This window comes from Pseudomonas sp. G(2018), assembly GCF_005502415.1.
Classification (GTDB): domain Bacteria; phylum Pseudomonadota; class Gammaproteobacteria; order Pseudomonadales; family Pseudomonadaceae; genus Aquipseudomonas.
Map to the genome: position 1 here is coordinate 1 of NZ_SCOO01000012.1, position 114465 is coordinate 114465.

Below are 114465 nucleotides of genomic sequence, written 5' to 3' on the forward strand. Positions count from 1 at the left end.
TTTGGCAAAGGCTTCCGGACTCGGATTTCACGTGGCGGCGTGCAAAACAGGCGTTTTCACCAGTCAATGATGAGGTAGTTCGGGCAGACCGACTTTTTCAACAGAATCGGCCAACAGGGGACGGTGAACATGGAGATGGCAAATGGGTAGCGTCACTAATGCTGCTTTCGTCTCAAGAGGACCGCTGGGCTTGCCGTCATCCATGTTGTGCTTCTCCCTGAGCAATGTCGCATTTGCCTCGACTACGTCTAAGCTAGACGAAGACTTATAGGGCGACTAGTAATGTTATACGACCCGCCATCGCGACAAGAAATGCGACATGGCATGTCGCCTAATAGTAGTTGAGCGCACATGAAGCTCCCGGCCATGTCGAAGGTTGCACCTCGATCCGCCCATTGCTTTTCACATTGGCTGCATGCTGATCTAGCCACGTCGTTGCTATATTGCGGGGAACACACTCATGAGGATTTATCGCGGGCCTAGCAGCAAGCCGTTCTGGCACAGCACCCACGAGTTGGTCTCCACCATCGACTCTGAGGAGCTAGAAGCTTCCATAGCCAATGGCACCGGTATTGGGTTTGATATCAACAAGGATGGCACGGAGCGCAAAGCCGTTTGTACGGTGTGCTTTGATAAAGCGGACATCATCCCAATAATTCGTGGGTTACTTGTTAATCTTGAGGAACAGCAGAAGGCACTACATGAGGTAAAAGGCTTGGTAAAAGACGCAGGCACCAGCAACGAAGAAAAGCTAAGGAAGATAGGTGCTTTGGTTGGACTACCCCCAATACCGTAGACACCCTCGAAGGGTCGCTTCTGGCCGCTTTCTGCCGGTCACGACGGGCTGCCGCCCATGCACCAGGACCCGTTTCGTTTGACCGCATCCTGGTGGCGCAGGCGATGGTTGAGGGGATAACGCTGCTGACGGCTGATGCAATGGTCGCGCAGTACCCGGGGCCTGTGCGGAAGGTGTAACGGTTTTCTGCTGCGAAGGACGCCTGAGACAGCGCTCAACTATCCCTTTACACACACCACCTGGCGCAGGGTGTGCACGACTTCCACCATCTCGCGCTGGGCTTCCATGACGCGGTCGATGTCCTTGTAGGCCATCGGGATTTCGTCGATCACGTCAGCGTCCTTGCGACACTCGACATGCGCGGTGGCACGGATCTGGTCGGCGACGGTGAACAGCTTTTTCGCCTGGGTCCGGCTCATGACGCGGCCCGCGCCGTGGCTGCAGGAGCAGAACGACTCCTCGTTGCCCAGCCCGCGGACGATGAAGCTCTTGGCGCCCATGGAGCCCGGGATGATCCCCAGTTCACCCATTTGCGCCGACACCGCGCCCTTGCGGGTGACCAATACCTCCCTGCCGAAGTGCCACTCCTTTTGCACGTAATTGTGGTGGCAGTTCACTGCCTCCAGTTCTGCATCAAAGGGCTTGGCAATGACCTGGCGCGCCGCGCCGATGACCGCGTGCATCATCAAGGCGCGGTTCTGCCGGGCGAAATCCTGGGCCCAACCTACGGCTTCCACATAATCGGTGAAGTGCCGGCTGCCTTCCTCTAAATAGGCCAGGTCGCGATGGGGCAGGTTGGCGATGTGCTGGCGCATGTCGGCCTGGGCCAGTTCGATGAACAGGCAGCCGATGGCGTTGCCGACCCCGCGTGAACCGCTGTGTAACATGAACCAGACACGGTTGGCTTCATCCAGGCAGACTTCGATGAAATGGTTGCCGGTACCCAGGGTGCCCAGATGCTGGCGATTGTTGGTCTTTTCCAGGCGCGGGTACTTGTCGGTGATCGCCTTGAAGCGCCCGGCCAGCGCTCTCCAGGCATGCTCCGCCGAGCCGGGTACGTTGTCCCAGGCTCCCGTGTCGCGCTTGTTTCGGCCGAAGCTGCGTCCGTGGGGTACGGCTTTCTCGATGGCGCTGCGCAGGCGGCCCAGGTTATCCGGCAGGTCGGCGGCGGTCAGTGAGGTGCACGCGGCGATCATGCCGCAACCGATGTCCACTCCCACAGCGGCCGGGATGATGGCGCCGACGGTCGGGACCACGCTGCCGATGGTCGAGCCCTTGCCAAGGTGCACGTCGGGCATCACGGCCAGGTGCTTGAAGATGAAGGGCATCTTCGCGGTGGCGATCAGTTGGGCCCTGGCCTCGGGTTCGACAGGCACGCCGTGGGTCCAGAGCTTGATCGGCTTGCCGCCAGGGACTTCCAGGAGTTCGTAGGTGGGGGTTGGCATGGGAGATTCCTCCGCGGGGGCAGGAATATTTTACAGTGTTCTGGCGGGCCCTATCGCTGGCAAGCCAGCTCGCCCTGCTTGCTGGTGATAGGACACTGGTAAATGCGGAGCCACAATTTTCAAGCTCCCCATCTTGTCTGCCGGCAGCACTATCATCAGCTGTCGAACAGGCATCCGTGTAAGGCGCATGAGCATAGCTCAGAACCGCCATATCTTCTGGCAAGTCATCGGCAATACGCAGGGAAAAATGCTGGAGCGTTGGCTTCGCTAACACAAACAACCACGCCTGGTCGTCAGCCTCACCCTTGCGCCGAAGAACTCGTCCCAACACCTGTTGGTAGTGCAGTTCTGTTCGAATACGACTGATCGACCAACATAGCGATGATGTTGAGCGCTTCTGTATTGGACAGCCCATCCAGGTTCAGCTTGTCGCTTCGACCACTCACCACGAATCCCTCTCATCTAACTGTATTTGAATCGGCGCATGATCCATGGTGCTCTACCCAGAGCGTGAGCTCCATGATGGCGGCTTCAAGGGCAAGCTGGTTTTGGTTGATTTTGAAAAGCAGCGAAGGGAGCAGATCTTCATTGGACATCGTTATTCCTCCGTGGAAATGAAGATAGTAGTCCTTCAACGTCAAGGTGTTATTCCCGTTCAAGCTGCCGGGCATCCGAAGTCACTGCCTCCATTATCGAGACAAGCTCTTCAAGCAATTCTGCGTAGTGGTGTGTCATATAAAGGGCAATTGCCTGATTGCGAAGAAGGCGCATGAGATATCCTTTTGCTACAACCAAAACCAACATCGTTTCTCCCAGGGTGTCCTCGACTTGCTTGTAGTCATGTTGTAGGTTTTCCATCTCCCGCTCCATACGGGCGATATCCACTGCACTGACCTCATGGGTAGGCTTTTTCTTTCGTTCAATCAGCATTTCGGGCCGAGAAGCAGCTAACACCATACGTGCGTAATTCCGGGTGAAGCAGTTGGCCGAGATCATCATTTCTACTGTTTCGATCTGCCGAATCGGCTTCATCTGACGAAGCGAGCGAAATACATCTTGCGAAACCATGCGAACCTTCAGCATCTCCGCCGCCTCTGGTGCGATGCCTCGAAGTAAATTCTCTCTGTCGTGGACTCGATCCACATTGATCCCTAATACCGTAGCAATGCGAGACGCTTCGATACCTTTTTTCAACGCAGAGACAATCATTTTATGTTCTTCAATCGGCGTTAACCGGTTGATTTGCCGGTTGTAGGTAAAGCCCTCGTCGTCGGTAGAAATCAGACATAGCGCCTCAGTCGCACCGAGTGACTTGAGTGCTTCTAGCCGAAGATGACCATCCAAAAGCATGAACGAAGATATTCCGTCGGCGATGACCTGCTTGGGATGAACCACCAATGGTTCGATCACACCTAACTCCTTTATTGAACTCAAAATGCAGGCGTATTTTTTACTACCAGCTATCAGGTGCTCGACCTTTCGCGATGGAAGGATCTGCTCTAGAGGAATCGCAATGACACGTTGCTCGAATGCCTGCTTGATTTCTGCCATCACTGTTTCTCCCCAAATATTCGGTCTGCTAGGGGCTTTGGCAAATCAGGAATTTCTTCGGTGCGAAGCAGGGTGCTGAAATAATCATCGGCCATTAATTTGCGCATGGCCGTAACGATGATCAGCAACCGTTGTTCATTTATGTCCGACTTTTTGATCATCACTTTCTGACGTCGAACTTCCTTTTGATAGGTGTTAAGAAGCTTCTGGGGTGTCGTTCTCTCTTTGCTTGCCGGCATTTGCCCATACTGCTTGCCGAAGGTTTTCCGTCTATCAATCAGTCGGCGTACCTTCATCAGCTGCTCGCCTTTAAGCAATCCGCTTTCGTAGGCATCAATCATGGCCTGTTGGACGTCGCTGTCTTTAGAGCGGGCAATGTCAATCGCCAGCTTGATAGACAACCATCCTTTCTCGACCGCAGCAATAAGCCGCTCCTCACCTTGGCGTAGCAACACAAGAATGCCTTGTATGTAGCCACTATCGAGACAGGTTTTACTGGCTATCTGCTGACAGGTGTAGCCTCGTTCCGAGAGAATCTGGATCGCAGTCAAAAGCTCGCGATTGGAGTGCTTCCTTCGCGCTAAATTCTCCACCAGACCGATTAAGTATCGATCCGCCTCACTGGCGCTCACAACGATGCAGGGGATTTTCTTCTCACCTAATGCTTGAAATGCTTCAAAGCGCCCCTGACCACAAACAATCTCAAACGCCTCAGTACCGTTGGTTGTGGGAGCGACTGTAATCGGGCGCTTCAGGCCTAACGCTGAGATGTTCTCAACCAGTTTGGCGAAGACCTGTTTGTTGCGTGCCCGAGGATTTAACACTCGGATATCTTCAAGTGAAATGAGACGAATCGTCGACTCTTCTGCGACATGCATCCAAGCTCTGCGAGGGGTTTGAATAACTGTCATGCCACCCTCCTGTAATCAGCGCGGCGCGTCAGTTCCGAAAGGATATCCAATGTGTCGAACCGGTAAATCTCGAGGCTTGCCTGGTTGCTCTCCGCTAGGCGTAGGTGGGGTGATTCCATGTCAATGGTGGGCAGAATGTAGTAGTCATGGGCTGCTTCTTCGAGCTCTTTCATTCGTACTGCGACGGTCAGGTCAGGATTCAGGCCTAAGTCGAAACGAATGTTCCATCGCTTATAGCCAGCCATGGAAACTTGGCAGCGACAGAGCACAAGGGAAATGGACAACTCTTGATTAACCAACATGAGGTCGGTGCTGGGGTCAACCGCTACATGACCACCCACCTCTGCGATTTTCATAGTCGTTTGCTGAAGTAACAGTGGGTGCATCTTGCGAAGTCGTTTGTTGGCTTCGATATACTGGTAATCGCGCGCTGGGGTGTATCCGATCAGGGCGTAACAGCGGAGCAAGCTTCCAAAGCGATGCTGGTAGGCACTACTTGAGGGACACCCCTCAGTCTCATCAATGACAAGCGCTGACAAAAAACCTCGACGTTCATAGACGGCTTTCAATACGTGCAGCATTTCGTCATCCGGCATTCGGTATGAGCGCGTTTGGATGATCGATTGGGCTGCTTGAAACAAGATTGAACTGACAATCGGGCTGAAGGCACCATTAGCTCGAACCCATTCTTCAGGTGGGTTTCGTGTTCGCGTCTGTTTCAGTTTGAACGAGCTGTGGTTCCAGACGTTATTGCCGACATACTTTTCGTTGATCAATACTTGATGAACGGTGCCCCTAGACCACAATCGAGAGCGGTCATTGAGCACGCCGCGAGCATTCAACCAATCAGCAATCTCACGTTCGCTCCTGCCTTCCTCCACGAACAATCGGTAGATGTGCAGCACCATTTCGACTTCGCCCGGTGGGCCTGGTACTAAAATCACGCGGTCTGTTTGAATGCTTTTATGATCGCCTATGCTCAATTCGTTTTTGGGCGAACCGCTGCTGTCGATTAATTGCCGCCTGAGCCCAAATCCTGCTGGCCCGCCTTGACGATATCCAAGCTCTATCAGTCGGGATTGCCCGGCAAAAACTTTCACTGATAGTTCCCGGCTGTACTCACCCGCCATCATCCGCTTCACGCTTTTGACGATGTTTGAGACTGGCGATCCGTCGTTGGTGAATTGCTCTGCGCAGTATTGAACGGAGACACCAGCTTGGCGGCAGCGCACTTCATAACTGGCGCTGACGTCTGGGTCTTGGAAGCGGCCCCAACGGCTGACGTCATAGACAAGAACTGTTGAGTAGTTGGCACGACCGGTTTCCACGTCAAAGAACAGTTGCTTCAGTGCATCTCGGCCCTCCAGGCGAAGGCCACTTTTACCCATATCCGTGTAGACCTTAACGATCTCAAGCCTGTGAGTGGCGGCATAAATGCGGATAACGTCGAGCTGATTTTCGGTCGAGTACTGCTGGTGCTCAGTGGACATGCGGACATACGCGGCCGCCAAGCTCGTGCTTAATTCATTGTGAGCATCACCCGCGCCAATGAGCGTGTGCATCGACAACATCCTCAATCTAACCCACAGCTACCAGGGCGACATCAACGCCGTGATCAGTCACCGCGTTTTCGAAATAGCTCTATTGAAGGTAGAAGACCGGGGAGAGAAAAATGTTCACGAAAACGGGCAATTCTTTTCTGGCTCAAGAACAGTATGCAGCGGAGATCGCAAAAGCTCTTCATACGGAACTTGGTGAAACGCATCAGGCGACGAAAACACTGATGCGTTGGACGAACGCGAACGAACGGACAGTTAAGAATTGGCTGGCCGGGAGTAATGGCCCGCGAGGCGAGCATTTGGTGGCACTGGTCAAGCACTCTGACCTTGCCCTGGCTGCGTTTCTTGGTATGGCAGGAAGACGGCATGCGCTTACTGCATCGGAGCTCCCAACACTCAGGCAGAAGCTTCAGGTGGCAGTAGAGGGAATTGATTTGTGCCTAACGATTAGCGAATGAGCTTTGTAACCGGGCCGAAAATACAGAAGCTTTCATGTCGAATGTGTGTCCGCTATTGGCCGATTCTGTTGAAAAAGTCGGCCTTGGTTTGCGCATCAGAAAAGTACGCGTCCGAGATTGAAATCTTTATATTTGGCAAAGGCTTCCGGACTCGGATTTCACGTGGCGGCGTGCAAAACAGGCGTTTTCACCAGTCAATGATGAGGTAGTTCGGGCAGACCGACTTTTTCAACAGAATCGGCCGATAACGGCCCCTCACAAGGGGCAGCTATATGGCGCTTGCTTCTATCAGAAAGAAATCATTCCGGTGTCATGAGCACCGCAAGCGTGAACTCCTCATTTTTGCTGATCGTTTCCAGCGCTCCACGCACGTTGCCTCCAACCTCGCCCGATTCACGCTGCTCAATCCAAAGCGTAATGACAGCACCCATCCTCCTAAGGGGAAGGTTGGCAGTTCGAACCTGCCCTTGGACACCATATAATTCAGGCCTATCAGGCCAATCGCGCACTACTCTGCATTTCTCGTGACAGCAGGGTGGCAGCAAACGGTTCCGACAAAAGCCTCGCTATGATTTACCTAGCGGGGCTTTTTTGTGCGAAAAGGGAGTGTTACTTAAAGGGGGTGGTATGGCGAGAAAACACGCATCATTTACTGAGCGCAGCTTTGAGACGGCGGAAGATCTATGGCTGGCTCTTTCTCCAACCGCCAAACTGACTGATGGGCCAGAGAATTTCATTTACCGTGGCCAGGGCGATGCGAGCTGGTCGCTGATTCCCTCAATACTCCGACCTCGTAACCAGCCCCCGATTACGTCATACGAAGATATGGTCGATGCCAGTGAAATGGTGTTTTTTGAGCTTCTCATCTTGAGTGGCTTTGTGGCTCATTGCGACGCAATCGGTATCTCCATTCCCAATGATTCCCAAGGCTTCCGCGAATTTGCTATCAATACGCAGACAGCCGATAGGTACTATAAAGATCCATCCCTTTGGCCGAATCCTCACGTACTGGATTTGATGGCGATGGCCCAACATCATGGAGTGCCAACGCGCTTACTTGATTGGACGACCAAACCATTCACCGCCCTTTATTTCGCAGCGAGTTCGGCGATAGCTGACTATGCAAACTGGTCAGGTACGAAGCGTCTAGCCATCTGGGCAATGAACCGTGATCAATTGGGGCTACATCCCCAAATAACTCTTCACAGTTCGCCAGGCGCTATCAGTAGACACCTTGCCGCGCAGGGAGGTTTGTTTACTGTTCATCCACACTCGGGGTTTCGGGCTGGGCAGTTCTCAGTCCAGGGATTGGAAGAATACTTTGCCGATATCCCGGGGCCGATGATCAAGCTAACCCTGCCAGTTTATGAGTCCGTCAAACTACTTCAGTTGTGTCGTAAGGCTGGATTCAGTGGAGCGAATGTTTACCCCACTGCTGACGGTGCCGGGAGAGCCGTTATAGACGACCTTAATAGCGAAGGGGCTCGAAAATTCTGGAATCGCACCGAAATTCTAGTTAGGCAACAATGATGCATCATCCCTAATCCGCAGCACGGTGGTGGTTGAGCAGCTAGCGTGCCGCGCTGTAGCGCGTATGCCCAAACCAGCTTTCAGCAATTCTTTCACTCGCTTATGCAGATCCTCATCGACCGGCCGACCCTGATACTTGCCTGCTGCTTTAGCCTTCTCGATACCTTGGGCCTGGCGCTCTCGGCGCTGCTCGTAATCCTTGCGCGCAATGGCTGCCATCATTTCCACCAGCATCGAGTTGATCGCTCCCAGCATCCGCCCGGTGAACTCGTCGCCTTTGGTGTCCTGCATTCCCTGGTGACTGGTTGGCAGATCGAGCGCAACGATCCGCAGCCCCTTGGAGTCGATCGCAGCCTTAAGCTTTTGCCAGTCTTCTACTGGAAGGCGTGAGAGGCGGTCTATCGACTCAACCAGCAGGACGTCACCCTTGCGCGCATCTTTCAGCAGGCGCAGCAACTCGGGCCGGTCTGCTGTAGCGCCGCTTGCGTTCTCCAGATAAACACTCGCAATAACTTTGCTGTGATCCGTGGCGAATTGCTCATCACACGAAGGGTAAGCCTGGGAGGAGCCTTTTGAATCGATGAAACACGCCATCTGCTCTGGATGTCGTCTTGCGATATTCCCCAATGTGAGCATCTTCCAAAGGACAATCCAAAGGCTGATGTTGACGCTGCGGCCACGACTACCCGCTAAATCAGTCACCTTAGCGTCATCCAGCAATGAACACTGGGCTGCCCTCGCGTGGGGACGGCAAGCTAGTACCCGGTCGCAAGTTAATGGCCATCATGCAGTAGAAAATTCAAGCGGGGTTGTTCCGATACGGGCCGGGATTCAGGAGGACGCGCAGCGGGTGGTGCTCGAGGGCGGCGCGGTGCTTGAGCGCTGATTCTGCGGGGCGACTGAGTGGCGGGGGCAGACGCAGCAGGGTGCGGCATAACCTGCTGTCGGTAATGTTGAGCCGGGATCGGAAATTTCCGATCAAATCAGCTTTACTCTGTATCTACCAGTTGAAAGAGAGCCCCGTAGACGTCACATAAGCAGTTGAGCTACGGCTTCGAAGCCAAAGTCGGCGGAGGATCACCAATGAGCGCACGACTGGCCGGCGAGCAACCCAGCCCATTGAGTTGCGTGGTCAGGCGCTGCCTCGCCAAAGCGGTCGACCTCACGCTGTTTGTCTCCATTTCCTTTATGGTCGCATTCTTCGTCCTGCCCGGGTCGTTACGCTTCGATGCGCTGGTCCCGGCATTCCTGTCGGTGCTTTGGGTGCTTGGCTTCATCGTCAGCGCCGATATTGCGTTTGTGCTGGTTTTTGGCAGAACCCCGGGCGAGATGCTGGCAGGCATACGTGTACTGACGCTGGAAGAGGAGCGCTTGGGATTATCCCAGCGTCAGGATCGAACCACGGATGCATTCGTTGACGGGACGATTGGCTGCATTTCTTTGCTATCGCTGTTTTGGCGGCGAGAGCCCGCCCCCTACGACAAAGGATGCACTGTCTGGTTCGCTCGCCTGACACGACAACGCCTGCTGGTGACGGCTCTGATATCCGCTGCGCTCGTAACGACGCTGGTAGTGGCCAGTGTCGCTATTGGTTTTATGGGTGTGCAGGACAGCGCGCCTGCGATAGTCATTCGCCTTATGAAAAAGGTGGGGTTCGATGTTCAGGAGCGGTGGGTCAACCCCTTGACTGGCAAAGTGCTGATCCTGCCTGTTGGCTGGCGCGTGCTGGATTCGTCGTACCAGCCACCGTTTGGCGAACTGATGGTGAATTTTGCTTGCACGCAGGATGATGGTTTATGCCTGGTGAGATTGGCAATTTCACCTGACTCGATCCTTTATAGTCAGCCGGATGAGATCAGCAACTTCGAGCAACTGGACGGAATCCTGCGTTCGCTCCTGAACACTGATTACGACGAGGGCAGCCTGGACCTGCGACCGGATGTTCTGGGGGACCCTCGGTTCGATCTCCTCTATTCGGCCCGAACAGTTTTTAATGAAAACGCCGCTGACCTGAGTGGTACGGCCATTGTGTGGTTTACCGAGCGCAAGCATACCTGGGCGCTTGGCATCGCTCATTCCATAGCGGCAAGGCCAGCTCTGAGGGATGAAGCCTATCGACTGGCGTTCGGTCTGATCCAGTCCACCCGGATGTCGCAATGAGTGCCGGCACATCGCCCACGACACCGGACACGGCCGGCGTTTTGACCTGGCGCAGAGTTGTCGCCCGCCTGTTGGATAGTGTATGGCAAGTTCCGGCTGGCATCGTGGTGTGGTACGTCACGGTTCAGTTGACCGATTTGCATTGGCGTTGGGGGTTTGTCACCGCTGCAGTGGCTGTGAGTTGCGTCCAGATCGTTGGCGAGACCTTTCTTGTCTGGGGGCTGGGGACGACGCCAGGCAAGGTAGTGGTAGGTCTGCGCGTATGTGAGGTACAGACCGGTGAAGCACCAGGATTCAGAGCAGCCCTGCTGCGGGCAATGAAGGTAGTGACGTGGGGCATGGGGTTCTGGCTTGGACCATTAGCGTTGGGTTGTGCAGTAGGCACGTTCTGGCGCTTGTCGACCGCTCGGGCGGTGTCCTGGGAGAGGGGCGGAGAGAGTACCGCCATCCGTACAATGCCATCGGCCGTTAGCCGACAGCTGACCGTGTGGGTGGCGGGGATCAGCATTATGTTGCTTGCAAACATGGGGCCTTTATTGATGTTGTCGGGGACTGCCTCTACTTCGGCGACATTGTCCCAGGATTTGCGCCGAAACATCAGTGGGCAGTGGATATGGCTGAATCAGCTTTCCGGTAGCCAGTTGACGCTCGACTCTCGGTGGCGTTTGGTTCACGAGCGCATGAACTTGGATCTGGGTTACTACGACGCCAAATTTGCTTTCGGTGAAGGCGACGCCAATATGGTCAGGTTATCAGTGCAGTGGAAACGCCTACCACCGACATCACTTTGTATTAATGGTGAAGTCGATCTGCAGGAGATGGGCTTCGTTGTCATCCAGACCGGTAACTTCTACGACAAAAAAAACCAAACCCAATGCACTGTCCATGGTGGTATCAGTGCCGATTCCGTGATCTTCGGGAAGGTTGATATCTCTCTAAAAGGTAAAGCCGGTTCAGTTGTGTACAAGGTGTTTTCATCCAGTGCGCAAACATCCAGTTATGCAACCGAAGCCGTCGAAGGTCTAGCTGCACGGTTAGTTAATGAGACGGGGCCCTTCGAGGACGGAAACGGTAAGCTCAATATGCATTTCTGGCGCAATGGGCTGACCGGTGAGATCGCCCAATTGCCTGGCGATTGGATGCTTCATGAGATGAACGTATCTGAAGGGGACTTTGTGACCTACACCTTCTACCGCTTGACGGGAGACCTCTTCACAGGCTTGGATAAAAAGGATATAGCCTATGTGGCAGGGCTTGCGAAAAATAGCTCGGTCGAGCTCGAGTATGTAGTCCAACAGGTATTCGCCAGACTGACCACTAACAAGCGTCGATTGAGCAAAGAGCTGCTACCGGGTGGTGATATTCACTACAAATTGCTGGCGGACGGCCAGGAGGGAAGCATAATCGTGCGGAGCGGGAAGCGATATTCCTGGTTGCTCGTTTGGGCAAATTCCGAATCCCGTACTGCACTGGGTAGCCTGGAACAACACGCGTTCCTCTCGCGGATTGTACCGACGCTCCGGTGACAGCCGGTCGCTTCCATTGTCATGTTTGGCAAATACAAAAAAACCGGCGCTGAACCGGTTTTATTGACGGGGCGGAAAAATTTGACCGGTTTAGAATCTTTACGCGCCGGCCACATGCTACGCCCCCATCACGCCGCACCAGCCTATGCACCAGTGCTGCCGTCAAGTGCAGCAGCACGGTGGCGAACAACAGGTAGATTTCTGCTTGAGAGTGCCGCTCGGGTAATGGAAGGCAATACTTGGCCCGAAGAAGCGCCAAAGACTTCAATCAACGCCAGAAAGCTTAAGCAAGTCTACGACATCAACGCCGAGCGTCTGCGTCAAGCTCTCCAACTTGTATTCGACTTGACCAGTCATTTGCATCGGATTTGACCAGCACGCTTCGTAGCCCTGGCTGCGAGCCGCATTATCGCATTGCCACCGTCAACTGAAGAGCAGGCTACCATTGTTGAGAGCGCATCTATTGCCACCGCGTGCCTGGAAGGTTCTTCTCAGCAAAACCGAGCACAGCATCGAACGTTCTAAAAGAACGTCGCTCCGCCCTGATCACCGCCGCCGTCGCCGGCAAGATCGATCTGCGTACGGATTAAACCTCTAATAACTTCGAGGAGAGTCATGGAAACTCGAGCCTTGCTTGAAAGCCTTCCTTTTCAGGAGGACTACTGGACGCTTACAGACAGACAGCCTGGGTATTTTTACGATTTTGGCAACTTTCGCCTTGAGGCTGTTCAGTTGACAAATCAATACTTCAGGCAGGTTTTTGTGTTCAGTGGTGTAATTGCAAATACACGCTCTCTGAGGATGATAAATTTTCAGCTACCCGTGGAAGTGGAGTCGTTCGAGCAAGGCGTTGCATTGATAGCTCATGGTCTCGGAGCTGATTTCGTACCGGATGTGCCAACTTCATGGCTGACTGATGGGCGGTCTTGGGCATCCCATCTTCCTGGTGTGCGCGAGCGAATAGCTTATAGCGCGCGTCCCCACTGCGTGGTTGAGAAGGATTGGTTTCGTGTTGCGCTGAGAAAGCTGCTTGATATAGGAGGTTCGACTGAAGCGGACGCACTCGTCTCGATTGGGTTTGATGGCGAAGTCCTTCGCTTTTCGTGCAATGGCAAAGTGGTGATCTGCCCAGCCACAGGGAGTTCTTGGGATGAAACATACTCCATAAGAGCTACACAGCTCGAGCATCTGCCTAAGCGATTGAGAGACTGGGTGGATGTCAGTATCTGGAAAGACCGGCTCACTATTGGTAATAGGGTATGGTACCTGGAGCCCCAGCCTGATACGGAGTCGCTCCCTCGTGTTTAACCGTGCCTTGTCATGGTTCTGGCCGTTCACTGCCGGTCATGTTTGCTAAGGGGGCGGGTCAAATCCGGTGCAAATGGGTGCTCAAGTCAGTGCAATTACCCAGGTGTCAGCGGATCTGGAGAAGTGGCTCCAGCCAGCGGCGAGTTCAGCTAGTCTTCCCACATCAGTTACTCAAGGACGATACCCATGCCAGATAACTCTGAAAGTATCCGTCCGGCCAAGTCATCTACCCAGCCCCGCAAAGCCAGGACATGGTGTGCACTTAAATTTAAGTGGGCACCAGTTCTAGCCTTTTAAGCGGGTATTTCATGCAGCCAACACGCCGTTCCTACTCCAAGTCCTTCAAAGCCCAGGTCATTCAAGAGTGTGCCCAGCCCGGCGCTTCGATTGCCAGCGTCGCACTCAGCCACAGCCTTAACGCGAACCTCGTCCATAAATGGATTCGGGTGCACCTCATGTGCAACACATAACCGGACAAAACGGAACGGACGAGTCTTAACTTCAGGGCTTAGGAAAGGTATTTTTCGTTGCACTTTGTCGGGACAACTCAAAGTGATACGTGTCAACAAATTCGGGGCGTGTAAGCACTTGGCTGTCGCCATCCGTGGCGTTTCGCTCAGTCTAGGATCTCGCGACGGATCTTGTCCTGCTCTCGCAGCTCTTCGGCCAACTCTCGCAACAGCGTCCTCATCCCACCTGTCCAGGCATTGCGCGATGAAGCGGCCTTACCCTCAGCGCTTCGCGGCCCGGTGCTTTGCTCCCAAGGTCGCCATTGCCGGATCAGCTCCGCCTGCCGTGCCCGTCGCTCGGGTGTCCAGCCGTTCGCCATGCTCAACCTCCAATAGTTCGTTCTGCGCTTTTTTGGTTTTCCGCGTGCGCGCGGGCTTTTCTTGGATGCCGTTATTGACCTGGACCTGATTGCCGATGTTCGCCTGCTTCACGAAAGCGACCTGCTTGGGGGTTTTAAGTTCGCCCAAGGTCTGCAAGGTGGTCCGGGACTGGTTCTGAGCCTTAAGTGCGAGACGCATGTAGGACTCCAGCCCGCTCATTTGTTTAGCCGACAGCGCACGAATCGTGAGCTGCGTGAAAAGAACGTTCAGAGTGTGCGCCTGCGCCACTAGCATGTTTTCTGCTTGAGTCATGTCACCGTTGTTGATTGCAGCCGTCTGCCGGCTCAATTCGAGGATGACCTCGGTAAACGGTGTCTCGCCGATCAGGTTACTGCTGACAAGCAATGCGGCGCCCAGGCACTCCGGAGTCAGATAATTAATGGCGAGGGCCTGCTCCTCCGTCTCCGCCATGGCGAACTTCTTTGCCGGGATATTACTCATTCGCTCGCCTCCATCGGGGTGTTGTTATAACGCTGGCGCAGATCAACACCAGCCGCGCAGTAACGGCCCGTTGGTGCATGGCAGGAGAGGCAGCGCATCAGGTGGTTGGTGTGTGCAGCATCTACCTCTCGCCATGCCTGTGACGCCGTAGCAGCGGTGTGGGTGGAATGTTGCGGCTTGACTTCCTCCACGGTGTGGATCTCGGCCGATTGATCGACCCGGTGAGGCCGGCCGATCCACGCCGGGCTAGCGCGGATGATGTCCGCCACCAGCACGACGTCCGTATCGGCGAGCTCGACAAGGTCGTGCGGCTCCAAATGCCCTTCTTCCAGTAGTACGGCAGGACGAGTTCCGAGCAGGTGCGCAGCCGCCCCGTGCTGACGAAAAAGCATGGGGAACACGCAATGCTGTTTGATCTGCTGCTTGAACACGACATCGACCGGCTTGCCGGAGTAAGGCGTTTCGGCCAGGACCTGGCAACCTTCGCGAGAGATGATGTAGGCATGGAGCGCAACCACTTCACCCCGTGCAACGAATGGGAACCACGTCAGCCACGTTCGGCCCATGCTGTATCCCAGATGCAGTGACTGGAATTTTTTGCCCCGTACAAACCGATTCACCCATCGGACCTGCATCGCGCGAAGTTTGTAGGGTTTCGCGTCGTCCTCGAAGATCAGGATCCTTTGCCAATTTTCAGCCAGGGCCATTCTGGCGAGCGCCTGATGCGATTCATAACATCCCTGGACCGGGTCGCGGCAGCGTTCGGTAACGAAGAAATCAATTGGATTGGAAATCTGGGTTGCGACCGTCTGCTCGAATAATGCGCGCCGGTCTTCGCGCTCACTCAATGAAATGCAGAATGCGCGATCAACGTCGAAAGAGACCTTTTTCAGTGTGCCCCTCATCAACGGCGGTCCATTTCCGGCAGACCGTTGTGAACCTGATCGCGATGCAGCTTCAAGTACTCCACTTGAAATCCTTCAGTGACCTTCCCGTGACCCCGTGCCACGGAAAAGAACCAATGATCATCAAGAAGTCGCCACTGCGTATGTCAGACGCTTCCGAAAATGCTGCTCATCACTTCACTCGCCCCCAAAAAAAACAAAGCCCTCGTAGCAATACGAGGGCTTTGTTGTTTCTGCCGTTGAAAAACCAGGTCTTAGTGACCCGCGCTCTGACCGCCATCAACGTGCAGGATTTCGCCGGTGACAAACTTGGCGCCGTCCAGATACACGACTGCGTTGGCGATGTCATCGATATCGCCCATGTGACCGACCGGGTGCAGGGCGCCCAGCGCGGCGTGGGTTTCTTCGCCGTGCATCGGAGTTTTGATGATGCCAGGCGAAACTGCGTTTACCCGAATGCCGCGCTTGGCGTATTCGATGGCCAGGGATTTGGTCGCCGCGTTCAGGCCACCTTTGGTCAGCGAGGCCAGTACCGATGGCACACCGTCGATGGCGTGATCAACCAGGCTGGTGGTGATGTTGACGACGTGGCCGCTGCCATTTTTTTCCATCTCGGCAATGGCCAGTTGGGTGATGTAGAAGAAGCCGTTGACGTTGACCGACAACACATTGGCGTAGTCTTCAGCGGTGTATTGGGTGAACGGCTTGGCGATGAAGATACCGGCGTTGTTGACCAGAGTATCGATACGTCCGAAACGAGCGATGGCTTCGCGAATGACGCGCTGGGCGGTTTCTGGTTCGCCGATGTCGCCGGCCACGGTGAGGATGTCCGGATCGGTGGACGGCTTGATCGAACGCGAAGTGGCGACGATCTGGTAGCCGAGTTCACGGAAGGCCTTGACCATGCCGTCGCCGAGACCTTGGGATGCGCCAGTGATGACGATGACTTTTTTCGAATGGCTCATGATGTATACCTCTAACAATAGTGGGATTTGAAATTCGATGAATCAGGCTTCAGCAGGGGCCGTCGCCATTTGTCTCAACATTTGTTCGTAGTACTCGACCGATTGCGAACCGGACACCAGGTGACGGCCGTTCAGCACCATGGCCGGGACCGAATTGATGCCGCGCTGCTGATAAAACGTTTCAAGTTCACGCACTTCCTCGGCAAAGGCACCTGACACCAACACCTCGCGCGCCCGGTCCTCGTCCAATCCCGCTTCACCCGCCAACCGCACCAGCGTCTGCTGATCACTCGGGTTCTGGCCTTCGCTGAAGTAAGCGCGAAGCAGGATCTTCTTCAGCGCCACCTGACGCCCTTCTTCCAGTGCCCACAGCAACAAACGGTGAGCATCGAAGGTGTTGTAGAAATGCGTGCGCTTCTCCAGGTCGAACTTGAAGCCAATGGTCGCCCCGCGCTCGATCTGCATCTTCTTGCCGGAAGCGACGTCTTCAGCAGTGCGCCCGTACTTGCGCATCAAGTGCTCGACGGCTTTTTCGCCTTCGGCCGGCATGTTCGGGTTCAGTTCGAAGGGCTTGTAGGTCAGCTCAACCGACACCTCACCCGCCACGTTCTCGATCGCCTGCTCCAGCGCCGTAGCGCCCAGGGCGCACCATGGGCACACCACATCGGAGATGAAATCGATGGTCACCGACGCCGTCATGACTGCCCCTCTTGCGCCAGTTGCTTGCGGTACTGAGTGGTGGTGATCCCGGCGTAGCCCCAGTTATCGGTGTCGACTTCCTCGATCACGATGTGGGTCAGGTCAGGGCGCTTGTTGAGGACGCGCTCCAGTGTTTCAGTGATTTCGGCGATCACCTGAGCTTTCTGCTCAGTGGTAACGCCGTCGCGGGTAATGCGTACGCTTACGAAAGGCATTGAGGAATCTCCAGTGACCTGCCCGTCGGGGTGATGGGTAGGTGTTGGAGCTCAATGTAGGGAGTTCGCTGGAGAGGATAAAGGTGGGGGCGGGAACATCATTAGTTACGTGGTGTAATTAGTCATAGTTGACGTTAAATAGTTTACTCCGCCCAACACGAATATGCGCTTGGACGGAGCAGCTAGTAAAAACAATCTGTTTCCAACAGCTATATATTTCCACTAATCGTCTATCTTGCTGCTATCTGATTGACGTTGCATTTCTCAAGTTGTCTGCAAATCACAAGCCTTGGCTCAGTGCCGTTCGATAGCGCAACGCTTCTTTGGTCGCCGGATCTGCGTGGTTTTCCGTGTCCTGGGCATGCTGGAACAGCAGATCCGTGGTGGTGACGATGCTTTCTATTTCAGAGCTCGCCTTGGCTTCCAGCAACGGAATGGTATTGATCAGAACGGTCTGGTTAGGAATCAACTCTGCTGCCTGTTTCAGCTCAGCCAATGCGGCCCGTGCCTCAATGCATTTTTTGAGGACGGCACGTGTTTCCAGCTCAATTTCTGGTGGTAACAGTGGGAGTTGGTTGTATGGCCTTTCAGCCTGCCATGGCAGCAGCGGTTCGGTCATGGATGCGATCCTGATCATTTTGTATGTTTTTTGAGCAGAGATAGCCCTCACTCATGTCGCCAGTGTAGGCATGAGTGCTTAACGCGTCGCAATTTTCGACTTTTTGCGACACGTTTTGGGAACGTGTCGTCGCGGACGACATGTTGGCGACACGTGTTACCGAAAATTGATTTTGGCGACATGAGTGCTGTGGCGAGGGTATCTGCACATGGGATATCAGATTTTTGGGGCCGCTACGCAGCCCAGCGCGAGCAATCTCGCTCGTCACAAATGGGCAGTGGTCAATCGACCGATACGGTTTCCACAGTGATTTGCGCAATCGCGTGAAACGGCGCAAGCGCAGCCTCATCGGCGGTAGCGCCGGTGATCAACCGCCACTCCCGCTCGATCGGCGTCCAGTGTTGCTGGCGAGCGCGGCCCAGTTTGTCGGTGTCGGCGAGAACGACGATTTGGGCGGCACGCTTGATGATGCATTCCTTGAGATACGCCTGCTGCGCACTCGCTTCGCACAAGCCGAATTCCGCGACGACGCCGTCCGCGCCGAGGAAGGCTTTGTCGACGCTCAACCGGCTCAACGTCAGCTCTGCCAACGGTCCTAACGTACTCATGCTCGAACCGCGCAAGTCACCGCCGATCAGGGTCAAGCGCACGCCCGGTGCGTTGGCCAGGGTCATCACCGCGAGCAGGTTGTTGGTGACCACGTGCACGTCCTGGCGCGAGCAAAGGTGATGGGCCAATGCGGCGCAGGTGGTGCCGCCGTCGAGCAGGACGGTGTCGCCGTCCTGAACGTGGGCCGCTGCTGCAAGGGCGATGGCGTCTTTCTGTTCCCACTGGCTGGTCTTGCGTTCTTCCAGCGAGGCTTCCGGCTCATGGATGCCCACCACCGCGGTGGCGCCGCCGTAGGTGCGGACCAGGTGTCGCTGTTTGGCGAGCATGGTCAGGTCGCGTCGCACGGTCGCTTCCGAAACCCCGAGCGCCGCGCTCAATTGCTCGACGTTGGCATCCCCGATGCGCACAAGTTCGAGGATGGCGCGGTGGCGTTCGGACACTTTCATGGCGGGTCTCGTTGTTTGGACGGTGGTCGATCTTACACGACAGCGCCGCCGCCGCTCATCCCCGTCGCGTGGCCAGCTCCGCGCCCTGACGCAGTGCTTCGAGCAGGCTGCGTTCGTCGGCGATGCCCTTGCCGGCGATATCGAAGGCGGTGCCGTGGTCGACCGAGGTACGGATCACTTCCAGGCCGACAGTGACGTTGACCCCGGCTTCCAGCCCCAGCACTTTGACCGGGCCATGGCCCTGGTCGTGATACATCGCCACCACCAGGTCGAAGTCACCGCGTCCGGCGCGGAAGAACAGCGTGTCGGCCGGCAACGGGCCGGTCACGTCGAGACCACGTTCCTGTAGCAGCTTCACCGCCGGGATGATTTTTTCTTCCTCTTCGCCATAACCGAACAGGCCGTTTTCACCGGCATGCGGGTTGATCCCGCACACGCCAATTCGCGGGCGGGCGATGCCGGCCTTGATCAATGTGGCGTTGCCGCGTTCGATGGTGCGCTGGACCAGGCCCGGCTCGATTTTGCGGATCGCGTCGATGATGCCGATGTGGGTCGTGACGTGGATCACCCGCAACTGCGGCGCCACCAGCATCATCGACACTTCGTCGACGTGGGTCAGGTGCGCGAGCATTTCGGTGTGACCAGGGTACTTGTGACCGCCGGCGTGCAGCGCTTCCTTGTTCAGTGGAGCGGTGCAGATCGCGTCGATCTGCTTGGCCTCGGCCAGCTCCACGGCACGGGCGATGTACTGATAGGCGGCGTCACCGGCAATGGGCGACAGCTCGCCAAAGGGCAAGTCACCGGGGATCAGGTCGAGGTCGATGCAGTCGATGGTGCCGGCCTCGTAGCGCGCCTGGGAAGCGTCCTCGATACGGCGCACTTTGGCGCTGCCGCCGACGATCACATTGGCCTGCTCCAGGCGTCGCGCGTCGCCGATCACCAGCGGCCGGCACTGTTGGTAGACGATGTCGTGGGTCAGGCTCTTGACGATGATTTCCGGACCGACACCCGAAGCGTCGCCCATGGTGATGCCAATGATGGGGAGGTAGTTGCTCATAGTGTTCATTCGAGTCCCTGGATTCGTGGGCGTTGGAGCTGGGAGCGATCGTTGATGTCGCTCAGGTGTTGCCATGCCGCATACAAGGCGCGGTCGGTACCGAACGCGCCTGCCTTGGTAATGATTGCTGGGCGATAGCCATGGCGGGAGGCGCAGGGCCGACCGAAAGCCACGCCCGCTTCGACTTCCGCCAGCAGTTGCAGGCTGTCGATGCCGACGGTGGTCAGAATGGCTCGCGCCGTCTCGCCACCCGTTGCGATCAGGCCGCCGACCTTGGTGAAGTGTGGCTCGACCATCTCAGCCAGCATGGTAGAAAGGTGCGCACCCTCCTGCGGGTTGAACGCTTCATCGCGGCCGATGCGTAGCAACAGGTCGCTCCATCCCTCGAGCTGTTCGCCGATGCGGGCCTGCCAGGTCGCCCAGTCTGGATGCTTGCTGCCTTGGCGCAGAACTGCGGGCGGAACGATCAATTCGCTCAGTCCAGCCTGCGCTTTCAATACCGTGCATTGCCGTTCGCAGACGCCGGAGAGGCTGCCAACCATCACTAGAGTCGACGCCGGATTTTTCTCGCTATCGGTGCTTTCGATACGCTGGTTCGACGCGAGGAAAAAGTCGGGCAGTTGAGCAATTTCCCGCGCCAGACCACCCGAGCCAATCCAGAACAGTGCTTGGTCCAGTGTCGCGGTAAAACGCGCCAGGGTCAGCAAATCGTCTTCGGTTTGTGCATCGACGATCACTGCCTGCGTATCACTGCGGGCGAGTTCGGCGAAATAATGCGCGAGTGCATCCGGGTTGCCGCGCAGAGTGTCGAGGTCCAGCTTGGCTGTACTCAGGCCGGCGGCGACGAGCATGCTTTCGACATCCGCCGGGCGGTCGGCGTTTTCCAGTTTCCAGGTATCGGTGGTTTCCAGCTGCTGGCCGTTGACGAACACCCGACCACCGCGCAGCGTGCGCCCGGTGGCGGGGAACGCCGGGGCGACGATGGCCAGCCCCGCCAACGGTTGCAGGGCGGCGACTTCCGCCGCCCAGTTACCGCGCAAGGTCGAATCGATTTTCTTGTACAACCTCTGCCCGGGTTTACGCAGCGCCTTGAACGCCGCGACAGTGCGCTCGGCTGCCTGCTCGGGCGACAGGCGTCGCGTGTCGGTATCGGCGGCGATTACCTGCGCATCCGGCTGATCGTTCAAGGCGTCGAGCGTCACCACGGTCTGCAGTCCGGCACTGGCAAAGCCGATGGCACAGTCCGCCGCACCCGAAAGATCGTCAGCGATGATCAGAATATTCATCGCAAGGCTTCCCGCTTTTGCGGTTTGAGGTCCGGCTCGGGGACCACGGCGGCGTTGCGTTGCTGCACGCGTTTGGCGACTGCAGCGGTGAGTATCGGCGCAAGGATCGCGGTCACCACAACGCAGGCGGCTACCAGTATGGTCGCGCTCTTGGCGGCCTCGGCGTATACCGGGTTTGCCGCTGCAATCAGCGCAGGTACGGCGGCGGCATTCCCGGCAGTGGTGGCTGCCGCAACACCCGCGACGCCAGTGCCACCGGTCAAACGATCAGCAAAAAACAGCGGGATACCGGTCAGCACGACAACCGCGACACCCATGCCAAGGCCCAACAACCCGGCTTGCCAGACGTTATGCAGATCCAGGCTCGCACCGAGGGCCAGGGCGAAGAACGGGATCATCACCGGCACGGCCTTGGCCAGGAAGTCACGCATGTCACGGTCGAGGTTGCCCAGCAACATGCCGAGGGCCAGCGGCAGGATGCTGCCCACCAGCGTCGGCCAGGGAAAGGCTGACAGACCGGCAATGCCCAGCGTGACCATGGTCAGAAAGGGTCCCGACTCCAGCGACATCACCGAATAGGCACCGACATCTTCGGAGCGGCCGTACTGCCCCATCAACGCCATGTACAAGCCGCCGTTGGTGTCGTTCATCGCAGCAACCACCGCCAGCGTGGAAATGCCGGCGAACAGTCCCGACGAAATCGGCTGCTCGCCCAGGAACTGCCCGAGTACGATGCCCAGCAGCATGGCGATGCCGACTTTGGTGATGAGTAGCGTACCGCCCTTCTTGAGCAGATAAGGCGTGGCCTTGATATTGATGCTCGCGCCCATGCACACGTAGAACACCGCCAGAATGGGCAATGCACCGGTGAACAACGCGTTGGTGAAAGAACCGAAAAACTTGGGGGTGTCAGGCGTGAAGGTTGCGACCAGCGAGCCGATCAGCAGGGGCACGATCATCATGCCGCCGGGGATGCGTTCAATGGTGCGCTTGATAGGAATCTGGGCCACGAGGGTCTCCTTTTATAATTGTTTGGTAAGACGTGCATCACCTCGAAACTGACTGAACCGATCACCAAGTGATTGTTTCAGTCAAAATAATCTTAGGGCATTGCCTGATTTTGCGCAAATCAATCATTTTTAATGTTCATTTCGATCATTCGAAGTGACAAACCTGGCTCTGACAGACAAATGAATTCCTCTTATACGCAGGCTAGAGCCTTACAGCGCCCATAAAAAAACCCCGAACCAATCGGGGTTTCTTTTTTCAGCCTTGAATCAGGCCTCGATACCGCAACCGATCATCAGAAAATGTTGATCGGATAATCCACGAACACACGCACTTCGTTACCGCTGACGTTGTATTCGCTCGATTTCTGCGACACGCGCAGGATGGAGCTACGCAGTTTTACGCTCAGGTCTTTGGCCGGGCCGCTTTGCACGACGTACTTGAACTGATTGAAGATTTCACGCTCGGTACCGCCTTCGCTGGTGGACGTGGTGATGTTGTCACCGCGCACGTAGGCGAAGTTGTAGCTCAGGCCCGGAACACCGAAGGTGCTGAAGTCCAGGCCGTAGCCCAGTTGCCAGCTGCGTTCGTCTTCGGCGTTGAAGTCGGACCAGTAGGAGTTGGCCAGGTAGATGGTGTTGCCACCGTCGCCGACACGGTTCTGGTCTTTCTGGTAGCCGCCGTACGGGTAGCCCAGGTTGCTGTCACCGGTGCTGCGCTGGTAACCGAGGGTGAACGAGTGCGGGCCGGTGGCGTAGATCGCAGCCAGGCTCCAGATTTTGTTGTCGTCGCCGGTAGCACCGACGTCTTCAACATAGGAACTGTCCAGCTTGGTGCGGTAGCCGTTGAAGTCCAGGGTCAGGGACTGATCCTTGGCCAGCGGGAACACATAGTTGGCGTTCACGTATTGCTTCTTCAGCACGTCTTCGACGTCGGAGGCGTACAGGGAAGCCTTGAACTGTTCGGTGAACTGGTAGCTACCGCCCAACACGTTGATCGACTTCAGGCCACCGCTGTCGTGGCCTTCAGCGCTTTTACGCGATTCGGCGGTGAAGCGACCGGCGTTCAGTTCCAGGCCCTTGATCTCCTTGGAGGTGATCAGGGTGCCGGTGTAGCTTTCCGGCAGCAGACGCCCGTTGTCGTAGCTCAACACCGGCAAGGCCGGCATCTGGTCGCCGTAGGTCAGCGTGGTGCTGGAGAGGCGGAACTTGACGGCGGCGCCAGCCTTGGCGAGGTCGTCAGCTGCGCTGCCGCTGTCACCTTGTTTAAAAAAGTCGATGCCTTGTGCGCCGCTCTTGCCCTTGCCACCGTCCAGACGCAGTGCGTACAGACCGAAGGCATCCACGCCCACGCCCACGGTACCTTGGGTGAAGCCGGACGAGAACGTGCCGATAGCCGCTTGGCCCCACTCGGCTTTATCGTCCCGGCCATCTTTGAAATCACGGTTCATGTAGGCGTTGCGCAGCAGCACTTTGAGGCTGCTGTCTTCGACAAATCCCTTGGATTCGGCCTGGTCGTTAGCCATGGCCTGTGAAGCGCTCAAAATCCCCAGAGCGATCAGGCTGATTCGCTTGTTCAACATTTTATTTTCCTTATTACGGGTTGAAACGCGCTGTGTCGAACGGCTGAAACGGCACTATCGCGCTCTTTTTTCATTCCGCAAACAAAAAAGCCCGCCCACGATCTCTCGCGGCGGGCCTTTTTTATTATTTTAGGGTCATGGCGGTCTGCCACAGGCGTTGGCCGAATCGTAGCCGTGCCCAGAACGTTGTGTCAATTTCATGAATCGTCTGGAATTAGGCGAAAATCGTCTAAGAAATGATTTTGCGCGGCAGAAAAATTCAATCTTTCTATTCATTCGACCCAGCAATCAACACGCATAGAGTCCCGCACTCAACAACATCACCGGCAAGACGTATTACTCACAAATTCTGCCGGGAACGCCGCGAAACTTGGCAGTGACCGTGACCTACAGCTTCCACTCACCGACGACCACAATGGAGACCACAGTGACTGCAAATCTTTCGTCCATAAAAAAAGCGCTGCCATCCCGGCAGCGCTTTTGTTTTATCAATCCGTTGTTTTTCTTCTTATCCTTCCATCACATCCCACAACGCATCCAGTTCCGCTTCGCTGAACAAACCAGCGGGGTAGCGCTCGATCATCGTCCGGCGCGGATCAGCCTCGCTGATCGGACGCGTTCCATTGGACTTTAACCAGTGCGCCAGGATCTGGAGCGATTCGCCATTGACTGCCAGGGGATGCAACGCCCGCTCGCTCACCACATTTACTTCGGCGTTCATTTCAGCGCTCTCTCCTGGTTTGTGAGCGGCTAACTTATCCAAGGTTTATGACAGAACATCGCAGTTCTCCCCCTCCCCGAGTTGCCTCATGAGAGATACAAGAGCTATGCCAATGTGTCTGGACTGTCGATACGCGGATACAAAAAAGCCCGCAATCCTGAAAGGCCGCGGGCTCTGTGCGAGGTAACGAGCGAAAACGTTTGCGTGAATGATTTGGCAATCAACTCAAGCTGTTACGAGGTCACTCACTCCTTGTGCGGCGCTGGCTGTTGTTGGGTAAGGCAGTGAATGTTACCGCCACCCAGTAACAGTTCGCGGCCAGGCACCATCACCACTTCGTGCTGCGGGAACAGCGCTTGCAGAATCTCCTTGGCGGGACCATCCAGCGGGTCTTCGAAACTTGGCGCAATGATGCCGCCGTTGACGATCAGGAAATTCACGTAGGAACCGGCCAGACGCACCGATGGATTACGTTCCTGGGTGCCATCCACCGGGTCGACACCGGCGCATTCTTCTTCGGTCGCGTACAGCGGCCCCGGAATCGGCATCTTGTGCACCGTGAATGGGCGTCCCTTGGCGTCCGTGCTGCTTTGCAACACTTTCATGGCCGCCTGGCAGCGCGGGTAGTTCGGGTCCTGCGGGTCGTCGGTCCACGCCAGCAGCACTTCACCCGGACGCACGTAGCAGCAGAAGTTATCCACATGACCGTCGGTTTCATCGTTGAACAAACCGTCCGGCAGCCAGATGATCTTATCAACAGCCAGATTGTCTTTGAGTACCGCTTCGATTTCCGCGCGGTTCAGATGCGGATTGCGATTGCGGTTGAGCAAGCATTCTTCGGTGGTGATCAGCGTGCCTTCGCCATCGACGTGGATCGAGCCGCCTTCAAGCACGAAGCCTTCGGTGCGGTAGCGCGGGCTGCGCTCGATCTCGAGGATCTTGCCGCCCACCTGCGAGTCACGGTTCCACGGTGAATACAGGCCACCGTCGAAACCGCCCCAGGAATTGAAGTCCCAGTTCACGCCACGGACTTCGCCGCTGTTATTGATGACGAACGTCGGGCCGGTATCCCGGACCCAGGCGTCGTCGCTGGACATCTCGACCACGCGGATATTCGGCACGTCCAGGCGGGCACGGGCGTTTTCGTATTGACCGGCGGAGACCGCCACGGTGACCGGCTCAAAGCGTGCAATGGCCTTAGCCACCGCCACGTGCGCGGCTTGCGCCGGTTTGCCGCCCAGGCGCCAGTTGTCCGGCCGCTCGGGCCAGATCATCCAGGTCTGGGTCTGGGGTGCCCACTCGGCCGGCATGTAGAAGCCGTCTGCGCGAGGGGTGCTTTTTAAAGTGGTCATGTCGATCAGGACTCCAGGGTTCCGTCGAGGGTTTTCAGCGCGCCGTACAAGTTCGGACGACGGTCACGGAACGAGCCCCACGCGCTACGGATGTGTTCCAGTTGGTCGAGGTCGAAGGTGTGAACCAGAATGCCTTCTTCGGTTTCATTGAGTTCCTGCACCTTCTCGCCGAACTGGTTGGCGATGAACGACGAACCATAAAAGGTAATGTCGTAGCCATCTTGTTCTTCATTGCCGATGCGATTACTGGCGATCAGCGGCATCAGGTTAGCGCCGGCGTGGCCCTGTTGCACGCGTTGCCAGTGATCGCGGGACGAAATGGTCTTGTCGTGGGGCTCGCTGCCGATGGCGGTCGGGTAGAACAGGATTTCTGCACCTTGCAGCGCCATGCTGCGCGCCGCTTCCGGAAACCACTGGTCCCAGCAGATGCCCACGCCGATTTTCGCGTAGCGGGTGTTCCACACCTTGAAGCCGGTATCGCCTGGGTTGAAGTAATACTTTTCGTGGTAGCCAGGGCCGTCCGGGATGTGGCTTTTCCGATAAATCCCGAGGTTGCTGCCGTCGGCGTCGATGATCGCGATGCTGTTGAAACGCGCGCGCCCCGCCAGTTCGTAGAAGCTGATCGGCAGCACCACTTGCAGTTCCTTGGCGACTTTCTGGAAGTGCTTGATGGCGACGTTGTCTTCCACCGTCGTAGCCAGTTGCAGGTAATCCGGATTCGGCTTCTGGCAGAAGTACGGCGCCTCGAACAACTCCTGAATCAGGATGATCTGCGCGCCTTTGGCAGCGGCTTCACGGACCAGTCTTTCAGCGACCTCGATGTTGCCTTCAAGGTCCCAGGAACAGGCCATCTGAGTGGCGGCAACGGTAACGATACGGCTCATGAATCATCTCCGGGCAAGTGCTTGACGGTCGGGCATGGCTTATCCGCGCCCTGGCAGTGGCGACTTTATAACCGATAAAAATCGACTTTTGAAGCTGTTAATATGCTTTTCGTCATAAATCACGCACTTAAACCCGATAACAATCGAATTAGCACCACAAAATAAAAGTGGGAGCGGGCTTGCTCGCGAAAGCGTCGGATCAATCAACATTAACGTTGAATGACACACCGCCTTCGCGAGCAAGCCCGCTCCCACTTTTTTACCGTTTACACCCGTGGGGTATATGTTTACAGGTCTTCGGCGAGTACCTTCGAAAGCATGTCCACAAAGAAATCCACGCTCCGACGCGATGTCACCATCGGCGGTTTGATCTTGAGTACGTTCAGGTAATCACCCGTCGGCTGCATGAAGATGCCCAGGTCGCGCAAGCGATTGCACAGTTCTGTAGTTTCCTCGGTCGCCGGCTCCAATGTTTCGCGATTGCGGATCAACTCCACGCCCAGATAAAACCCGGAACCATGCACCGCGCCCACCAGCGGATGAATATCGATCAGCGCTTCGAGACGCTCCTTGAAATAGCTGCCCACGACCTGAGCGTTTTCCCACAGTTTTTCTTCTTCCATCACATCCAGTACTGCCATGCCGATCTGGCAACTGACCGGACTGCCGCCCGCCGACGAGAAGAAATAGCCCTCGGCCTCCAGCGCTTCGGCGATTTCCCGACGGGTGATCACCGCGCCCAGTGGCTGGCCGTTGCCCATGCCCTTGGCCATGGTAATGATGTCCGGCACCACGCCCTGCTCTTCGAAGCCCCAGAAGAAATGGCCCATGCGTCCGTAGCCCACCTGCACTTCGTCGGCGATGCACACGCCACCCTGGGCGCGCACCTTGGCATAAACCTCTTTCAGGTAACCCGCTGGCAGCGAGATACCGCCGGCATTGCCGTACACCGGTTCGCAGATGAAACCCGCCAGTTGGCGTTTCTGCTCGGCGATTTTCGCCAGGTTGTGTTCGACGCTGCGCACGTAGTCCGGCGCGCTGTCCGGGCCACGGAATTCACCGCGATAGGTGTTCGGCGCAGTGACCGGATGCACCCAGTCCGGGCGGCTTTCCAACGCCTTGGGGTTATCGGCAATCGAGGTCGACACCGCATCCGCGCCCACGGTCCAGCCGTGATAGGCCTCCAGCACGCTGACAATGTCGCGGCCGCCGCTGTAGGCCCAGGCCAGACGGATCGCCAGGTCATTGGCCTCACTGCCGCTGTTGACCAGGAACACGCGATCCATGGAGCCCGGCGCCAGCTTCAGCAAGCGCTCGGAAAATTCAGCCACGGCGGCGTAATTGAACCGTGAGTTGGTGTTGAGCAGCGACCACTGGCGGCTGGCGACCGCGGCCATGCGCGGATGACCGTGGCCGAGTACCGCGACGTTGTTGAGCATGTCGAGGTACGAGCGGCCCTGCATGTCGATCAGGTGGTTGCGCCAGCCACGCTCGATTCGCGGCGGATCGACATAATAGTGTTTTTGCGTACGGGCGAAACTCGCGTCACGACGGGCCAGCAAGGTCTGAGCATCGAGTTCTTCTTCGGCATCGCAAGCCAGTCCCAGCAGCGCCGCCGGTGACGGGCACAACGCTTTCCAGGCCGGTGCGCGGGTCGGCGTGCAGAACAAAGGCGCGGTAAACGACGCCCCCCGGCACAGTTGCACCTTCAACGGCCCGCTGACCGAGCCCAGCACCTGGCCTTTGACCAGCGCAGCGCCTGTATGCAGCGATGACGTAACGCCCCACAGGCGCACACTCAGTTGCGGGCCATCCAGTTGCAGAACGCCTGGCAAGGGCTGGTGAACCACCCCGGCAAACGGCGCCTCGACCGCCGTGCCATGGGGCACACGCAACTCGACGTGCAACGGGCAGGTGTCCGGTTCGATGGCGCTGTCCGGGCGAGTGCGGGACAGGCGGTATTGCCCGTAGCGGCTGGCCGCCAGACCGTGCGTCGCGGCAGCTTCATCGAGCAGGCGTTGATCGATGCCTTCCTGTTCCCAGTTACCGGCCTCGAAATGCGGGCTGAGTACGCCCAGATCGATCAGGGCAAATTCACGCCCCACCAGGCTCGGCAGCAGCGGTGCAAAACCATCAACGGCAATAGCCGGCAGATTCTGCCCGACAGCGGTCAGGATCGCGGCTTCCATCAGCGCCAACGGCACCGAGGTCGCCACGCGGAAAATTTCCCACTCGTGAGTCAGGTTGTCGCGACTGTAGGCGTTACCCGGATCGATGCTGACCTGCTGCTCACCGCTGAGTACCAACACTGCGGCACGGGCGACAATCAGCGGCCACAACGCCAGCAGCTCTTCATGCTGCAAGGGATTGACCGCGTGATAGGCCTGTACCGCCGGCAAAATGCAGAACGGGTCGCCATCGGCGTGGTGCAACAATGCTGCGCAGGTGACCGACAGATCGGTGATGCGCCAGGTGCGGATCAGATCGCCGAAATCGATCACGCCCTGCAACTGCCATTGGCGCGCTGAGTCGCGCTGCCACACTACGTTGTCGTCAGTGATGTCCATATGGATGGCCTGGATCGGCAACTTGTCCACCAAGGGCTGCAAGTGACGTTCGGCTTGCTCCGCCGCTTCGGCGACCGTTTTGCGCTGCGCGTCATCCTGGATGACCGGCAACAAATGCGCGATCAATGCCTGGGCATGACGCGCATCCCACTGCAGGGTGCGCTCCAGCCCCGGGTGGTCGAATTCCGCCAGCGCCAGGTCCATCTCGCCGCACAAGCGGCCGAAACCGGCCACCACCGTGTGGTTGAAATGATCGAGGTGCGTCAGGGACTGGCCCTCGATGTAATCCAGCAAGCGCACATGCACCGCTTGGCCGGCGACATCTAGAGACAGCAGGTCCGCACCGTTTTTCGCCGGGATCACGCGCGGCACATGCACGTCGGGGTGCTGCGCCAGGTGCTTGAGCCCGGCATGTTGGGCTTGCAACTCCAGCGCCGAATAATCGCCCCGACAGATTTTCAGGACAAAACGGCCCTGTTCGCTGTCGACGCGGTAGTTCAGATCCTGCTGGCTGCCCAGGGCCTGCAACCTGCCACCCAGCCCGTAATGCTCCTGCAACAGCTCAAGCGCTTGCTCCGCAGAGACTTGCGGACTGGGCAAACTGGCGCGATGAATCAACGTGGCGAGCGGCATGAAACAAACCTCTTCAATGAAGGTGTTAAATTTATTAGGCGCCTATATCGCCACTGCGCGAGCCGATAAGCAACCCCCCTTTCACCAGCCTGATGAACAACCGTCGGCCATCAACGGTTCGCAGACTGCGCCCGCAAGCCTAGGCATAATGTGCCCATACCCACAGGCGCTCGATGCTCATGACTCCGACCCTCCCCCGCAGACCCCGCTGGCGCAGCCTGGCCTTGCTCGCGCTGTGCCTGGCGCCGTTGTTGTGGCCGCTGGAGCATCTGGCCGAGCGCTACTACCGCAGCGAATTGGCCGGGCAGAACCGCCAGACCCTCGACCTCTACGTCGCCAACCTGCTGGGCACCCTGCACCGTTATGAAGTGCTGCCGCAGATCCTCGGCGATCTGCCGGCCCTGCGCGCCGTTCTTGGCGCGCCGGACGATGGCGTCACCCAGGGCAATGCCAACCGCCTGCTGAAAAACATCAGCACCCAGACCGGCGCCGAAGTCATGTACCTGATGGACACCACGGGCAAGACCCTGGCGGCCTCCAACTGGGATAAGCACGACAGTTTCGTCGGGCGCAATTTTTCGTTCCGGCCGTACTTCAGCGAAGCCATGGCCGGGCGGCTGGGGCGATTCTTCGGGCTCGGCACCACGTCCGCCAAACGCGGCTACTTCTTCGCCGCTGCCGTGCGCCAGGGCGAGAAAATCATCGGCGTACTGGTGGTCAAGGTGGACCTCGACCACACCGAAAGCCTCTGGGGGAAAACCCCGGAACAGCTGTTGCTGACCGATAACAACGGCGTGGTCATTCTCACCTCACGACCTGAATGGCGCTTCCGCTCGACCCGCCCGTTGAGTGAAGACGAGCGCAAAGCCATCATCGCGATCCAACCCTATCCAACCCGCGATCCGAAGCCGTTGAATCTCAATCCCGATGCCTGGCTGACCCAAACCCAGGCCATTGCGGAAACCGGCTGGAATGTCAGCATTCTCGCCCCCCGTACCCTGATCGACCGCCCGGTGCGCACGGTGGTCGCCATTGGGGGTGCGACGCTGTTGGTGGTGATGCTGTTGCTCGGCCTCATGATGCAGCGCCGCCGCCATTACCTTGATCGAATAGCGTTCGAGGCCAAGGCCCGACGTGAGCTGGAAGGCCGGGTAGCCGAGCGTACCAGTGATCTGGAAGGTCTCAACCGTCGTCTCAAACAGGAAGTGCTGGAGCGCGAGCAAGCCCAGCAAGAACTGGTACGCGCCCAGGATGATCTGGTGCAGGCCGGCAAACTGTCGGCATTGGGAACGATGTCGGCGAGCATCAGCCACGAACTCAACCAACCCCTGGCCGCCATCCGCAGCTACGCGGAAAACGCCGAAGTGTTGCTCGACCATCAACGCACCGACGATGCCCGCGGCAATCTCAAGCTGATCAGCGAGCTGACCGGGCGCATGGCCTCGATCATCGCCCATCTGCGCGCGTTTGCCCGACGCGATCGCCACGCCCCGGAAAGCGTCGCCCTGCAACCGGCGCTGGACGACGCCCTGGCCTTGCTGGCCAAGCGTCGGCGCAGCATGGAAGTCGAACTGATCCGGGATTTGCCCGCCGCGACCTTGTGGGTCGAGGCCGGGGAAACCCGCCTGCGCCAAGTACTCGGCAATCTGCTGGCCAACGCCCTGGACGCCCTGACCGAAAAAGGCCCGCCGCGTAAACTCTGGCTGAGTGCCCAATCCAGTGCTGATGGCGTCAACTTGTACATTCGCGACAACGGCCCCGGTTTCTGCATGGAGGCCCTTGGTCGCGCCAGCGAACCTTTCTACACCACCAAGACCCGCACCCAGGGGCTTGGATTGGGACTGGCGATCTGCGAGACCCTGATGCGCGCCTTCGGTGGTGAACTGTTGTTCGCCAACCACAAGGAGGGCGGCGCCCTGATTACCCTGAAACTGCGCGCAGGCGCGCCGGGTGTGAGCCTGCAACCGTCCGAGGACCGAAGTGCATGACCATCGACAATCGAATTCAGGTCGTGTTGATCGACGATGATCCCCACCTGCGCCAGGCCCTGAGCCAGACCCTCGATCTGGCCGGCTTGAAAATTCTGCCGCTGGCCGAGGCCAAGGGTCTGGCCGGGCAACTGGAACGCGACTGGCCGGGGGTGGTGGTCAGCGACATTCGCATGCCCGGCATGGACGGAATCGAACTGCTGACCGAACTCCACGCTCAGGACCCGGAGCTGCCGGTGTTGCTGATCACTGGTCACGGCGACGTGCCGCTGGCCGTGCAAGCCATGCGCGCCGGGGCTTATGACTTTCTGGAAAAACCCTTCGCCAGCGATGCCCTGCTCGACAGCGTGCGCCGCGCCCTGGCCTTGCGCCGCTTGGTGCTGGATAACCGCAGCCTGCGCCTGGCCCTGAGCGATCGTAATGAATTGAGTACCCGTCTGGTCGGACAATCGCCCTCGATGCTGCGCCTGCGCGAGCAAATCGGCGCCTTGGCGGCGACCAAGGCCGATGTGCTGATCCTGGGTGAAACCGGTGCCGGTAAAGAAGTGGTGGCGCGAGCGCTGCATGATTTGTCGAGTCGCCGAAACGGTCCTTTCGTGGCGATCAACGCCGGGGCGCTGGCCGAATCGGTGGTCGAGAGCGAGTTGTTCGGTCATGAGCCGGGCGCCTTCACCGGTGCGCAGAAGCGGCGCATCGGCAAATTCGAATTCGCCAACGGCGGCACTTTGTTCCTCGATGAAATCGAAAGCATGAGCCTGGACGTGCAGGTGAAGTTGCTGCGCTTGCTGCAGGAACGGGTGGTCGAACGCCTGGGCGGCAATCAGCTGATTCCGCTGGACATCCGCATCATTGCCGCCACCAAGGAAGACCTGAGGCAGGCCGCCGATCAGGGGCGTTTTCGCGCCGACTTGTATTACCGCCTGAACGTCGCGCCGCTGCGCATTCCACCGCTGCGTGAGCGAGGTGAAGATGCGCTGGTGCTGTTTCAGCATTTTGCCGATGAGGCCAGCAACCGCCACGGCTTGCCGCCCCATGAACTGCAACCGGGCCAACGCGCCCTGCTACTGCGCCACACCTGGCCCGGTAACGTGCGCGAACTGCAAAACGCCGCCGAACGCTTCGCCCTGGGCCTGGAGCTGGCGCTGGACAACAGCGAGTCGCAAGGCGGCGCCGGTACCCTGGTGGAACCGGTCAGCGGCGGCTTGAGCGAGCAAGTGGAAAACTTCGAAAAAACCCTGATCGCCGCCGAACTGGCGCGCTCCCACAGCTCCGTGCGCAGCGTTGCCGAAGCCCTCGGTATTCCGCGCAAGACCTTGCATGACAAACTGCGCAAACACGGCCTGAACTTCGCCGACAGCGGAGCCTCCAGCCAGACCGACGAACTCGATTGAGCCACCGTCCAATCATCTACCACATACAAGAGGCCGCTGAATGAGCCGCGACAGTCGTCAACTGGAATCCGTCCTCCACCACGACATTCCCCTCACGCAGGACATGGGCCTCAAAGTACTCGACTGGCACGATCAGCAACTGCGCCTGCATTTGCCGCTGGACGCCAACGTCAACCACAAGAGCACCATGTTCGGCGGCAGCCTGTATTGCGGCGCGGTACTGGCCGGCTGGGGCTGGTTGCATTTGCGACTGAAAGAAGAAGGGATTACGGACGGGCACATTGTGATTCAGGAAGGGCAGATCAACTACCCGCTGCCGGTGACGGGCGATGCGCACGCCATTTGCCAGGCGCCTGGCGCACAGGTGTGGAAGAAGTTTCTCGCCACCTACAACCGTTACGGACGGGCGCGACTGACACTGCATACGCGGGTGGTGAATGCGGGCAGTGATGAGGATGCGGTGAAGTTTGTCGGGCAGTATGTGTTGCACCGCTAAACATCAGAACCTACACAAAACCTGTGACGAGGGGATTTATCCCCTCAGCACAAGGCAAAGCGGACTCAGGAGCGTGCGAGGTTCAGCAGCTTTTCGCGCCACGCCGCCTTCGCCGGCAACGCCAGGAAAAACTCATTCAACAACGATTCCCGCGCCGGATAACAGAACGGCGCGCCGCTCAAATCCAGCACTTCACCGCCCGCCCCTTCCAGCACGCCTTGCGCCGCCGCCGTGTCCCACTGCGAAGTCGGTGCCAGGCGCGGATAACAATCGGCCGCGCCTTCGGCCAACAGGCAAAACTTCAGCGAGCTGCCGATATTGGCCAGTTCCAGCTCACCCAGGCTGGCGCTCAACCCGGCCAACAGACGCTCCTGTTCCGGGCTGGAATGGCGGCGACTGGCGACCACGGTGAACGCCACATCCGTCGGCGGTATTTCGCGAACCTGAATCGGCAGTGGCTCGGCGCCCTTGTCGCCACGCCATGCACCCAACCCGGCGCCACCCACGTAAAAGCGCCCATTGGTCGGCATCGATACGACGCCGAATACCACGTGCCCCTGCTCGATCAGTGCGATGTTGACGGTGAACTCTTCGCTGCCCGAGATAAATTCCTTGGTGCCGTCCAGCGGATCCACCAGCCACCAGCGCTGCCACCCGGCACGTACGCTTTGAGGAATGTTGGCATCTTCTTCGGACAACACCGGGATGCTCGGGTCCAGCGCGGTCAAGCCGGCAACAATCAGGTGATGGGCGGCCAAGTCGGCGGCAGTGACGGGTGAGTCGTCAGCCTTGGCGGTCACCGCCGTGCCGATGCGCCAGAACGGCAAAATCGCTTCGCCAGCCTTCAAGGCCAGCTCTACCACCGACGCCATCAACGGATGGGGGAAATTCATGGCAGGAACACTCCACGCTGGGTCAGCAGATCACGGGCCAGGTACAGCGCCGCCAGGGCGCGGCCCTCGGTAAATTGAGGGTTTTGCGCCAGTGCCGACAACTCCCGCAGGTTGACCTTGCCCAGCCCCATCGGCTCCGGTTCGTCACCTTCAAGACGCTCTTCGTACAAATCGGTGGCCAGCACCACCTGGATTTTCTGGCTCATGTAACCGGGCGACAACGACAGCTCCGTCAAATGCTCAAGCTGCCGCGCGCCAAAGCCGGCCTCCTCCTTGAGTTCGCGCTCCGCCGCTGCAAGCACATCTTCACCGGGTTCGACCAGGCCTTTGGGCAGCGACAGTTCGTATTCATCGGTTCCGCCGCAATACTCCTCGACCAGCACCGCATGGTCCGCATCGAGCATCGCCACGATCATCACCGCGCCATATCCGGTGCCTTTGCCGACCAATCGCTCGTAAGTGCGCTCCTCACCATTGGAAAAGCGCAGTTTCAGCTCCTCGACGCAGAATAAACGGCTGGTGGCGACGATCTCGCGGGCGAGGATGGTGGGTTTCTGGCGCATGAGCGGCTCCTGAGCGATAGCGGGTTACTATACCCGGCCTATCCTGATTGTTGTCCCCGGATACCTTTTTTATCGCTGGAGAAGTTTTTATGTCCCCGTTGCCCTGGCACGACATCGACACCGTTCTGCTGGACATGGACGGCACGTTGTTGGACCTGCACTTCGACAACCATTTCTGGCTGGAGCATCTGCCCCTGCGTTACGCCGAACTGCACGGGGTGAGCCGGGCCATGGCCGAGCTTGAGTTGCAACCGTTGTTCGAGCGCCACGCCGGTCAGTTGCAGTGGTACTGCCTGGATTTCTGGAGCGCCGAGCTCAAGTTGTCCGTGCGTGAACTGAAACTGGAAACCGCGCATCTGATTGCCCTGCGCCCGGACGCGGATACCTTTCTGGCGGCGCTCAAAAAGGCCAACAAACGCGTGGTGCTGATCACCAACGCTCACCGTGATTCACTGTCATTGAAGCTGGAAAAAATCGAATTGGCACCGTATTTCGAGCGGTTGATCAGTTCCCACGATTATGGCTTCCCCAAGGAAAACCCGCAGTTCTGGGACGCGTTGAAGGCGGACATTGATTTCGATCCGGTGCGTAGCCTGTTTATCGACGACACCTTGTCGATCCTGCGCAGTGCGCGGGATTTTGGTGTGTCGCATTTGCTGGCTGTGAGCGAGCCGGACAGTCGCCAGGGGCCGAGGGACACGGCGGAATTTGCGGCGGTGGAGGATTATCGGGATTTGATTGCCGGGCTTTAGAACGAGGCGCCTATTTCGCGAGCAGGCTCGCTCCCACAATGGATCTGCGTCGTGCACACACTCTGTACTCGCTACAGATCCATTGTGGGAGCGAGCCTGCTCGCGAAAGCGGTCTTGAAGATTACTCAGGAATCCGCAACACCTGCCCCGGATAGATCTTGTCCGGGTGTTTGAGTTGCGGTTTGTTGGCCTCGAAGATTTTTTGGTACTTGTTCGGATCGCCATACACGCGCTTGGAAATCGCGCTGAGCGTGTCGCCCTTCTCGACCGTGACAAACTTCGCAGCCGGAGCCACGGCGCCGGTCACCGTGATCTGATCGTCAACACCACTGACGCCGGCCACGTTGCCCAACGCCAACAAGATTTTCTCCTTCTCCTCCTGGCTGCCCGCTTCACCCGTAGCGATGACTTTATCGCCCTCGACTTTCACCTGGATCCTGGAAGTATCGATCCCCGTCAGCGCACTCTGCACATGCTTGGTCAACGCTTCACTGTTGGCTTCGGCCTTGTCCGGCGTCAGCGCATCAAGGATTTTTTCTCCGGCTTCTTTAAGAAAACTGAACAGGCTCATCGTGCGTTCTCCCTGGGAGTTAGTGTCCAGACGCCAAAGCCTAGACCACGGTTGCCAAACACGACTTCAAACCGACCAATGACGCCGCTTCGTGTCAAGGGATAGAATCCGCCCCTGCTCACCCCCTGGATCCGCCCTGGAGCGAAGATGGACATCAAACAGCTGAAATTCCTCATCGCTCTCGACGAAACCCGACACTTCGGCCAGGCCGCCGCGCGTTGCCACATCACCCAGCCGACCTTGTCCATGCGCCTGCGCAGCCTCGAAGAAGAACTCGATCTACCACTGGTCAATCGCGGACAGCGCTTCGAGGGTTTCACCGCGCCGGGCGAGCGGGTACTGGCCTGGGCGCGCACCGTACTGGCCGCTTATGACGGTTTGTACGCCGAGGCGGCGGCCTGCCGCGGCAATCTGGTCGGCACCTTACGCCTGGGCGTGGTGCCGCTGTCGAGCTTCGATCCGCTGCCCCTGTTACAGCGCCTGCACGCTGAACATCCGAACCTGCGCTTCGAACTCTCGGCGCTCAGTTCGGAACAAATCCTCGAACAGCTGGCGAACAATCGCCTGGATCTCGGCGTGTCATACCTGGAACGTCTGGATGCCGACCACTTCGACTCGCTTAGTTTCAGCGAAACCCACATGGGTCTGCTTTACGATCAGCGCTTCTTCACCTTTGGAGAGGCGCCGCTCAGCTGGGAATCGCTCATCGAACTGCCGCTGGGCATGCTCACCAGCGGTATGCACTTCCGTCAGTCCATCGATCACAACTTCCACAGCCGGGGCCTGACCCCGCAGCCTTTATTGCAGACCGATGCGGTGCATCAACTGTTACAAGCTGTGCACGGCGGCTTGTGCTGCGCCGTGATGCCTTTGGACGGTGGCCTCGAAGACCTGACTGATCATTTACGCCTGCAGCCGATCGAAAACGCCCAGACCCTTGGCCGCCTGGGGCTGATCATGCGTCGCACCGCGCCACGTTCGGCGCTGGCAGAAGCATGTTTCGCGATTTATAAGCAATCGCTGATGGGTACTTGATCGACGGCATCTATCGGCAGATCAGTAATAGCGATTAGACGCGACAGTTTGCCGCGCCTAGTCTTTAAGCTGATCAACCCCTCGGTGATGCCATGAACGCCAAGCGCCCTTCCTGCCCGGCGCCCGCCCTCGAAACGCCCGCGCCTGCTGCCAGCCAGACATACAGTTACAGCAACATTGAAAACTGCGAATCTGCCAGTACTGCGTTGGCCGAGGAAGTGGCGTTGGCGATTGCCTACAACGGCATCAGCCAGGCCGTCATGCTGGTGACGCCGACCGATCTTGAAGACTTTATCGTCGGTTTCAGTTTGGGTAGCGGCATCATCGAAGACGTCAATGAAATCTATGACCTGCAACTCAGCGGCTCGGGGTCGGCGCAGTATGCGCAGGTGACCATCGCCAACCGTGCCTTTTGGAACCTCAAGCTGCAGCGTCGACAAATGGCGGGCACCAGCGGTTGCGGGCTCTGCGGCGTGGAAGCGGTCGAGCAAGCCTTACCAGATCTAAAGGTATTACCTGGCGCGCCACTGCCGCCCGCCGAATGGCTCGACGGCCTGCGCCAGCGCATCGGCGCGTTCCAGCCGCTGGGCCAGTACAGCGGCGCGGTGCACGCGGCGGTGTTCATGAACGACAAGGGTGAGTTGCTGCTCGGCCGTGAAGACATCGGCCGCCACAATGCCCTCGACAAGCTGATCGGCGGGCTGATCCGTCGCAACATCCCGCTCACGGGCGGCCTGGCGATTGTCACCAGCCGTTGCAGCCTCGAATTGATCCAGAAAGTTTTGCGCGCCGGCATCCAGACCCTGGTCAGCCTGTCGTCGCCCACGGGCCTTGCCGTGCAATGGGCTCGTCGCCACAACCTCAACCTCATCCATCTGCCACAAAAGAATGCGCCGCGGGTCTACAGCCCAGCTTTGGAGAATCAAGCGTGAGTCAACACCGTCAAGCCGACCAGACCCCCGTCCCTCGCTACAAGCCCTACAAAGGCCCGGCCGGTGGCTGGGGCGCACTGATCAGCGTCGCCCAAGCCTGGTTGACCAGCGACAACGCACTGAAAAACCTGCGCATGATGCTCAAGACCAACAAGAACGGCGGCTTCGATTGCCCCGGTTGCGCCTGGGGCGATTCGCTGGAAGGCGGTATCGTGGCGTTCTGCGAGAACGGCGCCAAAGCGGTGAACTGGGAAGCGACCAAGCGCCGCGTCGATGGCAAATTCTTCGCCAAACACAGCGTCACCTCGCTGCTGGAACAGAGCGACTACTGGCTCGAATACCAGGGCCGCCTGACCGAGCCGCTGAGCTACAACGCCGAAACCGATCGCTACCAGCCCATCAGTTGGGACGATGCGTTTGCCCTGATCGCCAAGCACCTGCGCGGTTTATCGAGCCCGGATCAAGCCGAGTTCTACACCTCGGGTCGTGCCAGCAACGAAGCGGCTTTCCTCTATCAGTTGTTCGTGCGCGCCTACGGCACCAACAACTTCCCCGACTGCTCGAACATGTGCCACGAAGCCAGCGGTGTCGCGTTGTCGCAGAGTGTTGGCGTCGGCAAAGGCACCGTGACCTTCGACGACTTCGAACACGCCGATGCGATTTTCGTCTGGGGCCAGAACCCGGGCACCAACCACCCCCGAATGCTCGAACCGCTGCGTGAAGCGGTCAAACGCGGCGCACAGGTGGTGTGTATCAACCCGCTCAAGGAACGGGGTCTGGAACGCTTCCAACACCCGCAACATCCGATCGAAATGCTCACCAATGGCGACAAACCGACCAACACCGCGTACTTCCGTCCGGCACTGGGCGGTGACATGGCGGTGCTGCGCGGCATGGCCAAATTCCTGCTGCAATGGGAACGCGATGCGCAGAAGGCTGGCACCGAGGCGGTGTTTGATCACGATTTCCTTAACGCACACAGCGTCAACGTCCTGGACTACCTGGCCGTCATCGACGACACCTCGTGGGAGCAGATCATCGAGCAGTCCGGCCTGACCCTAGTTGAGATCGAGCAAGCGGCGCGCATGTACGCCAAGGGCAAGAACGTCATCATGTGCTGGGCCATGGGCATTACTCAGCATCGCCACTCGGTGGCGACCATCCAGGAAATCGCCAACCTGCAACTGCTGCGCGGCAACATCGGTCGGCCAGGCGCTGGCCTGTGCCCGGTGCGTGGCCACAGTAACGTGCAGGGTGACCGGACCATGGGCATCAACGAACGCCCACCAGTGGCGTTCCTCGATGCGCTGGAGCGTCGCTTCCAGTTCAAGGTCCCCCGTGAAAACGGCCACAACGTGGTCGAGGCGATTCACGCCATGGCCGAAGGCCGGGCAAAAGTGTTTATCGCCCTGGGCGGCAACTTCGCCCAGGCCACCCCTGACAGCCCACGGACCTTCAAGGCCCTGAGCAATTGCGACCTGACCGTGCAGATCAGCACCAAGCTCAACCGCAGCCACCTGGCCCATGGTAAAGACGCGCTGATCCTGCCATGCCTCGGCCGGACCGATATCGACCGACAAGCTGAAGGTCCACAAGCGGTGACCGTCGAAGACTCATTCAGCATGGTCCATGCCTCCAACGGTCAGCTGGAGCCGCTGTCGAACCAGATGCGCTCGGAGCCGGCCATTCTTGCCGGCATCGCCGCTGCCACGCTGGGCAGCCACCCGGTGGACTGGAACTGGCTGGTGGCGGATTACAGACGCATCCGCGAGCTGATTGCCGACACCATTCCCAACTTCAAGGACTTCAACGAGAAGATCAAGAATCCTGGCGGTTTCTATCTGGGCAACAGTGCCGGTGCTCGCAAGTGGAACACCGCGTCGGGTCGGGCCAATTTCCGTCCGAACGTATTGCCCAAGGATCTGGTGCACGAGCGCACCCGCGCCACTGGCGTATTGCCAGACCTGATCCTGCAATCGATGCGCTCGCACGATCAGTACAACACCACGATTTATGGCCTCAACGATCGTTATCGCGGCGTGAAAGGTCAGCGTGATGTGTTGTTCGTGAACGAAGCCGACATCATTCGCCTGGGCTTCAAGCCAGGGCAGAAGGCTGACATCGTGTCGCTGTGGGATGATGGTGTCGAACGTCGGGTGAAAGGCTTCACACTGCTGGCGTTTGATATCCCGGCCGGACAATCGGCGGCGTACTATCCGGAGGTGAATCCGCTGGTGCCGCTGGAAAGCACCGGGGACGGCAGCCATACGCCAACGTCGAAGTTCGTGGCGATCCGCTTGGAAGCGGCGAGTGAGACCGGGTTGATCATGGCCAAATCGGCTTAACGCGGCGTTTTATATGGCCTCTTCGCGAGCGGGCTCGCTCCCACATTGAATCTTCTGTAGGCACAGGCATTTGTGCTCGCTCCGGCCCCACTGTGGGAGCGAGCCTGCTCGCGAAAGCGGTAAGATGTTCAACACGTTTTCCGAATCGAATACTTTCCTAACGCCCACAAAAAAGGCCGTTTTCTCACAAAAACGGCCTATCCGAAGTAGCTAAAGACCGGCGAAAAACACTTAAGTTCCGTCTAAAAAACAGCAACTTATAGAAATGTGCTCAAGTCGTGTTACTCGTCGGATTTCGATTGTCACGCCCATGACACGGCCTCAGGATCGCGACGTCATCCCCTTGAGGTTCCTCCTCCATGAAGTTCTCCTCGATTCTCTTGTTGTCCCTTGGCCTGGTCAGTGGCATTGCTTCTGCTGGCGGCACCACCGAAGCAGGTGTGGGTGGCGCATTGGGCGGGGTTCTAGGCTCGGTCGTCGGCCAGTCAATTGGCGGTAATACAGGTTCCACCATCGGCGCGGCCCTGGGCGGCGCGGGTGGTAGCGCAGTTGGCGCGGACAAACACAGCCGTGGCGAGGCCGCCATCGGTGGTGCGCTGGGCGCGGCAGGCGGTAACGTGGTCGGCCGTAGCATGGGCGGCACCACTGGCAGCCTGATCGGCTCCGCAGCAGGCGGCGGCGCCGGTGGCGCGCTGGGCAACTACATGGGCAACAAATACGATGATGACGACGATGATGATCGTCGCTCCTATCGTGACCGTGACCGTCGCTACTACCGTGACGGCCACCCGGGTCGCGGTCATGCCTATGGCCATCGCAAGCATCACAAGCACTACCGCCATCGTCACTGAGACCGGAACGGTTTCGCTGGCAGGCAAAAACAATCGCAGCCCAAGGGCTGCGATTGTTTTTGCCTGAACTAAATCGCCAGACGTTCCAGGGCGTTGCGCAATCCGGCCGGAATTGCCACTGGCTGGTTCAACGCCCGATCCACAAACACATGCACAAAGCGCCCCGCCGCGCAGGCCTCGTCCTCCCCCTGCTTGAACACCGCCAACTCATACTGCACCGAGCTGTTGCCCAGTTTGCCTACCCGTAGACCGATCTCGATACGATCAGGAAATGCGATGGAAGCAAAGTAATCGCACGCCGAACTCACTACGAAACCCACCACCTCACCATCGTGGATATCCAGGCCGCCGACTTCGATCAGGTAGGTGTTCACCGCTGTGTCGAAAAAGCTGTAGTAGGTAACGTTGTTCACGTGACCGTAGGCGTCGTTGTCATGCCAGCGGGTGGTGATGGGTTGGAAGTGCGGGTAGTCGGTGCGTTGGGGCATCGGGTTGGACATCAGTGTCGGTTCCTGAGGTTGAATGGCCAGTTTAAAGCGAACACCGCGTAATCGTTCTTCGCGAGCAGGCTCGCTCCCACATTTATCGCATTTCAATCAGACAGATAATGTTCAGCCCACGCCCGCACCTCGGCATAGGGATAATCTTCAAGCGCTGCATACCCGGAAATCGTTCGAACCTTGAGCTTGGTGAACAGCGGCATGCTGATCCCGCACAGAAACCGCGTCACGCGCTCGGCCGACGGCACGTCGCCGGTGTGCTGCCCATGCCTGTGGATAAAATCGCCGCACAAGGCCTCGAAATTTTTATCCGCAAGCGCCGGCAATGCCGGTGGCTCAGGCAGACGCGCCACCTGCCCATGACATACCGAACAATGCCCACACTGCCGAGGCGCATTTTCATCACCGAAATACTCGGCCAGGCGATAGCCCAGGCAATGGTCGGTGGCGAAGAGATCGAGCATGGCGTGGATTCGTGCGATTTCGGTTTGCTCATGCCGAGTGAAGTAAGCGTGCAGCTCTTCGCTCAATGCGGCGCTGTCAAAGTCCGATTGCAGCAAGCTGTAGACCTCGGTCATCTGCTTGCTTTCAAGCTCGACCCAACCCTTCTCCTGAAAGTAATCCAGCGCCTTGACCACCCTGTCCCGCTCAGCCTGATGCTGCTGGTACAACGCCTCGAAACTCACCGTGGCCCAGGTACGTGCACGGCTGGACGTCTGGATGATCGCCGCGACGAAATCCCTGCGCTCGCCTTCGAAACGGGCCAGCAGTTCCTCCGGTTCCAGCAAATATTTGAAGCGGTACTCGGCGTAGTACGCGTAACGCGGGGCGATGATTCCACGCAGCTCCAGCTGAACCAGCAGAGTCTTGAGCGGCAGCTGGCGAATGTTACTGTTGTCCGCCAGCGGCCCCAACAGTAACTCCCACTGCCCTTCAGGCACACATGCTTGTAACTCGTCGAGTACACGGCGTATGCCATCACCCTCAGGCGTATCGCCGTAGACGAAGTTCTCCAGCACGTTGAGGCTGTCACGATTGGCCAGTACCAGGCAGTCGGACGGTTGCCCGTCTCGCCCGGCACGACCAATTTCCTGGCTGTAGTTTTCGATGGATTTGGGCAGGTCGAAATGCACCACGTTGCGGATGTCGCTCTTGTCGATGCCCATGCCGAACGCGATGGTGGCAACGATGCAATTGGACTGCCCACCCATGAAGCGCTTCTGGATACCGTCGCGCTGATCGTTTGGCAAACCTGCGTGATAAGCCTCGGCCTGAATGCCGTTCCGACTGAGATGCTCGGCAATGTGCTCGGCGGTTTTTTGCAGGGTGACGTAAACGATGCTCGGCTGACCGGGACGCTCGCTCATCCACTCAACCAGGCGGCGGCGCTTGTCCTGCCCGCGCACGGGTTCTACCCATAGATTGAGGTTGGGCCGATAGAAGCCGGTGGTCACCACATCCTCGGGAGCGATGGCGAATTTGGCCTGCATGTCGGCGATCACCCTGGGCGTCGCAGTGGCCGTCAGCAGCAGGACTTGAGGGATGTTGAACTGACGTTGGTAGTCCGGGAGCTTGAGATAATCCGGACGGAAGTTGTGACCCCACTCCGAAATGCAATGCGCCTCGTCCACCACCAGCAGCGAGATTGGGACCTGCTGCAAAAAATGGCGGAAGCGCTCGTTCTTCAGGCGCTCCACGGAAATCATCAGGATCTTCAACTCACCAGACCTGGCGCGAGCCATGACATCGCTGGCGTCATCGCGGCTCTGCGCCGAATCGATACTGCCTGCAGCAATGCCACGGCGCTGCAGGAACGCCAACTGATCCTGCATCAACGCCAACAGGGGCGAGACCACCAGCGTCAGGTGCGGCAGCATGACCGCCGATAACTGATAGCACAGGGATTTACCGGAGCCGGTGGGAAAAATCGCCGCCGCCGAACGCCCGGCCAGTACCGCGCTGATCGTTGCTTCCTGACCGGGTCGAAACTGTGGATAACCGAAAACCTGTTCCAGGGTGTTGTGCATAAGCTGTCACTCCGTTGACCGCTGCGATGGACAAAGCCTAGCCGGCGATCGCAGCGAGTCGAGAAAAGGTCAGGGCAAAAAACGATACCGGATGATACAGCTTCAACCCACCCTGCTTGAGCCACAGATTGAAATACACGGAGCACTTTGCCACCTGACGACCACTGCCCATCCACAGGTAAGGTTCGCGACCAACAACGCAATTCTGCGCGAGACTTCATCGGCAAGCAGCCTGGAGAACGCAGACCTATTCGAAGGACCGAGCATGTTCCAACCCTGTATTTTTCCATTTGCCCTCGTACTGACCATGCCTCTGCTTCTCGGCGGATGCCTGACGATCCGCGAACAGCCCCCAATCGAGCCAGACCCATTCAATACGCCCGAGTATCAGGCTCAAAAAGGGCTGGCAGTCATCAAGGCATCACGACTCTATGCCCGCGGCGGTACTGGTCAGGGCGTGACTGTCGCGTTGATCGATTCCGGTCTGAACACCGACCTGCCGGAATTTGAAGGCAGGGTCTTTGACCCCGGATTCGACCATGTCGAGAACCGCCCCGGCACCCATGATCGAGTCGGTCACGGCACCCAAATGGCCGGTATCCTCGCCGCCAACAAAGATGAACAGGGCATGCATGGCATCGCGTTCAATGCTCAACTGATCCCTTACCGTTTCGGCGACGATAACGAACCGTTCTTTTTCGATGATGAAATCGCCCTGTCCTGGCAGGACGGATTCGACAAGGGCGCCCGCATCCTGAGTAACTCCTGGGCCAACGCCATTCCTGCCACCGAGATCACTGAAGCGCGCTACAACCAGGTCATGCCGAAATCACTGGTGACCGCCCGAAAACTGGTCAAGGACGGCGCTGTGATGGTCTTTCCAACCGGTAATGAACTCAAGCGCGAACCGCTGGCGGAGCCGGGCTTGCCTGTCGCCCTGCCTGAGCTGGAGAAAGGCTGGATCGCTGTCGTCGCACTGAAAAACGACGGCAGCGCCATCAACGCCAAATCCAATTATTGCGGCGTGGCGGCGGCGTGGTGCATTGCCGTTCCGGGCGGGGATTCGGGTGCTGGCCAAGGCCTTTTGACCACAGGAAAGGATGGCAAGCATGTGCAAACCGCAGGCACATCACCTGCTACGGCATTGGTCAGCGGAGCACTGGCTGCCCTGCAAAGCCGCTACCCTCACCTCAATGCACAACAGATTCGTGAGCATTTGTTGGCGACGACCAATCGCACTGGCATCTACGCCAATAGCGAGGCTTATGGCCGGGGGCTGATGGACCTGGATGCAGCATCGCGCACGCCACCCAAAGTCCAGGTTTACTAAACATGATCGCGGAGCCCGTCACGCACCCGTCGTACGGGCTCAAGCTTCAGCCTTACGAAAAACCTCACAGACTCTTAAGCGTCTCCTGCCGAGATTGGCCATGCAATGCCTGATAACGCCGTAGGCATTTTTACCAATAGCGGCTTCCTAACCAAAAACCATCTTCAGTGCGTAGGCTCCTTCCTCGATTGGCGATAAAAGCCCTACGAAAGCCGTCCCCTACCGCCGTCTTGTCCCTCGCTGATCGATCCTTCTATAGTTTCCAGCGCGGCAGAAAGCAGTGTCTCGGCCTGCCGGAACACTTGCCGATTTCGCACAGGACCACCTCGATGAACAACTCTGATCCAATGACCGACCGCTATCGCCCGCTCAAATCCAGCTACAGCGAAACCGCAGTGCTGGTCATCGACACAAATACCGACCCCTTGGAAATCCTCGACGCCGCCCGCCAACGCATCCGCGCCGCCAGCGACTTGCTCGAAACTTTGTACTGCCTGTGCTTCAACCAGGCCGACGCCAGCGACATCCCCAACATCGTCAGTGCGCTGTACCTGCTGACCCAGGACGGCAACGACCTGCTCGACATCGCCCGGCAGCGCTTGCCCAAAACCACTCGCTGACCACATTCCCCTTGTGGGAGCGAGCCTGCTCGCGAAAAACGATAACGCGGTCTATCTGAAGCCCATCGCGAAGAAGCAAAGTCTGTAGGGATCGCCCTATCAAAGCTTCGGCACGGTCCTACAAAACAAGACAACTTGTCGCCTATCGCAGCCTGGAGACCCACACCTATAGTCCGGACTGTCGCTGCAAAATCAGCGATTCAGGTTTGGTCACCTGAATATGAGAGAAAACTTGCGCATGCCCTTGTATGCTGCCGGCAGCTTTAGTGTCGGCACGCTTTATGGCGGCTGTGTTTGGGACGCTTCGGCGTACCCGGGTTATCTCTCCCTGGTTGACCAACCTGAACACAGTCCGCCACCCATCGTTTGGTCACGGTAGCGGTGGTTCTTCAGGTGCATAAAAGAGAAAATACAATGAACAAATGGAACCCGTTCACCAACGAACGTTACCTGCCACTCCAAACCAACCTCACCGACACTTCGCCCCTGATCATCGACACAGCAGCCAACCCCCAAGACATCCTCGAAGCCGCCCTCCAGCGCATCCGAGCCTCCAGCGACCTCCTCCAAACCTTGCACTGCCAAAGCTTCAAGGACGGTGACGTCGAAGACATTCCTCACATCACCCACGCGCTTTACCTCCTGACCCAGGACGGCTGCGACCTACTCAAGGTTGCACAGCAACGCATGCTCAACTGGAAAGCCCCTGCCTGACATTGATGGATGATCGTTCCCATTCTCGCTTGGGAACGATCAGGTAACGAGACCGGCCTCTGATAAACGCAACGTATCGAAAGCCTTTACCGAACACTGGAGATGATCATGAGCAAGTTTTTTGATGAGCTAATGGAAAGCGTGCAAGAGGTGGATGAGATTTTACGAGGCGAACGCCGGCCTTCCACTCATGACCGACGACCAACAAGCTCCACGCAAATCTCCTCTGGATACCCCACCATGAACCTCGCCCCAAACTTCCCCGATGACGCCACCATGCACCTGCTCATCCAGCTACTCCACGAAGAAATCGGCCTCCCCGAACGCAAAACCATCCACCTCACCACCTCGATCAATTTCGACCTCGGCTGCAACGGCGCCGACGCTCAACACTTGATCGAAACCCTGGAAGACCAATTCCACATCGATTTCGTGGATTACGACAGCTATCGCTACTTCCAACCCGAAGGCTACGATGTTCATCTAAAGCGTAAAGCCAAGGGTCGCGGCGACAAGGAACCATTTACCATCGGCATGCTCTACCAGGCTATCAAGGCCCAACGCTGGGACACTCGGGAGCTTGAAGATCTGTAACGTTTCCGACGCTTAACGATAAGGACATTGCGTGGACGTACTGATGGGGTTGTTGGCTGCCTTGCTTTGGGGCGGCACGGATTTTCTGGTGGGTTTGAACGCCCGCGCAGTCGGTGTCAAACGCGCGGTTTACTTCGGTCAGGCACTGGGCTTTACCATCATGAGCCTGCTGCTGATCGCCTTTCCCGTATTCATTCTGCGGTCCATGGCCGCGCCTCTCGAAACCTGGCTGTTCGGGGTTGTGGCCGCGGTGCTGACGGTGTCTGGCGCCCTTGCCTTGTCCAAGGCCTTTGCGCTCGGTAAAGCGTCCATTGTGGCGCCGCTGGTGACGTCCTACGGCGTTGTAACCACGTTGTTGTCCTGGGCCGGCGGAGAACAGATCAGCCTGCTCCAGTTGTTGTGTATCGGGCTGTGCGTGATCGGCGTGGTCCTCTCCAGCATTCACTCCGACCCGAAAGTGCCACACACCAGTCAAGCGAGCAGTTCCATTGCCTACGCGCTGTTGGCTGCAGTGTTTTACGGCACCAGTTTCTGGCTACAAGGCCGCTTCGTCCTGCCGATACTTGGGCCGGTGACGATGCTGTGGCTGGCCTACCTGGTGGGCCTGATTGTGCTGGTGGTGATCGTCCTCAGGATCGACGATGGCCTGAAAATCCCGCCGCTGAAAAACTGCCTGACCTTGACCGGCGCGAGCCTGATGAATCTCGGTGGCTTCTCGTCTTTTGCTTGGGGAGCTGTGGCCGGCTCGGTTTCGGTGGTGACGGTGATCAGCACGCTATCCGGCGGGATCGCGGCGATTCTGGGGTATGTGTTTTTCAAGGAGCGGTTGGGGAAGGTGCATGTGCTGGGGGTTGTGTTGGTATTGGTCGGGGCGTTTGTGTTGCACCTCAAAACCTGAAACGTCGCGCACAAAAAAACCGCCCCGAAGGGCGGCTTTTTCATTGCTTCATACCAACACTTACAACTTCGGACCAGCAGCCTTGATCGCGTCGCTCACTTCGAACTTCTTGAAGTTCTCGATGAACAGGCCGGCCAGTGCTTTGGCGGCTTCGTCGTAGGCGGCTTTGTCGGCCCAGGTGTTGCGTGGGTTCAACAGGCCAGTCTCAACGCCCGGTACGGCCAGTGGCACGTCGAGGTTGATGGTGTCCAGGTGCTCGGTCTCGGTACCGATCAGCGCGCCGCTCTGGATCGCTGCGATCACGGCACGCGTAGTCGGGATGTTGAAGCGTTTGCCGACACCGTAGCCACCGCCGGTCCAGCCGGTGTTGACCAGGTAAACCTTGGAGCCGAAGCCACGGATGCGCTTGATCAGCAGCTCTGCGTATTCGCCAGCCGGACGCGGGAAGAACGGTGCGCCGAAGCAGGTGGAGAAGGTCGACTTGATGCCGCTTCCCGAACCCATTTCAGTCGAGCCCACCAGAGCGGTGTAGCCGGACAGGAAGTGGTAGGCCGCTTGTTCTTCGTTGAGGATCGACACTGGCGGCAGCACGCCGGTCAGGTCGCAAGTCAGGAAGATCACGGCGTTCGGCTCGCCACCGAGGTTTTTCTCGGAGCGCTTGGCAACGTGCTCCAGCGGGTAGGCGGCACGGCTGTTCTGGGTCAGGCTGACATCAGCGTAGTCGGCGTGCTTGGCGTCATCGATAACGACGTTTTCCAGGACTGCGCCGTGCTTGATGGCTTTCCAGATGACCGGCTCGTTCTTCTCGGACAAGTCGATGCACTTGGCGTAGCAGCCGCCTTCGATGTTGAAGACAACGCCTTCGCCCCAGCCGTGTTCGTCGTCACCGATCAGGTAACGGCTTTCGTCGGCGGACAGGGTGGTCTTGCCGGTGCCGGACAGACCGAAGAACAGGGTCACGTCGCCTTCTTCGCCGATGTTGGCAGCGCAATGCATTGGCAGCACGTCGGCAGCCGGCAGCAGGAAGTTCTGCACCGAGAACATGGCTTTTTTCATTTCACCGGCGTAACGCATGCCGGCGATCAGCACTTTCTTCTGAGCGAAGTTGATGATCACGCAACCATCGGAGTTGGTACCGTCACGCTCAGGTACGCACTCGAAGTTGGCAACGTTGAGGACCTGCCACTCTTCACGGCCAGCCGGATTGTACTGGGCCGGGTTGATGAACAGGCAACGGCCGAACAGGTTCTGCCAGGCGGTCTGGGTGGTCATCTTCACAGCCAGGTAGTGCTCGGAAGCCGAACCTACGTGGACATGGGAAACGAAATGCTCTTGCGCGTTGTTGAAGGCCTCGACGCGAGCCCACAGGGCATCGAACTTGTCGGCCGGGAACTTGCGGTTGATCGGGCCCCAGGCGATGGCAGCCTGGGTGGTCGGCTCATCAACGATGAAACGATCGACTGGCGAACGGCCGGTACGGTGACCGGTGCGAACAACCAGTGCGCCGGTATCGGCAAGCTCGCCTTCACCGCGGTTCAGGGCTTCTTTAACCAGATCATCAACACTCAGATCGGTGTACACGGCGTTATTGGCTTGCGTCATGAGGTTCCCCGTCGGCCAGTGGCCGAGTGCTCCAAACGTTTTGTAGTAGAAAGTCGTGCACTACTACCGCGAAAAAAGTGGGCCGGATTATGCCAGAAAAGCCCAAAAAAAGTAGGGTCCTCCCGTCGTAACGGCGTTATTCCGGCACAAACCAGTGAATTTACCTGCGCTGAATCGTTTTAGTGACGGGTATCTGACGGTGAGTCGACACCCGCGCCGGCGAACAATTGAGTGACATCGGCGGCATCAAACAGGTATTGCTGGTTGCAGAACTGGCAGTCAATTTCGATATTGCCACCGTGTTCAACCACCAGTTTTTGCGCGTCTTCCATACCCAGACTGACCAGCGCATTGGCTGAACGTTCGCGCGAGCAGCTGCAGCGGAAACGCAGTTTTTGTACATCGAACAGTCGCACTTGTTCTTCGTGGTAGAGACGATGAAGCACGGTTTCGTTGTCCAGGCCCAACAGCTCATCGGCGGTCAAGGTGGTAGCCAGAGCGGTGAGGTGCTGCCAGCTGGCGGCGCGCTCTTCTTCGTCTTTCAAGCGATCGGCGGGAAGCTGCTGCAGCAACAGGCCACGGGCGCGACGGCCATCGGCGCAGAGCTTGATGCGCGTACCGATCTGCTGCGACATGACGAAATAGTTGGTGAAACAATCGGACAACGTTTCACCGTCAAGATCGACCACGCCCTGATAACGCTGGCCCTGCTTAGGGTCGATGGTCAGTGTCAGCGAGCCATCCGGCATCAAGTCGGCCAAGGTGGCGTCGGGGGCAATCCGGTCCGCCTCGTAACGGGCCAGGCCACGGATGTCGCGCTCGCTGGAACACTCGATCATCAGCAACGGGATCGGGCCTTCGGAACGGGCCTGAAGGATGAGCAACCCGTCGAACTTCAAGGTGCCGACCAGCAGCGCCGCCGCCGCCATCAGCTCGCCGAGCAGTTGTGCGACCGGCTCCGGATAGGCGTGTTTGGCGAGGACTTCAGCGTAGCTGAGCTCCAGCGAAACCATCTCGCCGCGGGTGTCGCTGTCATCGAAGATGAAGCGTTGGGTGAAGTCGTTATCCGGTAGGTCGGTCATAAGTCTGGGTATCTGAAGTGGAGACAAAAGTGGTTACAGAATTCGAATTTACGCCTTGGCCATAGCGCCCTGCTGTCTGGTTATGGCTTACAGGTCGGCAGCTGCGTGCGCTTTACGACGAATGGCGCTGCCAATGGCTCATGTAGGGTAGGCGAATTACCCCATATGGCTACGCGCAAGCACAATTACAAGTCTTTGCCTGTTTGACTGATCGACGGACCCGATCATTCATTCGTTGCTGCTGCCATGAAACTTGAACAGATCCCGCCGTTGTTTTTTGCTCGGCTTGCCATCGGTACTCACACCCAGGGCACCTGCCTTGCGCTGGGCCGTGGCATTTTCGCGCTTGGCGATGCTGGCTTCGGTTTCGGCGTACAGCGTCTGCGCTTCCGGGGCGCCACGGCGCACGATCGACAGCGCCTGAACCACCACCGTGCGCTCATCGAAGCCGGTGCGAATCACGAACTCATCGCCGATGCGTGGCTCCTTGCCCGGCTTGCAGCGCTCTCCACGGCAGTGCACCTTACCGCTTTCGATCGCTGCTTTGGCCAAAGCGCGGGTCTTGTAAAAACGCGCGGCCCACAACCATTTATCGAGACGGACTTTGTCGTCCTCTTCGTTTTTTTGTGCCATGGGATTTCCTCGTTCTGAAATATTGGTGAACTGTACTACCGTTCTCTCGTACCAAGAATTACGTCGCCCCGGATTACAATGCTGACATTCCATAACCTCATTGCGAAGCTGGAAATCCCGGTCGTCGATATCTGTCGCCTTTTAACCATTATTCTGCGTGAATACCGCGAATTCGGCCGCCTGCGGCCACCGTGGTTTCTACCGGTTGAGCAATTTTGAAGACATTTGATCATTTGACCGTCGTCGGTCTGCGCGAGTGGGTGGCGCTTCCTGATCTGGGAGTTGCCGGCCTTCGGGCAAAAATCGACACCGGCGCGAGTACCTCCAGCCTGCATGCTACCGACATCGAGACATTCGACCGCGACGGCGAGCAATGGGTGCGCTTCACGGCGCACCTGGGCACGGTGGTGCAGTTGCGTCACCGGCGCTGTGAAGCACCGCTGGTGACGATGAAAACCATTAAAAGCTCCAACGGTCACGCGCAGGTGCGATACGTGATCAGCACCACCCTGGCCCTCGGTGATCGGGTCTGGCGGGTCCAGTTCACGCTGGCCTGCCGCAAGTCCATGCGTTATCGCCTGCTACTCGGTTCCAAAGCCCTGATCGACGGCCAGTTGGTGGTCAATCCGGGCATCAAGTATGTACAAGACAAGCCGGTGTTCCCGGTATCTACCCTCTCCACAGGTGTTGCATGAAGATCGCTGTGCTGTCGCGGAACCCGCGTCTGTATTCCACCCGTCGCCTGGTCGAAGCCGGTACCGAACGCGGCCATGAAATGGTGGTGGTCGATACCCTGCGCGCCTACATGAACATCGCCAGCCACAAGCCGCAGATCCATTACCGCGGCAAACCGCTGGAAGGTTTTGACGCAGTGATCCCGCGAATCGGTGCGTCGGTCACGTTTTATGGCTGTGCAGTATTACGGCAGTTCGAAATGATGGGGGTTTTTCCACTCAACGAATCCGTAGCCATCGCCCGCTCCCGGGACAAACTACGTTCGCTGCAATTGCTGTCACGTCGCGGAATCGGTTTGCCGGTCACCGGGTTTGCCCACTCGCCGGACGACATTCCCGACCTGATCGAAATGGTCAACGGCGCGCCGTTGGTGATCAAAGTGCTGGAAGGCACTCAGGGTATCGGCGTGGTGCTGTGCGAAACCGCCACGGCGGCTGAGTCGGTGATTGAGGCGTTCATGGGCCTCAAGCAAAACATCATGGTTCAGGAGTACATCAAAGAAGCCGGCGGTGCCGACATTCGCTGCTTCGTGGTGGGCGACAAGGTGATTGCGGCGATGAAGCGCCAGGCCAAACCCGGTGAGTTTCGCTCCAACCTGCATCGCGGCGGCAGCGCCAGCCTGATCAAGATCACGCCGGAGGAACGCATGACTGCATTGCGCGCAGCGAAGGTCATGGGACTGGCGGTCGCGGGTGTGGATATCCTGCGTTCCAACCACGGGCCGCTGGTGATGGAGGTGAACTCATCGCCGGGACTGGAAGGGATCGAGACCACCACTGGGAAGAACGTGGCGGGGATCATCATTGAACATCTGGAAAAGAATGGCGGGCCGAATATGACGCGGACCAAGGGTAAGGGCTAAAAGCAGCCACAAGCTGCAAGCTTTAAGTGGCAAGTGAAAAGCCGCTTTTTCTTGCAGCTTGAAGCTTGGCGCTCGAAGCTGCTTTTAGACCGCATCCCGCGGCAACAACAACCCCAACGGCAAGCGCACCCGCGCTTCCAGCCCACCGCCGGTACGGTTGCGCAGTTCAACATTCCCGCCATGCATCGAAGCAATCCGCTTCACGATCGCCAACCCCAACCCGGTGCCCTTCCCGCCCCGGGCCCGATCACCCCGTGTGAACGGGTTGAAGATCGCTTCCAGTTCCGATGGATCGATCCCGGCACCACGGTCCATGACGCTCAGCACCACGTACGGCGCACTGGTATCCCCCGACACGTACGCCGCCACTTCAACCCCGCTGCCCGCGTGATGCAGGGCGTTACCGATCAGGTTGTTCAATAGACGTTTCATTGACACCCGACGCAATGGAAACGGCTGGATCGGCTCCAGGCGCAAGCGCACTTTCTCTTCGTTCTGGTTGTACGGTGCGGCGACTTCGCGGACCAGATCGCTCAGGTCCACCTCCTCCACCGATTCGTCGCGACCGTCGCGGATGAACGCGAGAAACTGGTCGAGAATCGCATCCATGTCTTCGATGTCGCGGACCATGTCATCCGTGAGGTCGCTTCGGTCGCCCATCAGCTCCAGGGACAACCGCAAGCGGGTCAGCGGTGTGCGCAAGTCATGGGACACCCCGGCCAGCATCAGCTCACGCTCGCGACCGGCCTGCTCGACGTCTTCGGCCATCTGGTTGAAGGCGCGATAAACCTCGGTCATTTCACTCGGCGTATCGCTGATTGGAAGTCGCACGCTGCGACCCTGGCCGAGTTGGCGCGCAGCGTAGACCAGACGTTTCAGGGGTTGGTTGAGCTGACTGACGAAAATCCACGCCGATGCAGTGGACAGCAAGCCAATGGCCAGGAACCATCCGAGCACATTCCAGATTTTCTGACCGCGCAACGGATGCGGATACAGCGGCACTTTCAGCCAGCCGTCGCCCAGGCTTGGCGCTCGAACCCATAATGCCGGTGGCGAGTGCATGCGCAATCGCACCTCGGTATCGGCACCCAGTTCAGCCTGCATCTGCCGCTGATAGATTTCGCTGTAAGGCCAGTGTTGTTCACCTTCCGGCACGCCGGCACCCACCACCCGGATCAGGGTCGCGGCTTCGGCTATCTTGTCGCGGTTGTTTTCATCGGCCGCCCAATAGGCACGCAGCGTCAGGGCGACACCGTGGCTGTATTGGCGGTCCACCAGCACGTCCTCGTTCATCAACAGGTAAACCAGGGTCAGTGCCTTGGAAAACAGAACGACGATCAGCACCAGCCAAAGGGTGCGGGAGAAGAAACTCTGGGGGAACCAAACCGGGGTTTTCATGGTAAGCGCTACACACTTGCAGGAACGAGCGATGCTCGCATATTGCGGGTCGCAAGTCTGCGGGTAAGGTCAGCTGACCGTCACCCGCACGACCCGCTCCTACAAATCGCCGATCACTTGGTGGCGGCGCCATCCGGAACGAACACGTAACCCACGCCCCAGACAGTCTGGATGTAGCGCGGCTTGGACGGATCGGGCTCGATCATCCGGCGCAGACGGGAAATCTGCACGTCGATGGAACGCTCCAGCGCATCCCATTCGCGGCCACGGGCCAGGTTCATCAGCTTGTCGCGGGTCAGTGGCTGACGGGCGTTCATCACCAGCGCCTTGAGTACCGCGAACTCACCGGTGGTAAGCATGTGCACTTCTTCACCGCGCTTGAGTTCGCGGGTGGCCAGGGACAATTCGTAGTCACCGAAGGTTACGCTTTCGTCCTCGCTGCCCGGCGCGCCCGGCACCGGTGCGGATTGACGACGCAGGACGGCCTTGACGCGCGCCATCAGTTCGTCCGGGTTGAACGGCTTGGCCAGGTAATCGTCGGCGCCCAGTTCAAGGCCCTTGATACGGCTCAGCTCGTCGCCCTTGGCGGTCAGCATGATGATTGGAATCTGATTGTTCGCGCCGCGCAGGCGGCGGCAGGCGGTCAGGCCGTCTTCACCGGGCAGCATCAGGTCGAGGACGACCAGGTTGAACACTTCGCGTGCCAGCAGGCGGTCCATTTGCTCGGTGTTCGGTACGGCGCGGGCGCGATAGCCCTTGCTGACGAAAAAACGCTCCAGCAGGCTGCTGAGCCCCGGATCGTCGTCAACAATAAGAATTTTTTCGCCTTCAGCAATGTTTGCAGTGCTGCTCATTGGATGCTCCTTTGATCTCGGCGCGCATTATGGCGTAGCTGCCGTTATACGCACCGTGTGCATTGTTAGCAGATTTTTCCTTCACCGCCAGGAATCCAGGCATTTTGCCTACAGACTGCGATACCCCCCGAAGGGCAGAACGCTGGTTATAATGCGCGGCCTTTTGTGTCAGGCAACGTCTGATCGTTACGCCGGGTGGCCGCTTTTTATTTTCATGGCGCCGGCAGTAATTGTTCGATTTCACGGGTCAACGGGATACCTTTTGATCCAGGCAGCGGCGCAGGCCAGGCCGCTCAACCAGACTCGCCGGGCCGTTATCCCTGCGCCTGCGAGCCTGCTTTCACAATTTGTCAGGTGGTTTTATGGACAGCATCAACAGCCGCATCGCCGAGGAACTCGGCGTACGCCCACAACAGGTCGAAGCGGCCGTCGCGCTACTCGATGAAGGCTCTACCGTTCCCTTCATCGCCCGTTACCGGAAAGAAGTGACCGGCAGCCTCGATGACACCCAGCTGCGTCATCTGGAAGAACGTCTGCGCTACCTGCGAGAACTCGACGAACGGCGCATCAGCATCCTGGCCAGCATCCAGGAGCAAGGCAAGCTGACCCCGCAACTCGAACGCGACATCAAGCTCGCCGACACCAAGACCCGCCTCGAGGACTTGTACCTGCCGTACAAGCAGAAGCGCCGCACCAAGGGCCAGATCGCCCTGGAAGCCGGCCTCGGCGACTTGGCCGACGGTCTGTTCAACGACCCGAGCCTGACGCCGGAAGTCGAAGCCGCACGCTTCGTCGACACCGAAAAAGGCGTGGCCGATGTGAAGGCAGCCCTCGAAGGGGCCAAGTACATCCTGATGGAGCGCTTCGCCGAAGACGCGGGCCTGCTGGACAAGCTGCGCAACTATCTCAAGCAGGAAGCCACTCTCAGTGCACGCGTGATTGCCGGCAAGGAAGAGGAAGGCGCCAAGTTCCGCGATTACTTCGAACACGACGAACCGCTCAAAAGCATGCCATCGCACCGCGCCCTGGCGATTTTCCGTGGCCGCAACGAAGGCATTCTCAGTTCCGCACTGAAAGTCGGTGATGAACTTCCAGGCACCATGCACCCGTGCGAAGGCATGATCGGCCAGCAATTCGGTATCCAGAACCAGAACCGCCCGGCCGATAAATGGTTGGGCGAAGTGGTGCGCTGGACCTGGAAGGTCAAGCTCTACACCCACTTGGAAACCGACCTGCTGGGCGAGCTGCGCGATGGCGCGGAGACCGAAGCGATCAACGTTTTTGCCCACAACCTGCACGACTTGCTGCTGTCGGCCCCGGCCGGCCCGCGCGCCACCCTGGGCCTCGACCCGGGCCTGCGCACCGGCTGCAAGGTCGCCGTGGTCGATTCCACCGGCAAACTGCTGGATCACGCCACGGTTTACCCGCACGTACCGCACAACAAGTGGGACCAGACCATCGCGATTCTCGCGGCCCTGTGCGCCAAGCATTCGGTGGACCTGATCGCCATCGGCAACGGCACCGCCAGCCGCGAAACCGACAAGCTGGCCGCCGAACTGATCAAAAAATACCCAGCCATGAAGATGACCAAAGTCATGGTTTCCGAAGCCGGTGCATCGGTTTATTCGGCGTCGGAACTGGCCTCGAAGGAATTCCCGGACCTCGACGTGTCGATCCGCGGCGCCGTGTCCATTGCCCGTCGCCTGCAGGATCCACTGGCCGAGCTGGTGAAAATCGATCCGAAATCCATCGGTGTCGGCCAGTACCAACACGACGTGTCGCAGCTGAAACTGGCGCGCGGCCTGGATGCAGTGGTCGAAGACTGTGTGAACGCCGTCGGCGTGGACGTGAACACCGCCTCGGTGGCGCTGCTGGCACGGATTTCCGGCCTCAACGCGACCCTTGCGCAGAACATCGTCAGCCACCGCGACGAGCATGGCGCGTTCAAAACCCGCGCAGCGTTGAAGAAAGTGGCGCGTCTGGGCGAGAAAACCTTCGAACAGGCGGCTGGCTTCCTGCGCGTCATGAACGGCGAAAACCCGCTGGATTCGTCCGCCGTGCACCCGGAAGCCTACCCGCTGGTGCAGCGCATCGCCGCTGAAACCGACCGCGACATCCGCTCGCTGATCGGCGATGCCGCGTTCCTCAAGCGCCTGGACCCGAAAAAATACACCGACGAGACCTTCGGCCTGCCGACCGTCACCGACATCCTGCAAGAACTGGAAAAGCCAGGTCGCGATCCGCGTCCGGAGTTCAAGACCGCCGAGTTCCAGGAAGGCGTCGAAGATCTCAAGGACCTGGAACTGGGCATGATTCTCGAAGGCGTGGTGACCAACGTGACCAACTTCGGCGCATTCGTCGACATCGGCGTGCATCAGGACGGTTTGGTGCACATCTCTGCACTTTCGGAGAAGTTCATCAAGGATCCGCGTGAAGCGGTCAAGGCCGGCGACGTGGTGAAAGTGAAGGTCATGGAAGTCGACATCCCGCGTAAGCGCGTGGGCCTGTCGATGCGCATGAGCGACACCCCGGGCGAGAAAATCGACGGTGCCCGTGGCGCGCGTCCTGGCTCGGCGCCACGCCAATCCCAGAACAGCGCACCACGCAAGGAAACCCCGGCGGCGGCCCCGGCCAACAACGCCATGGCTTCGCTGTTCGCCAACGCCAAGCAGTTGAAGAAACGCTGATGGACATCCCGGCCGGGCTGACCGAAAGCGCGTTTTTCAGGCTGCTGGGCTGTCGTCTGCACAGCCTGGAAACCGGGGTGGCGCAAGTCGCCCTGGGGCTTGAACCGCAGTTGCGCAATCGTGGCGGCAAGCTGCACGGTGGGGCCCTGTTCAGTCTGGTAGACATTGCCATGGGGCTGGCCTGCTCCAGCACCCACGGCTTTGACCAGCAGAGCGCGACCATCGAGTGCAAGATCAACTACATCCGCGCCGTCGCCGACGGCGAGGTGATGTGCACGGCGCGGGTGATCCACCCGGGCCGCCGCACGCTGGTGGTCGAAGCCGACGTGATGCAAGGCGACAAACTGGTCGCAAAAGCACAAGGCACGTTCGCTGTCCTGTAGCTAGCCGTCATCGATTTGAGGTAATTTCGGCGCTGTGACCGCAGCGCCGAAGTTTTCTGTGGGAATTGCGGCGACCAGTCCAAAAACCAGGCGAAAACGCCAGTTTCAACTTCACCCTTGTAGACCGTCTTGCCCACCCCCATATTGGGGCGACTGACGCGTGAAGGAATCCAACTTGAGCGAACTTCTCAACCGCCGCCTGGCCCTGCTCGGCGAGCGCGCTAACCTCTCTCTGCTCGAACAGTGCCTTCACGGCATCGAACGTGAATGCCTGCGCGTGACCGGCGAAGGTCGCCTGGCGCAAACGCCGCACCCGGAAGCCTTGGGTTCCGCGCTGACCAATGAACAGATCACCACCGACTATTCCGAGTCGCTGCTGGAGTTCATCACCCCGGCCCTGCCCGATCCTGCCGATACGCTGGCGAGCCTGGACAGCATTCACCGTTTTGCCTACAGCAAGCTCGGCAACGAGTACCTGTGGAGTCCATCGATGCCGTGCCCGTTGCCGGCCGAGGAAGATATCCCGATCGCCTATTACGGCACGTCCAACATCGGTCAGCTCAAGTACGTGTACCGCAAGGGCCTGGCCCTGCGCTACGGCAAGACCATGCAGTGCATCGCGGGGATCCATTACAACTTTTCCCTGCCGGAAGAACTCTGGCCGCTGCTCAAGGCGGCTGAGGGTGTTGTCGGCACCGACCGCGATTTCCAGTCGTCGTCCTACATCGCCCTGATCCGCAACTTCCGCCGCTACAGCTGGCTGCTGATGTACCTGTTCGGTGCATCGCCGGCCCTGGACGCCGGTTTCCTGCGTGGTCGTTCGCACCAGTTGGAACAGCTGGATCCAGACACCCTGTATCTGCCGTACGCCACCAGCCTGCGCATGAGTGACCTGGGTTACCAGAGCAACGCCCAGGCCGGCCTGACCCCGTGCTACAACGACCTGGTCAGCTACACCGACAGCTTGCGCAAAGCGGTGGCCACGCCCTATGCACCGTATGTCGAAGTCGGCACGCACAAGGACGGAGAGTGGGTTCAGCTCAACACCAACATCCTGCAGATCGAAAACGAGTACTACTCCAACATCCGTCCGAAACGCGTGACCTATTCCGGCGAGCGGCCGATCCAGGCGCTGATGGCCCGCGGCATCCAGTACGTCGAAGTACGTTGCCTGGACATCAACCCGTTCCTGCCGATGGGCATCGACATCACCGAATCACGTTTCCTCGACGCCTTCCTGTTGTACTGCGCCCTGAACGACAGCCCGCTGCTGACCAGCACCAGCTGTGGCAACGCGACGTCGAACTTCCTCAGTGTGGTCAAGGAAGGCCGGCGTCCGGGCCTGCAACTGCAACGCGACGGCCACCCGGTGGACATGAAAGAGTGGGCCGGCCAATTGCTGGAAAACATCGCGCCGCTGGCCGCCCTGCTCGATCAGAGCCATGGTGGCGATGCCCACAGCAAGGCGCTGGATGCCCAGTTGGCCAAGGTCCAGGACCCGTCCCTGACGCCATCGGCCCAGGTGCTGGCGGCGATGACCGAACACAAGGAAAGCTTTGCCCAGTTCTCGTTGCGCCAAAGCCAGGCCCATGCGGAGTTTTTCCGTAGCGAACCACTGTCCAGCGAAGACCAGGCGAAGTTTGAAGAGCGCGCACGTTCGTCGCTGGCTGAGCAGGTTGAGCTGGAGCAGAACGAGGTTGGCGATTTCGATGTGTTTGTCGGGTCGTATCAGGCGAGCATTCTGGCGATCAGTAACTGACTGCGCTCGTTTGTGGCGAGGGAGTTCCCTCGCCACAAAAGCGATCCCCGACTAATCTCCCTTAGAATTTTCCGCTCATAAGCTCATTCGAAAAAGTTATTTATTTTCGAATTCTTATATCATTTAGTCTCCTTTTCACACCGACTCGCGGTCGCCTGACAAGGAGCTTTCCCATGAAACTGACTTTCCCTCTTCGCTTGCTGGCGGCCGCTTCTCTGGCGGCAGCGAGCGTGTTTGCCCAGGCGGCTGACGTCACCGTCGCCTACCAGACCACCGTTGACCCGGCGAAAGTCGCCCAGGCCGACGGTGCCTACGAAAAAGCCACCGAGGCCGACATCAGCTGGCGCAAATTCGATAACGGTGCCGACATCATCGCCGCCATCGCCTCCGGCGACGTGCAGATCGGCTACCTCGGTTCCAGCCCGCTGACCGCAGCCATCACCCGCAAAGTCCCGGTGGAAACCTTCCTCATCGCCACCCAGATCGGCGCCGCCGAAGCCCTGGTGGCCCGCGACGGTTCCGGGATCAAGACCCCACAAGACCTGATCGGCAAGAAAATCGCCGTGCCATTCGTTTCCACCGGCCATTACAGCCTGCTGGCCGCACTGAAGCACTGGAACATCGACCCGTCGAAAGTCACCGTCCTCAACCTTGCCCCGCCGGCCATCATCGCGGCATGGAAACGCGGCGATATCGACGCCACCTACGTATGGGACCCAGCCCTCGGTGTAGCAAAAGAAAACGGTAAAGTGCTGATCACCTCCGGCGAGCTGGCCAAGTTCGGCGCACCCACCTTCGATGCCTGGATCGTGCGCAAGGACTTCGCCGAGAAGCACCCGGAAATCGTCACTGCCTTTGCCAAGGTGACCCTGGATGCCTACGCCGATTACCGCAAGGACCCGCAAGCCTGGCTCGCCAACCAAAGCAACGTCGACAAGCTGGTGAAACTCTCCGGCGCCAAGGCCAGCGACATACCACTGCTGTTGCAAGGCAACGTCTACCCGCTGGCGGCTGATCAGGTGACCAGCCTCGGCGCACCGACCACCAAAGCCATTACCGACACGGCCGTGTTCCTCAAGGAGCAGGGCAAGGTCGAGGCGGTACTGCCGGACTACGCGCCATACGTCAGCGCCAAGTTCATCACCAACTGATCGGGAGTTAACAGCGATGGCCTTGCTACAGCTGGAGCGCATCAGCGCACAGTACCCAGGCAGCCCTACACCTGTGCTGGCGGATATTTCCCTGACCCTGGGGCCCCAGCAGTTGCTGGTCGCCCTCGGCCCGTCCGGCAGTGGCAAGACATCGCTGTTGAACCTGATTGCCGGTTTCGTTGAACCCAGCGCCGGGCGTATCACCCTCGATGGCGTGCCGGTCAAAGGCCCGAGCGCCGAACGCGGCGTGGTGTTTCAGGACGACGCCCTGCTGCCCTGGCAGGACGTGCTGGCCAACGTGGGTTTCGGCCTGGAACTGGCCGGCATTGCGCGGACAACACGTGAACAGCGCGCCCGGGAAATGCTCGCCCTGGTGGACCTTTCCGGTTTTGAAAATCGCCGCATCTGGCAGCTCTCGGGCGGCCAGAAACAGCGCGTCGGCCTGGCTCGCGCCCTTGCCGCCGACCCGCGCGTGTTGCTGATGGACGAGCCCTTCGGCGCCCTCGACGCCTTTACCCGCGAACAGATGCAGGAACTGCTGTTGCAAGTCTGGCGCCGCACTGCAAAACCCGTATTCCTGATTACCCACGACATTGAAGAAGCAGTGTTCCTCGCCACCGACCTGATTTTACTGGCACCCAATCCCGGGCAAATCGTCGAGCGCCTGAGCCTGGATTTCGGTCAGCGTTACGCCGCCGGTGAATCGGCCCGCTCGATCAAATCCGACCCGCGCTTTATCGAAACCCGCGAACACGTACTCGCCAAAGTGTTCTCCCAACGCAGTGCCACCCAGCGTCAGGAGCACGCATGAGCAGCTACGAAATTCCCGCCGCTGCGGTAAAAACCGGGGCCACCGTGATTGCGCTCCGTCGCAGTTTGAGCACTCGCTGGATCAGCCTGCTGACGCTGGTGGTGCTCATTGTCATCTGGTGGGCCGTAACGGCGAGCGGTTTGATCGAACCGTTGTTCCTGCCGCCACCGTCCGCCGTGCTGCAAAAAGGCTGGCTGCTGGCAACCAGCGGATACATGGATTCAACCCTGTGGCAGCATTTGGGCGCGAGCCTTGGCCGCATTGGGCTGGGCCTCGGTTTTGCGGTACTGACTGCCGTGCCGGTCGGAATTGCCATCGGTGCCAACCGTATCGCCCGTGGCGTACTGGATCCGCTGATCGAGTTCTACCGCCCTATTCCGCCGTTGGCGTATCTGCCGCTGATCGTGATCTGGTGCGGCATCGGCGAACTGTCGAAAGTCCTGCTGATCTACCTGGCGATTTTCGCGCCGATCGCCATCGCGACCGCCACCGGCGTACGCACCGTCGACCCGGCCAAGTTGCGCGCCGCGCAGTCGTTGGGCGCAACACGGTCGCAGCTGATTCGCCATGTGGTTTTGCCGAGTGCGCTACCGGACATTTTGACCGGGGTGCGAATCGGCTTGGGCGTGGGCTGGTCGACGCTGGTCGCCGCCGAACTGATCGCTGCCACCAGCGGCTTGGGCTTTATGGTGCAGTCGGCCGCGCAGTTCCTGGTCACCGATGTGGTGGTGCTGGGGATTCTGGTGATCGCGCTGATCGCCTTCGCCATGGAAATGGGTTTGCGCGCCCTGCAACGCAAACTCGTGCCGTGGCATGGCCAGGCCCACTGATTTTCTTTCCTGCTCCCACAAAAGCTCGATACCTGATTTGAAGAGAAAGACCATGAGTAATCTGACCATCGTCCCCTTAAGCTACGCCCTCGGCGCGCAAATCAGCGGCGTCGATATCAGCCAGCCGTTGAACCTGGAACAGCGCGACACCATCGAGCAAGCGCTGCTCAAGCATCAGGTGCTGTTCTTCCGCGACCAGCCCATCACGCCGCAGCAACAAGCACGTTTCGCCGCCAATTTCGGCGACCTGCACATTCACCCGATCTACCCGAACGTACCGGAGCAACCGGAGGTGCTGATCCTCGACACCGCCGTGACCGACGTGCGCGACAACGCGATCTGGCACACCGACGTGACCTTCCTGCCGACCCCGGCCATGGGCGCGGTACTCAGTGCCAAGCTGCTGCCGGCGTTTGGCGGCGATACCCTGTGGGCCAGCGGCATCGCTGCCTACGAAGCCTTGTCGGCGCCGATGAAAACCCTGCTCGCAGGGCTGACCGCCACCCACGATTTCACCCGTTCGTTTCCGCTGGAGCGCTACGGCAACACCCCTGAGGCGCTGGCCCAATGGGAAGAAGCACGGCGCAAGAATCCGCCGCTGTCGCACCCGGTGATCCGCACACATCCGGTGAGCGGGCGCCGCTCGCTGTTCATCAATGAAGGCTTCACCTCGAAGATCAACGAATTGTCGGAAACCGAGAGCGAAGCAATTCTGAAACTCCTGTTCGCTCACGCCACCCGACCGGAATTCACCATTCGCTGGCGCTGGCAGAAAGACGACATCGCGTTCTGGGACAACCGCGTGACCCAGCATTACGCGGTGGATGATTACCGGCCGGCACGGCGGGTGATGCAGCGGGCGACGGTGTTGGGGGATGTTCCTTTCTTTCGCTGATCAGCCAGTTTTTAACTGATTCTGATGGCCCCATCGCGGGCAAGCCCGCGATGGGGCCAGACCAGTCACCGCAAGATCGGCCCCCTGAAACTTACTCCGCCGTCGATGGCTTCTCCCAAAGATTGATCCCACCCTCCTGGGCAAACCGATCAATCTCTGCCAACTCCTCTGCGCTAAAGCTCAAGTTCTTCAACGCCCCGACGTTCTCGATGATCTGCTCCGGCCGGCTCGCGCCGATCAGCGCCGAGGTCACCCGCGGATCGCGCAAGGTCCAGGCCAGCGCCAGTTGCGCAAGGCTCTGACCACGACGCTTGGCGATCTCGTTCAACGCCCGCACATGAGCGATGTTGGCCTCGGACAGGTGAGCCGCCTGCAACGAACCACCCCCCGGACGATTCACCCGCGCATCCGCCGGCACGCCGTTGAGGTACTTGTCCGTCAGCAACCCCTGAGCCAGCGGCGTGAAGGCAATCACGCCGGTGCCGAGTTCATCAGTGATGTCCAACAGGTCTTTTTCCACCCAGCGATTGAGCAGGTTGTACGCCGGTTGATGGATCAGCAACGGCACTTTCCACTCTTTGAGCAACGCGGCCATTTCCCGGGTTTTCACCCCGGAATACGACGAGATACCGATATACAGCGCCTTGCCCTGTTGCACCGCAGTGGCCAAGGCACTGGCGGTTTCTTCCAGCGGTGTGTCTGGATCGAAGCGGTGGGAGTAGAAGATGTCGACATAGTCCAGGCCCAGGCGTTGCAGACTCTGGTCGAGGCTGGCCAGCACATATTTGCGCGAACCTCCGCCCTGACCGTAAGGACCGGGCCACATGTCCCACCCGGCCTTGCTGGAAATGATCAGCTCATCGCGATACTGCTTGAAGTCTTCACGCAGCAGCCGGCCAAAGTTGATTTCGGCGCTGCCGTACGGCGGGCCGTAGTTGTTGGCCAGGTCGAAATGGTTGATGCCCAGGTCGAACGCCGTACGCAACAGCGCACGCTGGGTGTCGATCGGCGTACTGTCGCCAAAGTTGTGCCACAGGCCCAGCGACAATGCCGGCAGCACCAGCCCGCTGCGGCCCACGCGGCGGTAAGGGATGGAGTCATAACGGTTTTCGGCAGCGGTGTAAGTCATCGAATCCTCTCTTGTCGGTCTTGAATCTGGTCTCGACTGCTTCGCCAGTCGCCCAGCATACGCCCAGATAAACGCTAAAAAACCGTGGACTCGACTAATTGCTGAAACGTTTCACAGATTTCATCTTCGACGTCATGACAAATGCAAAAGATCTTTATCTCGCTCCCGCAAACACCTCCCCCAACCAATCCACAAACACCCGGACCCGCGGCGACATATGTCGGTTGTGCGGATAGAGCACCGAGACCGGCATCGGTGGCGGTGGTGTGTCGATGAGGATTTCCTTGATCAGCCCTTGGGCGATTTGCGCTTCCATGCGGTAGTGCGGGCATTGGATCAGGCCGAGGCCGGCGATGGCCGAGGCGGCGTAGATTTCTGCGCCAGACACCGACACCGCCCCCTCGATAGTCACCTCCCTGAGTTGGCCATCGACCATGAATTCGAAGGGGAACTGCCTGGCAGTGGTACGGGAAACGTAGTTTACGGCGCGGTGCTTTTTCAGGTCGTCGAGGCTTTTCGGTTCGCCGTACTTACGCAGGTAAGCGGGGCTGGCGCAGGTGATCTGGCGCAGGCTGGCGACACGTTTGCCGATCAGGGCGGAATCGCTCAGAGCGCCGGCTCGCAGCACGCAGTCGACGCCTTCGCCAATCAGGTCAACCAGGCGGTCGGCTTCGCTGATGGACAGTTCGATATCCGGGTAACGCGCCATGAATTGCGGCAAGGCCGGGATCACAAAATGCCTGGCCAAGGTGCCGTGCAAATCGACCCGCAGCCGCCCTTTCGGTGCCACGCTGCGAAATGCCAGCTCGGCCTCTTCCAGCTCAGCCAGCAATTGCACACAACGCCGGTAGTACGCCTCACCATCCAGTGTAGGACGCACCTTGCGGGTGCTGCGCTCCAGTAAACGTGTGCCGAGCCAGGCTTCGAACTGGTTCAGGGTATTGGTCAGCGTCGCGCGCGGCAGATTCAGGTCATTCGCAGCCAGGGTAAAGCTGCTGCGCTCATAGATCCGGACGAACACTTTCATCGCTTTGACCTGATCCATAGCGGGCCCCTCGATTGTTGGCGATTTTTGAATAGTCAAGGCAACTCTGGTGCATTTATCGTCCTGAGTAAACATGTGAAATTGGCTCCACACCCCATCAACAGGAACACCGCCATGACCTCTCAAACTTCGAAAGTGGCCATCGTGACCGGCGCCTCCCGCGGCATTGGCGCAGTCATCGCCAAGCAACTGGCCAGCGAAGGTTTCTCTGTCGCCATCAACTACGCCAGTAGCGCCAGCGAAGCCTCCAAATTGGTGGTGGAATTGCGGCAGGCCGGCCATCGAGCCATAGCGATCAAGGCTGACGTGGCCAAGGCTGACGACGTGCGCCGGATGTTCGAGGAGACCGAAACACAGTTGGGCAAGGTCGATGTGTTGGTGAACAACGCCGGCATTCTCAAGGTCATGCCGTTGGCGCAACACAGCGACGAGTTGTTTGAGCAGACCTTCGACATTCACGCCCGCGGTACTTTCAACACGCTGCGTGAGGCCGCAACGCGTCTGAACAGCGGCGGCCGGATCATCAACTTCTCCAGCAGCACCGTCGGTCTGAACCTGCCGGGCTATGCCGTGTACATCGCCAGCAAAGCGGCGGTGGAGTCCCTGACCCAGGTGTTTGCCAAGGAAATGCGCGGGCGCAACATCACCGTCAACGCGGTAGCGCCCGGGCCGGTTGCGACCGAGCTGTTTTTGCATGGCAAGAGTGAGGAGCAGATCCAGAATTTCGCCAACATGGCACCGCTGGAGCGGTTGGGGCAGCCGGAAGATATCGCCCGCGTAGTGTCCTTTTTGGCCGGGCCGGATTCGGCGTGGGTCAACGGGCAGATTCTGCGGGTCAATGGTGGGTTGGTTTAACTATGCTCAAGCTGATACCGAGGTGAACCGCGAACCCTGTGGGAGCGAGCCTGCTCGCGAAGGCAGCCTCAAGGGCAATCACATCTGCAGGACAAAACCCACCATGCACACCACCATCATCATCACCTTCGGCCTGATCCTCCTGGCCCTGATGCTCTACATCGGCGAAAAAATCGGCTTTACCCGCCCAATCCTGGCCTACAGCTTTATCGTGCTGTGGCTGGCGCTGACGTTGATCAATGGCGCGGTCGGCATGGTCCACGCCGGCCAGCCATTGAGTACGGAGCTGGTGGTCGGCAGCGCCGTGTTCGGTGTCCCGGTGGCGGCGCTGGTGTTGTTCATGGTGCTGACCACCGAGACGTGAAAACCCGATCAACGCACCAGGTGCAAGAACTGCATGTGCCGCTCGTACTGATCAAGGATGTCGTTGATCACCTGCTCGCGGGTGTAACCCACCAGATCGTAGTCTTGACTGCCCTCGCTCAAATGCACCTCGGCCCGGTAATAACGACGGTTGTTGAGTTCCTTCGAACCCATGCCGCCACGGGCGAACGATGGCGTGAAATAGCCGCGCATCTGCACCTGGTAGATAAACGGATGCTGATCGCCGTGGCCGATCTCCAGACTGACACTGTCATTGACCGGTTCGGGATGGGTGACGACGCTAAGCCCTTTTTCGATGAACACCGCCGACACCTCTTCGATGGCCGGCCGTACCGTCGAATCGAGGAAGCGATACACCTCGTCCCGCGATGGAAAATGCACCGCCTGGCTCAGGCGCTGGCGCCAACCACCGCGCCGCGAACCGGACACCGGCGCCAGGGAATGCATCTGCGCGATCTGCTTCTGCGATTCCAGATAAAACGCCTTGTGCAGGCCCCACATCATCAACAGCAAGATCAGCGAGAACGGCAGCGAAGTCAGCACCACGGCCGACTTGAGCGCATCAATGCTGCCGGAGAACAGCAGTGCGCTGGTCACCAACGCGGTCATCGCGCCCCAGAACACCCGCAGCCATTTCGGCCCGTCTTCATCCGGGCCACCGCCCTTGGCGGATAGCGTCGACAGCACCACTGTGCCGGAGTCGGCGGAAGTGACAAAGAACACGAAACTGATGAACACCGTGACTGCAATCACGGTTTTGCTCCACGGGTAGGTTTCCAGCAACAGGTAAAGGGTCATCGACGGGTTGTCGAGGGCCGACATGCCCAGCGCCGACATACCGTGATTGAGCACCTGATCGATCGCGCTGTTGCCGAAAATCGACATCCACGCCAAGGTAAAACCCAGTGGAATCAACAGCACGCCGAAGACGAATTCGCGGATGGTCCGGCCACGGGAAATCCGCGCGATGAACAGGCCCACGAACGGCGACCAGGCAATCCACCAGGCCCAATAGAACACTGTCCAGCCACCCAACCAGTCGCTGGGTTTGTCGTAGGCATACAGGTCGAAACTCTTCATCGGCAAGGCGCCGAGGTAATCGCCGAGGTTCTGGATCAAGGTGTTGAGCAGGTGCTGCGTGGGGCCGGCGAACAACACGAACAGCAGCAGCGCACAGGCCAACAGCATGTTGATATCGGACATCACCCGCACGCCTTTATCGACACCGGACACCGCCACGATGATCGCCGCGCCCATCATCAGCGTGATCAGTCCGACTTGAATCCACTGGGTGTGGGCGATGCCGAACAGGTAGTCCAGGCCCGAGTTGAGGTGCAACACACCAAAGCCCATGTCGGCGCCGAGGCCGAACACCGTGGCGATGATGCCGAAGCCGTCCACCGCGTAACCGATGGGGCCGTTGATGCGCTTGCCGATCAGCGGATACAGCGCCGAGCGCAGGGCCAGCGGCAGGTTGTGACGGTAAGCGAAGTAGGCCAGCGCCATGCCGACAAAAGCGAACACACCCCAGCCATGCAGCCCCCAGTGCAGAAACAGAATCTGCATCGCCTGGCGCGCCGCATCCGCCGTGCCCGTCTCGCCTTGCGGCGGCTGCAGCATGTGGGTCAAGGGTTCGGACACGCAGAAGAAAAACAAGGTGATGCTGATCCCAGCGGCGAACAGCATGCCGGCCCAGGACAGGTAACTGAATTCGGGTTCGTCGTGGTCGGCACCGAGTTTGATCTTGCCGTAGCCCGATAACGCGGTGACCACCACGAAGACCAGATACAGAGTCATCGCCAGCAGGTAGTACCAGCCAACCGTGTTGGCCGCCCAGTTTTGCGCCGCCAGAAGCCAGGCACCGGCCTGCTCGGGCATGGCCATGACCACAGCGCCGAACAACAGAATGAAGCTCGCTGCGAACCAGAACACCGGCGGGTTCATGCGGACCTGGCCGCTTGAAGGAATTGATGATGCACTCATGAACGGTGCACCTCGAAGGGGTAAATCGTGGCTGTAGAAATCGGACTCAGCAAAGGCAAGCCTCCTGTTGTGAGCGGGCAGCGAACCACCGGTTTAACTTGAATGAACGTTCAAGTTAAACATGGATAGGGTGCTAAGGACTAATCGCAGGGCTGGGCGGTCGTGTTCGTATGCGAGCTCAAGGGAGGGTTTGGCGCGGGTTTAATCTGGATCACTGGCTCGATTCGGCTTGAAATCCAATCGCGGGCAAGCCCGCTCCCACAGGTGATGTGTCGGACGCGAAAATGTGAACGACAATAAACACCGTGGGAGCGGGCTTGCCCGCGATGAGGCCAGTTCAGTCAACGAAGATTCGGGATCCTACTTCTGCGTCCCATCATCATGCTGCAGATTCGCCTGGGTCAGGTTACTGCCCGCCGGCACGCTGCGGGTCAGCCAGACGTTGCCGCCAATGGTCGACCCCTTGCCAATGGTGATCCGCCCCAGAATCGTCGCGCCGGCGTAGATCACCACATCATCCTCGACAATCGGGTGCCGCGGCTGGCCTTTCTGCAATTGACCGTCTTCATCCGCCGGGAAGCGCTTGGCGCCCAAGGTCACGGCCTGATAAATCCGCACCCGCTCGCCAATGATCGCCGTCTCGCCGATCACTACGCCGGTCCCGTGGTCGATGAAGAAACTGCGGCCGATCTGCGCGCCGGGATGGATGTCGATGCCCGTGGCCGAGTGGGCGATTTCCGCGCTGATCCGTGCCAGCAACGGCAACCCGGCGCGATACAAATGGTGGGCCAGGCGATGGTGAATCACCGCCAGAATGCCCGGATAGCACAGCAGCACCTCATCCACGCTACGCGCCGCCGGATCACCGTGATACGCCGCCAGCACGTCGGTATCGAGCAGGCTGCGCAGCCCCGGCAGAGCAAGGGCGAAATCCTGAATGATCTGGATGGTCTTGGCTTCGACCTCGTTCTCGGCCTGGGCACTGTGGCGCGCGGCATAGCGCAATTCGAGTCGCGCCTGGGCCAGCAGTGCATTCAACGCCACATCAAGGGTGTGGCCGACGTAGAAGTCTTCGCTTTCCTCGCGCAGGTCCACAGGCCCCAGACGCATCGGGAACAGCGCGCCACATAATGCTTCGAGAATCTCCGCCATGGCCGCCCGGGACGGCAGCTCGCGACCACCCTGCTCGGTGCTGGCGCGGCCGTTTTGCGCACGCCACTGGTCACGCGCCGTGCGCAGCTGGCTGACGATGGTCTGCAATTGCCAATGGCTGGAACGCTCACTCACGGTAAAAACTCCTCACGGGCGGCCGGACTGTCTGGCCGCACTGACGGCGATTACTTTACGGCAAGGTCAGCGAGCCAAATTAAGAACCAATTGTGCTGTGGTAAGCACCATTGGCTATAAGCGATTGAAGGTTGCCCAGTCTTTTGGGCGTGCCTATAGTCCTTTGATCATTCACCGCCAGTACGGACTCATGATCAAACAACAGCTTGCCCGCTTTAACCGTCTCGACCTGCTCGGTCAGCCCACCGCCCTGGAAAAACTCGAACGTCTGTCGACCTGGCTGGGCCGCGATGTGTATGTCAAACGCGATGACCTGACACCACTGGCCATGGGCGGCAACAAGCTGCGCAAACTCGAATACCTCGCCGCCGACGCCTTGGCCCAGGGTGCCGACACCTTGATCACCGCTGGCGCGCTGCAATCGAATCACGTACGTCAGACTGCAGCGATTGCCGCCAAGCTAGGCCTAGGCTGCGTCGCCCTGCTGGAAAACCCCCTCGGCACCGACGACGCCAACTATGTCGGCAACGGCAATCGGCTGTTGCTGGACCTGTTCGATGCCAAGGTCGAGCTGGTGGAAAACCTCGACAATGCCGACGAACAATTGCACGCCCTGGCTGCTCGTCTGCGCAGCAATGGCAAGAAACCGTATCTGGTGCCAATCGGTGGCTCCAACGCACTGGGCGCCCTGGGTTACGTGCGTGCCGGTCTGGAACTGGCCGAGCAGATCAAGGACACAGGGCTGAATTTTGCCGCCGTCGTCCTGGCCTCGGGCAGTGCCGGAACTCACAGCGGCCTGGCGCTGGCACTGAGCGAAGCGCTGCCGGATTTGCCGGTGGTCGGTGTCACGGTTTCGCGCAGCGAAGAAGATCAGTTCCCGAAAGTACAAGGCCTGGCAGAACGCACCGCCGAGTTGCTGGGTGTGAACCTGCCGGAGAGTTTCAAGGTCGAGTTGTGGGACGAGTATTTCGCACCACGCTATGGTGAGCCGAATGCCGGGACATTGGCGGCGGTGAAGCTGGTTGCAAGTCAGGAAGGCCTATTGCTTGACCCGGTCTACACCGGCAAGGCCATGGCCGGATTGCTCGATGGCATCGGGCGTCAGCGTTTCGATGAGGGGCCGATCATCTTCCTGCATACCGGTGGGGCGCCGGCATTGTTTGCCTACAAGAATTTTCTGTGACCCTGTAGGAGCAGCCGGTCGACGCTCGAATGCTCGCGATGGACGACAGGGCACCGCGGGGTGTCAGGTTGCCAGCGTTATCGTTGACGACCATCGCGAGCAGGCTCGCTCCCACAGGTAAAAACCTAAATATTCCAAATTGGAATAAACAACAAAAAAATCATTATTTTCTATTCTAAAAACGCCATCATATAGTCATGCTTCAGGCGAATTTCCCGAGAGACGCATTCGCTGCTTTAAGGCAGGATAGCGCTGTCGTTCAATTCCCGATTTCGCCAAACTTTTGCAAAAGCGTCTTCCATAAGAAAACACAGGGGCTTGTCATGAATTTTTCCGCACTACGTCGAAATCTGCTGGTGGGTTCGCTGGGCCTGGCACTGAGCGCTGGCCTGATTGGCCAGGCGGTTGCCGGTGAACAGCTGCAACAGATCAAGGACAAAGGCGTTATCAACGTCGGCCTGGAAGGCACTTACCCGCCATTCAGTTTCGTCGACGCCGACGGCAAACTGGCCGGCTTCGAAGTCGAATTTTCCGAAGCCCTGGCCAAAGAGCTGGGCGTGAAGGTCAAACTGCAACCGACCAAATGGGACGGCATCCTCGCGGCGCTGGAATCCAAGCGTCTGGACGCCGTGATCAATCAGGTGACCATCTCCGAAGAGCGCAAGAAGAAGTATGACTTCTCCGAGCCGTACACCGTTTCCGGGATTCAGGCGCTGACCCTGACCAAGAACAAAGACACCATCAAAACTGCCGCCGACCTGAGCGGCAAGAAAGTCGGCGTAGGCCTGGGCACCAACTACGAACAGTGGGTCAAAGCCAACGTGCCGGGCGCTGACGTGCGCACCTACGAAGATGATCCGACCAAGTTCCAGGACCTGCGTGTCGGCCGCATCGACGCCATCCTGATCGACCGTCTGGCCGCGCTGGAATACGCCAGGAAGGCCAAGGACACCGCTGCTGCAGGTGAAGCGTTCTCCCGTCAGGAAGCCGGCATTGCCCTGCGCAAAGGCGAGCCTGAGCTGCTGGCAGCCGTGAACAAAGCCATCGACAAGCTGCGCGCCGACGGTACGCTGAAAAAGCTTTCGGAAAAATACTTCAGCGCTGACGTCACTCAATAATGGAAGAGGCTTTTCAACTCGCACTGGACTCCGCGCCCTTCTTGCTGAAGGGCGCGTACTACACAGTGATCTTGAGCCTGGGCGGGATGTTTTTCGGCCTGGTGATGGGGTTCGGCCTGGCGCTTATGCGCCTGTCGCGCTTCAAACTGGTGAGCTGGATCGCCCGCATCTACGTGTCGTTCTTTCGCGGCACGCCGTTGCTGGTGCAACTGTTCGTGATCTATTACGGCCTGCCGCAATTGGGTCTGGAACTCGATCCGCTGCCGGCGGCCTTGATCGGCTTTTCGCTGAACATGGCTGCCTACGCCTGTGAAATCCTGCGTGCCGCGATCAGCTCCATCGAGCGCGGCCAGTGGGAAGCCGCTGCCAGTATCGGCATGACCCGCGCGCAAACCCTACGCCGGGCCATCCTGCCGCAGGCGATGCGCACTGCATTGCCGCCGCTGGGCAACAGCTTCATTTCGCTGGTCAAGGACACCGCGCTGGCAGCCACCATCCAGGTGCCGGAGCTGTTCCGTCAGGCGCAACTGATCACTGCCCGTACCTTCGAAATTTTCACCATGTACCTTGCCGCCGCGCTGATCTACTGGGTCCTGGCCACGGTGCTGTCGCACCTGCAGAACCAGTTGGAAGCCCGGGTCAATCGGCACGATCTGGAGTCCTGACCCAATGATTGTCGTGGAAAAACTGACAAAGCAGTTCAAGGGTCAAGTCGTGCTCAACGGCATCGATCTGCAAGTGAAGGAAGGTGAGGTCGTGGCGATCATCGGGCCAAGCGGCTCGGGCAAGACCACGTTCCTGCGTTGCCTGAACTTCCTGGAAGAACCCACCAGCGGCCGGATCAAGGTCGGCGACATCGAGATCGATGGCAGCCGCCCGTTGAACCAGCAGCAGGGTCTGGTGCGCCGTTTGCGCCAGCACGTGGGCTTCGTGTTCCAGAACTTCAACCTGTTCCCCCATCGCACTGCCCTGGAAAACGTCATCGAAGGCCCGATTGTTGTAAAGAAGGTCCCGCGTGACGATGCCATTGCCCTGGCTAAAAAGCTGTTGGCCAAGGTAGGACTGGCGGGCAAGGAAGACGCGTATCCGCGCCGCCTCTCGGGGGGCCAGCAACAACGCGTGGCGATTGCCCGCGCGCTGGCGATGGAACCGGAAGTGATACTGTTCGACGAACCGACCTCAGCCCTCGACCCGGAACTGGTCGGCGAAGTGCTGGCGACTATCCGCGGCCTGGCCGAGGAGAATCGCACCATGGTCATCGTGACCCACGAAATGGCGTTCGCCCGTGACGTGGCTAATCGTGTGGTGTTTTTCGACAAGGGCGTGATCGTTGAACAAGGCGAAGCCAAGTCGCTATTTGCCAATCCGAAAGAAGAACGCACGAAACAGTTTCTCAGCAAGTTTTTGAATAACTCCCACAGCTGAAAAACCTCCTGAAAAAAGTTGTTAACTTCCACGGACGGAAGTTACTACCTCTGGCGACACCCCATAACCACAGCCTACAAACAACAAACTGTTTTTGTCAGCTTGCGCGATACATAAATACATTTCCCATACTGCGCAGCCCGCAATGGTTAATCGCCAAAAGCCCATGACACGGGCATTTCACTCTCGAAAAAGCCCAAGCATCTATAGTCAACTTCGACGCACCAATAGCGTTTATTAACTTACACACGTAGGAACTTTCTGAATAACACGAGTTTTTGTATCCGGCCAACTCACTCCATTGACACCCATTCAAGCTCGCTCTTATCTAGTCTCCAACCGGCGCCTTTCATTGCGCCCACTCATTATTTCAACTCAAAGTAATGAACGGTTCTGCAACTGGAACTTCATATTTCTGTTTTCAGAAATGGACTTCGCTGCAAAACCTCAAGGAGACCTCCATGACAAGCACTTCGCACCAAACCGGGCTTGCAGCCCCGACCCTGGCACAATCCCGCAAGACCGGTATCAACATCACCTGCGCCGCGCATCTGCTGATCGACGTACCGCCCTACCCCGCGATGGACAAGGGTGACCTGATCGAACTGTTCTGGGACAACTGCTACGTCGCCTCTCGGGTGCTGACGGCCACTGATGTCGGCCAGTCCGTTCAACTGCGGGTACCCGAAAGTTTCATCACCAACGGTTCCTCGCGCGTCCACTACCGGATCATGCAGGTGGGCCGAGGTCAGGCGTTGTCAACCGTCCGACGCGTGCAGGTCAAACTGGACTGTCCAGGTGGCCAGCCATCAGCCTTGTGTGGCGACGAAAACCAGCGACTTGCGCCGGTGGGCATTCCCGCAACGATTCGCCGTCAGGGCGTGAATCCGAACCAAATCAAGCGCGGCGTGCCGCTGACCATCGAGCCTTACCTGAACATGGCAGTCGACGACGAAATCACCCTGCGTTGGGGCGATGTGCGCATGGATCTGCCAAGGCTCAAGGCGAGCGATGTCGGCCAACCGATCCAGGTCTGGGTGCCGCCAGCGATCATTGTCGAGGCTGGCGAAGATCTGCGGCTTGAGGTGACTTACTGCATTCTCGACCGGGTGGGTAACAACTCACGCTGGGCGCCGGCGCGAACGTTGAGGATTGGCTTTGCCAACCCATCCCTCAAATTCCCGCCGAAGAAAACGCATAAAGCCCCTGGAAAAACCTGCAACCCACTGTAGGAGCGAAGCTTGCTCGCGATGGACTCAAAAGCACCGCGTTCAGTCAGAAAAGACGCGTAATCGTTAATGACCATCGCGAGCAGGCTCGCTCCTACAGAAGCCGAATCAAACACTGAACTGTTGCCCTGGAAACAAGTGTTTCTCTGCGTACAGTTCGTGGCGACACACTTCTATGTATATTCCTAAAAGTTAGTTCATAACTTTTTTATAAACGCTTAGGGTATATGCACCGGACCACCGGACATTCTTGTTTTCGTTCGCCGCACAGCGGCGTTTCCATAAGATGTGAGGTAGGTATGGTCCGGAACACAATCACCCCAGTGCAGATCGCCAGGGCATTGCGTGTAGCAGCCAAGGAGTGGCGCTGATGTCCAGTCTGGCAGATGCAATCGTCCAGAGTGATCTGGATATCGCCCCTTTGTTGTTGCCCGCGCAAGTGCTGCGCAACGACGCACAAGCCATCAAGGCCGCCCATGAGCTGGCGCAAACCGCCCGCCTGCAAGCAGCCAAACGCGACCAGCAGCGCAAGCTACCGTGGTCGGAAATCGAACAGTTCACCCGCAGCGGCCTTGGCAGCATTGCCATCCCGCGCGAGTACGGTGGCCCACAGGTTTCGTTCGTCACCCTCGCGGAGGTTTTCGCGATCATTTCCGCTGCAGATCCGGCCCTCGGGCAGATCCCGCAGAATCAGTTCGGCATCCTGAATCTGGTACTCGGCAGCGCCACCGAAGCACAGAAAAAACAGCTGTTCAAAAGCGTTCTCGAAGGCTGGCGCATCGGTAATGCCGGGCCTGAGCGCGGCACAAAGAACACCCTTGAACTCAAGGCGCGCATTACGGCCGACGGCGATGGCTTTGTCCTCAGCGGGCAGAAGTTCTATTCCACCGGTGCGCTGTTCGCGCATTGGGTCGCGGTCAAGGCGCTCAATGACGACGGCAGGCAGGTGCTGGCCTTCGTGCGTCGCGGCACGCCGGGGTTGCGGATCGTTGATGACTGGTCCGGCTTCGGTCAGCGCACCACCGCCAGCGGCACGATCTTGCTCAACAACGTGCGGGTCGACGCCGAACTGGTGGTGGATAACTGGAAGATCAACGACAAGCCGAACACCCAAGGCGCCGTCTCGCAACTGATTCAAGCCGCCATCGACGCCGGTATCGCCCGGGGTGCTATCGACGATGCCATCGAATTCGTGAAAACCCGCGCCCGGCCATGGGTCGATGCCAACGTTGAGCGGGCCAGCGATGACCTGTATGTGATCGCCGACATCGGCAAACTGAAAATCGAACTGCACGCCGCCGAAGCCCTGCTGCGCAAGGCCGGGCAAATACTCGATCAGGTACACGCCGCGCCGCTCACCGCCGAGTCCGCCGCCCGCGCCTCGATTGCAGTCGCCGAAGCCAAAGTGCTGACCACCGAGATCTCGCTGCTGGCCAGCGAAAAGCTTTTCGAACTGGCCGGCAGCCGCGCCACCCTCGCTGAATTCAACCTCGACCGTCACTGGCGCAACGCACGGGTGCACACCCTGCACGACCCGGTGCGCTGGAAGTACCACGCGGTCGGCGCCTATCACCTGAACGGCACCAGGCCTGCTCGCCATTCCTGGATCTAACGACCAGAGCTCTTATTTTCAGATTCTGGAGAAACTCATGACTCTTTCTCACCACGTCGCGGTCATCACCAGCGATGAGCAAGCCCTGATCGTCGCCAGCGACCTGGCCGAAGATTTCAAACGCGACAGCGCCCTGCGCGACCGCGAACGCCGTTTGCCGCACCCGGAGCTGGAAGTGTTTTCCCGCTCGGGCCTGTGGGGCATCAGCGTGCCCAAGGAATACGGCGGTGCCGGTGTTTCCAACGTCACGCTGGCCAAGGTCATCGCGCTGATTGCCCGGGCTGACGGTTCGCTCGGCCAGATTCCGCAGAACCATTTCTATGCCCTGGAAGTGCTGCGGGTGAACGGCAGCGAAGAGCAGAAAAAACGCCTGTATGCCGAAGTACTGGCCGGCCAGCGCTTCGGCAACGCCCTGGCCGAACTCGGCACCAAAACCGCCCACGACCGCGTAACCAGCCTCACCCGCGACGGTGACGGCTATCGCATCAACGGTCGCAAGTTCTACGCCACCGGCGCGATTTACGCCCAGCGCATCCCCACCTCGGTAATCGATGAAAACGGTGTGCAGCAACTGGCATTCGTGCCGAGCAACAGCAAGGGCCTGACGGTGATCGACGACTGGAGCGGCTTCGGCCAGCGCACCACTGGCAGCGGTTCGGTGGTGTTCGAAGATGTGTTTGTGGCCGCCGAAGACGTGATCCCGTTCCAAAGCGCCTTCGAGCGCCCGACGCCGGTCGGCCCGCTTGCACAGATTCTCCATGCTGCCATCGACACCGGCATCGCCCGCGCCGCCTACGAAGATGCGCTGCACTTTGTGCGCACCAAGACCCGGGCATGGATCGACGCTACACACGACACCGCCACTGAAGACCCGCTGACGCTCAAGAGCTTCGGTCACCTGAGCATTCGCTTGCACGCCACCGAAGCACTGCTGGAACGCGCCGGTGAATTCCTCGACAAGGCCCAGGCCGACACCCATGCCGAGTCCGTCGCCGCCGCGTCGATTGCGGTCGCCGAAGCGCGGGCCATCAGCACCGAGATTTCCCTCGCCGCAGGCACCACGCTGTTCGAACTGGCCGGCAGCCAGGCGACCCTGAGCGAACACGGCCTGGATCGCCACTGGCGCAATGCCCGGGTGCACACACTGCACGACCCGGTGCGCTGGAAATACCACGCCGTAGGCAATTACTACCTCAACGATGAAAACCCGCCACTGCGGGGGACCATCTGATGGCTGCCGCTAAAAAGAAGATCCTGCTCAACGCGTTCAACATGAACTGCATCGGGCACATCAACCATGGCCTGTGGACGCACCCACGGGACACCTCGACCCAGTACAAGACAATCGAATACTGGACTGAACTGGCGCAATTGCTGGAGCGCGGGCTGTTCGACGGTTTGTTCATCGCCGATATCGTCGGCGTCTATGACGTGTATCAGAACTCGGTGGACGTGCCGCTCAAAGAGTCGATCCAGCTGCCGGTCAACGACCCGCTGCTGCTGGTGTCGGCCATGGCGGCTGTGACCAAAAACCTCGGCTTCGGCCTCACCGCCAACCTCACCTACGAGCCGCCGTACCTGTTCGCCCGGCGCATGTCGACCCTCGACCATTTGAGTCGCGGTCGCGTGGGCTGGAACATCGTCACCGGCTACCTCGACAGCGCCGCCAAGGCCATGGGACTGAGCGAACAGGTCGAGCACGACCGCCGCTACGACCAGGCCGACGAGTACCTGGAGGTACTCTACAAACTCTGGGAAGGCAGTTGGGAAAACGGCGCGGTACTCAACGATCCGCAGCAGCGTATCTATGCGCAATCGGAGAAGGTGCACAAGGTCGAGCACAAGGGCGAGTTCTATCAGGTCGAGGGTTATCACCTGTGCGAGCCGTCGCCGCAGCGCACGCCGGTGCTGTTCCAGGCGGGCAGTTCCGATCGCGGCTTGCTGTTCGCCGGGCGGCATGCCGAGTGCGTGTTCATCAGCGGCCAGAACAGGCCGTCGACCAAGGTGCAGGTGGATAAGGTTCGCGCCAGCGCCGTGGAGGCCGGGCGTAACCCCGAAGACATCAAGGTGTTCATGGGGCTGAACGTGATTGTCGGCGCCACCGAAGAGCTGGCCTGGAAGAAGCACGCCGAGTACCTGAGCTACGCCAGTGCCGAAGCCGGCGTGGCGCATTTCTCGGCGTCCACCGGTATCGATTTTTCCGAGTACGCCATCGACGAACCGATCCAGTACGTGAAGAGCAACGCCATCCAGTCCGCCACCAAGAACTTGCAAAACAACGACTGGACCCGGCGCAAATTGCTCGAACAACACGCCCTCGGCGGGCGCTACATCACCGTGGTCGGCTCGCCCGAACACGTGGCGGATGAACTGGAATCGTGGATCGCCGAAACCGGCCTCGACGGCTTCAACCTGACGCGCATTGTCACGCCGGAGAGCTATGTGGATTTTATTGAACTGGTGATTCCAGAGTTGCAACGGCGTGGCTCGTACAAGACCGCTTATGACGATGGCAGCTTGCGGGAAAAACTGTTCAACGAAGGGGCGCATTTGCCTGAGCAACACACCGGATCCGCGTACCGACGCTAAAAGCATCGCTGGCAAGCCAGCTCCCACAGGAATCGTGTGACCTGTGGGAGCTGGCTTGCCAGCGATGAGGCCCGAATAGACACCCCCAATTTTATGCACTGACTGGAAACCCGATCATGACCAAAAACTACTTCTCTCACCCAGTCAAAGCACTGGCCCTGGCCCTCGGCCTCTTCAGCTCCGTCACCTTTGCCGCCGACGCGCCGCTGAAAATCGGCACCACCGCAGCCTTCGCCATTCCACTGGAAGCGGCCGTCGAAGAAGCCGGCAAACAAGGCCTGAAAGTCGAACTGGTGGAGTTCACCGACTGGATCGCGCCGAACGTCAGCCTCGCCTCGGGCGACATCGACGTGAACTACTTCCAGCACATCCCGTTCCTGGAAAACGCCAAGGCCGCCTCCGGCTTTGACCTGGTGCCGTTCGCGCCGGGGATCATCAATAACGTCGGTCTCTACTCGAAAAAATACAAAAGCTTCGATGAGCTGCCAGAAGGCGCCAGCGTGGCCATCGCCAACGATCCGATCAACAGCGGTCGTGGCTTGCAGCTGCTGGCCAAGGCCGGTCTGATCACCCTCAAGCCAGGCGTGGGTTACAAGGCCACCGAAGAAGACATCATCGCCAACCCAAAGAAAATCAAGATTCTGCAGGTTGAAGCGGTGCAACTGGTGCGCGCCTACGACGACGCCGATCTGGTGCAGGGCTACCCCGCCTACATCCGCCTGGCGAAGACCTTCGATGCCGGCTCGGCGCTGCTGTTCGACGGCCTCGATCACAAGGAATACGTGATTCAGTTCGTGATCCAGCCAAAAAGCAAAACCGATCCGCGCCTGATCAAATTCGTCGACATCTACCAGCACTCGCCAGCCGTACGCGCCGCACTGGATAAAGCCCACGGCAAGCTCTATCAAGCCGGTTGGGAAAGCTGAAAATGACTGCCGCCACCCAACTGCGACTGGAAATTCCAGAGCTTAAGCAAGCGATAAAAACTGAACTGCACCCGGACCTGAACCACGCCCACGTGCGCTTCATCAATCTGGGTAAAACCTACGACGGCCAGCAAGGTCCGGTGGCCGCCCTGCACGGTATCGACCTGGCGATCCAGCGCGGTGAAGTGTTCGGCATCATCGGCCGCAGCGGCGCCGGCAAGTCATCGCTGATCCGCACCATCAACCGCCTTGAACAACCGACTTCGGGTCGGGTGCTGATCGATCAGGTGGACATCGGCGAGTTCGATGAGGACCGCCTGGTGAAGCTGCGTCGGCGCATCGGCATGATCTTCCAGCACTTCAACCTGATGTCGGCCAAGACCGTTTGGCAGAACGTCGAATTGCCGCTGAAGGTTGCCGGTGTGCCGAAGGAAAAGCGCGACCAGAAAGTCCGGGAACTGCTGGAGCTTGTAGGTCTGGAAGCGAAACACAAGGCCTATCCGGCGCAACTCTCCGGCGGGCAGAAACAGCGCGTCGGCATCGCCCGCGCACTGGTTCACGATCCGGCGATTCTGCTGTGCGATGAAGCCACTTCGGCGCTGGACCCGGAGACCACGCAATCGATCCTCAGCCTGCTGCGCGAGATCAACCGACGCCTGGGCCTGACCATCATTCTGATCACCCACGAAATGGCGGTGATCCGCGAGATCTGTGATCGCGTCGTCGTCCTCGAACGCGGGCGTGTGGTGGAACAGGGACCGGTCTGGGAAGTCTTCGGCAACCCGCAGCACGAGGTCAGCAAGACGCTGCTCGCACCGTTGCAGCATGCCCTGCCTGCGGAGTTACAAAGCCGTTTACATGCGCAACCGCAATCCTCGGAAGACGCCGTCGTGCTGCGTCTGCAATTCACTGGCTCGGCGCAGGACGAGCCGGACATTGCCGCCCTGTTCAGTGCCCTCGGTGGCCGCGTGCGCTTGCTGCAAGGTGGCGTGGAACGGATTCAGGGTCACGCGCTGGGGCAACTGCTGCTGGCGGTGACCGGTTCGCCTCTCGCCGCTGAAGCGTTACGTGAGCGGGCCGGTCAATGGGCGCAGCAGGTGGAGGTATTGGGCTATGTGGTTTGATCGCTTGCTGCAGGGCTTCATCGATACGTTTCTGATGGTCGGCGTGTCGTCGCTGATCGCACTGCTGGTGGGCATTCCGCTGGCGGTGATTCTGGTCACCAGTTCCAAGGGTGGCATCTACGAGGCGCCGACGGTGAATCGTGCGTTGGGTGCGTTCGTGAACCTGTTCCGCTCGATTCCGTTCCTGATCCTGATGGTGGCGCTGATTCCGTTCACCCGCTTGATCGTCGGCACTACCTACGGCGTGTGGGCGGCCGTGGTGCCGCTGACCATCGCCGCTACACCGTTCTTCGCGCGGATTGCCGAAGTGAGTCTGCGCGAGGTGGATCACGGCCTGATCGAAGCGGCGCAGGCCATGGGCTGCCGGCGCCAGCACATCGTTTGGCACGTGCTACTGCCCGAGGCACTGCCGGGGATTGTCGGCGGTTTCACCATCACCCTGGTGACCATGATCAACTCCTCGGCCATGGCCGGGGCGATTGGTGCCGGCGGGTTGGGGGACATTGCGTATCGGTATGGCTATCAGCGCTTCGACAGCCAGATCATGTTGACGGTGATTGTGCTGCTGGTGGCGTTGGTGGCGGTGATTCAGTTGGGTGGGGATCGGTTGGCGCGGGGGCTGAACAAACGCTGAGTTTGGCGTTGATCATCAGTTGTCAGTGATATTGCCTGCTCGCGAATGGCTGCGCAGCAGCCCCGAACCCGATGGCGTATATTCGGCAGATATCAATCGCCTGTGCAGCCACCATGAAACAGACCCCCACCGACCTCCAACAGATCACCGCCACCACCCTGGCCCATTACAACTCGGTGGCCGAGGGTTTTCGTGAAGGGACGCGTGATCACGATGTCAGCCAGAACATCGATGCGTTGTTGCGGCATATTCAGGGCGAGGCGCCGTTCGACATTCTCGATTTCGGCTGTGGGCCGGGTCGTGATTTGCAGACTTTCACCCGCATGGGCCACAAGGCTGTCGGTCTCGACGGTTCGGAAAAATTCGCGCAGATGGCCCGCGAGGACAGCGGGTGCGAGGTCTGGCAGCAGGACTTTTTAAAGCTCGATCTACCGGCCGAACGCTTCGATGGGATCTTTGCCAACGCCGTGTTGTTTCACGTTCCGCGCCAGGAGTTGCCTCGGGTGTTGAAAGAGCTGCGCGCGGCGTTGAAGCCCTGTGGCGTGTTGTTCAGTTCCAATCCCCGTGGCGAGAATCAGGAGGGCTGGAACGGGCCGCGGTATGGGGCGTATCACGATCTGCAGGCGTGGCAGCAGTTGCTGACTGAGGCGGGGTTTGTGGAGCTGGAGCATTACTACCGGCCGGCGGGGCTGCCGCGGGAGCAGCAGCCTTGGTTGGCGAGTGTCTGGCGTAAGGCGTAAACCTTGAAATTTATGGTGTCTGCTATGGCCTCATCGCGGTGTAGAAACGAACACATCCTTTACGATTGAAACCGGGGACATCCTTTACGTTTCTGCTGGCTTGAAAGGCGGCTCTCGCCGCTTTTCAGCCTGCCTAAAAGGTAGTTGCAGAGATAAATATCCCACACATCATCGTCCACTTCCTTGAGTCCTAGCGCCTCACCTGCCAAGGACTCACTGACGAAAATCATCTTGCCTTTCCATTTCATCGACCCATTTTGTCTAACCTTGCGGATCGTCATATCCGAAGCGTAATCGGCCTCAGGCACGCGCCCGTCGTACTGTCGTGGCGATGGTTCATAGAGGTCGGCAGGAACTTTCATCTCTAAAGCCTTGTGAGGTCTTACGTAATTGAACTCCTGTCGAAACTGTTCGAATGCCAATTGTTGCTCCACCAGATTACGTTCAGGTGCATGAAGCAATGCAGCCTTGAGCGTTCGATGCATTCGCTCATGACGGCCATTCTGGTCAGGCCGCCCCGGCTGGATTCGCTCAGGGTAAATCCCTAGGCGTATCCACCAAGCCGCCAGGCTGGATATCCGCGAAATACCGGAAGAAGCGAAGGGGGAGCCGTTGTCTGTGCGAATCACATCAGGTAAACCGTACTCCCGAAACGCCCAGTCAAAGCCTTCGCGTGCACCGGCAACGCTGCTTTGCGCTCTGCACAGCAATAGAAATCGGCTCACGTGATCAGTAATTGTCAGGGGGTAACAACGTTGGCCGTTCTGAAGCGCGAAGTCACCTTTGAAATCTGCCGCCCACGTCTGGTTAGGCGCAGTCGCGTCGCGCAGCGGATTTTTCCCCGCTGGCGGGCGATTGAGGAAACGACGTTTTTGTACCAGACCTGCTCGCTTAAGCCATTCGCCTGCCGTACTGACAGTTGGCCAAGACAACTCTGGATGATCGATCTTAAGGTTATGGACCAGCTTCTCAGGCCCCCAGCTGTGGTGCTCGCGCTTGTAGGCGACCAGCAACTCAAGAACCTCGTCGCTGATTTTGAAGGGGCTCGTATGCGGACGCCGTGACAGTTCTTTTAACCCTTCAATGCCCTGTGCCTCGTAGCGTCCAAGCCATTTGTCCAAAGTGGGTCGGCTAAGCCCGTAGTGACGGGCCAGCTCGCTTTTGGAGTAACTGCCTTGCAGCCAGTCACCTATGAGTTTGATTCGTTGATCCATTGGGGACTCTCGATTCCAGGGCATGGTCAGGCACCTCCTGACCGTATTTCATACCTGTAAACGATGTCTCCGGTTTAAAACGTAAAGGATGTCCCCGGTTTCTACCCGGGCAAGCCCGCTCCCACAGGGTACTGAGTTAGTCTGAACAACTCGGTCACTGTGGGAGCTGGCTTGCCAGCGATGAGCGCGCAGCGCTCGCCCTTACTTCGGTTCGCGGATCTTGTACCAGGCCACATACAGCGCCGGCAGAAACAGCAGCGTCAGCAGCGTGGCGATGATGATCCCGCCGATCATCGCGTAGGCCATCGGCCCCCAGAACACTTCCCGAGCAATCGGGATCATGCCCAGGCTCGCCGCCGCTGCAGTCAGCAGAATCGGTCGACGGCGGTGTTCCGTTGCCTCCACCACCGCATCCCACTGCGTATACCCTTCGCTGACGAACGCATCGATCTGGGTCACCAGGATCACCGAGTTGCGGATGATGATGCCGATCAGCGCCAGGATCCCCAGAATCGCCACGAAGCCCATTGGCGTTCCGCTCGGCACCAGCGCCAGCACCACGCCGATCAAGCCCAGTGGCGCCACGCTGGCCACCAGGAACAGCTTCTGCACGCTGTGCAATTGAATCATCAGGAAGGTTGCCATCAAAAACAGCATCAACGGCACGACCTTGGCAATCGGCCCCTGGGCCTTGCTGCTTTCCTCCACCGTACCGCCGGTGGCGACCTTGTAGCCCACCGGCAAACTCGCGGCGAATTTGTCGATGTCCGGTTTGAGCACCGTCACCAGGTCCGTGGGTTGAATGTCGCCGAGCAGCGTGGCCTTGATGGTAATCGTCGGTTTGCGGTCACGGCGCCACACCAGCGGCTGCTCCAATTCGTAACGCACGGTGGCGAATGCCAGCAGCGGAATCGAGGTGCCGCCCGGCGTGACGATTTGCAGGTTTTGCAAGGTTTCCGGCGAGCCCCGTTCGGCGTCCACCGCACGGCCGACCACGTTGATCAGGTAAATATCATCGTCGACCTGGGTCACCGTCGAACCACTGACGATGCTGTTCATCAGGTTCGCCACATCCTCGGACGACAAGCCGAGCTGGCGCGCCTTGTCCTGGGCGATATCGATGCGCAAGACCTTGCCCGGCTCGTTCCAGTCAAAAATGATCTCGCCGATGTGTGGGCTCTTGTCCAGTTCGCTGGCCAGGTCGATGGCGTGTTTGCGTACCTGATCAATGTCCTTGCCGCTGACCCGATACTGAATCGGTCGCCCTACCGGCGGGCCCATTTCCAGCGCCTGCACGTAGCTGCCGATACCGACGAAATCCTTGCGCAGGCGCTCGCGCAGACGATCGCTGAGTACTTTGCGCGCCTCGAAACTCTTGCTGACGATCACCAGTTGCGCGTAGTACGGGTTTTGCAATTGCTGGTCGAGGGGCAGGTAGAAACGGATCGCGCCCTGACCGATGTAGGTGCTCCAGCGCACGATGTCCGGGTCGCCCTTGAGCGTGGCTTCGAGCTTGTCCACCGCTTTGCGGGTTTCCTCGATGGAGGCGTTTTGCGGCAGGTTCAGGTCCAGCAGGATTTCCGGGCGATCCGAGGACGGGAAGAATTGGTTCTGCACAAAACGCATGCCCACCACCGACAGCAGGAACAGCAGCACCGTGATGCCGATGGCCCACCAGCGATTGCGCATGCTCCACAGCAAGCCCCCATTGAACGCTCGCCCGATGCGCCCCGGCTCCGCCGAATGGGGTTTCACCTTAGTGCTGAGGATGTGCACGCCGATTACCGGGGCGAACAGCACCGCGACAATCCATGAGACGAGCATCGCCACGGCGATCACCGCGAACAAAGTGAAGGTGTACTCGCCGGCCGAGCTGGCATTGAGACCGATCGGAACGAAACCGGTGACCGTCACCAGGGTCCCGGTGAGCATCGGGAAAGCGGTCGAGGTGTAGGCGAACGTCGCCGCCTGTTCCTTGGTATCGCCCAGCTCCAGGCGCGAGACCATCATCTCGACGGTGATCATCGCATCGTCCACCAGCAGGCCCAGGGCAATGATCAACGCCCCGAGGGAAATCCGCTGCATGGTGATGCCGCTGTATTCCATGAACACGAACACCATCGCCAGCACCAGCGGGATCGAACACGCCACCACCAACCCGGCGCGTACACCGAGGCTGACGAAACTGACGACCAGCACAATCACCACGGCTTCGAACAACGCGCTGGTGAAGCCGCCGACGGCCTCTTCCACCACTTGGGCCTGGTCGGAAACGGTGTGCACTCCGACGCCCACGGGCAAGTCGGCGGTCAGGTCAATCATGCGCTGGTGCAGCGCCTTGCCGAAGACTTGGATGTTGCCGCCTTTCTGCATGGCGATGGCCAGACCAATAGCCTGCTGCCCGTTATAGCGAAACTCCGGACTCATCGGATCGACGTAGCCACGGCGAATGTCAGCGACGTCGGCCAGTCGATAGAACCGGTCATTGAGCCGCAGGTTGACGTTGGCCAGGTCTTTTTCGGACGCGAACTGCCCGGACGTGCGCACGGAAATCCGCTCGGGTCCCGCCTCGATCACCCCGGCCGGGGTCACGGCGTTCTGGGCTTGCAGGCTCTGCAATACCTGGCGTTCATCAATGCCCAGCGCCGCCAGTTTGCGCGTGGAGAAATTCAGGTAAAGGACTTCGTCCTGCTGACCGACCATCTCGATCTTACCCAGCCCCGGTACGTCACGGATCTCGGCGCGGGCCTGCTCGACGTAGTCACGCAACTGGCGCATCGACAAACCGTCGGCCGTGAAGGCGTAGACAGAACCGAACACGTCACCGAACTCGTCGTTGAACGACGGTCCCTGAATGCCCTGGGGAAACTGGCCCTTGATGTCGCCGATTTTCTTGCGCACCTGGTACCAGATTTCCGGAATGTCCTTGGCCTTGGTGGTGTCGCGCAGGTTCACGTAGACCGTGGATTCGCCGGGGCGGGTGTAGCTTTTCACGTAGTCGAGGGAGTCGAGTTCTTCGAGTTTTTTCTCGATACGGTCGGTGATCTGCTTGAGGGTTTCTTCCTGGGTCGCACCGGGCCAGCGGCTCTGGATCACCATGGTTTTGATGGTGAACGAAGGATCTTCCTCGCGGCCCAGGTTCATGTACGAGAACACGCCCATCAGCAGGCCGACGAACATCAGGTACCAGACGAACGACTGATGCTTGAGCGCCCATTCGGATAAGTTGAAACTCCCTTTCATTGTGGGCTGTCCTCATCGACTTTCACTTTTTGCCCCGGTTTGAGGCTATTCACACCGGCCGTGACGACACGCTCGCCGTTCTTCACACCGCCGGCCAGCACGACGCTGCCGTCGGTGCGACTGATGAGGCTGACATCCCGGGGGGACACGGTTTGCGTCTGCGGATCGACGACCCAGATCCGGGTTTTACCTTCGACCTCCTGCAATACGCTCACAGGCAGTTCGATTCGGGGTTTGACCGTAGAACTCAAGGTCACGCTGATCGCCGTACCCAGACGAAACGCAGGCGGTGTATCGGCCAGGGTCAGACGCGCGCGCCGGGTGCGGGTCGTGCTTTCGGCCTGGGGCTCGATTTCCCGCACGATGGCCGTGGTGCTGATTTCCGGGTTCAACTGCGAGGCGACCTGAAACACCACATCCTTGGGCAATTGGTCGATCAAGGTGTCCGGCAGATCGATCACCGCTTCCTTGATGTCCGGTTGTGCCAGGGTCACGACCTGCTGGCCAGCGGTGACGACCTGCCCGGCCTCGGCATTCCACGCGGTGACCACCGCCTTGTGGTCGGCACGTAATTCAACGTAGTTGAGCTGATCCTTGGCCTGATTGACCGCAGCCCGGGCCTGATCAAGCGACGCCTGGGTGGTTTTCAGATCGGTCTGCGCGGAGTCGAGTTGTGCCTGCGAGCCCACGCCACGATCAAACAGATCCTGCTGCCGCCGCGCGGTGGCCTGGGCGTTGATGAATTGCGCCTGGATGCTCGCCAGATCACCTTCGGCCGACCGCAACTGGTTCTGCTGGTCGGTGGGATCGAGCGAGGCGAGCAAGGCGCCTTTCTCGACTTCGGCGCCGACGTCGACGCTGCGACTGGCAATGCGTCCGGGCACCCGGAAGCCGACATTGCTTTCGTAACGAGCCTGGATGTTGCCGGCAAAACGCCCGAGGGTTTCTTCACCCAGTGCCTGCACCTTGATCGACAGCACCGGGCGCACGGGCTCCGGTGGTGATTCTTCTTTCGAGCAGGCCACCAGCATCACGCAGGCCAACACCCACAATAGAGGCTTCATGGCTTAGCCTCCGTGGCCAGGTCCTTGTAGGTGTTTTCGACGACTTTCACCGTCACACCGGGGTGCAGCAACTGGCCGCCGGCGATGACGACTTTTTCGCCACCATTCAGACCGGCGCTGATGATGACTTTACCGGTCAGGTAGCGGCCGACGGTGACCGGGTGCAATTGCGCCTTGCCCTCCGCGTCCACCAGCCACACCGCCGGTTCGTTGACTTTTTTGGTCAGCGCCGACCATGGCAATTCAACCGCGGCTTTGCCACGGGTGGTGCCGGTAGCGCTCACCACCGAGCCCAGTTGCATGCCTTGCGGCAGGCTGTCGAGGGTGACCTTGACCTGCACCGTACCCGTCTGCTCGGAGACTGCCGGGGTGATTTCGCGCACGGTGCCAGTGGTTTTGATCGCCGGGTTATCGAGCAGGCTGACCACCACCGATCTGTCTGTCGGCGGTTCGATCAGCAGCGATTCGTAGACGTTGAACACCGCGTCGCGCTCACCGTCCTGGGCCAGGCTGAAGATCGGCACCGTAGCCTGTACCACCTGGCCGACCTCGGCCTGACGCGCCGTGATCACACCCGGCGCATCGGATATCAACGCGGTGTAGCTCAGTTGTTCGCGGGCATTGGCCAACTGCGCCTGGGCCGCCGCCAGCGAACTCTGGCTGCTGCGCAACGCCGCTTGTGCCGAGTCATATTCGCTTTGGCTGGTGTAGCCCTTGGGCAGGAGTTTTTGCTGACGCACGAATGACGCGGCGTTCTGTTTGACCTTGGCTTGCTCGGCGACGACCTGGGCCTGGGCTGAATCGACACTGGTTTGCAGGTCTTTGGGATCAAGCCGGGCGAGTACCTGTTTGGCGGCAATTCGGTCTCCAACATCGACCGTGCGCTGGATGATCTTGCCGCCAACACGGAACGACAATTCAGTCTGCACCCGTGCCTGAACATCGCCGGTCAAGGTGACGCTGGCGGCGTAATCGGCCGGCTTCACCTCTTGCACGAACACCCGTGGGCGGTCCTTTTCGACTGGTTTCTCTTTGTCGCAAGCACTCAGCAAGGCCAACAGGCTCAGGCCAAGCACCACTTTTAATCCGGGACCAGCCATGCAGACTCCTTTGCGTTTTACGGGCGCGATTCGTCTGTCAGCTTAGAACAGGGTTTCAGGGGTGCACGCAGCAGCGGCAAAAAAGCGCAGGAGGCGCGGTCATACTTACTAGCAGTAGAGCCATTGGGCGTGAGAGTGATGGCATCGAACTAAATGGAATGCCGAATTTTTTTTGCGCTCGTATCGGGGTTGCGATCATGAGCACTGGCCCGATACGAAAAATTCGGTAAGTCACTTAGGTGCGAAGGTGAAACTGGCGGTGTCTCACCAGTAGTCGCCACAGGCTTGTGACGCTCGACAAAACTCTTCAGCGTGGGAATGGTCTTAGGATCACGGGCAGCCCAGGAAGATCCTACTCGCGCCGAAAGCGTAAGAGCGCCCAGTCCAAGCGATATAAAGCCAAAAATCGCAGCGGCCTCCGTGTCTTTGTTAATGGCAGCAACGGCAGCGCCAACCCCCGAAACGGCCGAAACCATTAACGTGACGCCTACAACTACCGACGCCGTGGCCCCCAACGTGACTTTACCAGGCAACTGCCCTGCCGCCCCCCATTGCAATGCGTCCCTTGCCAGCTTGTAAGGAATGGCAGGTTTTAAAACCATGCGGGCATTAAGCACGCCGAGCAGGCTGGAGATAAGCCTGGAAAACTGCCCCGTCGGATCAGTGAAATTCACCGGATCCCCCTGACAATACGCATACACATTCCACCCGCCTCGCCCAAACGGACTCAATCGGTCAGGACTATTAAAGCGCATCAGCACCGGATTGAACGCCCGATGCCCATTGCCCAGTAAATAATGCCCGGTGACCCGATCGACCGCCTCGCCGTTGAAGCCCAGCAGACTGCCCAGACCACTCTCGGCCCGTCGATGACCATAGGCTGTATAAACCTGACGCACCGATCCACCCGGCTCGGTAGTCTGCAATACGGAACGCTGCTGATCGGTGGTGAGCAGCTGACTGTTACGCACACCACCCTGACGTAATTGCAGCGCCAGCAGATGCTGGTCGTGCTGGAAGACGCTCTGACTGGCCTGACCTTGCAGTTCGGTCGTCAGGTGTTCGTGGCGGTAAAATCGTTGAAGCTTTACTTGCCCTGCAGGCTCACGCTCAGCCAGTTGGTCCAGTGCGTCATAGTGATAGCGGCACAGTTCTGTTTTCAGCATCATGAGGGCCTCCACTCGATGCGTTTAGCTTGCACTGCCGAAAGGGATTAGACACCTAGCAGATCTGCTAGTACTGGATGAAAAACCGTCTCGCCAACTCGCCACTTCAGCACAAGACAGCTATTTTCCCTGCACGGCAAGAACCGTTGGATGCGGTAGATCAAACCTAAGGAAGCCCATGCTCAAGACCCTCGCGGTGGCCAATTACCGCTCCATCAACAAACTGGTGATCCCGCTGGGTCGGCTGAACCTGATTACCGGCCCCAACGGCAGTGGCAAATCCAATCTCTACCGGGCGCTGCGCCTGCTGGCGGAAACCGCTCAGGGCGGTGTGGTCAATGCCCTGGCCCGCGAAGGTGGGCTGGATTCGACCTTTTGGGCCGGTCCGGAAACCCTCTCGCGACGCATGCGAAATGGCGAAGTGCCGATTGAGTCGACCGTACGACACGGCCCCAAACGCCTGCGTCTGGGGTTCGCCAGCGATGATTTCAGCTATTCAATAGCCCTCGGATTGCCCGAGCCGAGCCGGTCTGCGTTCTCCCTGGATCCGGAAATCAAAAAGGAATGCATCTGGTCCGGCCCTTTCTACCGCCCGGCCAGCCTGCTGGTGGATCGCGACGGCCCGATGATCCGCGCCCGGGCCAGCCGTAGCTGGGATGTGCTGGCTCAACACACGCCAACATTCGACAGCTTGTTCGACCAGGTTGGCAGCCTGCGGGCCTCGCCGGAAGTGCTGCAAATGCGTGAATTCATCCGCCGTTGGCGTTTCTACGATCACTTTCGCAGCGACGCCGATGCCCCGGTGCGTCAGCCGCAACTGGGCACCCGCACCCCGGTGTTGCACCACGACGGCAGGGATTTGGCGGCGGCGTTGCAAACCATCATCGAAATCGGCGACCCCGATGCACTGCAGAACGCGATCAGCGACGCGTTTCCCGGTGCACGACTGCATGTCCAGCCGATGGCGGGCGGACGCTTTGCTATCGAGTTTTATCAGGAAGGCTTGTTGCGGCCGTTGTCGGCGGCTGAGTTGTCGGACGGGACGTTGCGTTACTTGCTGCTGGTGGCAGCGCTGTTGACGCCCCGGCCACCGACTTTGATGGTACTCAACGAACCGGAAACCAGCCTGCATCCGGACCTGCTGCCCGCATTGGCACGCTTGATCATTCGCGCGTCGGAGCAGTGTCAGGTGTGGGTGGTGTCCCATGCACGGCGACTGATTTCGGCGCTGCAAGAGGACCCGGAGTGCAATTGCATCGTGCTGGAGAAAAACCTCGGGCAGACCGGGATCGTTGGGCAGCGAATGCTGGATGAGCCGGCGTGGTACTGGCCCGACTAAGTGGCGCCTGGAGAAGCTTCGCAAAGACTAATGTCTCTCGGCATTTGCCGAGGCGACGTAAGACGGCTATTTTCCCTTGCGCCGTAGGACGGATCTTTATTTCAGACTCCCCCTCCAAGGACGGACCGCTTTTGGCCAGACTCCCCGGCCGAACCATCACAAGGAAGAGAACATGGCAGACGTGAAAGTGCCCCAACCGATGAATTCGCAGGACATCGTCAAATGGCTGGTGGCGTTGCGCAGGGCGTTGAAGGCCAGGGTGGCCTGACCTGTTTCGAGACATCGCTCCCACATGAAATTTGCAGGCAATAAAAAACGCCGACGCTATTGGTAGCCGTCGGCGTTGGAAACCTTGAAGGGGTTTACCTCGCGAATCAGAACGCCGGCAGTACCGCGCCGCTGTACTTCTTCTCGATGAATGCTTTCACTTCCGGACTGGTCAAGGCTTTGGCCAGTTTCTGGATGGCAACGCTGTCCTTGTTGTCTGGACGAGCCACCAGGAAGTTCACGTAAGGCGAATCCGCGCCTTCGATCACCAGCGCATCTTTAGCCGGGTTCAGGCCTGCTTCCAGCGCGTAGTTGGTGTTGATCATGTCCAGGTCGACCTGGTCCAGCACACGCGGCAGCATGGCGGACTCAAGCTCCTTGAACTTGAAGTTGTGCGGGTTCTTGGCGATGTCTTTCGGGGTCGCCAGGGCGTTTTTCGGGTCTTTCAACTCGATCAGGCCAGCCTTCTGCAGCAGGATCAGGGCACGGCCACTGTTGCTGCCTTCGTTAGGAATGGCAATGGTCGCGCCGTCTTTGAGCTCGGCCAGGGTTTTGACTTTCTTCGAGTAGCCACCGAACGGTTCAACGTGAACACCGATCACGGTTTCCAGGTGAGTGCCTTTGCCTTCGTTGAAGCTTTTCAGGTACGGCAGGGTCTGGAAGTAGTTGGCGTCCAGACGCTTCTGGTCGACCTGCACGTTCGGTTGAACGTAGTCGGTGAACACTTTGATTTCCAGATCCACGCCTTCTTTGGCGAGGGTTGGCTTGATCAGTTCAAGAATCTCGGCGTGTGGAATCGGGGTCGCCGCTACCACCAGTTTCTCGCCAGCCTGGGCCAGACCCGTGGTCAGGGCAGCCGCCAGTGCGGTGAACAACAGAACCTTTTTCATGCAGTGTCCTTATCGAAAATCACAGTCGCTTGTGGCGACGGCTATTAATACGTGTGCCAGTGAAGTGCTATCGCTGGCGTGATGCGGACAATACCGGGATTTTTTATTCCCGAACAATATCTTTTATTCACTTTCATATTCCATTTTGTTCATACCGCTCTAGCCCGCACCTTACCCTGTAGGAGCGAGCTTGCTCGCGATGAACGCAGGGACAACACGGGCATCCAGAAAACCCGCGTCATCGTTGACGACCATCGCGAGCAAGCTCGCTCCTACAGGAGGGCGACGTCCTTAAGTATTTGTTTCAAGGCTTCTTTCTCGGCATCGGAGGCGTTGCCGAGAATCTGCTTGAGCTGCTGCTCGATCCGCTTCAGGCCTTCATCCGGCAAATTCAAATGCTCAGGCAAGATTTCATCGCCCGTACTCACCAGCAACGCAAAGTGAATGACGTTTTCCAGCTCCCGGGTATTGCCCGGCCAGCTGTGTCGTTCCAGCACGCGTTGCGCGGCCTCGCTGATCAGCGGTACCGGCAAGTCCAGACGTTGGCTGTAGATGCCGAGAAAGTACTCGGCCAACGACAGAATATCGCCTACCCGGTCGCGTAATGCCGGCAGCTCGAGCTGGCCTTCGCTGAGGTAGTGATAGAGCCGCTCATGAAATTTTCCGGCGGCGACAGCCTGGGCCAGGTCGATGCTGGTGGCGGCAACCAGGCGCACATCCACCGGGCTCGGCTGGTGCGCACCGACACGGGTGACTTCGTGATTTTCCAGGGCGGCGAGCAATTTGATCTGAATCGGCAACGGCAAATCGCCGATCTCGTCCAGGTACAAGGTGCCGCCGTTGGCCGAACCGAACCAGCCGGCACGGCTGCTGGCCGATCCGCTGAAGCTGCCTGCGGCATAACCGAACAATTCGGCGTCGGCGTAGGTCGGGCTGATCGCGCCGCAGTTGACCGAGACAAATAACCCGCCGCGATCACTGGCACGATGGATATGCCGCGCCAGCAATTCCTTGCCGGTGCCGGTTTCACCCCGGATCAGCACCGAGATCGAACGCGGTGCCAGTTGTTCCAGCTCCTGGCGCAATTGCCGCGAGCGTGGATCGACGAACACCAGCGCTTTGGCACGGATGCTCAGAGGACTTTTTTCAGCGTCGGGAAAGGTCAGCAGCGGCTGACCGAAGGTTTCAAAACTCATGGCAGACTCCCGCCCCAAACCGCCGGGAGACGGGGGCGTTTAAAAAGTGGAAAGGTTCAAGCGCGGCGCAGGGCGTGATGTTCCATGCGGTTTTGCAGGCGATAGAGGTATGCAAAGCCCTGCTCCCAGCGCTGGTGACCGGACTTGACGTTGATGTGCCCTGCACCTGCCAGGATCCCCGCTTCCGCCCCCCAGTTACGCGCCAGCTCCAGCGCCCGCGGCGCACTGACGGCGGCGTCGTTGTCAGAACTGACGACCTGGCTCGGAAACGGCAACAGGTCGGTAGGAATCGGCGCAAAGTTGCGCAGCGCCGGCGCGCAGCTCGGGCGCTCGACGTCTGCAGGCGCGACCAGCAAGGCGCCGCGAACCTGACGCAAGTACGGCAACGGCGCCGTCGCTGCCCAATGGGCGACGGTGATGCAGCCCAGACTGTGGGCAATCAGGATCACCGGTGTACTGTCGGCAGCGATCGCCTCGGCAAGCGCCGCGACCCAGTCTTCACGTCGCGGTGTCAGCCAGTCGGCCTGCTCCACCCGTGCGCTGTTCGGCAGACTGTTCTGCCAATGGCTTTGCCAATGATCTTCCGGCGATCCTTGCCAGCCCGGCACAATCAGGTAGCGAATTGATTCGTTGCGCATGGGGAAGCTCTCCTGCTGCGTGTCTGTTCCCGGTCGAGTATAGGGAGGAGAGTTATATTCGTTAAGGAATAAGAAGCTATTTATTAAGACCTATATAGAATATATAACATGACCATTGTGGGAGCGGAGTGGTTTTTCAGATGGAATAAAAAAGGGACCGCACCCTGCCAAGGAGACGGCCCCGGAAAACTCAAATTCTGTCAGCGCTGATCAACAATCCTGGCGCAGATGATTGGCGAAATGTGTTATCCAAGAAAGGAATATTTAATTACTTTAATAGACCTTAATTGCATAAGACAATTCACCCCCCACGGCAACCGCCAATCATCGTTGCTTGCGTCACACCGTAGCGTCCCTTTGGGTCAAATTGATGACGACGTCTACACATTTGAGTTTCCGGGAACAATGATCAAACCTGAGCGGCACGCACCTGCTGCGGCTCTGTCGATTCCTCGCGCACAAACCGGTTCGCCCGCCCGAACGTGCCGAAATCATTGAAACGCACACCCATCTCGCGCATCACCTTGTGCGCCACCGAAGCCGTCATCTGGCGGATGTAGAACGGTTCCTTCACCACGAAGTGATGAATCCCGTGGGTGCTGCCGAAGTTGAAGCAGAACGCCTGCAACGGCCACAGCCACCAAGGATTCAACACCTGTGTCTGTTGCATCACGTTGCCCGGTTCCACGTCGCCGTAGTAGTGCATGTTCGAGCTGATGAAATGTAGGCAAAAGGTGCGTAATACGTTCGGGCCGATGATCACCACCACCGCAATATCAATGACCTGCATCACCGACAACGTGTTCGCCGACCATTCAATCGGCGCCCCCAGCAAATGGGCGATGCCATTGGCCGCGTGGAAACCGAGGAACACGTACCACGCGCCCCAATGCATCAGCGCCAACGGCGCGTAGACCGTCAGCGTGCGCTTAATGATGCTGAGTTTATGCGCCCGGGTTTTCGCCCGCAGCATGCGGATGAACGCCGACATCACGTTGTCGCCGACCATCAGCAGCCGGGCAATGCCCCAGGGTTCGCCATTGGTGATTGCCCGCTCTTCCATATCGGTTTCCGTGCCGGAGACCTTGTGATGGTTGAGGTGCAGATGACGGCGAATCCACGGGTTGATAGTGCTCGGGCGCGCCAGCCAGACCAGGCCCATCATCAGGTTGTGCGGCACCCGCTGTTTGCGAAAGTACATGCTGTGAATCAGGTCGTGTTCCAGTTCGTGGGTCAGCGAAGCAAAAAAACCGTTGAGCAACAGGCACGCCCACCACGCCAAATGCCCCGTCATGTAGAGCGCCGCCGAACCGATCATCCCGGCCAGCGCGAAGGCCAGAATGCCTGCGCCCAGGGCATCCTGGTGCTTGAGAATCGGGTAGTGCTTGCGCAATTGGGCTCCCTTGGCCAGCACCACTTCACGAATATGCGCCGAGCGTTGAGCAACATTCAGTCGCTGGGGACTTGCAGAAGTACCGTGCATGCTTCCATCCTCTGGTTATTGATGTTCGCATCCTGCCCGCTGCATCCTCTCGTAGTGGTAGCCGTGAACGCCAACCTGTTGACCGGAAGCGCCAATCAGCATGACTGAACCGACCTCCCTCGCCAGCTGGACCCGCGCATTGCGCAAGCAGCTCGACGCCCTGGGCCTCGACAGCACGGCGTTGTGCCAGCAAGCCGGGCTCGACCCACAACTGATGGACGACCCGAACGCGCGCTACCCGTTGTCCGGCACAACACGCCTGTGGGAACTCGCAGTGCAGGTCAGCGGCGACCCGGCGATTGGCTTGCGCGTCTCACGCTTCGTCAGCCCCACCACGTTTCACGCCCTTGGTTATGCGCTAGTGGCCAGCGGCAGTTTGCGCGAGGTGTTCGAGCGCATCGTGCGTTATCACCAGGTGGTCAGCGATGCGCTGGAGCTGGAACTGACCCGCGCTGAAGACCGCTACCACTTCCGCCTGAAAATCCCGCCGGGCAATCCCGCCCCGGCCTACGAAGCCATCGATGCCTTCACTGCGATTTATGTGCGCACTTGCCGCAATCGCCTGGGCCGCGACTATGCCCCGCTGGCGGTGTACCTGCGTCGCCCGGAACCGGCGGACGCGCACCAATGGCACAAGGTGTTCCGCTCACCGGTTTATTTTTCCACCGATGAAGACCGGTTGGAGTTCGCGCTGGCTGATTTCGACAGTCATCTGGACGACGCCAACCCGGAACTGGCCGAACACAACGAAACCGTACTCAAGCGTACCCTGGCGCAGCTCAAGCCGTTGACCTGGGAGCGCAAGGTACGCGATGCCATCGAAGAGCAATTGCCGGAAGGTGAACCCAGCGCCGAACACATCGCCAAGGCCTTGCATCTGAGCCTGCGCAGCTTGCAACGGCACTTGGCTGACGAGGGTTGTCGGTTCGATACGCTGCTCAACGAAAGCCGCGAAAACCTGGCGCTGTTGCACCTGCGCGATCCACAGGTGTCGTTGAGCGAGATCAGTTATCTGTTGGGGTTTGCCGATACCAGCAGTTTCAGCCGCGCTTTCAAACGCTGGACGGGGATGACGCCGGGACAGTTCCGGGATGGATTAAGGTGATTGACTGAAAAGTGGGTTGTCTGGGTCGGCCTCTTCGCGAGCAGGCTCGCGAAGAGGCCCAGTCAGAGTGTCGCCAACGCCCGCAACCGCCCTGCATCGAGAATCTCGATCTCGCCATACCCCAGATTCAAAATCCCCTGCCCCTGCAAATCCTTGAGGATTTGATTGGTGGTCTGGCGCGACAGCGACAACATTGAAGCAAGCTGCTCCTGCGGCAATTGCAGGACGCGGCGTGGTTCGTCGATCTGGCCGTATCCTTCAGCGATCATCAGCAAGCGGTGCGCCAGCCGTGCCTGGGCCGGCATCAGGCTCAGCTGTTCGAGATTGATAAAGGTCAGGCGCAGTTTCTGGCTCATCAGCAACGCCAATTGACGCCAGTGCGCCGGTTGCTCGTCCAGCAAGGCGAGCAATGCGGTTTGCGGGATGTGCAACAGCATGCACTGACCTACGCCAAACGCATCATGGGTACGTGGCTGACCATCGAACAGGCAGATTTCACCGAACCAATGCGGCGGCTCCACCAGGCTCAGCAATGCTTCTTTACCCTGTTCGTTCACGGCGCCGATACGCACCGCGCCTTCAAGCACCGCGTACAGGCCACAAGGTGGATCACCGCGCTGGAACAAGCGCTGACCCGCCGCCAAATGCCGCACCCGCGCGGCAGTCAGCAGACTATCCTGTAAGGAAACAGGCAAATGGCTGAACCATTGACCACGCATCAGGCGCGGGCGCCAGACCTGCATATCCATGAAAACTCCTAGAGATTGTCGCCTGGCTGACAGAGCAAAAAACGGCCCCGAGGCAAGATCAGTCACCCTACAGGAGGAATAACAATGAAAAAAAGCCTCGTTGACCATCTCAGTCAATACGCCGCCTACCACCGTGACCCGCGCAACATCGCCACTCACTTTGTCGGCATTCCGCTGATTGTCGTGGCGGTGGCTGTGTTGCTATCCCGTCCACAATGGGCCGGGGGCTGGTTTTCTCCAGCGGTGCTGGTGTCGCTGGCTTCGGCGTGGTTCTACCTGCGTCTGGAGCTGCGCCTCGGTGTTCTGATGACAGTGTTGTTGGGGCTGTGCGTTTGGGCGGGTCATGTACTGGCGCAGCAAAGCACGCTGGTCTGGCTGGCGAGCGGTGTCGGGATGTTTGTGGTGGGCTGGGCGATCCAGTTTGTCGGGCATCACTACGAAGGGCGCAAGCCGGCGTTTGTCGATGATGTGACGGGGCTGATTGTCGGGCCGTTGTTTGTGGTCGCTGAGTTGGCGTTCATGCTGGGGTTGCGGCATGAATTGAAAGAGCAGATCGAGGCACGGGTTGGGGGTGTGCGGGTCAATCCGAATCGGGCTGCTGTTTAGAATGCAATCGCGGGCAAGCCCGCTCCCACAGGCTTTTGGTTGGTCACAGAAATTGTGTCCGGCCTCGATCCTGTGGGAGCGGGCTTGCCCGCGATGCTTTTAAAGGTTGGCGACTTTCTGCCAGACCTTCGGCTTGAAGAACAGCGTCTCACCTTTGGCCAAACCGATCAGGCTGTCGTGATCCTTCACCACTTCGGCTTCGATCAAATCGCTCTGCCCTTCGACTTTCAGCGTCACCCGGGTCGTCGCGCCCAACGGCCGGATATCCCGCACTTCGGCCGCATGGTGATCTTCCAGTTCATGCCGTGACAGCGACACTTCGTGCGGACGGAACAACACGTGTTTGTCTTCGCCCAGATGCAAACGGTTCGAGTCACCGAGGAAGTGATAAACGAAATCGCTGGCCGGGTTTTCATAGACGTCGCCCGGTGAGCCGATCTGCTCGATCACGCCCTTGTTCATCACGACGATGCGGTCGGCCACTTCCATCGCTTCTTCCTGGTCGTGGGTCACGAACACCGAGGTCAGGTTGATGTCTTCGTGCAGCCGCGCCAGCCAGCGGCGCAGTTCCTTGCGGACCTTGGCGTCGAGGGCGCCGAAAGGTTCGTCGAGCAACAACACTTTCGGCTCCACCGCCAGGGCGCGGGCCAGGGCGATACGCTGGCGCTGGCCGCCGGAGAGTTGTTCCGGATAGCGATCCGACAGCCAGTCCAGTTGCACCATGTTCAGCAGTTCGTGGACCTTGGTCGCGATCTGGCTTTCGCTCGGGCGCTGGTTCTTCGGCTTCATCCGCAGGCCGAACGCAACGTTGTCGAACACCGTCATGTGGCGGAACAAGGCGTAGTGCTGGAATACGAAACCGACGTTGCGATCACGCACATCGTGGCCGGACACGTCTTCGCCGTGGAACACGATATTGCCCTGATCCGGGGTTTCCAGGCCGGCAATGATTCGCAGCAGCGTGGTCTTGCCGCAACCGGACGGGCCGAGCAGCGCTACCAGCTCGCCGCTCTGGATGTCCAGGCTGATGTTGTCCAGCGCCTTGAACGCATGAAAATTCTTGCTGACATTACGCACTTCTATCGACATGAAATCATTCCTCCGCGGCGCTGGCGCGCAGGCGGTTAATACGGTTTTCGCTCCACTGCTTGAGCAGCAGGATGAAGAGCGCCAGGATCAGCAACAGGCTCGCCACGGCGAACGCGGCCACGTGGTTGTATTCGTTGTAGAGGATCTCGACGTGCAACGGCAAGGTGTTGGTCACCCCGCGAATGTGCCCGGAAACCACCGATACCGCACCGAACTCACCCATGGCCCGCGCGGTGCACAACACCACGCCGTAGATCAGGCCCCATTTGATGTTGGGCACGGTGACATGCCAGAACATCTGCCAGCCATTGGCCCCCAGCAGACGCGCGGCCTCTTCTTCCTGAGTGCCCTGTTCCTGCATCAGCGGGATCAGCTCCCGCGCCACGAACGGCACGGTAACGAAGATCGTCGCCAGCACGATGCCCGGCAAGGCGAAGACGATCTGGATGTCGTGATCCTGCAACCACGGCCCGAACAGGCCCTGGGCACCAAACATCAACACGTAGACCAGACCGGCGATCACCGGCGATACCGAGAACGGCAGGTCGATCAGGGTCACCAGCATGCTCTTGCCGCGGAACGAGTATTTACTCACGCACCACGCGGCACTGACGCCGAACACCAGGTTCAGCGGCACCGAGATCAGCACCGCAATCAACGTGAGCTTCAGGGCCGACAGTGCATCGGGCTCGAAGATCGCGGTGAAAAACGCGCCCAGGCCATTCTTCAAACCCTGGGACACCACGATAAAAAGCGGCAGCAACAGGAACAGCGCAAAAATCAGCCAGCCAAGACTGATCAGGATGCGTCGCGATGTGGCGCTGCCACGGCGGGCAGCATTGGCCGAGGAAGCGGCAGCAATAGACGATTGGGACATGTTCTGCGCCTCCTTATGGGGTTTCGATGCGCCGCTGCAGCAAGTTGATCAGCAGCAACAGGATGAAAGAAACCACCAGCATCAATACACCAATGGAGGTAGCGCCGGTGTAATCGTACTGGTCGAGCTTGACCATGATCAGCAGCGGCAGGATCTCGGTTTTCATCGGCATGTTGCCGGCGATGAAAATCACCGAACCGTACTCGCCGACCCCGCGGGCAAAGGCCAAGGCAAAACCCGTCAACCAGGCTGGCAACAGCGCCGGCACAAGGATATGGCGGAAAACCTGCAAGGGTTTCGCACCCAGGCACGCCGCCGCTTCTTCCACTTCCCGTGGAATATCAGCCAATACTGGCTGTACGGTACGTACTACGAATGGAAGTGTCACAAAAGTGAGCGCAAGGGTGATGCCCAGGGGGGTGTAGGCGATCTTGAAACCCAGGTCCGCTGCAAACTGACCGACCAGACCGGTGGGGGTATACAGCGCGGTCAGCGCGATACCGGCCACGGCAGTAGGCAATGCGAAGGGCAAGTCGATCATTGCATCGATGACTTTGCGTCCAGGGAAGGTATAGCGCACCAGCACCCAGGCGAGCAGCGTGCCGATGATGCCGTTGATGATCGCGGCATACAGCGCGGTGCCGAAGCTCAGTTTCAACGCCGCCAGCACCCGTGGCGCCGAGATGATTGCCCAGAACTGATCCCAGGTGAGTTGAGCGGCATGCACGAACATCGCCGCCAGTGGTATGAGCACAATCAGGCTGAGGTACACCAAGGTGTAGCCCAGCGTCAGCCCGAAGCCGGGTATGACGGGGGAGATACGACGCGACATAAAAGTCCTTGGTTGAGAACGCACAAAGCCTCGAATAAAAATTCGAGGCTCATGGATGGCTATTTAAGATTACTGCGCCTGGTAGATCTGGTCGAATACGCCGCCGTCGTTAAAGAATTTCGGCTGCGCGGTTTTCCAGCCGCCGAAGTCTTTATCGATGGTCACCAGATCCAGTTTCGGGAACTGCTGGGCGTATTTGGCGGCGACATCCTTGTCACGTGGACGATAGAAGTTTTTCGCCGCGATTTCCTGGCCCGCCGGGCTGTACAGGTGCTTGAGGTACGCTTCGGCGATCTCGGTGTTGCCCTTTTTCTCGGCGTTCTTGTCGACCACGGCCACCGGTGGTTCGGCGAGGATCGACAGCGAAGGCACGACGATGTCGAACTTGTCGGCGCCGCCATCTTCTTTCAGCGCCAGGAACGCTTCGTTTTCCCAGGCCAGCAACACGTCGCCCTGACCGTTGTTGACGAAGGTGATGGTCGAACCGCGAGCGCCGGTGTCCAGCACAGGCACGTGCTTGAACAGGGTTTGCACGTATTCCTTGGCCTTGGCTTCGTCACCGCCGTTGGCTTTGAGGCCATAGGCCCACGCTGCGAGGAAGTTCCAGCGTGCCCCGCCGGAGGTTTTCGGGTTCGGGGTGATCACCGAGACGTCGTTCTTGACCAGATCGCCCCAGTCCTTGATGCCTTTAGGGTTGCCCTTGCGCACCAGGAACACGATGGTCGAGGTGTAAGGCGTGCTCGCTTCCGGCAAACGTTTTTGCCAATCGGCCGGCAGCGACTTGCCGAGCTTGGCGATTTCGTCGATATCACCGGCCAGGGCCAAGGTCACCACGTCGGCACGCAGGCCATCGATCACCGCGCGACCCTGCTTGCCCGAACCACCGTGGGATTGCTGGATTTTCACGGTGTCGCCGGGATTGCTTTTCTTCCAGAAATTGACGAATTCAGCGTTGTAATCCTGGTACAGCTCACGAGTCGGGTCGTATGACACGTTGAGCAGCTCGTAATCCTTGGCAACCGCGGTACCGGCAAACAGGGCACTGGCCAGGGCGGCCAAAGCGAAATGGCGAATCGACGACATGGTGAAAGCTCCTGGAATTCTTGAGTGTTGGCTTTTCTTATGGAGGTGCTGGAATTGGGGTGCCGGTCACGCGGTTTCGCTTCAGCTCGGTTTGTTGCCCGGCTGCTGCAAGCGGAATTTTTCCTTGCGTTCGATCTGAACCACCTGAGCGTTGTGGACAGTGATTTCCACAGCGCCGAAACGCAGGTCGCGCAGGGCGCTCTGGATTTCACGCAGAATGGTTGCTTCGTCCTGGCCGTCAACGCTACGTAGAGATGCGCTCATGGTGCTGCTCCTTCGACTGAGAGGTTGCCTGGCAGTGGCGGCACTGCTTGCGGCGTGGAACCAATAGTAGAGAGGCACAGATATTCTTAAAAAGACTATTTAAGAATGTTTATATAACCATAAGACATTATTTGATGGGGCAAGGGTTTGCGGGGGGGGTCACGCTGCAAATCCCCGTGGGAGCGAGCCTGCTCGCGAAGAGGGACTGACATCCAGCATTGATATTGGCTGACAGACCGCTTTCGCGAGCAGGCTCGCTCCCACAGGGTTTGCCGGTTGCTAACCGATCACCGGCGCATGCAGCCAATCCAGTTGCCCGGCCGGCACTGGCCGCCCAAACCAGTACCCCTGCCCCAGATCACTGCCGTGTTCGAGCAGGAACGCCGCCTGCTCAAGCTGCTCGATCCCCTCCGCATGCACCTGCATTCCCATGCTCTGCGCCAGGGCGATGATCACCCGCACGATGGCGGCGTCGTCTTCGTCCCACGGCAACCCGGCGACAAAACCCTGATCGATCTTGAGCTTCTGCACCGGCAAGCGCTTGAGCCGTAGCAGTGATGAATAGCCCGTGCCGAAATCGTCGATGGCCAGCCGCACTCCCAACTCACGCAGGCGATGCATTTGCTCCAGCGCGACTTCCGGGTCCTCCATCACCGCGCTTTCCGTGACTTCCAACTCCAGGCAGGCCGGGTCCAGCCCGGTTTCGTGCAGCACTTGCGCCACTTGCTGGTACAGCTCGCGGCAGGCGAACAGGCGCGAGGAAACATTCACCGCGACAAACGACAACACCACGCCTGCCTGCTGCCAAAGGCACATTTGCCGGCAGGCCTGCTGCATCACCCAGGCGTCGATGTCGGCGATCAGACCGGTTCGCTCGGCGACGGGAATGAATTCTGCCGGCGACACCAAACCGCGTTGTGGATGTTCCCAGCGCACCAGCGCTTCGACGCCGATCAACCGACCGGACTGAAGGTCGTGAACCGGTTGGTAATAAACGCGCAATTGCTGCTGATCCAGCGCACGGCGCAATTCGAAGGCAGTCTCGACCCGCTGCCGGGCATGGACGGTCAACTCTTCGGTATAGAGTGCATAGCCATTGCGGCCAGCGCTTTTGGCCTTGAACAGCGCCGAATCGGCATTGCGCAACAATTGTTCGGCGCTCAAGGCATCGCTGGGGAACAGGCTGATACCGATGCTGGCGTTGATAAACAGCGGATGCCCATCGATCGGGAACGGCTCCTTGAGGCCATCAATGATTCGCTGGGCCAGCGCCGCCGCCTGCACCAACTGCGGGCAGCTTTCGGCCAGCACGGCGAACTCGTCGCCTCCCAGTCGAGCCAGGGTAATGCCGGCTCCGAACATGGCCTTCAAGCGCTCAGCCACCGCTTTGAGCAACTGGTCACCGATGGTGTGCCCGAGACTGTCGTTGATCATCTTGAAGTGATCCAGATCGATCAGCAGCAATGCGCAACCGCGCTTGTGGATCTGCGCCGACGCCAAAGCCTGCTCGGCACGGTCGGTGAACAGCAGGCGGTTGGGCAAGTCCGTCAACGGATCGTGGTGCGCCAGGTGCATCAGTTCGTGTTCGGAGTTTTTGATCGCGCTGATGTCGGAAAACACTGCCACGTAGTGGCTGCGCTGGCCCATTTCATCATGAATGACGCGGATGGTTTGCCATTGCGGATAGATTTCGCCGCTTTTGCGGCGGTTCCAGATCTCACCGCTCCACTCACCGGTGCTGTCGAGCGACGCGAACATCGCCTGGTAGAAATCTGCCGGGTGACGGCCAGACTTGAACAGGCTGGGTCGCTGCCCCATGACCTCTCCAGTTTGATAGCCGGTGATTTCCATGAAAGCGCGGTTAACATGCACGATCAATCCGTCACAGTTGGTGACCAGCACGCCTTCGCGGGTGCAATCAAATACGGCAGCCGCTTGCCGCAAACGCTCACGGTCTTCGCTCCGTTCGCGCAATTGGGCACCGCCACCCAGGCAACGCAACAGTCGCGCCCGGGCAACGAAGATCAACCCGGCGCTGATCGCCACCCACACATAACCGTTGATCAGTTGCCACCGCAACAGCTCAGCCGAGCTATCGAAGAAACTGTTCAATAAGTAGCCACCAAGCGGTAGCCAGACCACAGAAAGCAACAGGTAAAGCAGCGCTGCGCGCAAGGCATCGCGATAGCTGGCAGACATAAGACCGTCCATGTCCCTACAAAAAAACCGGGATTATAGGTTAAAGACACATCCAGCCACTCTTATCTGAAAGGGCGACTGGTTTTCTCTGTGGGCTTGGTGATAATGCAACGGCTGTTTTTTTCTTTATCGAGGGCCCTACAGGCTATGTGGTACGAAGGTTTTCTCGGCTTGTCGCCCTGGTCACTGGTGGCAGTCACCTTACTGATGACCCACGTGACGATCGTCGCCGTCACGGTCTATCTGCACCGCTATTCAGCCCACCGCTCTTTGGAGCTGAATGCCGGCCTGAAACATTTCTTTCGCTTCTGGCTGTGGCTGACCACGGCGCAGAACACCCGCGAGTGGACGGCCATTCACCGCAAGCATCACGCCAAATGCGAAACCGTCGATGACCCGCACAGCCCCGTTATCAAGGGCTTGTCCACGGTCTTGCGCAAAGGTGCCGAGCTGTACCGCGCCGAAGCGGAAAACCCCGAGACCCTGCGCATCTACGGCAAGAATTGCCCCGAAGACTGGATCGAGCGCAACCTCTACAGCCGCTACCCGCTGCTGGGCGTGGCGATCATGGGCGTCATCGACCTGCTGCTGTTCGGTACCATCGGTATCACCATCTGGGCCATCCAGATGATGTGGATTCCGGTCTGGGCCGCAGGCGTAGTCAACGGCCTGGGCCATGCCATCGGCTACCGCAACTTCGAGTGCCGCGATGCGGCGACCAATCTGGTGCCCTGGGGCATCCTGATCGGCGGTGAAGAACTGCACAACAACCATCACACCTACCCTAACTCGGCCAAACTGTCGGTGAAGAAGTGGGAATTCGATCTGGGCTGGGCCTGGATTCAAGTGTTCAGCTTCCTGCGCCTGGCCAAGGTTCAGCGCGTCGCGCCGATTGCCCACCGTGTCGAAGGCAAGGGCAACCTGGACATGGACACTGCCATGGCCATCCTCAACAACCGCTTCCAGATCATGGCCCAGTACCGCAAATTAGTGATCGGCCCGCTGGTCAAGCAAGAGCTGGCCAAGGTCGATCATTCGGTCCGCCACCAGTTCCGTCGCGCCAAACGCCTGCTGTCGCGGGAAACCAGCCTGCTGGATGACAAACACCACGTACGCATCCAGAACATGCTCGAGCACAGCCAGGCACTGAAGGTAATTTACGAAAAACGCCTGGCCTTGCAGCAGATCTGGGTCAAGACCAGTTCAAATGGTCATGACATGCTGGCCGCCATCAAGGATTGGGTACACGAAGCCGAAGCCAGCGGGATTCAATCCCTGCGCGACTTCGCCGATCAGCTCAAAACCTATTCCCTGCGCCCTGCTGCCTGACACTACAAAACTGTGTGCGAGCCTGCTCGCTCCCACATTGATTGACGACCGCCCGGCGGGAGCAAGCTCCCTCGCCACAGAAAGCGGGAACTTCACCTCAAATCGCCCCTCTCAAAGACACTTCGCCATCCAGGCGGGCTTCGTGTTGGCCGCTGTCGAACCTGCGGCACGCCCTTTGAGATTTGTGCCGATGGTCAATAAAAACCTGAAAGACAACCCATCTCCACCGCAGTGGCCCGAGACTGCGCAAACCCTATTGGCGCTGATGCACGCCCAAGGTGAAGTGGCGCGCCTGAGCGAACGCGAACAGTTGCTCAGCACCCTACTGGTGAGCGTCAACGCAGTGCTCTGGGCATTCAATTGGGAAACCCGTCAGGTGCTGTATGTCAGCCCTGCATATGAACGGATCTTCGGCCGCTCTGCCGATCTACTGCTGGCCGACTCCAACCAATGGCGCGACGCCATCTATCCCGACGACCTGGAATACGCCGAGCGCAGCCTGACGGACGTGCTGGAAAAAGGCGCCGTCGAAGACCGCGAGTACCGGATCATCGACGCCGACGGCCAGGTCCGCTGGCTCAGCGACAAATGCTTTATCAACCGTCAAGCCGAGCCCGGTCAGCCGGTGATCATTGTCGGCATCGCCGAAGACATCACCGACAAGAAGCTGATGGAAACCGAGCTGCAACGCCTGGCCACCACCGATGCCCTGACCCAGAGCAGCAACCGCCGACACTTCTTCGAAGGCGCGCACGAGGAATTCGAACTGGCGCGGCAACGAGGCACACCGCTGTCGTTCCTGATGCTGGACATCGATGACTTCAAAGTGATCAACGACACCTACGGTCACCAGGAAGGTGACAACGTGCTGCAACGCATCGCCGACAGCGGCCGCGCGGCATTGCGTCGTGGCGATCTGTTCGGGCGCATTGGTGGCGAAGAATTCGCGGCCGTGTTCCCCGGTTGCACACCGGACATGGCCCTGCAAGTGGCCGAACGGCTGCAACGGGAGATTCAGCGTTTGAGCTTCGACCATGACGGCCAGACATTCGGCATCACCGTCAGCCAAGGGCTGACCAGCCTCACGGCCGAGGATGAAAATATCGAAAGCCTGTTTGCCCGGGCGGATGCGGCGATGTATCAGGCCAAGCGCGATGGGAAGAATCGGATCGTCACCGGTTGACAGGCTAAACACACATCTCCTGTGGGAGCGGGCTTGCCCGCGATGAGACCATCACATTTGGCGTCGATGTTGGCCGATAGTCCGCTATCGCGGGCAAGCCCGCTCCCACAGGGATTAGCGTGAAACCTATTTTTTGCGCATCCGTATCAACTCCGGCAACCCGATCTTGAGCAGCCGCGCCGTCCGGCTTTTAGCCAGCGCCTCGATGCCCTCATGCTCGGTCAGGCGCGCCAGTTGCGCTGCCATGTTCATCACCAGCGCTTCACGGGAGTAAACCCCGCCACCGAGCTGGTAGGCCGCTGCAATCAGCTGTCGCAACTCCAACGGCAAGCGCCAGCGGGTGCGCAACGCCGAACCGTAGGCCGCGCCGAATTCGGCCAGCGCTTCGCCCACCTCCTCCTGATCGTCCAGCTCGCCACCGGCCTGCTTCCATTCCTGCAGGCAACGTAACAACGCCAGGTCGCCAAGGCGATGCAGCATGCCGGCGCAATAGCAGCGCGCCTGATCCAGATCCAGCAAGCGCGCCAGGGTGCGCGCGTATTCGGCAGTGTGCAGCGACAGGTCCCAATAGCGCTCGGCATAGTCCGCCAGGTACGGATCACTGAGCCGCGCACTGCGCTTGAGGGCCAGGCCAAGAATCAGGTTCATGCTCTGACCGGTGCCCAGTCGGTGCAACGCCTGGGACAGGGTTTGCACCGCGGCGCCATGGTGCTGGGCGGCGCTGTTGGCGGCGGCGATCAGTACGGCGGTGACCTGGGGATCGGTACGGATTTCATCTTCCAGCTTCGACAGATCGAGGCCGTTGGGTTTGAGGCTGCGTTTGACCGCCAACTGCACGTCGGTCATCAGCGGCGCACCTTCCGTCAGTTCACGACGTCGTTCCAGATACACCGACAAGGTCATGCCGTGGGCCAGCGATGGCACCTCGCAGATGACCTCCTCACCGGCATCGAGCAGCAAATCCTGCAGGCGATGAGTCAGGCTTTCCATGTTCAGGGGTTTGGTCAGATAGGCGGCAGGTGCCAGCGGCAAAGCTTCGCGCACACTGGCGCTGTCATTGCGGCTGCTCATCAGAATGAAAGGCAGCGGCGGATTGCGTTTGCGCTGGCGGACACTGCGCAACACATTCAGACCATCGACACCGGGCAATTCCCAGTCGACGATCACCAGGTCGTAAGGATTGGCCGCCAGCCACTCCAGCGCCTGCTGGCCGTCGGCACACAAATCCAGTCGCGCATCGCAGCGCACGTTCAGCAGCACTTCCTTGAGCAGATCCCTGGACCAAGGGTCGGCCTCGGCAATCAACACTCTGGGAACGGCGGGTAAATTAACGACAGTCATACAGCTCTCCCTGACAATGCCTAAACCTTAGCGAATGCTGGCCGTTCGATACAGCGCGAATGCGCAGGGTGTATTACGACCGGCATGAAAAAACCCGCCGAAGCGGGTTTTTTGTCGATCAGGTCACACTGGCGATCAGAGCTCGGAGAAGCACTCTTCGATGATTGCCAGACCTTTGTCCAGTTGCTCGTCCGGCGAGGTCAGCGGTACCAGGACGCGCAGAACGTTGCCATAGGTGCCGCAGGACAGCAGGATCAGACCCTTGTCGCGAGCCTTGGCCACCACGGACGCTACCGCTGCAGCGTTCGGCTTGTGGCTGTCGCCATTTTCGAACAGCTCAACGGCGATCATCGCGCCCAAGGCACGGACTTCGCCGATCACCGGGTACTTGGCCTGGATGGCTTTCAGGCCAGTGACCAGACGCTCGCCGACAGCCTTGCAGCGGTCCAGCAGGTGTTCTTCTTCGAACACTTCCATCACGGCCAGGGCCGCGGCGCAAGCGATCGGGCTACCTGCATAGGTGCCGCCCAGGCCGCCTGGAGCGATGGCGTCCATGTATTCGGCCTTGCCGCACACACCGGCCAGCGGGAAGCCGCCAGCGATGGATTTGGCGAAAGTGGTCAGGTCGGCGGCAACGCCCATCTGTTCCATGGCGAAGAAGGTGCCGGTACGGCCAGCGCCAGTCTGTACTTCGTCAGCGATCAGCAGGATGCCGTGCTGGTCGCACAGGGCGCGCAGACGCTTCATGAATTCTTTAGGCGCAACGTAGAAACCACCTTCGCCCTGAACCGGCTCAATGATGATCGCAGCGATGTCTCTCGGCTCGGCGTCGTTCTTGAAGATGCGCTCGATGCTGGCGATCGAATCGTCGATGCTCACGCCGTGCAGTTCGTTCGGGTACAGCGCGCGGAAGATGCCGCCTGGCATCAGGCCCATGCCGGCCGAGTAAGGCACGACTTTACCGGTCAGGCCCAGGGTCATCATGGTGCGACCGTGGTAAGCGCCGGTGAAGGCGATCACACCGGCACGGCCAGTGGCGGCACGGGCGATCTTGATGGAGTTTTCAACGGCTTCGGAACCGGTGGTCACCAGCAGGGTTTTCTTGGCGAAATCACCTGGCACCTTGGCGTTGATTTTTTCGCACACTTCTACGTACGGTTCGTAGGCCAGTACCTGGAAGCAAGTGTGGGTCAGCTTGTTCAACTGCTCGGTCACGGCGGCGATGACTTTCGGGTGCACGTGGCCGGTGTTCAGCACGGCGATACCGCCGGCAAAATCGATGAACTCGCGACCTTCAACGTCGGTCACGGTAGCGTTCTTCGCGGAATCGGCGAAGATCGGGTGAATCTGGCCAACACCACGTGGAACAGCAGCGGTACGGCGGGCCATCAAATCAGCGTTAGTCTTGCTCATACATTCCTCATTCACCGCTCATCGGGCGGCGTGGTTCAAGGATTAAGCGGCGGGGAACAACAGCGACAGCATGCGATGATCGACTGCCACAGCGTTCCCGGCCACCGAGAAAATTTCGTTTGAAGCACGCAAAGGGACAGCGCTCTCGTGCCCTTTGCGTTTGAAGCGATGCCTTTTTCCGGGCTTAGATGCCCAGGCAGAGGTATTTGATTTCCAGGTAATCTTCGATGCCGTACTTGGAGCCCTCACGGCCCAGGCCCGAGGCCTTGATGCCGCCGAACGGCGCGACTTCGTTGGAGATCAGACCGGTGTTGACGCCGACCATGCCGTATTCCAGGGCTTCAGCCACACGGAACACGCGACCCAGGTCGCGAGCATAGAAGTACGAGGCCAGACCGAACTCGGTGTCGTTGGACATCGCGATCACGTCGGCTTCGTCTTTGAAACGGAACAGTGGCGCCAATGGACCGAAGGTTTCTTCCTTGGCCACGGCAGCGTTATTCGGCACGTTGGTCAGGATGGTCGGTTCGAAGAAGTTGCCTTCCATCGGCTTGCCACCGGCCAGTACGGTCGCGCCTTTGCTCAAGGCGTCGGCAATGTGCTCTTGCACCTTGGCCACGGCTTTTTCGTCGATCAGCGGGCCAGTGGTGGTGCCAGCTTCCAGACCGTTGCCGATCTTCAGCTTGGCAACGGCCACTTTCAGCTTCTCGGCGAAGGCATCGTAGACACCGTCCTGAATGTACAGGCGGTTGGCGCAGACGCAGGTCTGGCCGTTGTTACGGTATTTGGAAATGATCGCGCCTTCGACGGCCTTATCCAGGTCCGCGTCGTCGAACACGATGAACGGCGCGTTGCCGCCCAGTTCCAAAGACACTTTCTTGATGTCCTTGGCGCATTCCGACATCAGTTGACGACCGATTTCGGTCGAACCGGTGAAGGACAGCTTGCGCACGATCGGGTTGCTGGTCAGCTCGCTGCCGATGTCGCCGGCGCTGCCGGAAACAACGCTGAACACACCGGCAGGAATGCCGGCACGCTGGGCCAGTTCAGCCAGGGCGAACGCCGAGAATGGGGTTTGCGAAGCAGGCTTGAGCACCATGGTGCAACCGGCGGCCAGGGCCGGGCCAGCTTTACGGGTGATCATCGCGGCCGGGAAGTTCCACGGGGTGATGGCAGCGGTCACGCCGATCGGCTGCTTGATCACGATCAGGCGCTTGTCTGGCTGGTGGCCCGGAATCACATCACCGTAGATGCGCTTGGCTTCTTCGGCGAACCACTCGATGAAGGAAGCGGCGTAAACGATTTCACCCTTGGCTTCAGCCAAAGGCTTGCCTTGCTCCAAGGTCATCAGGCGAGCCAGGTCGTCCTGGTTCTCGATGATCAGCTCGAACCAGCGACGCAGCTTGGTCGCACGCTCTTTGGCGGTCAATGCACGCCAGGCCGGCAGCGCCTTGTCAGCGGCTTCGATGGCACGGCGGGTTTCGGCAGCGCCCATTTTCGGCACGGTGCCCAGAATTTCGCCCGTTGCCGGGTTGTTGACCTTGATCGTCTGACCATTGTCCGCATCGACCCACGCGCCATCGATGAAGGCTTGCTGGCGGAACAACTGGGTGTCTTTAAGCTGCATGTCGGCTTTCCTTAACAGCACCGCGGGTACGCGGAGCAAATTATGATTGTAGAAAGGCGCCTCAATAGGCTGCCGTCAGGGAAATCATTCACCGGGCTGAAGCACAAAATAGCGCACGGATTGGACTCGTGCGGTTCAGCACCCAGACAAGAGCGTTTGAAATCTCAAACGAATCCTAGGATCAAAGGGGGTAAAGGACAATAGGCCGTTCGAAAAAAAGAACGAAAACGCCGCATTTGCCTGTTTTTTCTGATCAACGTAGCAAACGCAGGTTACGCTTGTGAAAACAGCAAGCGATTCAGCAGCATGGACGCCCGCCATGCATATGAGTATCATGGCGCCCGCTTGCACCAGTAGCTCAGCTGGATAGAGTACTGCCCTCCGAAGGCAGGGGTCGTGGGTTCGAATCCCGCCTGGTGCGCCATAGATAGAAACGAGAAAGCCTCAGGCCTGATGGGTCTGGGGCTTTTTTGTACCTCACAAAAAACCGCCAAAGCGGTTTTTTTCATTCCGTCGTCCAATCAAACTCGTCGTATTCATCATCCTCGTCGCCCTCGAACATGTCCTCTTCAAGAACGTCTTCTTCCTCAGCGTCACCCTCATCCGGCTGATTCAGCAGAAAATCCTTACGGCTCTCGGTAATCGCGCGCCGGAGTTCTTCGCCCTTTTCCGGGCAGTTGAGCATTTGGGCGATGCGGTCGATTTTTTTTGCCACGGCTTCCTCCAACCCCATCGGCGATGGCTTGATAGTGCGCGCTTTCGGGCGCGGATGCCAAATCGCCGGGGGTTGGTTGGGTCAGTTTTTTTGCAGGGCCTTGAGTCGGGTGGTGAGGTTTTCGTTGGGGAAGCGTTTGTGCAGGTCCGCCAGCAGTTTGTCGGCGGCTTGGGTCTGTCCGGTTTTTTGCAGGCGCACGACTTCAAGAAGCTGCTCATCCAGTGACTTCACCGGTGCCGCTGCGCGCTTGCTGGCTTTGGCTTCGTCAGCCATTTCGGCGCTGAAGGATTCACGCTGTGCAGGAGCGGCCAATTCGGCCATGGGTGCTGCGGGCACAGGCATCGCGCCCGCCGGGGCGGATAGCGCCCGGACAGTCGCTGGCGGTGCTGATTCGGCTTCCTGTTTGGCAACCGGCGCGGAGGCCTCGGGCGCAGGTGCGAAGTCGTAGCTTGGCACTTGCTCCGGGGTGCGTTGTACCAGCGTCAGCATCAGGGCGACGCCGACGAGGCTGGCGAATGCGACTTGCCAGCGGGGTTGTTGGCAGGCGCGAACCCAGCGTTGCCACAGGCTTGGCTTCGGTGTCGGGGTCTCACGCTGCGCGGCCGCCAGGATGAAAGCATCGAGGTGGGCAGGTGGTTCGCCGCTTCCATGCTTTCGGTAGTGTTCAACGACCTGTTCTTGCGGTGTCGGGCGGGCGTCAGTCATGTCAGTACCTCCTCGGCCAGCAGCCGACGCAGTTTTTGCTGGGCGTAGCGCAAGCGGCTCTTGACGGTTTCCAGCGGTGTTTCGGTGAGGGTGGCGATCTGCGGCAGGTCAAGATCGCTGTAGGCGCGCAGCAGGAACACTTCGCGTTGGTCGGCGGGCAACATTTGCAGGGCGGCTTCC

The 114465-nt window shown here is 59.0% G+C and carries 107 protein-coding genes, 1 tRNA gene and 2 pseudogenes (1 of these 110 only partly in view); 50 read left to right on the forward strand and 60 right to left on the reverse strand.

Features of this window, described 5'->3' with window-relative positions; translation table 11 throughout:
- Positions 1–63: 63 nt before the first annotated feature.
- Positions 64–204, reverse strand: coding sequence for a hypothetical protein (locus FFS64_RS31285; protein ID WP_171017087.1), 141 nt, complete (start codon positions 202–204; stop codon positions 64–66).
- A 256-nt stretch (positions 205–460) separates the two neighbouring features.
- Between FFS64_RS31285 and FFS64_RS14090 the strand changes: the two genes are divergently transcribed.
- Positions 461–796, forward strand: coding sequence for a hypothetical protein (locus FFS64_RS14090; protein ID WP_137805879.1), 336 nt, complete (start codon positions 461–463; stop codon positions 794–796).
- Between the two features lie 218 nt (positions 797–1014).
- Here FFS64_RS14090 and FFS64_RS14100 read toward each other — a convergent pair whose 3' ends face one another.
- From FFS64_RS14100 to FFS64_RS14115, 6 genes and pseudogenes are all read right to left on the reverse strand, one after another.
- Entirely contained in the window at positions 1015–2241 is a 1227-nt protein-coding gene (locus tag FFS64_RS14100) for an RtcB family protein (RefSeq protein WP_137805880.1), read from the reverse strand.
- 195 nt (positions 2242–2436) lie between these two features.
- A pseudogene (locus FFS64_RS31700) lies at positions 2437–2620 on the reverse strand (diguanylate cyclase); the annotation flags it as partial.
- A gap of 79 nt (positions 2621–2699) precedes the next feature.
- On the reverse strand, positions 2700–2837 hold the full coding sequence (locus FFS64_RS31290) for a hypothetical protein (RefSeq protein ID WP_171017088.1): 138 nt from the start codon (positions 2835–2837) through the stop codon (positions 2700–2702).
- A 49-nt stretch (positions 2838–2886) separates the two neighbouring features.
- Positions 2887–3792 carry a plasmid partitioning protein RepB C-terminal domain-containing protein gene (locus FFS64_RS14105; RefSeq protein WP_137805881.1) on the reverse strand — a complete coding sequence of 302 codons (906 nt, stop codon included), beginning with the start codon at positions 3790–3792 and terminating at the stop codon, positions 2887–2889.
- Positions 3792–4703, reverse strand: coding sequence for a ParB/RepB/Spo0J family partition protein (locus FFS64_RS14110; RefSeq protein WP_256660456.1), 912 nt, complete (start codon positions 4701–4703; stop codon positions 3792–3794). Before FFS64_RS14110 ends, FFS64_RS14105 begins: the two co-directional genes overlap by 1 nt.
- Complete coding sequence (locus tag FFS64_RS14115; RefSeq protein WP_137805882.1) at positions 4700–6265, reverse strand: recombinase family protein; 1566 nt, start codon at positions 6263–6265, stop codon at positions 4700–4702. The genes FFS64_RS14110 and FFS64_RS14115 overlap by 4 nt, the downstream gene beginning before the upstream one ends.
- A gap of 110 nt (positions 6266–6375) precedes the next feature.
- Here FFS64_RS14115 and FFS64_RS14120 point away from each other — a divergent pair, with 110 nt between their 5' ends.
- On the forward strand, positions 6376–6720 hold the full coding sequence (locus FFS64_RS14120) for a hypothetical protein (RefSeq protein ID WP_137805883.1): 345 nt from the start codon (positions 6376–6378) through the stop codon (positions 6718–6720).
- A gap of 299 nt (positions 6721–7019) precedes the next feature.
- Here the strand turns inward: FFS64_RS14120 and FFS64_RS32190 are convergent, their stop codons facing one another.
- Positions 7020–7229, reverse strand: a complete 210-nt coding sequence (locus FFS64_RS32190; protein WP_372242173.1) for a hypothetical protein — start codon at positions 7227–7229, stop codon at positions 7020–7022.
- A 118-nt stretch (positions 7230–7347) separates the two neighbouring features.
- On the opposite strand from FFS64_RS32190, the gene FFS64_RS14130 reads away from it, so the two are divergent.
- On the forward strand, positions 7348–8250 hold the full coding sequence (locus FFS64_RS14130) for an FRG domain-containing protein (RefSeq protein WP_137805885.1): 903 nt from the start codon (positions 7348–7350) through the stop codon (positions 8248–8250).
- Here FFS64_RS14130 and FFS64_RS14135 read toward each other — a convergent pair.
- On the reverse strand, positions 8233–8844 hold the full coding sequence (locus FFS64_RS14135; RefSeq protein WP_256660463.1) for a recombinase family protein: 612 nt from the start codon (positions 8842–8844) through the stop codon (positions 8233–8235). The genes FFS64_RS14130 and FFS64_RS14135 overlap by 18 nt on opposite strands.
- 489 nt (positions 8845–9333) lie before the next feature.
- Here FFS64_RS14135 and FFS64_RS14140 point away from each other — a divergent pair, with 489 nt between their 5' ends.
- From FFS64_RS14140 to FFS64_RS14165, 5 genes are all read left to right on the forward strand, one after another.
- A complete protein-coding gene (locus FFS64_RS14140) occupies positions 9334–10410 on the forward strand; it encodes an RDD family protein (RefSeq protein WP_137805886.1) in 1077 nt (358 codons plus the stop codon).
- Positions 10407–11936 carry an RDD family protein gene (locus FFS64_RS14145; protein ID WP_137805887.1) on the forward strand — a complete coding sequence of 510 codons (1530 nt, stop codon included), beginning with the start codon at positions 10407–10409 and terminating at the stop codon, positions 11934–11936. Before FFS64_RS14140 ends, FFS64_RS14145 begins: the two co-directional genes overlap by 4 nt.
- A gap of 21 nt (positions 11937–11957) precedes the next feature.
- The gene (locus FFS64_RS31295; protein WP_171017089.1) at positions 11958–12308 is read left to right on the forward strand and encodes a hypothetical protein; all 351 of its coding nucleotides are present in this window, start codon (positions 11958–11960) and stop codon (positions 12306–12308) included.
- Between the two features lie 243 nt (positions 12309–12551).
- Positions 12552–13244, forward strand: a complete 693-nt coding sequence (locus FFS64_RS14155; RefSeq protein ID WP_137805888.1) for a hypothetical protein — start codon at positions 12552–12554, stop codon at positions 13242–13244.
- Positions 13245–13552: 308 nt separating this feature from the next.
- Positions 13553–13714: a transposase gene (locus FFS64_RS14165; RefSeq protein WP_256660457.1), complete on the forward strand. Its 162-nt coding sequence runs from the start codon at positions 13553–13555 to the stop codon at positions 13712–13714.
- 261 nt (positions 13715–13975) lie between these two features.
- On the opposite strand, the gene FFS64_RS31705 is transcribed toward FFS64_RS14165, so the two are convergent.
- The 15 genes and pseudogenes from FFS64_RS31705 to FFS64_RS14245 form a co-directional block, all read right to left on the reverse strand.
- The gene (locus tag FFS64_RS31705) at positions 13976–14575 is read right to left on the reverse strand and encodes a hypothetical protein (protein ID WP_256660458.1); all 600 of its coding nucleotides are present in this window, start codon (positions 14573–14575) and stop codon (positions 13976–13978) included.
- The gene (locus FFS64_RS31710) at positions 14572–15480 is read right to left on the reverse strand and encodes a hypothetical protein (protein ID WP_256660459.1); all 909 of its coding nucleotides are present in this window, start codon (positions 15478–15480) and stop codon (positions 14572–14574) included. Before FFS64_RS31710 ends, FFS64_RS31705 begins: the two co-directional genes overlap by 4 nt.
- A 254-nt stretch (positions 15481–15734) precedes the next feature.
- Positions 15735–16445, reverse strand: a complete 711-nt coding sequence (locus tag FFS64_RS14185; protein WP_137805891.1) for an SDR family NAD(P)-dependent oxidoreductase — start codon at positions 16443–16445, stop codon at positions 15735–15737.
- Positions 16446–16487: 42 nt separating this feature from the next.
- On the reverse strand, positions 16488–17144 hold the full coding sequence (locus FFS64_RS14190; protein WP_137805892.1) for a DsbA family oxidoreductase: 657 nt from the start codon (positions 17142–17144) through the stop codon (positions 16488–16490).
- Positions 17141–17359: a 4-oxalocrotonate tautomerase family protein gene (locus FFS64_RS14195; RefSeq protein ID WP_095192344.1), complete on the reverse strand. Its 219-nt coding sequence runs from the start codon at positions 17357–17359 to the stop codon at positions 17141–17143. The genes FFS64_RS14190 and FFS64_RS14195 overlap by 4 nt, the downstream gene beginning before the upstream one ends.
- A 286-nt stretch (positions 17360–17645) precedes the next feature.
- A pseudogene (locus FFS64_RS14200) lies at positions 17646–17978 on the reverse strand (Fic/DOC family N-terminal domain-containing protein); the annotation flags it as partial.
- A gap of 281 nt (positions 17979–18259) precedes the next feature.
- A complete protein-coding gene (locus tag FFS64_RS14205) occupies positions 18260–19033 on the reverse strand; it encodes a DeoR/GlpR family DNA-binding transcription regulator (RefSeq protein WP_137805893.1) in 774 nt (257 codons plus the stop codon).
- A gap of 55 nt (positions 19034–19088) precedes the next feature.
- Positions 19089–20090, reverse strand: a complete 1002-nt coding sequence (gene pdxA / locus FFS64_RS14210; protein WP_137805894.1) for a 4-hydroxythreonine-4-phosphate dehydrogenase PdxA — start codon at positions 20088–20090, stop codon at positions 19089–19091.
- Positions 20091–20095: 5 nt separating this feature from the next.
- Complete coding sequence (locus FFS64_RS14215) at positions 20096–21376, reverse strand: four-carbon acid sugar kinase family protein (protein WP_137805895.1); 1281 nt, start codon at positions 21374–21376, stop codon at positions 20096–20098.
- A complete protein-coding gene (locus tag FFS64_RS14220) occupies positions 21373–22386 on the reverse strand; it encodes a 2-keto-3-deoxygluconate permease (protein ID WP_137805896.1) in 1014 nt (337 codons plus the stop codon). Before FFS64_RS14220 ends, FFS64_RS14215 begins: the two co-directional genes overlap by 4 nt.
- A 293-nt stretch (positions 22387–22679) precedes the next feature.
- A complete protein-coding gene (locus tag FFS64_RS14225) occupies positions 22680–23966 on the reverse strand; it encodes an OprD family porin (RefSeq protein WP_137805897.1) in 1287 nt (428 codons plus the stop codon).
- A gap of 508 nt (positions 23967–24474) precedes the next feature.
- Positions 24475–24687 (reverse strand): hypothetical protein, encoded by a 213-nt coding sequence (locus FFS64_RS14230; RefSeq protein WP_137805898.1) that lies wholly within the window; start codon positions 24685–24687, stop codon positions 24475–24477.
- 245 nt (positions 24688–24932) lie between these two features.
- The gene (aguA, locus tag FFS64_RS14235) at positions 24933–26039 is read right to left on the reverse strand and encodes an agmatine deiminase (RefSeq protein ID WP_137805899.1); all 1107 of its coding nucleotides are present in this window, start codon (positions 26037–26039) and stop codon (positions 24933–24935) included.
- Between the two features lie 5 nt (positions 26040–26044).
- Complete coding sequence (aguB, locus tag FFS64_RS14240; RefSeq protein ID WP_128606209.1) at positions 26045–26923, reverse strand: N-carbamoylputrescine amidase; 879 nt, start codon at positions 26921–26923, stop codon at positions 26045–26047.
- A 287-nt stretch (positions 26924–27210) separates the two neighbouring features.
- Positions 27211–30123: an aminotransferase gene (locus tag FFS64_RS14245; protein ID WP_137805900.1), complete on the reverse strand. Its 2913-nt coding sequence runs from the start codon at positions 30121–30123 to the stop codon at positions 27211–27213.
- A 179-nt stretch (positions 30124–30302) separates the two neighbouring features.
- Between FFS64_RS14245 and FFS64_RS14250 the strand changes: the two genes are divergently transcribed.
- Genes FFS64_RS14250 through FFS64_RS14260 form a run of 3 tightly spaced genes read left to right on the forward strand, consistent with a single transcriptional unit; the run spans position 30303 to position 33998 of the window.
- Positions 30303–32111 carry an ATP-binding protein gene (locus FFS64_RS14250; protein ID WP_137805901.1) on the forward strand — a complete coding sequence of 603 codons (1809 nt, stop codon included), beginning with the start codon at positions 30303–30305 and terminating at the stop codon, positions 32109–32111.
- The gene (locus tag FFS64_RS14255) at positions 32108–33502 is read left to right on the forward strand and encodes a sigma-54 dependent transcriptional regulator (RefSeq protein WP_095192358.1); all 1395 of its coding nucleotides are present in this window, start codon (positions 32108–32110) and stop codon (positions 33500–33502) included. The genes FFS64_RS14250 and FFS64_RS14255 overlap by 4 nt, the downstream gene beginning before the upstream one ends.
- Before the next feature lie 40 nt (positions 33503–33542).
- Positions 33543–33998 carry a YiiD C-terminal domain-containing protein gene (locus FFS64_RS14260; RefSeq protein ID WP_137805902.1) on the forward strand — a complete coding sequence of 152 codons (456 nt, stop codon included), beginning with the start codon at positions 33543–33545 and terminating at the stop codon, positions 33996–33998.
- A gap of 65 nt (positions 33999–34063) precedes the next feature.
- On the opposite strand, the gene cysQ is transcribed toward FFS64_RS14260, so the two are convergent.
- Together cysQ and nudE are read right to left on the reverse strand one after the other, a co-directional pair.
- Positions 34064–34891 (reverse strand): 3'(2'),5'-bisphosphate nucleotidase CysQ, encoded by an 828-nt coding sequence (cysQ, locus tag FFS64_RS14265; protein ID WP_137805903.1) that lies wholly within the window; start codon positions 34889–34891, stop codon positions 34064–34066.
- A complete protein-coding gene (nudE, locus tag FFS64_RS14270; RefSeq protein WP_137805904.1) occupies positions 34888–35454 on the reverse strand; it encodes an ADP compounds hydrolase NudE in 567 nt (188 codons plus the stop codon). Before nudE ends, cysQ begins: the two co-directional genes overlap by 4 nt.
- 89 nt (positions 35455–35543) lie before the next feature.
- Between nudE and yrfG the strand changes: the two genes are divergently transcribed.
- Entirely contained in the window at positions 35544–36206 is a 663-nt protein-coding gene (yrfG, locus tag FFS64_RS14275; RefSeq protein ID WP_137805905.1) for a GMP/IMP nucleotidase, read from the forward strand.
- Between the two features lie 121 nt (positions 36207–36327).
- Here yrfG and lysM read toward each other — a convergent pair whose 3' ends face one another.
- The gene (gene lysM / locus FFS64_RS14280) at positions 36328–36777 is read right to left on the reverse strand and encodes a peptidoglycan-binding protein LysM (protein ID WP_095192363.1); all 450 of its coding nucleotides are present in this window, start codon (positions 36775–36777) and stop codon (positions 36328–36330) included.
- 147 nt (positions 36778–36924) lie between these two features.
- On the opposite strand from lysM, the gene FFS64_RS14285 reads away from it, so the two are divergent.
- From FFS64_RS14285 to FFS64_RS14300, 4 genes are all read left to right on the forward strand, one after another.
- Positions 36925–37812 carry a LysR family transcriptional regulator gene (locus FFS64_RS14285; protein ID WP_137805906.1) on the forward strand — a complete coding sequence of 296 codons (888 nt, stop codon included), beginning with the start codon at positions 36925–36927 and terminating at the stop codon, positions 37810–37812.
- A gap of 92 nt (positions 37813–37904) precedes the next feature.
- Positions 37905–38744, forward strand: coding sequence for a formate dehydrogenase accessory sulfurtransferase FdhD (gene fdhD, locus FFS64_RS14290; RefSeq protein WP_137805907.1), 840 nt, complete (start codon positions 37905–37907; stop codon positions 38742–38744).
- Positions 38741–41089: an FdhF/YdeP family oxidoreductase gene (locus FFS64_RS14295; protein ID WP_137805908.1), complete on the forward strand. Its 2349-nt coding sequence runs from the start codon at positions 38741–38743 to the stop codon at positions 41087–41089. The genes fdhD and FFS64_RS14295 overlap by 4 nt, the downstream gene beginning before the upstream one ends.
- A gap of 359 nt (positions 41090–41448) precedes the next feature.
- Entirely contained in the window at positions 41449–41940 is a 492-nt protein-coding gene (locus FFS64_RS14300; protein ID WP_137805909.1) for a glycine zipper domain-containing protein, read from the forward strand.
- Between the two features lie 68 nt (positions 41941–42008).
- On the opposite strand, the gene FFS64_RS14305 is transcribed toward FFS64_RS14300, so the two are convergent.
- Complete coding sequence (locus FFS64_RS14305; RefSeq protein WP_137805910.1) at positions 42009–42440, reverse strand: thioesterase family protein; 432 nt, start codon at positions 42438–42440, stop codon at positions 42009–42011.
- Between the two features lie 92 nt (positions 42441–42532).
- Positions 42533–44467, reverse strand: coding sequence for an ATP-dependent DNA helicase RecQ (locus tag FFS64_RS14310; RefSeq protein WP_137805911.1), 1935 nt, complete (start codon positions 44465–44467; stop codon positions 42533–42535).
- Between the two features lie 265 nt (positions 44468–44732).
- On the opposite strand from FFS64_RS14310, the gene FFS64_RS14315 reads away from it, so the two are divergent.
- The 5 genes from FFS64_RS14315 to FFS64_RS14335 all read left to right on the forward strand — a co-directional run bounded on the left by FFS64_RS14315 (position 44733) and on the right by FFS64_RS14335 (position 48623).
- On the forward strand, positions 44733–45797 hold the full coding sequence (locus tag FFS64_RS14315; RefSeq protein WP_137805912.1) for a S8 family peptidase: 1065 nt from the start codon (positions 44733–44735) through the stop codon (positions 45795–45797).
- Between the two features lie 329 nt (positions 45798–46126).
- Complete coding sequence (locus tag FFS64_RS14320) at positions 46127–46417, forward strand: hypothetical protein (RefSeq protein ID WP_137805913.1); 291 nt, start codon at positions 46127–46129, stop codon at positions 46415–46417.
- Between the two features lie 414 nt (positions 46418–46831).
- On the forward strand, positions 46832–47131 hold the full coding sequence (locus FFS64_RS14325; RefSeq protein WP_137805914.1) for a hypothetical protein: 300 nt from the start codon (positions 46832–46834) through the stop codon (positions 47129–47131).
- A gap of 240 nt (positions 47132–47371) precedes the next feature.
- Positions 47372–47725 (forward strand): DUF1493 family protein, encoded by a 354-nt coding sequence (locus FFS64_RS14330; protein WP_137805915.1) that lies wholly within the window; start codon positions 47372–47374, stop codon positions 47723–47725.
- 43 nt (positions 47726–47768) lie between these two features.
- Positions 47769–48623 carry an EamA family transporter gene (locus FFS64_RS14335; RefSeq protein WP_137805988.1) on the forward strand — a complete coding sequence of 285 codons (855 nt, stop codon included), beginning with the start codon at positions 47769–47771 and terminating at the stop codon, positions 48621–48623.
- Between the two features lie 60 nt (positions 48624–48683).
- Here the strand turns inward: FFS64_RS14335 and FFS64_RS14340 are convergent, their stop codons facing one another.
- The 3 genes from FFS64_RS14340 to FFS64_RS14355 all read right to left on the reverse strand — a co-directional run bounded on the left by FFS64_RS14340 (position 48684) and on the right by FFS64_RS14355 (position 51940).
- Complete coding sequence (locus FFS64_RS14340; RefSeq protein ID WP_137805916.1) at positions 48684–50225, reverse strand: phosphoenolpyruvate carboxykinase; 1542 nt, start codon at positions 50223–50225, stop codon at positions 48684–48686.
- Positions 50226–50404: 179 nt separating this feature from the next.
- Positions 50405–51307 carry an Hsp33 family molecular chaperone HslO gene (gene hslO, locus FFS64_RS14350; protein ID WP_095192376.1) on the reverse strand — a complete coding sequence of 301 codons (903 nt, stop codon included), beginning with the start codon at positions 51305–51307 and terminating at the stop codon, positions 50405–50407.
- Between the two features lie 228 nt (positions 51308–51535).
- Positions 51536–51940, reverse strand: a complete 405-nt coding sequence (locus FFS64_RS14355) for an RNA-binding S4 domain-containing protein (RefSeq protein ID WP_137805918.1) — start codon at positions 51938–51940, stop codon at positions 51536–51538.
- Between the two features lie 233 nt (positions 51941–52173).
- Here FFS64_RS14355 and FFS64_RS14360 point away from each other — a divergent pair, with 233 nt between their 5' ends.
- Positions 52174–52635: an ATP-dependent zinc protease gene (locus FFS64_RS14360; RefSeq protein ID WP_170948612.1), complete on the forward strand. Its 462-nt coding sequence runs from the start codon at positions 52174–52176 to the stop codon at positions 52633–52635.
- Complete coding sequence (rimK, locus tag FFS64_RS14365) at positions 52632–53537, forward strand: 30S ribosomal protein S6--L-glutamate ligase (RefSeq protein ID WP_007972871.1); 906 nt, start codon at positions 52632–52634, stop codon at positions 53535–53537. Before FFS64_RS14360 ends, rimK begins: the two co-directional genes overlap by 4 nt.
- An 84-nt stretch (positions 53538–53621) precedes the next feature.
- Here rimK and FFS64_RS14370 read toward each other — a convergent pair whose 3' ends face one another.
- Positions 53622–54935: an ATP-binding protein gene (locus FFS64_RS14370; RefSeq protein ID WP_095192379.1), complete on the reverse strand. Its 1314-nt coding sequence runs from the start codon at positions 54933–54935 to the stop codon at positions 53622–53624.
- A 113-nt stretch (positions 54936–55048) separates the two neighbouring features.
- Positions 55049–55789 (reverse strand): two-component system response regulator OmpR, encoded by a 741-nt coding sequence (gene ompR, locus FFS64_RS14375; protein WP_020795794.1) that lies wholly within the window; start codon positions 55787–55789, stop codon positions 55049–55051.
- A gap of 362 nt (positions 55790–56151) precedes the next feature.
- On the opposite strand from ompR, the gene FFS64_RS14380 reads away from it, so the two are divergent.
- The 7 genes from FFS64_RS14380 (at position 56152) to tauD (ending at position 64305) form a co-directional block, all read left to right on the forward strand.
- On the forward strand, positions 56152–58476 hold the full coding sequence (locus FFS64_RS14380) for a Tex family protein (RefSeq protein ID WP_137805919.1): 2325 nt from the start codon (positions 56152–56154) through the stop codon (positions 58474–58476).
- Positions 58476–58859, forward strand: a complete 384-nt coding sequence (locus FFS64_RS14385; protein ID WP_095192381.1) for a PaaI family thioesterase — start codon at positions 58476–58478, stop codon at positions 58857–58859. The genes FFS64_RS14380 and FFS64_RS14385 overlap by 1 nt, the downstream gene beginning before the upstream one ends.
- Before the next feature lie 175 nt (positions 58860–59034).
- Entirely contained in the window at positions 59035–60618 is a 1584-nt protein-coding gene (gene gshA / locus FFS64_RS14390; protein WP_137805920.1) for a glutamate--cysteine ligase, read from the forward strand.
- A 173-nt stretch (positions 60619–60791) separates the two neighbouring features.
- Complete coding sequence (tauA, locus tag FFS64_RS14395; protein WP_137805921.1) at positions 60792–61769, forward strand: taurine ABC transporter substrate-binding protein; 978 nt, start codon at positions 60792–60794, stop codon at positions 61767–61769.
- A gap of 16 nt (positions 61770–61785) precedes the next feature.
- Positions 61786–62580, forward strand: a complete 795-nt coding sequence (gene tauB / locus FFS64_RS14400) for a taurine ABC transporter ATP-binding subunit (RefSeq protein WP_137805922.1) — start codon at positions 61786–61788, stop codon at positions 62578–62580.
- The gene (gene tauC, locus FFS64_RS14405; RefSeq protein ID WP_137805923.1) at positions 62577–63410 is read left to right on the forward strand and encodes a taurine ABC transporter permease TauC; all 834 of its coding nucleotides are present in this window, start codon (positions 62577–62579) and stop codon (positions 63408–63410) included. The genes tauB and tauC overlap by 4 nt, the downstream gene beginning before the upstream one ends.
- 52 nt (positions 63411–63462) lie before the next feature.
- The gene (tauD, locus tag FFS64_RS14410; protein WP_137805924.1) at positions 63463–64305 is read left to right on the forward strand and encodes a taurine dioxygenase; all 843 of its coding nucleotides are present in this window, start codon (positions 63463–63465) and stop codon (positions 64303–64305) included.
- 91 nt (positions 64306–64396) lie between these two features.
- Here tauD and mgrA read toward each other — a convergent pair whose 3' ends face one another.
- A complete protein-coding gene (gene mgrA, locus FFS64_RS14415; RefSeq protein ID WP_137805925.1) occupies positions 64397–65434 on the reverse strand; it encodes an L-glyceraldehyde 3-phosphate reductase in 1038 nt (345 codons plus the stop codon).
- Between the two features lie 154 nt (positions 65435–65588).
- Positions 65589–66479, reverse strand: coding sequence for a LysR family transcriptional regulator (locus FFS64_RS14420; protein WP_137805926.1), 891 nt, complete (start codon positions 66477–66479; stop codon positions 65589–65591).
- Between the two features lie 114 nt (positions 66480–66593).
- Here FFS64_RS14420 and FFS64_RS14425 point away from each other — a divergent pair, with 114 nt between their 5' ends.
- Both FFS64_RS14425 and FFS64_RS14430 read left to right on the forward strand, forming a co-directional pair.
- Positions 66594–67334 carry an SDR family oxidoreductase gene (locus FFS64_RS14425; protein ID WP_137805927.1) on the forward strand — a complete coding sequence of 247 codons (741 nt, stop codon included), beginning with the start codon at positions 66594–66596 and terminating at the stop codon, positions 67332–67334.
- 103 nt (positions 67335–67437) lie between these two features.
- Positions 67438–67698, forward strand: a complete 261-nt coding sequence (locus FFS64_RS14430; protein WP_137805928.1) for a hypothetical protein — start codon at positions 67438–67440, stop codon at positions 67696–67698.
- A gap of 8 nt (positions 67699–67706) precedes the next feature.
- Here the strand turns inward: FFS64_RS14430 and betT are convergent, their stop codons facing one another.
- Both betT and epsC read right to left on the reverse strand, forming a co-directional pair.
- Entirely contained in the window at positions 67707–69662 is a 1956-nt protein-coding gene (gene betT, locus FFS64_RS14435; protein ID WP_171017090.1) for a choline transporter BetT, read from the reverse strand.
- A gap of 399 nt (positions 69663–70061) precedes the next feature.
- Positions 70062–70988, reverse strand: a complete 927-nt coding sequence (gene epsC / locus FFS64_RS14440; protein ID WP_095192392.1) for a serine O-acetyltransferase EpsC — start codon at positions 70986–70988, stop codon at positions 70062–70064.
- A gap of 190 nt (positions 70989–71178) precedes the next feature.
- On the opposite strand from epsC, the gene FFS64_RS14445 reads away from it, so the two are divergent.
- The 12 genes from FFS64_RS14445 to FFS64_RS14500 all read left to right on the forward strand — a co-directional run bounded on the left by FFS64_RS14445 (position 71179) and on the right by FFS64_RS14500 (position 83568).
- Positions 71179–72171, forward strand: a complete 993-nt coding sequence (locus FFS64_RS14445; RefSeq protein ID WP_137805930.1) for a D-cysteine desulfhydrase — start codon at positions 71179–71181, stop codon at positions 72169–72171.
- A gap of 323 nt (positions 72172–72494) precedes the next feature.
- Entirely contained in the window at positions 72495–73289 is a 795-nt protein-coding gene (tcyJ, locus tag FFS64_RS14450; RefSeq protein WP_137805931.1) for a cystine ABC transporter substrate-binding protein, read from the forward strand.
- Positions 73289–73954 (forward strand): cystine ABC transporter permease, encoded by a 666-nt coding sequence (gene tcyL, locus FFS64_RS14455; protein ID WP_170948607.1) that lies wholly within the window; start codon positions 73289–73291, stop codon positions 73952–73954. The genes tcyJ and tcyL overlap by 1 nt, the downstream gene beginning before the upstream one ends.
- A gap of 4 nt (positions 73955–73958) precedes the next feature.
- A complete protein-coding gene (gene tcyN / locus FFS64_RS14460) occupies positions 73959–74714 on the forward strand; it encodes an L-cystine ABC transporter ATP-binding protein TcyN (protein WP_137805932.1) in 756 nt (251 codons plus the stop codon).
- Positions 74715–75175: 461 nt separating this feature from the next.
- The gene (locus tag FFS64_RS14465) at positions 75176–75946 is read left to right on the forward strand and encodes a hypothetical protein (RefSeq protein ID WP_137805933.1); all 771 of its coding nucleotides are present in this window, start codon (positions 75176–75178) and stop codon (positions 75944–75946) included.
- Positions 75947–76313: 367 nt separating this feature from the next.
- Positions 76314–77555, forward strand: a complete 1242-nt coding sequence (locus FFS64_RS14470) for an SfnB family sulfur acquisition oxidoreductase (RefSeq protein ID WP_137805934.1) — start codon at positions 76314–76316, stop codon at positions 77553–77555.
- Between the two features lie 37 nt (positions 77556–77592).
- The gene (locus FFS64_RS14475) at positions 77593–78786 is read left to right on the forward strand and encodes an SfnB family sulfur acquisition oxidoreductase (RefSeq protein ID WP_137805935.1); all 1194 of its coding nucleotides are present in this window, start codon (positions 77593–77595) and stop codon (positions 78784–78786) included.
- On the forward strand, positions 78786–80144 hold the full coding sequence (locus tag FFS64_RS14480) for an LLM class flavin-dependent oxidoreductase (protein ID WP_137805936.1): 1359 nt from the start codon (positions 78786–78788) through the stop codon (positions 80142–80144). Before FFS64_RS14475 ends, FFS64_RS14480 begins: the two co-directional genes overlap by 1 nt.
- Before the next feature lie 116 nt (positions 80145–80260).
- On the forward strand, positions 80261–81070 hold the full coding sequence (locus tag FFS64_RS14485; RefSeq protein ID WP_137805937.1) for a MetQ/NlpA family ABC transporter substrate-binding protein: 810 nt from the start codon (positions 80261–80263) through the stop codon (positions 81068–81070).
- Between the two features lie 2 nt (positions 81071–81072).
- Positions 81073–82194 (forward strand): methionine ABC transporter ATP-binding protein, encoded by a 1122-nt coding sequence (locus FFS64_RS14490; RefSeq protein ID WP_137805938.1) that lies wholly within the window; start codon positions 81073–81075, stop codon positions 82192–82194.
- A complete protein-coding gene (locus FFS64_RS14495; protein WP_137805939.1) occupies positions 82184–82828 on the forward strand; it encodes a methionine ABC transporter permease in 645 nt (214 codons plus the stop codon). Before FFS64_RS14490 ends, FFS64_RS14495 begins: the two co-directional genes overlap by 11 nt.
- 113 nt (positions 82829–82941) lie before the next feature.
- Positions 82942–83568: a bifunctional 2-polyprenyl-6-hydroxyphenol methylase/3-demethylubiquinol 3-O-methyltransferase UbiG gene (locus FFS64_RS14500; protein WP_137805940.1), complete on the forward strand. Its 627-nt coding sequence runs from the start codon at positions 82942–82944 to the stop codon at positions 83566–83568.
- A gap of 59 nt (positions 83569–83627) precedes the next feature.
- Here the strand turns inward: FFS64_RS14500 and FFS64_RS14505 are convergent, their stop codons facing one another.
- From FFS64_RS14505 to FFS64_RS14525, 5 genes are all read right to left on the reverse strand, one after another.
- A complete protein-coding gene (locus FFS64_RS14505) occupies positions 83628–84806 on the reverse strand; it encodes an integrase core domain-containing protein (protein WP_137805941.1) in 1179 nt (392 codons plus the stop codon).
- Between the two features lie 177 nt (positions 84807–84983).
- Positions 84984–88025 (reverse strand): efflux RND transporter permease subunit, encoded by a 3042-nt coding sequence (locus FFS64_RS14510; protein ID WP_137805942.1) that lies wholly within the window; start codon positions 88023–88025, stop codon positions 84984–84986.
- Positions 88022–89089, reverse strand: a complete 1068-nt coding sequence (locus FFS64_RS14515; RefSeq protein WP_137805943.1) for an efflux RND transporter periplasmic adaptor subunit — start codon at positions 89087–89089, stop codon at positions 88022–88024. Before FFS64_RS14515 ends, FFS64_RS14510 begins: the two co-directional genes overlap by 4 nt.
- Entirely contained in the window at positions 89086–90189 is a 1104-nt protein-coding gene (locus tag FFS64_RS14520; protein WP_137805944.1) for an efflux RND transporter periplasmic adaptor subunit, read from the reverse strand. Before FFS64_RS14520 ends, FFS64_RS14515 begins: the two co-directional genes overlap by 4 nt.
- A gap of 149 nt (positions 90190–90338) precedes the next feature.
- Positions 90339–91358, reverse strand: coding sequence for an RHS repeat-associated core domain-containing protein (locus FFS64_RS14525; RefSeq protein ID WP_137805945.1), 1020 nt, complete (start codon positions 91356–91358; stop codon positions 90339–90341).
- Positions 91359–91533: 175 nt separating this feature from the next.
- Here FFS64_RS14525 and FFS64_RS14530 point away from each other — a divergent pair, with 175 nt between their 5' ends.
- Positions 91534–92694 (forward strand): AAA family ATPase, encoded by a 1161-nt coding sequence (locus FFS64_RS14530; protein WP_137805946.1) that lies wholly within the window; start codon positions 91534–91536, stop codon positions 92692–92694.
- Positions 92695–93068: 374 nt separating this feature from the next.
- On the opposite strand, the gene FFS64_RS14535 is transcribed toward FFS64_RS14530, so the two are convergent.
- From FFS64_RS14535 to FFS64_RS14550, 4 genes are all read right to left on the reverse strand, one after another.
- On the reverse strand, positions 93069–93851 hold the full coding sequence (locus FFS64_RS14535) for a MetQ/NlpA family ABC transporter substrate-binding protein (RefSeq protein ID WP_095192416.1): 783 nt from the start codon (positions 93849–93851) through the stop codon (positions 93069–93071).
- A 272-nt stretch (positions 93852–94123) separates the two neighbouring features.
- On the reverse strand, positions 94124–95047 hold the full coding sequence (locus tag FFS64_RS14540) for a sigma 54-interacting transcriptional regulator (RefSeq protein WP_137805947.1): 924 nt from the start codon (positions 95045–95047) through the stop codon (positions 94124–94126).
- Between the two features lie 56 nt (positions 95048–95103).
- A complete protein-coding gene (locus FFS64_RS14545) occupies positions 95104–95685 on the reverse strand; it encodes an alpha/beta hydrolase (protein WP_137805948.1) in 582 nt (193 codons plus the stop codon).
- Between the two features lie 409 nt (positions 95686–96094).
- On the reverse strand, positions 96095–97168 hold the full coding sequence (locus FFS64_RS14550; protein WP_137805949.1) for a fatty acid desaturase: 1074 nt from the start codon (positions 97166–97168) through the stop codon (positions 96095–96097).
- Between the two features lie 100 nt (positions 97169–97268).
- Here FFS64_RS14550 and FFS64_RS14555 point away from each other — a divergent pair, with 100 nt between their 5' ends.
- Positions 97269–98273, forward strand: a complete 1005-nt coding sequence (locus FFS64_RS14555; protein WP_137805950.1) for an AraC family transcriptional regulator — start codon at positions 97269–97271, stop codon at positions 98271–98273.
- Positions 98274–98335: 62 nt separating this feature from the next.
- On the opposite strand, the gene FFS64_RS14560 is transcribed toward FFS64_RS14555, so the two are convergent.
- Positions 98336–99022 (reverse strand): Crp/Fnr family transcriptional regulator, encoded by a 687-nt coding sequence (locus tag FFS64_RS14560; RefSeq protein WP_137805951.1) that lies wholly within the window; start codon positions 99020–99022, stop codon positions 98336–98338.
- A gap of 84 nt (positions 99023–99106) precedes the next feature.
- Between FFS64_RS14560 and FFS64_RS14565 the strand changes: the two genes are divergently transcribed.
- Positions 99107–99628, forward strand: a complete 522-nt coding sequence (locus tag FFS64_RS14565; RefSeq protein WP_137805952.1) for a DUF962 domain-containing protein — start codon at positions 99107–99109, stop codon at positions 99626–99628.
- A gap of 99 nt (positions 99629–99727) precedes the next feature.
- Here FFS64_RS14565 and FFS64_RS14570 read toward each other — a convergent pair whose 3' ends face one another.
- The 6 genes from FFS64_RS14570 to dibA all read right to left on the reverse strand — a co-directional run bounded on the left by FFS64_RS14570 (position 99728) and on the right by dibA (position 105972).
- Complete coding sequence (locus FFS64_RS14570) at positions 99728–100717, reverse strand: sulfate/molybdate ABC transporter ATP-binding protein (protein ID WP_137805953.1); 990 nt, start codon at positions 100715–100717, stop codon at positions 99728–99730.
- Between the two features lie 4 nt (positions 100718–100721).
- Positions 100722–101594: a sulfate ABC transporter permease subunit CysW gene (gene cysW, locus FFS64_RS14575; RefSeq protein WP_137805954.1), complete on the reverse strand. Its 873-nt coding sequence runs from the start codon at positions 101592–101594 to the stop codon at positions 100722–100724.
- Positions 101595–101607: 13 nt separating this feature from the next.
- Positions 101608–102426: a sulfate ABC transporter permease subunit CysT gene (gene cysT, locus FFS64_RS14580; RefSeq protein ID WP_053160682.1), complete on the reverse strand. Its 819-nt coding sequence runs from the start codon at positions 102424–102426 to the stop codon at positions 101608–101610.
- A 69-nt stretch (positions 102427–102495) separates the two neighbouring features.
- A complete protein-coding gene (locus FFS64_RS14585) occupies positions 102496–103509 on the reverse strand; it encodes a sulfate ABC transporter substrate-binding protein (RefSeq protein WP_137805955.1) in 1014 nt (337 codons plus the stop codon).
- Between the two features lie 81 nt (positions 103510–103590).
- Positions 103591–103773 (reverse strand): sulfur starvation response protein OscA, encoded by a 183-nt coding sequence (oscA, locus tag FFS64_RS14590; RefSeq protein ID WP_022643503.1) that lies wholly within the window; start codon positions 103771–103773, stop codon positions 103591–103593.
- A 279-nt stretch (positions 103774–104052) separates the two neighbouring features.
- On the reverse strand, positions 104053–105972 hold the full coding sequence (gene dibA / locus FFS64_RS14595; protein WP_137805956.1) for a phosphodiesterase DibA: 1920 nt from the start codon (positions 105970–105972) through the stop codon (positions 104053–104055).
- Between the two features lie 147 nt (positions 105973–106119).
- Between dibA and desA the strand changes: the two genes are divergently transcribed.
- Positions 106120–107301: a delta-9 fatty acid desaturase DesA gene (gene desA / locus FFS64_RS14600; RefSeq protein WP_095192427.1), complete on the forward strand. Its 1182-nt coding sequence runs from the start codon at positions 106120–106122 to the stop codon at positions 107299–107301.
- 190 nt (positions 107302–107491) lie between these two features.
- Positions 107492–108484, forward strand: a complete 993-nt coding sequence (locus tag FFS64_RS14605) for a sensor domain-containing diguanylate cyclase (protein ID WP_137805957.1) — start codon at positions 107492–107494, stop codon at positions 108482–108484.
- A gap of 126 nt (positions 108485–108610) precedes the next feature.
- Here FFS64_RS14605 and FFS64_RS14615 read toward each other — a convergent pair whose 3' ends face one another.
- From FFS64_RS14615 to gabD, 3 genes are all read right to left on the reverse strand, one after another.
- Positions 108611–109825: a response regulator gene (locus tag FFS64_RS14615; RefSeq protein ID WP_137805958.1), complete on the reverse strand. Its 1215-nt coding sequence runs from the start codon at positions 109823–109825 to the stop codon at positions 108611–108613.
- Between the two features lie 135 nt (positions 109826–109960).
- A complete protein-coding gene (gabT, locus tag FFS64_RS14620) occupies positions 109961–111238 on the reverse strand; it encodes a 4-aminobutyrate--2-oxoglutarate transaminase (RefSeq protein WP_137805959.1) in 1278 nt (425 codons plus the stop codon).
- Positions 111239–111422: 184 nt separating this feature from the next.
- Positions 111423–112865 carry an NADP-dependent succinate-semialdehyde dehydrogenase gene (gene gabD / locus FFS64_RS14625; protein WP_137805960.1) on the reverse strand — a complete coding sequence of 481 codons (1443 nt, stop codon included), beginning with the start codon at positions 112863–112865 and terminating at the stop codon, positions 111423–111425.
- 347 nt (positions 112866–113212) lie between these two features.
- On the opposite strand from gabD, the gene FFS64_RS14630 reads away from it, so the two are divergent.
- Positions 113213–113289 (forward strand) — tRNA-Arg (locus FFS64_RS14630).
- 81 nt (positions 113290–113370) lie between these two features.
- On the opposite strand, the gene FFS64_RS14635 is transcribed toward FFS64_RS14630, so the two are convergent.
- The 3 genes from FFS64_RS14635 to FFS64_RS14645 all read right to left on the reverse strand — a co-directional run.
- Positions 113371–113580 (reverse strand): hypothetical protein, encoded by a 210-nt coding sequence (locus FFS64_RS14635; protein WP_137805961.1) that lies wholly within the window; start codon positions 113578–113580, stop codon positions 113371–113373.
- 81 nt (positions 113581–113661) lie between these two features.
- Positions 113662–114285, reverse strand: a complete 624-nt coding sequence (locus FFS64_RS14640; RefSeq protein ID WP_137805962.1) for a hypothetical protein — start codon at positions 114283–114285, stop codon at positions 113662–113664.
- Positions 114282–114465 carry the end of an RNA polymerase sigma factor gene (locus tag FFS64_RS14645; protein ID WP_171017091.1) on the reverse strand. It continues 398 nt past the right edge of the window, so only the last 184 of its 582 coding nucleotides appear in the window; the start codon falls outside the window, past its right edge; it ends in the stop codon at positions 114282–114284. The genes FFS64_RS14640 and FFS64_RS14645 overlap by 4 nt, the downstream gene beginning before the upstream one ends.

Coding starts and splice junctions, on each gene's coding strand:
- FFS64_RS31285 (WP_171017087.1), bottom strand. CDS start 204: ATGGATGACGGCAAGCCCAGCGGTCCTCTTGAGACGAAAGCAGCATTA.
- FFS64_RS14090 (WP_137805879.1), top strand. CDS start 461: ATGAGGATTTATCGCGGGCCTAGCAGCAAGCCGTTCTGGCACAGCACC.
- FFS64_RS14100 (WP_137805880.1), bottom strand. CDS start 2,241: ATGCCAACCCCCACCTACGAACTCCTGGAAGTCCCTGGCGGCAAGCCG.
- FFS64_RS31290 (WP_171017088.1), bottom strand. CDS start 2,837: ATGTCCAATGAAGATCTGCTCCCTTCGCTGCTTTTCAAAATCAACCAA.
- FFS64_RS14105 (WP_137805881.1), bottom strand. CDS start 3,792: ATGGCAGAAATCAAGCAGGCATTCGAGCAACGTGTCATTGCGATTCCT.
- FFS64_RS14110 (WP_256660456.1), bottom strand. CDS start 4,703: ATGACAGTTATTCAAACCCCTCGCAGAGCTTGGATGCATGTCGCAGAA.
- FFS64_RS14115 (WP_137805882.1), bottom strand. CDS start 6,265: ATGCACACGCTCATTGGCGCGGGTGATGCTCACAATGAATTAAGCACG.
- FFS64_RS14120 (WP_137805883.1), top strand. CDS start 6,376: ATGTTCACGAAAACGGGCAATTCTTTTCTGGCTCAAGAACAGTATGCA.
- FFS64_RS14130 (WP_137805885.1), top strand. CDS start 7,348: ATGGCGAGAAAACACGCATCATTTACTGAGCGCAGCTTTGAGACGGCG.
- FFS64_RS14135 (WP_256660463.1), bottom strand. CDS start 8,844: ATGGCGTGTTTCATCGATTCAAAAGGCTCCTCCCAGGCTTACCCTTCG.
- FFS64_RS14140 (WP_137805886.1), top strand. CDS start 9,334: ATGAGCGCACGACTGGCCGGCGAGCAACCCAGCCCATTGAGTTGCGTG.
- FFS64_RS14145 (WP_137805887.1), top strand. CDS start 10,407: ATGAGTGCCGGCACATCGCCCACGACACCGGACACGGCCGGCGTTTTG.
- FFS64_RS31295 (WP_171017089.1), top strand. CDS start 11,958: ATGTTTGGCAAATACAAAAAAACCGGCGCTGAACCGGTTTTATTGACG.
- FFS64_RS14155 (WP_137805888.1), top strand. CDS start 12,552: ATGGAAACTCGAGCCTTGCTTGAAAGCCTTCCTTTTCAGGAGGACTAC.
- FFS64_RS14165 (WP_256660457.1), top strand. CDS start 13,553: ATGCAGCCAACACGCCGTTCCTACTCCAAGTCCTTCAAAGCCCAGGTC.
- FFS64_RS31705 (WP_256660458.1), bottom strand. CDS start 14,575: ATGAGTAATATCCCGGCAAAGAAGTTCGCCATGGCGGAGACGGAGGAG.
- FFS64_RS31710 (WP_256660459.1), bottom strand. CDS start 15,480: ATGAGGGGCACACTGAAAAAGGTCTCTTTCGACGTTGATCGCGCATTC.
- FFS64_RS14185 (WP_137805891.1), bottom strand. CDS start 16,445: ATGAGCCATTCGAAAAAAGTCATCGTCATCACTGGCGCATCCCAAGGT.
- FFS64_RS14190 (WP_137805892.1), bottom strand. CDS start 17,144: ATGACGGCGTCGGTGACCATCGATTTCATCTCCGATGTGGTGTGCCCA.
- FFS64_RS14195 (WP_095192344.1), bottom strand. CDS start 17,359: ATGCCTTTCGTAAGCGTACGCATTACCCGCGACGGCGTTACCACTGAG.
- FFS64_RS14205 (WP_137805893.1), bottom strand. CDS start 19,033: ATGAAAGTGTCCGAACGCCACCGCGCCATCCTCGAACTTGTGCGCATC.
- pdxA (WP_137805894.1), bottom strand. CDS start 20,090: ATGAGCAACTACCTCCCCATCATTGGCATCACCATGGGCGACGCTTCG.
- FFS64_RS14215 (WP_137805895.1), bottom strand. CDS start 21,376: ATGAATATTCTGATCATCGCTGACGATCTTTCGGGTGCGGCGGACTGT.
- FFS64_RS14225 (WP_137805897.1), bottom strand. CDS start 23,966: ATGTTGAACAAGCGAATCAGCCTGATCGCTCTGGGGATTTTGAGCGCT.
- FFS64_RS14230 (WP_137805898.1), bottom strand. CDS start 24,687: ATGAACGCCGAAGTAAATGTGGTGAGCGAGCGGGCGTTGCATCCCCTG.
- aguA (WP_137805899.1), bottom strand. CDS start 26,039: ATGACCACTTTAAAAAGCACCCCTCGCGCAGACGGCTTCTACATGCCG.
- aguB (WP_128606209.1), bottom strand. CDS start 26,923: ATGAGCCGTATCGTTACCGTTGCCGCCACTCAGATGGCCTGTTCCTGG.
- FFS64_RS14245 (WP_137805900.1), bottom strand. CDS start 30,123: ATGCCGCTCGCCACGTTGATTCATCGCGCCAGTTTGCCCAGTCCGCAA.
- FFS64_RS14250 (WP_137805901.1), top strand. CDS start 30,303: ATGACTCCGACCCTCCCCCGCAGACCCCGCTGGCGCAGCCTGGCCTTG.
- FFS64_RS14255 (WP_095192358.1), top strand. CDS start 32,108: ATGACCATCGACAATCGAATTCAGGTCGTGTTGATCGACGATGATCCC.
- FFS64_RS14260 (WP_137805902.1), top strand. CDS start 33,543: ATGAGCCGCGACAGTCGTCAACTGGAATCCGTCCTCCACCACGACATT.
- cysQ (WP_137805903.1), bottom strand. CDS start 34,891: ATGAATTTCCCCCATCCGTTGATGGCGTCGGTGGTAGAGCTGGCCTTG.
- nudE (WP_137805904.1), bottom strand. CDS start 35,454: ATGCGCCAGAAACCCACCATCCTCGCCCGCGAGATCGTCGCCACCAGC.
- yrfG (WP_137805905.1), top strand. CDS start 35,544: ATGTCCCCGTTGCCCTGGCACGACATCGACACCGTTCTGCTGGACATG.
- lysM (WP_095192363.1), bottom strand. CDS start 36,777: ATGAGCCTGTTCAGTTTTCTTAAAGAAGCCGGAGAAAAAATCCTTGAT.
- FFS64_RS14285 (WP_137805906.1), top strand. CDS start 36,925: ATGGACATCAAACAGCTGAAATTCCTCATCGCTCTCGACGAAACCCGA.
- fdhD (WP_137805907.1), top strand. CDS start 37,905: ATGAACGCCAAGCGCCCTTCCTGCCCGGCGCCCGCCCTCGAAACGCCC.
- FFS64_RS14300 (WP_137805909.1), top strand. CDS start 41,449: ATGAAGTTCTCCTCGATTCTCTTGTTGTCCCTTGGCCTGGTCAGTGGC.
- FFS64_RS14305 (WP_137805910.1), bottom strand. CDS start 42,440: ATGTCCAACCCGATGCCCCAACGCACCGACTACCCGCACTTCCAACCC.
- FFS64_RS14310 (WP_137805911.1), bottom strand. CDS start 44,467: ATGCACAACACCCTGGAACAGGTTTTCGGTTATCCACAGTTTCGACCC.
- FFS64_RS14315 (WP_137805912.1), top strand. CDS start 44,733: ATGTTCCAACCCTGTATTTTTCCATTTGCCCTCGTACTGACCATGCCT.
- FFS64_RS14320 (WP_137805913.1), top strand. CDS start 46,127: ATGAACAACTCTGATCCAATGACCGACCGCTATCGCCCGCTCAAATCC.
- FFS64_RS14325 (WP_137805914.1), top strand. CDS start 46,832: ATGAACAAATGGAACCCGTTCACCAACGAACGTTACCTGCCACTCCAA.
- FFS64_RS14330 (WP_137805915.1), top strand. CDS start 47,372: ATGAACCTCGCCCCAAACTTCCCCGATGACGCCACCATGCACCTGCTC.
- FFS64_RS14335 (WP_137805988.1), top strand. CDS start 47,769: ATGGGGTTGTTGGCTGCCTTGCTTTGGGGCGGCACGGATTTTCTGGTG.
- FFS64_RS14340 (WP_137805916.1), bottom strand. CDS start 50,225: ATGACGCAAGCCAATAACGCCGTGTACACCGATCTGAGTGTTGATGAT.
- hslO (WP_095192376.1), bottom strand. CDS start 51,307: ATGACCGACCTACCGGATAACGACTTCACCCAACGCTTCATCTTCGAT.
- FFS64_RS14355 (WP_137805918.1), bottom strand. CDS start 51,940: ATGGCACAAAAAAACGAAGAGGACGACAAAGTCCGTCTCGATAAATGG.
- rimK (WP_007972871.1), top strand. CDS start 52,632: ATGAAGATCGCTGTGCTGTCGCGGAACCCGCGTCTGTATTCCACCCGT.
- FFS64_RS14370 (WP_095192379.1), bottom strand. CDS start 54,935: ATGAAAACCCCGGTTTGGTTCCCCCAGAGTTTCTTCTCCCGCACCCTT.
- ompR (WP_020795794.1), bottom strand. CDS start 55,789: ATGAGCAGCACTGCAAACATTGCTGAAGGCGAAAAAATTCTTATTGTT.
- FFS64_RS14380 (WP_137805919.1), top strand. CDS start 56,152: ATGGACAGCATCAACAGCCGCATCGCCGAGGAACTCGGCGTACGCCCA.
- FFS64_RS14385 (WP_095192381.1), top strand. CDS start 58,476: ATGGACATCCCGGCCGGGCTGACCGAAAGCGCGTTTTTCAGGCTGCTG.
- tauA (WP_137805921.1), top strand. CDS start 60,792: ATGAAACTGACTTTCCCTCTTCGCTTGCTGGCGGCCGCTTCTCTGGCG.
- tauB (WP_137805922.1), top strand. CDS start 61,786: ATGGCCTTGCTACAGCTGGAGCGCATCAGCGCACAGTACCCAGGCAGC.
- tauC (WP_137805923.1), top strand. CDS start 62,577: ATGAGCAGCTACGAAATTCCCGCCGCTGCGGTAAAAACCGGGGCCACC.
- tauD (WP_137805924.1), top strand. CDS start 63,463: ATGAGTAATCTGACCATCGTCCCCTTAAGCTACGCCCTCGGCGCGCAA.
- mgrA (WP_137805925.1), bottom strand. CDS start 65,434: ATGACTTACACCGCTGCCGAAAACCGTTATGACTCCATCCCTTACCGC.
- FFS64_RS14420 (WP_137805926.1), bottom strand. CDS start 66,479: ATGGATCAGGTCAAAGCGATGAAAGTGTTCGTCCGGATCTATGAGCGC.
- FFS64_RS14425 (WP_137805927.1), top strand. CDS start 66,594: ATGACCTCTCAAACTTCGAAAGTGGCCATCGTGACCGGCGCCTCCCGC.
- FFS64_RS14430 (WP_137805928.1), top strand. CDS start 67,438: ATGCACACCACCATCATCATCACCTTCGGCCTGATCCTCCTGGCCCTG.
- betT (WP_171017090.1), bottom strand. CDS start 69,662: ATGAACCCGCCGGTGTTCTGGTTCGCAGCGAGCTTCATTCTGTTGTTC.
- FFS64_RS14445 (WP_137805930.1), top strand. CDS start 71,179: ATGATCAAACAACAGCTTGCCCGCTTTAACCGTCTCGACCTGCTCGGT.
- tcyJ (WP_137805931.1), top strand. CDS start 72,495: ATGAATTTTTCCGCACTACGTCGAAATCTGCTGGTGGGTTCGCTGGGC.
- tcyL (WP_170948607.1), top strand. CDS start 73,289: ATGGAAGAGGCTTTTCAACTCGCACTGGACTCCGCGCCCTTCTTGCTG.
- tcyN (WP_137805932.1), top strand. CDS start 73,959: ATGATTGTCGTGGAAAAACTGACAAAGCAGTTCAAGGGTCAAGTCGTG.
- FFS64_RS14465 (WP_137805933.1), top strand. CDS start 75,176: ATGACAAGCACTTCGCACCAAACCGGGCTTGCAGCCCCGACCCTGGCA.
- FFS64_RS14470 (WP_137805934.1), top strand. CDS start 76,314: ATGTCCAGTCTGGCAGATGCAATCGTCCAGAGTGATCTGGATATCGCC.
- FFS64_RS14475 (WP_137805935.1), top strand. CDS start 77,593: ATGACTCTTTCTCACCACGTCGCGGTCATCACCAGCGATGAGCAAGCC.
- FFS64_RS14480 (WP_137805936.1), top strand. CDS start 78,786: ATGGCTGCCGCTAAAAAGAAGATCCTGCTCAACGCGTTCAACATGAAC.
- FFS64_RS14485 (WP_137805937.1), top strand. CDS start 80,261: ATGACCAAAAACTACTTCTCTCACCCAGTCAAAGCACTGGCCCTGGCC.
- FFS64_RS14490 (WP_137805938.1), top strand. CDS start 81,073: ATGACTGCCGCCACCCAACTGCGACTGGAAATTCCAGAGCTTAAGCAA.
- FFS64_RS14495 (WP_137805939.1), top strand. CDS start 82,184: ATGTGGTTTGATCGCTTGCTGCAGGGCTTCATCGATACGTTTCTGATG.
- FFS64_RS14500 (WP_137805940.1), top strand. CDS start 82,942: ATGAAACAGACCCCCACCGACCTCCAACAGATCACCGCCACCACCCTG.
- FFS64_RS14505 (WP_137805941.1), bottom strand. CDS start 84,806: ATGCCCTGGAATCGAGAGTCCCCAATGGATCAACGAATCAAACTCATA.
- FFS64_RS14510 (WP_137805942.1), bottom strand. CDS start 88,025: ATGAAAGGGAGTTTCAACTTATCCGAATGGGCGCTCAAGCATCAGTCG.
- FFS64_RS14515 (WP_137805943.1), bottom strand. CDS start 89,089: ATGAAGCCTCTATTGTGGGTGTTGGCCTGCGTGATGCTGGTGGCCTGC.
- FFS64_RS14520 (WP_137805944.1), bottom strand. CDS start 90,189: ATGGCTGGTCCCGGATTAAAAGTGGTGCTTGGCCTGAGCCTGTTGGCC.
- FFS64_RS14525 (WP_137805945.1), bottom strand. CDS start 91,358: ATGATGCTGAAAACAGAACTGTGCCGCTATCACTATGACGCACTGGAC.
- FFS64_RS14530 (WP_137805946.1), top strand. CDS start 91,534: ATGCTCAAGACCCTCGCGGTGGCCAATTACCGCTCCATCAACAAACTG.
- FFS64_RS14535 (WP_095192416.1), bottom strand. CDS start 93,851: ATGAAAAAGGTTCTGTTGTTCACCGCACTGGCGGCTGCCCTGACCACG.
- FFS64_RS14540 (WP_137805947.1), bottom strand. CDS start 95,047: ATGAGTTTTGAAACCTTCGGTCAGCCGCTGCTGACCTTTCCCGACGCT.
- FFS64_RS14545 (WP_137805948.1), bottom strand. CDS start 95,685: ATGCGCAACGAATCAATTCGCTACCTGATTGTGCCGGGCTGGCAAGGA.
- FFS64_RS14550 (WP_137805949.1), bottom strand. CDS start 97,168: ATGCACGGTACTTCTGCAAGTCCCCAGCGACTGAATGTTGCTCAACGC.
- FFS64_RS14555 (WP_137805950.1), top strand. CDS start 97,269: ATGACTGAACCGACCTCCCTCGCCAGCTGGACCCGCGCATTGCGCAAG.
- FFS64_RS14560 (WP_137805951.1), bottom strand. CDS start 99,022: ATGGATATGCAGGTCTGGCGCCCGCGCCTGATGCGTGGTCAATGGTTC.
- FFS64_RS14565 (WP_137805952.1), top strand. CDS start 99,107: ATGAAAAAAAGCCTCGTTGACCATCTCAGTCAATACGCCGCCTACCAC.
- FFS64_RS14570 (WP_137805953.1), bottom strand. CDS start 100,717: ATGTCGATAGAAGTGCGTAATGTCAGCAAGAATTTTCATGCGTTCAAG.
- cysW (WP_137805954.1), bottom strand. CDS start 101,594: ATGTCCCAATCGTCTATTGCTGCCGCTTCCTCGGCCAATGCTGCCCGC.
- cysT (WP_053160682.1), bottom strand. CDS start 102,426: ATGTCGCGTCGTATCTCCCCCGTCATACCCGGCTTCGGGCTGACGCTG.
- FFS64_RS14585 (WP_137805955.1), bottom strand. CDS start 103,509: ATGTCGTCGATTCGCCATTTCGCTTTGGCCGCCCTGGCCAGTGCCCTG.
- oscA (WP_022643503.1), bottom strand. CDS start 103,773: ATGAGCGCATCTCTACGTAGCGTTGACGGCCAGGACGAAGCAACCATT.
- dibA (WP_137805956.1), bottom strand. CDS start 105,972: ATGTCTGCCAGCTATCGCGATGCCTTGCGCGCAGCGCTGCTTTACCTG.
- desA (WP_095192427.1), top strand. CDS start 106,120: ATGTGGTACGAAGGTTTTCTCGGCTTGTCGCCCTGGTCACTGGTGGCA.
- FFS64_RS14605 (WP_137805957.1), top strand. CDS start 107,492: ATGGTCAATAAAAACCTGAAAGACAACCCATCTCCACCGCAGTGGCCC.
- FFS64_RS14615 (WP_137805958.1), bottom strand. CDS start 109,825: ATGACTGTCGTTAATTTACCCGCCGTTCCCAGAGTGTTGATTGCCGAG.
- gabT (WP_137805959.1), bottom strand. CDS start 111,238: ATGAGCAAGACTAACGCTGATTTGATGGCCCGCCGTACCGCTGCTGTT.
- gabD (WP_137805960.1), bottom strand. CDS start 112,865: ATGCAGCTTAAAGACACCCAGTTGTTCCGCCAGCAAGCCTTCATCGAT.
- FFS64_RS14640 (WP_137805962.1), bottom strand. CDS start 114,285: ATGACTGACGCCCGCCCGACACCGCAAGAACAGGTCGTTGAACACTAC.